90 protein-coding genes, 1 tRNA gene, 1 pseudogene and 1 CRISPR repeat array (2 of these 93 running past the window's edge) are annotated in these 115,343 nt (G+C 72.4%); of the genes and pseudogenes, 52 read left to right on the top strand and 40 right to left on the bottom strand.

The features are described 5' to 3' along the window. A protein-coding gene (gene cpaB, locus AGRA3207_RS27745) for a Flp pilus assembly protein CpaB (RefSeq protein ID WP_231329941.1) crosses the window boundary here: on the top strand, nt 1-486 show its 3' portion. 138 nt of this gene lie to the left of the window's left edge; 486 of the gene's 624 nt are visible here — the last part of the coding sequence; the start codon falls outside the window, past its left edge; it ends in the stop codon at nt 484-486. A gap of 1,451 nt (nt 487-1,937) precedes the next feature. Beyond that, complete coding sequence (locus tag AGRA3207_RS27740) at nt 1,938-2,351, top strand: MscL family protein (protein ID WP_231329940.1); 414 nt, start codon at nt 1,938-1,940, stop codon at nt 2,349-2,351. A 1-nt stretch (nt 2,352) separates the two neighbouring features. Here the strand turns inward: AGRA3207_RS27740 and AGRA3207_RS27735 are convergent, their stop codons facing one another. Then, the gene (locus AGRA3207_RS27735; protein ID WP_231329939.1) at nt 2,353-3,381 is read right to left on the bottom strand and encodes a D-alanyl-D-alanine carboxypeptidase family protein; all 1,029 of its coding nucleotides are present in this window, start codon (nt 3,379-3,381) and stop codon (nt 2,353-2,355) included. Nucleotides 3,382-4,036: 655 nt separating this feature from the next. Between AGRA3207_RS27735 and AGRA3207_RS27730 the strand changes: the two genes are divergently transcribed. The 9 genes from AGRA3207_RS27730 (at nt 4,037) to cas2e (ending at nt 15,493) form a co-directional block, all read left to right on the top strand. Continuing rightward, nucleotides 4,037-4,112 (top strand) — tRNA-Arg (locus tag AGRA3207_RS27730). Between the two features lie 580 nt (nt 4,113-4,692). Continuing rightward, a complete protein-coding gene (locus AGRA3207_RS27725) occupies nt 4,693-5,232 on the top strand; it encodes a GrpB family protein (protein WP_231329938.1) in 540 nt (179 codons plus the stop codon). A gap of 1,144 nt (nt 5,233-6,376) precedes the next feature. Next, nucleotides 6,377-10,966: a type I-E CRISPR-associated protein Cse1/CasA gene (gene casA / locus AGRA3207_RS40150; RefSeq protein WP_420830792.1), complete on the top strand. Its 4,590-nt coding sequence runs from the start codon at nt 6,377-6,379 to the stop codon at nt 10,964-10,966. After that, nucleotides 10,963-11,592 (top strand): type I-E CRISPR-associated protein Cse2/CasB, encoded by a 630-nt coding sequence (gene casB, locus AGRA3207_RS27710; RefSeq protein WP_231329937.1) that lies wholly within the window; start codon nt 10,963-10,965, stop codon nt 11,590-11,592. The genes casA and casB overlap by 4 nt, the downstream gene beginning before the upstream one ends. Next, complete coding sequence (gene cas7e, locus AGRA3207_RS27705) at nt 11,589-12,794, top strand: type I-E CRISPR-associated protein Cas7/Cse4/CasC (protein ID WP_231329936.1); 1,206 nt, start codon at nt 11,589-11,591, stop codon at nt 12,792-12,794. The genes casB and cas7e overlap by 4 nt, the downstream gene beginning before the upstream one ends. After that, the gene (gene cas5e, locus AGRA3207_RS27700) at nt 12,791-13,498 is read left to right on the top strand and encodes a type I-E CRISPR-associated protein Cas5/CasD (RefSeq protein ID WP_231329935.1); all 708 of its coding nucleotides are present in this window, start codon (nt 12,791-12,793) and stop codon (nt 13,496-13,498) included. Before cas7e ends, cas5e begins: the two co-directional genes overlap by 4 nt. A 1-nt stretch (nt 13,499) precedes the next feature. Further along, a complete protein-coding gene (gene cas6e / locus AGRA3207_RS27695; RefSeq protein ID WP_231329934.1) occupies nt 13,500-14,189 on the top strand; it encodes a type I-E CRISPR-associated protein Cas6/Cse3/CasE in 690 nt (229 codons plus the stop codon). A gap of 3 nt (nt 14,190-14,192) precedes the next feature. Beyond that, nucleotides 14,193-15,146: a type I-E CRISPR-associated endonuclease Cas1e gene (gene cas1e / locus AGRA3207_RS27690; RefSeq protein ID WP_231329933.1), complete on the top strand. Its 954-nt coding sequence runs from the start codon at nt 14,193-14,195 to the stop codon at nt 15,144-15,146. Beyond that, the gene (cas2e, locus tag AGRA3207_RS27685) at nt 15,143-15,493 is read left to right on the top strand and encodes a type I-E CRISPR-associated endoribonuclease Cas2e (protein WP_231329932.1); all 351 of its coding nucleotides are present in this window, start codon (nt 15,143-15,145) and stop codon (nt 15,491-15,493) included. Before cas1e ends, cas2e begins: the two co-directional genes overlap by 4 nt. Before the next feature lie 174 nt (nt 15,494-15,667). Further along, a CRISPR array of direct repeats spans nt 15,668-17,403; the repeat unit is 29 nt; unit sequence CTGCTCCCCGCACGCGCGGGGATGGTCCC. A gap of 648 nt (nt 17,404-18,051) precedes the next feature. Here the strand turns inward: cas2e and AGRA3207_RS40365 are convergent. Both AGRA3207_RS40365 and AGRA3207_RS27680 read right to left on the bottom strand, forming a co-directional pair. Continuing rightward, nucleotides 18,052-18,156 (bottom strand): pentapeptide repeat-containing protein, encoded by a 105-nt coding sequence (locus AGRA3207_RS40365; protein WP_420830790.1) that lies wholly within the window; start codon nt 18,154-18,156, stop codon nt 18,052-18,054. Nucleotides 18,157-18,720: 564 nt separating this feature from the next. Continuing rightward, on the bottom strand, nt 18,721-19,026 hold the full coding sequence (locus AGRA3207_RS27680; RefSeq protein WP_231329931.1) for a hypothetical protein: 306 nt from the start codon (nt 19,024-19,026) through the stop codon (nt 18,721-18,723). Between the two features lie 653 nt (nt 19,027-19,679). Between AGRA3207_RS27680 and AGRA3207_RS40360 the strand changes: the two genes are divergently transcribed. After that, nucleotides 19,680-20,324, top strand: coding sequence for a pentapeptide repeat-containing protein (locus AGRA3207_RS40360; RefSeq protein ID WP_420830921.1), 645 nt, complete (start codon nt 19,680-19,682; stop codon nt 20,322-20,324). On the opposite strand, the gene AGRA3207_RS27675 is transcribed toward AGRA3207_RS40360, so the two are convergent. The 3 genes from AGRA3207_RS27675 to AGRA3207_RS27665 all read right to left on the bottom strand — a co-directional run bounded on the left by AGRA3207_RS27675 (nt 20,237) and on the right by AGRA3207_RS27665 (nt 24,461). Beyond that, nucleotides 20,237-22,159 (bottom strand): DUF1990 family protein, encoded by a 1,923-nt coding sequence (locus AGRA3207_RS27675; protein WP_231329930.1) that lies wholly within the window; start codon nt 22,157-22,159, stop codon nt 20,237-20,239. The two genes, AGRA3207_RS40360 and AGRA3207_RS27675, sit on opposite strands and share 88 nt — an antisense overlap. Before the next feature lie 318 nt (nt 22,160-22,477). Beyond that, nucleotides 22,478-23,470, bottom strand: a complete 993-nt coding sequence (locus AGRA3207_RS27670; protein WP_231329929.1) for a beta-propeller fold lactonase family protein — start codon at nt 23,468-23,470, stop codon at nt 22,478-22,480. Between the two features lie 91 nt (nt 23,471-23,561). Beyond that, nucleotides 23,562-24,461 (bottom strand): hypothetical protein, encoded by a 900-nt coding sequence (locus AGRA3207_RS27665; protein WP_231329928.1) that lies wholly within the window; start codon nt 24,459-24,461, stop codon nt 23,562-23,564. Between the two features lie 456 nt (nt 24,462-24,917). Here AGRA3207_RS27665 and AGRA3207_RS27660 point away from each other — a divergent pair, with 456 nt between their 5' ends. After that, on the top strand, nt 24,918-25,616 hold the full coding sequence (locus AGRA3207_RS27660; RefSeq protein ID WP_231329927.1) for an arsenate reductase/protein-tyrosine-phosphatase family protein: 699 nt from the start codon (nt 24,918-24,920) through the stop codon (nt 25,614-25,616). A 125-nt stretch (nt 25,617-25,741) separates the two neighbouring features. Here AGRA3207_RS27660 and AGRA3207_RS27655 read toward each other — a convergent pair whose 3' ends face one another. Next, nucleotides 25,742-26,101 (bottom strand): MerR family transcriptional regulator, encoded by a 360-nt coding sequence (locus AGRA3207_RS27655; protein WP_231329926.1) that lies wholly within the window; start codon nt 26,099-26,101, stop codon nt 25,742-25,744. A 52-nt stretch (nt 26,102-26,153) separates the two neighbouring features. On the opposite strand from AGRA3207_RS27655, the gene AGRA3207_RS27650 reads away from it, so the two are divergent. After that, a complete protein-coding gene (locus AGRA3207_RS27650; RefSeq protein ID WP_231329925.1) occupies nt 26,154-26,987 on the top strand; it encodes an NAD(P)-dependent oxidoreductase in 834 nt (277 codons plus the stop codon). A 445-nt stretch (nt 26,988-27,432) separates the two neighbouring features. Here AGRA3207_RS27650 and AGRA3207_RS27645 read toward each other — a convergent pair whose 3' ends face one another. The 3 genes from AGRA3207_RS27645 to AGRA3207_RS27635 form a co-directional block, all read right to left on the bottom strand. Beyond that, a complete protein-coding gene (locus AGRA3207_RS27645; protein ID WP_231329924.1) occupies nt 27,433-27,864 on the bottom strand; it encodes a MerR family transcriptional regulator in 432 nt (143 codons plus the stop codon). 138 nt (nt 27,865-28,002) lie between these two features. Further along, on the bottom strand, nt 28,003-28,827 hold the full coding sequence (locus AGRA3207_RS27640) for an NAD(P)H-binding protein (RefSeq protein WP_231329923.1): 825 nt from the start codon (nt 28,825-28,827) through the stop codon (nt 28,003-28,005). A 139-nt stretch (nt 28,828-28,966) separates the two neighbouring features. After that, the gene (locus AGRA3207_RS27635; protein WP_231329922.1) at nt 28,967-29,401 is read right to left on the bottom strand and encodes an ester cyclase; all 435 of its coding nucleotides are present in this window, start codon (nt 29,399-29,401) and stop codon (nt 28,967-28,969) included. A gap of 123 nt (nt 29,402-29,524) precedes the next feature. On the opposite strand from AGRA3207_RS27635, the gene AGRA3207_RS27630 reads away from it, so the two are divergent. From AGRA3207_RS27630 to AGRA3207_RS27620, 3 genes are all read left to right on the top strand, one after another. After that, nucleotides 29,525-30,085: a GNAT family N-acetyltransferase gene (locus AGRA3207_RS27630; RefSeq protein WP_231329921.1), complete on the top strand. Its 561-nt coding sequence runs from the start codon at nt 29,525-29,527 to the stop codon at nt 30,083-30,085. Between the two features lie 46 nt (nt 30,086-30,131). Then, on the top strand, nt 30,132-30,842 hold the full coding sequence (locus AGRA3207_RS27625) for a class I SAM-dependent methyltransferase (protein ID WP_231329920.1): 711 nt from the start codon (nt 30,132-30,134) through the stop codon (nt 30,840-30,842). Between the two features lie 102 nt (nt 30,843-30,944). Next, nucleotides 30,945-31,571: a PIN domain-containing protein gene (locus AGRA3207_RS27620; RefSeq protein ID WP_231329919.1), complete on the top strand. Its 627-nt coding sequence runs from the start codon at nt 30,945-30,947 to the stop codon at nt 31,569-31,571. A gap of 61 nt (nt 31,572-31,632) precedes the next feature. Here the strand turns inward: AGRA3207_RS27620 and AGRA3207_RS27615 are convergent, their stop codons facing one another. Genes AGRA3207_RS27615 through AGRA3207_RS27605 form a run of 3 tightly spaced genes read right to left on the bottom strand, consistent with a single transcriptional unit; the run spans nt 31,633 to nt 35,203 of the window. After that, nucleotides 31,633-33,138 (bottom strand): sugar ABC transporter ATP-binding protein, encoded by a 1,506-nt coding sequence (locus AGRA3207_RS27615; protein WP_231329918.1) that lies wholly within the window; start codon nt 33,136-33,138, stop codon nt 31,633-31,635. A gap of 5 nt (nt 33,139-33,143) precedes the next feature. Next, nucleotides 33,144-34,211: a sugar ABC transporter substrate-binding protein gene (locus AGRA3207_RS27610; RefSeq protein ID WP_231329917.1), complete on the bottom strand. Its 1,068-nt coding sequence runs from the start codon at nt 34,209-34,211 to the stop codon at nt 33,144-33,146. 20 nt (nt 34,212-34,231) lie between these two features. After that, on the bottom strand, nt 34,232-35,203 hold the full coding sequence (locus AGRA3207_RS27605) for an ABC transporter permease (RefSeq protein WP_231329916.1): 972 nt from the start codon (nt 35,201-35,203) through the stop codon (nt 34,232-34,234). A gap of 456 nt (nt 35,204-35,659) precedes the next feature. Here AGRA3207_RS27605 and AGRA3207_RS27600 point away from each other — a divergent pair, with 456 nt between their 5' ends. Further along, nucleotides 35,660-36,040, top strand: coding sequence for a YchJ family protein (locus tag AGRA3207_RS27600; RefSeq protein WP_231329915.1), 381 nt, complete (start codon nt 35,660-35,662; stop codon nt 36,038-36,040). A 110-nt stretch (nt 36,041-36,150) separates the two neighbouring features. Next, nucleotides 36,151-36,939: a hypothetical protein gene (locus AGRA3207_RS27595; protein WP_231329914.1), complete on the top strand. Its 789-nt coding sequence runs from the start codon at nt 36,151-36,153 to the stop codon at nt 36,937-36,939. Here AGRA3207_RS27595 and AGRA3207_RS27590 read toward each other — a convergent pair. The 8 genes from AGRA3207_RS27590 to AGRA3207_RS27555 form a co-directional block, all read right to left on the bottom strand. Next, entirely contained in the window at nt 36,852-37,988 is a 1,137-nt protein-coding gene (locus tag AGRA3207_RS27590; RefSeq protein WP_231329913.1) for a glycosyltransferase, read from the bottom strand. The two genes, AGRA3207_RS27595 and AGRA3207_RS27590, sit on opposite strands and share 88 nt — an antisense overlap. Further along, nucleotides 37,985-38,719 carry a DUF2334 domain-containing protein gene (locus tag AGRA3207_RS27585; RefSeq protein WP_231329912.1) on the bottom strand — a complete coding sequence of 245 codons (735 nt, stop codon included), beginning with the start codon at nt 38,717-38,719 and terminating at the stop codon, nt 37,985-37,987. Before AGRA3207_RS27585 ends, AGRA3207_RS27590 begins: the two co-directional genes overlap by 4 nt. Beyond that, nucleotides 38,716-39,843: a glycosyltransferase family 4 protein gene (locus AGRA3207_RS27580; protein WP_231329911.1), complete on the bottom strand. Its 1,128-nt coding sequence runs from the start codon at nt 39,841-39,843 to the stop codon at nt 38,716-38,718. The genes AGRA3207_RS27585 and AGRA3207_RS27580 overlap by 4 nt, the downstream gene beginning before the upstream one ends. 226 nt (nt 39,844-40,069) lie before the next feature. After that, nucleotides 40,070-41,872 carry a serine/threonine-protein kinase gene (locus AGRA3207_RS27575; RefSeq protein WP_231329910.1) on the bottom strand — a complete coding sequence of 601 codons (1,803 nt, stop codon included), beginning with the start codon at nt 41,870-41,872 and terminating at the stop codon, nt 40,070-40,072. After that, on the bottom strand, nt 41,818-42,645 hold the full coding sequence (locus AGRA3207_RS27570; RefSeq protein ID WP_231329909.1) for an ABC transporter ATP-binding protein: 828 nt from the start codon (nt 42,643-42,645) through the stop codon (nt 41,818-41,820). The genes AGRA3207_RS27575 and AGRA3207_RS27570 overlap by 55 nt, the downstream gene beginning before the upstream one ends. Then, nucleotides 42,642-43,601: an ABC transporter ATP-binding protein gene (locus tag AGRA3207_RS27565; RefSeq protein WP_231329908.1), complete on the bottom strand. Its 960-nt coding sequence runs from the start codon at nt 43,599-43,601 to the stop codon at nt 42,642-42,644. The genes AGRA3207_RS27570 and AGRA3207_RS27565 overlap by 4 nt, the downstream gene beginning before the upstream one ends. A 34-nt stretch (nt 43,602-43,635) precedes the next feature. Further along, nucleotides 43,636-46,332 (bottom strand): hypothetical protein, encoded by a 2,697-nt coding sequence (locus AGRA3207_RS27560; RefSeq protein ID WP_231329907.1) that lies wholly within the window; start codon nt 46,330-46,332, stop codon nt 43,636-43,638. Beyond that, nucleotides 46,329-49,673, bottom strand: a complete 3,345-nt coding sequence (locus AGRA3207_RS27555) for an ABC transporter permease (RefSeq protein WP_231329906.1) — start codon at nt 49,671-49,673, stop codon at nt 46,329-46,331. Before AGRA3207_RS27555 ends, AGRA3207_RS27560 begins: the two co-directional genes overlap by 4 nt. A gap of 162 nt (nt 49,674-49,835) precedes the next feature. Between AGRA3207_RS27555 and AGRA3207_RS27550 the strand changes: the two genes are divergently transcribed. After that, nucleotides 49,836-50,666 (top strand): SAM-dependent methyltransferase, encoded by an 831-nt coding sequence (locus AGRA3207_RS27550; protein WP_231329905.1) that lies wholly within the window; start codon nt 49,836-49,838, stop codon nt 50,664-50,666. Here the strand turns inward: AGRA3207_RS27550 and AGRA3207_RS27545 are convergent. From AGRA3207_RS27545 to AGRA3207_RS27515, 7 genes are all read right to left on the bottom strand, one after another. Next, complete coding sequence (locus AGRA3207_RS27545; RefSeq protein ID WP_231329904.1) at nt 50,663-51,928, bottom strand: alpha/beta fold hydrolase; 1,266 nt, start codon at nt 51,926-51,928, stop codon at nt 50,663-50,665. The two genes, AGRA3207_RS27550 and AGRA3207_RS27545, sit on opposite strands and share 4 nt — an antisense overlap. A gap of 10 nt (nt 51,929-51,938) precedes the next feature. Further along, nucleotides 51,939-55,121, bottom strand: a complete 3,183-nt coding sequence (locus AGRA3207_RS27540) for an AfsR/SARP family transcriptional regulator (protein ID WP_231329903.1) — start codon at nt 55,119-55,121, stop codon at nt 51,939-51,941. Between the two features lie 29 nt (nt 55,122-55,150). Continuing rightward, nucleotides 55,151-56,080: a hypothetical protein gene (locus AGRA3207_RS27535; protein ID WP_231329902.1), complete on the bottom strand. Its 930-nt coding sequence runs from the start codon at nt 56,078-56,080 to the stop codon at nt 55,151-55,153. A gap of 405 nt (nt 56,081-56,485) precedes the next feature. After that, nucleotides 56,486-57,094, bottom strand: a complete 609-nt coding sequence (locus tag AGRA3207_RS27530) for a hypothetical protein (protein ID WP_231329901.1) — start codon at nt 57,092-57,094, stop codon at nt 56,486-56,488. Between the two features lie 53 nt (nt 57,095-57,147). Next, nucleotides 57,148-59,601, bottom strand: a complete 2,454-nt coding sequence (locus AGRA3207_RS27525) for an ICP22 family protein (protein ID WP_231329900.1) — start codon at nt 59,599-59,601, stop codon at nt 57,148-57,150. 93 nt (nt 59,602-59,694) lie between these two features. Beyond that, entirely contained in the window at nt 59,695-60,048 is a 354-nt protein-coding gene (locus AGRA3207_RS27520) for a DUF6507 family protein (protein ID WP_231329899.1), read from the bottom strand. Then, on the bottom strand, nt 60,045-60,338 hold the full coding sequence (locus AGRA3207_RS27515) for a hypothetical protein (protein WP_231329898.1): 294 nt from the start codon (nt 60,336-60,338) through the stop codon (nt 60,045-60,047). The genes AGRA3207_RS27520 and AGRA3207_RS27515 overlap by 4 nt, the downstream gene beginning before the upstream one ends. 259 nt (nt 60,339-60,597) lie before the next feature. Between AGRA3207_RS27515 and AGRA3207_RS27510 the strand changes: the two genes are divergently transcribed. The 5 genes from AGRA3207_RS27510 to AGRA3207_RS27490 all read left to right on the top strand — a co-directional run bounded on the left by AGRA3207_RS27510 (nt 60,598) and on the right by AGRA3207_RS27490 (nt 65,185). Beyond that, the gene (locus AGRA3207_RS27510) at nt 60,598-60,933 is read left to right on the top strand and encodes a hypothetical protein (protein WP_231329897.1); all 336 of its coding nucleotides are present in this window, start codon (nt 60,598-60,600) and stop codon (nt 60,931-60,933) included. A gap of 61 nt (nt 60,934-60,994) precedes the next feature. Next, the gene (locus tag AGRA3207_RS27505; protein WP_231329896.1) at nt 60,995-61,300 is read left to right on the top strand and encodes a pore-forming ESAT-6 family protein; all 306 of its coding nucleotides are present in this window, start codon (nt 60,995-60,997) and stop codon (nt 61,298-61,300) included. Between the two features lie 204 nt (nt 61,301-61,504). Continuing rightward, entirely contained in the window at nt 61,505-62,455 is a 951-nt protein-coding gene (locus tag AGRA3207_RS27500) for a TNT domain-containing protein (protein ID WP_231329895.1), read from the top strand. A gap of 62 nt (nt 62,456-62,517) precedes the next feature. Beyond that, nucleotides 62,518-63,843 (top strand): EsaB/YukD family protein, encoded by a 1,326-nt coding sequence (locus AGRA3207_RS27495; protein WP_231329894.1) that lies wholly within the window; start codon nt 62,518-62,520, stop codon nt 63,841-63,843. Between the two features lie 475 nt (nt 63,844-64,318). Next, nucleotides 64,319-65,185 (top strand): nucleotide-binding protein, encoded by an 867-nt coding sequence (locus AGRA3207_RS27490; protein WP_231329893.1) that lies wholly within the window; start codon nt 64,319-64,321, stop codon nt 65,183-65,185. A gap of 29 nt (nt 65,186-65,214) precedes the next feature. On the opposite strand, the gene AGRA3207_RS27485 is transcribed toward AGRA3207_RS27490, so the two are convergent. Then, entirely contained in the window at nt 65,215-66,138 is a 924-nt protein-coding gene (locus AGRA3207_RS27485) for a hypothetical protein (protein WP_231329892.1), read from the bottom strand. An 87-nt stretch (nt 66,139-66,225) separates the two neighbouring features. Between AGRA3207_RS27485 and eccCa the strand changes: the two genes are divergently transcribed. The 4 genes from eccCa (at nt 66,226) to AGRA3207_RS27465 (ending at nt 72,342) form a co-directional block, all read left to right on the top strand. Further along, nucleotides 66,226-70,275, top strand: coding sequence for a type VII secretion protein EccCa (gene eccCa / locus AGRA3207_RS27480; RefSeq protein ID WP_231329891.1), 4,050 nt, complete (start codon nt 66,226-66,228; stop codon nt 70,273-70,275). Then, nucleotides 70,272-70,661, top strand: coding sequence for a hypothetical protein (locus AGRA3207_RS27475; protein ID WP_231329890.1), 390 nt, complete (start codon nt 70,272-70,274; stop codon nt 70,659-70,661). Before eccCa ends, AGRA3207_RS27475 begins: the two co-directional genes overlap by 4 nt. Beyond that, nucleotides 70,658-71,686, top strand: coding sequence for a DUF6177 family protein (locus AGRA3207_RS27470; protein WP_231329889.1), 1,029 nt, complete (start codon nt 70,658-70,660; stop codon nt 71,684-71,686). Before AGRA3207_RS27475 ends, AGRA3207_RS27470 begins: the two co-directional genes overlap by 4 nt. A gap of 95 nt (nt 71,687-71,781) precedes the next feature. After that, the gene (locus tag AGRA3207_RS27465) at nt 71,782-72,342 is read left to right on the top strand and encodes a dihydrofolate reductase family protein (protein ID WP_231329888.1); all 561 of its coding nucleotides are present in this window, start codon (nt 71,782-71,784) and stop codon (nt 72,340-72,342) included. Between the two features lie 38 nt (nt 72,343-72,380). On the opposite strand, the gene AGRA3207_RS27460 is transcribed toward AGRA3207_RS27465, so the two are convergent. Beyond that, on the bottom strand, nt 72,381-73,316 hold the full coding sequence (locus AGRA3207_RS27460) for a helix-turn-helix domain-containing protein (protein WP_420830789.1): 936 nt from the start codon (nt 73,314-73,316) through the stop codon (nt 72,381-72,383). Between the two features lie 247 nt (nt 73,317-73,563). Here AGRA3207_RS27460 and AGRA3207_RS27455 point away from each other — a divergent pair, with 247 nt between their 5' ends. The 4 genes from AGRA3207_RS27455 (at nt 73,564) to AGRA3207_RS27440 (ending at nt 77,494) form a co-directional block, all read left to right on the top strand. Next, nucleotides 73,564-73,908 (top strand): YciI family protein, encoded by a 345-nt coding sequence (locus AGRA3207_RS27455; RefSeq protein ID WP_231329887.1) that lies wholly within the window; start codon nt 73,564-73,566, stop codon nt 73,906-73,908. A gap of 95 nt (nt 73,909-74,003) precedes the next feature. Then, nucleotides 74,004-75,221, top strand: coding sequence for an RNA polymerase sigma factor (locus AGRA3207_RS27450; protein WP_231336406.1), 1,218 nt, complete (start codon nt 74,004-74,006; stop codon nt 75,219-75,221). Nucleotides 75,222-75,691: 470 nt separating this feature from the next. Further along, the gene (locus AGRA3207_RS27445) at nt 75,692-76,648 is read left to right on the top strand and encodes a threonine/serine dehydratase (protein WP_231329886.1); all 957 of its coding nucleotides are present in this window, start codon (nt 75,692-75,694) and stop codon (nt 76,646-76,648) included. Between the two features lie 297 nt (nt 76,649-76,945). Continuing rightward, nucleotides 76,946-77,494, top strand: coding sequence for a hypothetical protein (locus tag AGRA3207_RS27440; protein ID WP_231329885.1), 549 nt, complete (start codon nt 76,946-76,948; stop codon nt 77,492-77,494). Nucleotides 77,495-77,568: 74 nt separating this feature from the next. Here AGRA3207_RS27440 and AGRA3207_RS27435 read toward each other — a convergent pair whose 3' ends face one another. Then, on the bottom strand, nt 77,569-78,855 hold the full coding sequence (locus tag AGRA3207_RS27435) for a serine hydrolase domain-containing protein (protein WP_231329884.1): 1,287 nt from the start codon (nt 78,853-78,855) through the stop codon (nt 77,569-77,571). 256 nt (nt 78,856-79,111) lie between these two features. Next, nucleotides 79,112-80,038: pseudogene (locus AGRA3207_RS27430) on the bottom strand (RNA polymerase sigma factor); the annotation flags it as partial. 190 nt (nt 80,039-80,228) lie between these two features. On the opposite strand from AGRA3207_RS27430, the gene AGRA3207_RS27425 reads away from it, so the two are divergent. Continuing rightward, the gene (locus AGRA3207_RS27425) at nt 80,229-80,858 is read left to right on the top strand and encodes a TetR/AcrR family transcriptional regulator (protein ID WP_231329883.1); all 630 of its coding nucleotides are present in this window, start codon (nt 80,229-80,231) and stop codon (nt 80,856-80,858) included. Nucleotides 80,859-81,001: 143 nt separating this feature from the next. Here AGRA3207_RS27425 and AGRA3207_RS27420 read toward each other — a convergent pair whose 3' ends face one another. Further along, on the bottom strand, nt 81,002-84,373 hold the full coding sequence (locus tag AGRA3207_RS27420) for a pyruvate carboxylase (RefSeq protein WP_231329882.1): 3,372 nt from the start codon (nt 84,371-84,373) through the stop codon (nt 81,002-81,004). 273 nt (nt 84,374-84,646) lie between these two features. Here AGRA3207_RS27420 and AGRA3207_RS27415 point away from each other — a divergent pair, with 273 nt between their 5' ends. After that, a complete protein-coding gene (locus AGRA3207_RS27415; protein ID WP_231329881.1) occupies nt 84,647-88,120 on the top strand; it encodes an AAA family ATPase in 3,474 nt (1,157 codons plus the stop codon). 235 nt (nt 88,121-88,355) lie between these two features. Continuing rightward, entirely contained in the window at nt 88,356-88,538 is a 183-nt protein-coding gene (locus AGRA3207_RS27410) for a hypothetical protein (protein ID WP_231329880.1), read from the top strand. A gap of 45 nt (nt 88,539-88,583) precedes the next feature. Here the strand turns inward: AGRA3207_RS27410 and AGRA3207_RS27405 are convergent, their stop codons facing one another. Then, entirely contained in the window at nt 88,584-89,210 is a 627-nt protein-coding gene (locus AGRA3207_RS27405; RefSeq protein WP_231329879.1) for a TetR/AcrR family transcriptional regulator, read from the bottom strand. Between the two features lie 56 nt (nt 89,211-89,266). Between AGRA3207_RS27405 and AGRA3207_RS27400 the strand changes: the two genes are divergently transcribed. Next, complete coding sequence (locus AGRA3207_RS27400; protein ID WP_231329878.1) at nt 89,267-89,593, top strand: rhodanese-like domain-containing protein; 327 nt, start codon at nt 89,267-89,269, stop codon at nt 89,591-89,593. A gap of 172 nt (nt 89,594-89,765) precedes the next feature. Here the strand turns inward: AGRA3207_RS27400 and AGRA3207_RS27395 are convergent, their stop codons facing one another. Further along, nucleotides 89,766-90,047, bottom strand: coding sequence for a DUF397 domain-containing protein (locus tag AGRA3207_RS27395; protein WP_420830786.1), 282 nt, complete (start codon nt 90,045-90,047; stop codon nt 89,766-89,768). Further along, nucleotides 90,047-90,844 carry a helix-turn-helix domain-containing protein gene (locus AGRA3207_RS27390; RefSeq protein ID WP_420830785.1) on the bottom strand — a complete coding sequence of 266 codons (798 nt, stop codon included), beginning with the start codon at nt 90,842-90,844 and terminating at the stop codon, nt 90,047-90,049. The genes AGRA3207_RS27395 and AGRA3207_RS27390 overlap by 1 nt, the downstream gene beginning before the upstream one ends. 294 nt (nt 90,845-91,138) lie before the next feature. Here AGRA3207_RS27390 and AGRA3207_RS27385 point away from each other — a divergent pair, with 294 nt between their 5' ends. The 6 genes from AGRA3207_RS27385 (at nt 91,139) to AGRA3207_RS27355 (ending at nt 97,852) form a co-directional block, all read left to right on the top strand. After that, complete coding sequence (locus AGRA3207_RS27385; protein WP_231329875.1) at nt 91,139-91,756, top strand: ATP-binding protein; 618 nt, start codon at nt 91,139-91,141, stop codon at nt 91,754-91,756. Between the two features lie 83 nt (nt 91,757-91,839). Further along, a complete protein-coding gene (locus tag AGRA3207_RS27380) occupies nt 91,840-92,193 on the top strand; it encodes an STAS domain-containing protein (protein ID WP_231329874.1) in 354 nt (117 codons plus the stop codon). 135 nt (nt 92,194-92,328) lie between these two features. After that, nucleotides 92,329-93,588 (top strand): M16 family metallopeptidase, encoded by a 1,260-nt coding sequence (locus tag AGRA3207_RS27375; protein ID WP_231329873.1) that lies wholly within the window; start codon nt 92,329-92,331, stop codon nt 93,586-93,588. Beyond that, complete coding sequence (locus AGRA3207_RS27370) at nt 93,585-94,946, top strand: M16 family metallopeptidase (RefSeq protein WP_231329872.1); 1,362 nt, start codon at nt 93,585-93,587, stop codon at nt 94,944-94,946. Before AGRA3207_RS27375 ends, AGRA3207_RS27370 begins: the two co-directional genes overlap by 4 nt. A gap of 152 nt (nt 94,947-95,098) precedes the next feature. Beyond that, nucleotides 95,099-96,868, top strand: a complete 1,770-nt coding sequence (locus AGRA3207_RS39930; RefSeq protein ID WP_273699948.1) for a sporulation protein — start codon at nt 95,099-95,101, stop codon at nt 96,866-96,868. A 105-nt stretch (nt 96,869-96,973) separates the two neighbouring features. Beyond that, entirely contained in the window at nt 96,974-97,852 is an 879-nt protein-coding gene (locus AGRA3207_RS27355) for a hypothetical protein (RefSeq protein WP_231329871.1), read from the top strand. Here the strand turns inward: AGRA3207_RS27355 and AGRA3207_RS27350 are convergent, their stop codons facing one another. From AGRA3207_RS27350 to AGRA3207_RS27340, 3 genes are all read right to left on the bottom strand, one after another. After that, entirely contained in the window at nt 97,853-98,758 is a 906-nt protein-coding gene (locus tag AGRA3207_RS27350; RefSeq protein ID WP_231329870.1) for a hypothetical protein, read from the bottom strand. Between the two features lie 1,502 nt (nt 98,759-100,260). After that, complete coding sequence (locus AGRA3207_RS27345; RefSeq protein WP_231336534.1) at nt 100,261-101,103, bottom strand: hypothetical protein; 843 nt, start codon at nt 101,101-101,103, stop codon at nt 100,261-100,263. A gap of 123 nt (nt 101,104-101,226) precedes the next feature. Beyond that, entirely contained in the window at nt 101,227-103,755 is a 2,529-nt protein-coding gene (locus tag AGRA3207_RS27340; protein WP_231329869.1) for an ATP-binding SpoIIE family protein phosphatase, read from the bottom strand. A gap of 175 nt (nt 103,756-103,930) precedes the next feature. Between AGRA3207_RS27340 and AGRA3207_RS27335 the strand changes: the two genes are divergently transcribed. The 8 genes from AGRA3207_RS27335 (at nt 103,931) to AGRA3207_RS27300 (ending at nt 113,520) form a co-directional block, all read left to right on the top strand. Next, entirely contained in the window at nt 103,931-104,665 is a 735-nt protein-coding gene (locus tag AGRA3207_RS27335; protein WP_231329868.1) for a TetR/AcrR family transcriptional regulator, read from the top strand. Between the two features lie 173 nt (nt 104,666-104,838). After that, entirely contained in the window at nt 104,839-107,385 is a 2,547-nt protein-coding gene (locus AGRA3207_RS27330) for a M14 family metallopeptidase (RefSeq protein WP_231329867.1), read from the top strand. A gap of 560 nt (nt 107,386-107,945) precedes the next feature. Beyond that, the gene (locus AGRA3207_RS27325) at nt 107,946-108,548 is read left to right on the top strand and encodes a sigma-70 family RNA polymerase sigma factor (RefSeq protein WP_231329866.1); all 603 of its coding nucleotides are present in this window, start codon (nt 107,946-107,948) and stop codon (nt 108,546-108,548) included. Nucleotides 108,549-108,763: 215 nt separating this feature from the next. Continuing rightward, nucleotides 108,764-109,165, top strand: a complete 402-nt coding sequence (locus tag AGRA3207_RS27320; RefSeq protein WP_231329865.1) for an SSI family serine proteinase inhibitor — start codon at nt 108,764-108,766, stop codon at nt 109,163-109,165. A 254-nt stretch (nt 109,166-109,419) separates the two neighbouring features. After that, nucleotides 109,420-109,818 (top strand): CBS domain-containing protein, encoded by a 399-nt coding sequence (locus AGRA3207_RS27315; RefSeq protein WP_231329864.1) that lies wholly within the window; start codon nt 109,420-109,422, stop codon nt 109,816-109,818. Between the two features lie 149 nt (nt 109,819-109,967). After that, on the top strand, nt 109,968-110,825 hold the full coding sequence (locus tag AGRA3207_RS27310; protein WP_231329863.1) for an ANTAR domain-containing protein: 858 nt from the start codon (nt 109,968-109,970) through the stop codon (nt 110,823-110,825). A gap of 132 nt (nt 110,826-110,957) precedes the next feature. Beyond that, the gene (locus tag AGRA3207_RS27305) at nt 110,958-112,946 is read left to right on the top strand and encodes a SpoIIE family protein phosphatase (RefSeq protein WP_231329862.1); all 1,989 of its coding nucleotides are present in this window, start codon (nt 110,958-110,960) and stop codon (nt 112,944-112,946) included. Nucleotides 112,947-112,974: 28 nt separating this feature from the next. Further along, nucleotides 112,975-113,520 (top strand): DUF6328 family protein, encoded by a 546-nt coding sequence (locus AGRA3207_RS27300; RefSeq protein WP_231329861.1) that lies wholly within the window; start codon nt 112,975-112,977, stop codon nt 113,518-113,520. A 22-nt stretch (nt 113,521-113,542) separates the two neighbouring features. Here the strand turns inward: AGRA3207_RS27300 and proS are convergent, their stop codons facing one another. Continuing rightward, nucleotides 113,543-114,991 (bottom strand): proline--tRNA ligase, encoded by a 1,449-nt coding sequence (gene proS, locus AGRA3207_RS27295; RefSeq protein ID WP_231329860.1) that lies wholly within the window; start codon nt 114,989-114,991, stop codon nt 113,543-113,545. A 250-nt stretch (nt 114,992-115,241) separates the two neighbouring features. Between proS and AGRA3207_RS27290 the strand changes: the two genes are divergently transcribed. Then, nucleotides 115,242-115,343, top strand: partial view of an ABC-F family ATP-binding cassette domain-containing protein gene (locus AGRA3207_RS27290; protein WP_231329859.1) — the 5' portion only. The gene runs 1,542 nt beyond the window's last position; only the first 102 of its 1,644 coding nucleotides appear in the window; the start codon lies at nt 115,242-115,244; its stop codon lies off the right edge, out of view.

Below are 115,343 nucleotides of genomic sequence, written 5' to 3'. Positions count from 1 at the left end.
GCCGGGACGACGCTCCGCCCGTCCGACCTGCGCCCCCTCGCCCTCCCACCCGGCGCCGTGCCGTCCGGCGCCCTCCGCACCGGCGCGACCGGCCGCGTCCTCGCCGCACCCGTCCGCCGAGGCGAACCGCTCACCGACGCCCGCGTCCTAGGAGACGCCCTGCTGCGCGGCTACGCCTCCGGGACGGTCGCCAGCCCCATCCGCATATCCGACGCTGCCACCGTCCGCCTGCTCCACCCCGGCGACCGCATAGACGTCCTCAGCACAGGCCCGTCCCCCACTGACGCGAGGCCGCCCGACGATGAATCCCAGAGCCGGGACCCCGCCCGCGTGCTGGTGTCGGGCGTGCCCGTGGTGACCGTCCCGCCCAGGGAGGACGGCAACGCCCAGGAAGGAGCCCTCGTCCTAGTGGCAACCGACCGCCCCCAGGCCGCCACCCTCGCCTCCGCCGCAGGAACCCTCTCCCTAACAATCACCGGAGGCTAACCCCGCTCACACCCACCACACCAACAACACCAGCACAACAAGCAAGCCAGCCTCCACCGCGAACCCAGCCGCACGCCCCGCCCCCAAACCCCCGACCACCCGAGACGGCCGACCAACTAGCAAGCGACCCACAACCTGCTCGACCGACCAACCGAGCCCCGCCCGACCTTCCACACCTACCCGCCGCCTGACACCCGACCAGTCGACCTACGACAACCTGATCACCCAACACACCCGAGCTGCACCCGACTGGCCGACCGACCGGCAGGCCGAACGGCCGACCGGACGGCCAGTCCGAGGGGCCGAAAGTCAGGGGGCCGAGGAGGCTGAGGGACCGACCCGCGACACACAATCGCCCTTCCCACAACCACCTGATTGGTCGACCGGGCCGAGCACTCGAACGGCAATCAAACCGAACGGCTGACCGATCGCCCCCCACACCCAGCACGAAGCCGGAAAACCGACCCGGGCACAAGCACCCCTACCGAGCACCCCACGACGAAGCGAGGGACCGTCCATGGCTCGACCGAGAGCATCCAGCGAGCGAAAGCACCCGGCAAGCGGGAAGCAAGCAAGTGACTGGAAGCGGCAGACCGGGGTAACCAGCGGCCGCGAGCACCAACACCCATTTCATCCAGCGCCCGCCCGACGCTCATCCAGCGTCCGCCCGCCCCCCGTCCAACGCTCATCCGGCGCACGCACCGCCGCCGTCCGGCGACTGCCCGACGCCCAACGCACATCAAACGCCCATCCGCCACCCGCCCGACGCCCGTCCAGCGCCCATCCGGCGCACGCCCGCCGCCGTCCGACGCCCGCCCACCGCACATCAAACGCCCGCCCGCCACCCGTCCAACGCGCGTCCAACGCTCATCCGGCGCTCGCCCGCCGCCCCCCGGCGGCCGCCTACCGCCCGCCCAACGCTCATCCAGCGTTCGTGCGGCGCTCGCCAGACGCCCCTCCAACGCCCACCCGACGCTCGCCCCCCGCCGTCCGACGCACGCCCGACGCCCGACGCACGCCCGCCCCCCGCCCGCCCAAACATCCGTCCGCCGCCCACTCAATGCTCGCCCGGCGCACGTCCAACGCGCCCGACGCCCGCCGCCCACCCGGCGCGCGTCCAACGCTCATCCGGCGCTCGCCCGAAGCCCTCCGGCGACCGCCCGACGCCCGACGCCCGACGCACGCCCGCCCCCCGCCCGCCAACACCCGTCCGGCGCCCACCCGACGCTCGCCCGGCGCCTATCCGGTACCCCCCGATACCGATCCGGCTGATGGCGCGCTGACTTGGCAAAGGAGGTGACCCTTCATTACCATCCGTGGCCGTCCGGGGACGATTTCACCGAGTCGCGGCCTGCTGACCAGCGGAAAGCCGGTCCGCCCCTGGTGAGGCGCCCCCGGCGCGACGCGTGTCCCGGTCCGTGGGATGCGGCCTCGACCCCCTGGAGCGTCCTGTGAGCGGCTTCAAGAAGTTCCTGTTCCGCGGCAACTTGGTCGACCTCGCGGTCGCGTTCGTCGTCGGCGCCGCCTTCGCCGGCCTGGTCAAGGACTTCGCGAACTCCTTCATCAACCCGCTGATCGCGCTGATCGGCGGGAAGCCCGACTACACGCGCCTGGCGGTGACGATCGACGGCACGAAGTTCCCCTATGGGATCTTCGTGACCTCGGCGGTCACGTTCGCGATCACTGCGGTGATCGTCTACTTCCTGGTCGTCCTGCCGACGTCCAAGCTCATCGAACGCATGGACCGCGGCAAGGAGGCCACCGAGCGGGAGTGCCCGCAGTGCCTCAGCGACATCCCGGTGAAGGCGCTGCGCTGCAGGTTCTGCACCTCCGAGGTGACGCCCGCCGCCGAGATGCCGCGCTGAGTCACTGGTCGTCCGCCGTACCGAACTCCCAGTGCCATGGTTCGAACGGGTTGCTGTAGGCCCACGCGGGGTGCAGCCAGCCGTACGTCTTGGCGTTGGCCTCCAACCAGTTGAACTGGGCGGACCCGGAGTTCTGCACCCCGCCGCACAGGTCGACGGCCTGTCCCTTGCCGTGGTTGCTCGTCCCGGGCACCGCGGCGAACCCGGGCCGCTGGGCATACACGCGATGCTGCTCGGAGAGGCTGCGGTAGGAGTCCGTGACGCATATCTCGCGGCCGAACCGCCGCCGGTACGCGGCGTTCAGCTTGTAGAAGGCGAGGGCCGCGTCCGCACGCAGCTCCTTCCCCTTCTGCGGCAGCGGGCACAGGTACTTCGCCGGAATCAGCCCGTTCGGGAACCTCTTGGCATCGGCCGCGAGCCTCTTGTCGCAGCCGAGCTCGAGCCGCTTGGCGGGGCTCAGCTTGCTCAGCATCAGGCTCAGCCGCTTAGTGAGCGCCGCCGATGTCTCCTTCAGCCCGTCGATCTGCTGCTGGACGCGGGTCTGCTCGATCGCGTTGCGCGACTGGAGGTCCTGCGCGGTGGACGCCAGCTCCCGCCGCCGCTTCTGGAGCTCGTCGGCGCGGTCCACGAGAGCCTGCTGGGATTGGGCGAGCAGCGTCACGTCAGCCGTCGACCGCAACGCCGCGTCCGGCGCGCCCCCACCGAAGATCGCCATGGACCCGGCGGCACCGCTCTGCTGGTAGGACGCGTTGGCCAGCCGCGCGAGCGGCAGCCGGATCCGGTTGAGCTCGGCTTCGGCCGTCGCGAGATCCTTGAGCGTGCCCCGCAGCTTCACCTGCGAGGCCGCGAGGTCCTTCTTGCGGTCCTCCATCTGCGTCGTCGCCTTCTCCAGCTCCGAACGAGCCTTCGACGCCTCCCGCCGCAGCGACTCGACCGCATCACCCGGCCCGGCCGCGCGGCCGACGCCCTGCGGTGCGAGTACCGCCACCAGGAAGACCGCGGTCAGCGCCGCCGACCGAGGGTTAGGCACGGTGGTTTTCCTCCTGATGCCCGAATACGGAACAGCGGCAGAACGGTACTACATGTTCACCGATGACCTAGGCGTAACGGGATCAGCGAGCCCAGTAACCATGCTCAAGGCACCAATTCCGCCAGAAGGGCACATAGCCCCACCCATTGGGACACGGCGGACGGGTCTCCCTCGGCCGGGTCGGCCTGGGCGAGGGCGCCTTCTTGCGGGGCCGCTTCACCACCGGCGCAGGCGGCCTCACCGGAGGCTGCGTCTCCGCCTGCGGCCGAGGCTGTGGCGGGATGTACTGCCCATACGTCGGCTCCGCCTTCGGCGACCCGGGCGCCAGGGGCTGTGCCGTCCTCCCCGCGCTCTGCGGCCGCTCCGCGGCCGGCTCGTCCCGCAGCCCGAAGGCGATGACGGTGGCCACCAGAACGGGCACGACGAACGCCCCGGCGATCACTGCCCTCCGCCGTCCGCGAGGCGCGCCCTTCTGTTCGTCAGGCGCTCTGCCACCTGCCTGCCCGCGATGCCGACCCTTCACGGCACCGAAGCGTACCGACAGCACCCCCACCGGGCCTAGGGCCCGAAGCCGCCCATAAGAAGGAGCGCGCAACTCCCCCCTTCCCCTACCCTGTAGGTGCAGTCCGCTACGCTCTTCCGCGAGCGACGACATGCCTCCGTAGCTCAGGGGATAGAGCACCGCTCTCCTAAAGCGGGTGTCGCAGGTTCGAATCCTGCCGGAGGCGCCACCCCCACAATGCACTGACCGGCAGAAACCCTCCTTGCATTGCCCGGGGCGTTTGGGTGTGGTGGGCGCCCGGAGGGCTGCTCGGCCTGCTGCCCGTCCACGCCGCGGGCCACTACACCCCGCACCCCCGACCCCGACCCCGACCACCGCACCGTGAAAGACAGGGTCGTCTCCTCCTACACCCCCACCATCGGCACCTTGGCCTACGCCCGCCGGCACACCACCACCCTGCCACCGGCAAACGCCGCAAACTGTCGTATGAGGAAGAAGAAGCGTTCTGGGCCTTCGCCCCGAGGTCTTGAAACTGACCGGCGTCCGCTGCAGGAGCTCCTAGAATTCACCCACCACGGCGTCACCGAGTACCGGCTGCCTACGGGCCCTAGCTACCGGGTCAAGAACCGCCTCGCCACCGTCGATACCGAAGCGACAGCCAGAAGCTGCACTTCAACCTCCGCGCAACTACAAGCGGTCTTCAGTCGGCGCCGGATCCCAGCACGCCTGGCTAGAGTGGTGTTCACTCAGCATCATCCGCGCACATCTTCAGGCGGCACGCATGACAGGAAGGCTCTGCCTTCCCCGGATTGGGACTCGGCTACGGGAAAGTGCGCATCTGCGACAGTGATCCACGGTGGCCCCAAGCCTTCGAGCAGCTCGCGGCCGAACTGCAAGCCGCACTCGGAACGACGGCGGTGGCAATTGAGCACATCGGCTCGACCGCGGTTCCCGGCCTCGCCGCCAAACCGATCCTCGACATAGCAGTCGCGCTCATCCCTCGGACTGAGACCAAGGAGGTCATCGCGGCGCTTGAGCCGCTCGGCTACATCTATCGCGGCGACAAACGCGACCAAGGCGGTCTGCTCTTCGTCCTCGAAGACCGCCCGTTACGCCGGATCGCCCACATCCATGCCGTCGATCACGATGACGCACAGTGGCGCCGCTGGCTCTTCTTTCGCGATCTCCTGCGCACCGACCCGGCCACCTGCGCCGGATACGACCGACTCAAACGCGAACTCGCCCACCGGCATGCTCACAACCGGCAGGCCTACACCACCGCCAAAACGTCCTTCGTCACCACGTCACAGACACCCATCGCCCAGACCGACGACACAACCCGAATCTGAACCTGCGAGAAGGGCCGCCGCCGACAACTCCCGGACGGCGTGGTCCCCTGGGAGAGGACCCAGCACCGGACGGCACTGGTCCCGACCCTCGCTGCCCGTTCTGGGCATCCGCCTCCGAGGCGCGCTTGCCGCCTTGCCTGCAAGAGCCGGAGGACGGGCATGCTCCAACGCATGGACTGAGCTGGCAGCCGAAGGCTGGTTCGCGAGTCGACGGCATCGACTCCACTCTGCGGTAGTGATCGACAAGTGTCAGGAAGCCCAGCGTCTCCAGAGATGACACGCGAAGTCCATCTCGGCGAGCGTCTTGAGCAGCAGCGAACGCTCTCGCAACCACCTCAAGACGGTGGCGCACTCCTCCAGCTCGGGGCCCTCATTGGCCGGTGTGATGGCCCATGGGTACAAGATTATCGGCCTGTCCTCGTCTCTCCAGTACCTCGACCTGAAAGAGCACCTGGCGCGACACTGGATGTGAGATCGACACACAGACAGGTCGTTTGACCTGTGCCGACGGGCTGGTCTTGGCGATTCAGTGACCCTCGTGGCCGCGTGTCCGTTTTATCTTGGCCAGCACGTCTTCCCTGGTTTCGCGACCGGGTCGAGGCGTTCGTGCTTGACTCTGGTGAACGCGTTAAAGGAATTACACCGACGAGAGGACACAAGGGCGTATGAGCAATCACTCACAGTCTGCTTTGGACCTATATACGCTCGGTATCCTGCTGATCGCAGAGGTCGTGGGTGGCTCCGCAGCCGTCCTGACGTACTGGGCGCAGCAGGAGTTGCCCCAGGCACTGTTAGCTGGAGGGGCGGCCTGTGGTGCCGCCATCGTCTGGGCTCTGGCCGTTTTCAAGCGTCCTCCACCTGAACGGGATCCGGGGGACACGCATTAGTGGCCCCGCGACCCACTGATCATCTCCCGCGTTCCCGGGATGGCGGTAGCCTCCCGGGGACGGTGGCCGTTCCCTGCGCATGCGGGGTTGACTCCGCGTTGAAGGAGTTCGTCACCTGCTCCCCGCGCCTGCGGGGACGAACACGGCCGCCGTCGCTCTTCTAGCACGATCGGATGCGCTGGGTAGCGAGTTGTCCGAGGCTGGTCCGGTTGGTCAAGGCGCCTGACGGCTTGGGGGCAGGCGGGTTGGATGCTGGTGTGCTGGATGTGGTGGCAGGGCTGGCGCAGCTCGGGTCGGAGTTGTCTGAGGGTGCGCGGCAGGTGTGGGCCAAGCATGATCGCGATGAGGATGACTGGCTGCCGTTGTGGCGTCATCTCGCAGATAGCGGTGCTGTCGCGGCGCTGCTGTGGGACCAGTGGCTTCCGGTGCAGGTGCAGGATGTGATCGCTGCAAGCCTGCCCGGCGGCGCGGAGGATGCGCGGCGGCTGGTGGTGTGGTCGGCGGCGACCCATGACATCGGGAAGGCGACGCCGGCGTTCGCGTGCCAGGTCGAAGTGCTGGCCGACGGTATGCGCAGGGCCGGTCTGGATATGCCGCTGCGTGGCCAGATGGATGATCGGCGATTGGCTCCGCATGGGCTTGCGGGGATGCTGCTGCTTCATGAGTGGCTGATGGAGCGGTATGGCTGGCGGAAGCGGTGGGCGTGGCAGTGGGCGGTTGTCGCAGGTGGTCATCACGGTGTTCCGCCATCGCCGTCGCAGATTCGGGAACTGGCCGCGCGCCCGCGGTTGCTGCGCTCTCCCGGCAGCGCGGGGGCATGGCGTGATGTGCAGTGGGAGTTGCTGGAGGCGTGCGCGCGGGCGTGCGGGGTGGACGAGCGCCTGCCGCAGTGGCGTGAGGTCAAGCTTCCTCAGCCTGCGCAGGCGTTGCTGACGGGCGTGGTGATCGTCGCTGATTGGATTGCCAGCAACGTCGACCTGTTCCCCTACGTCCGCAAAGCCCAAGGCAGCAGCGATGACCAACGGGTTGAGGCGGCGTGGCGGGGCTTGGCGCTCCCCCGGCCCTGGCGGGCTGCCGCCCCCGGTTCCGATGTGGCGGAGCTGTTCACGTCCCGGTTCGATCTGCCGGCGGGTGCGCGGATCCGGCCTTTGCAGGAGCGGGCGGTGCAGGTCGCCGACGGCATGGCACCGGGATTGATGATCATCGAGGGGCCGATGGGGGAAGGGAAGACCGAGGCCGCGCTTGCGGTGGCGGAGATTTTCGCGAGCCGGTCGGGTGCGGGTGGGGTGTTTGTCGCTTTGCCGACGATAGCGACGAGTAACGCGATGTTTTCCCGGGTGTTGCGCTGGTTGCGGCGGTTGCCTGATGCGCGGGACGGCGCGGGTGCCTGGTCAGTCCAGCTCGCCCATTCCAAGGCGGCGCTGAATGAGGACTTCAGGGCGCTGACGTGGGCTGATTTACGGGCAACGCGCGGTGTGCAACCGGACGAGGAGGGCTCGGACGGCGCGGCGGTGTTGCTGGCTCATCAGTGGCTGCGCGGCCGTAAGAAGGGGATGCTGGCCTCGTTCGGAATCGGCACGATCGACCAGCTGCTTTTCATGGGCCTGAAGAGCCGGCACCTTGCTTTGCGGCATCTGGCGCTGGCGGGCAAGGTTGTGATCATCGATGAGGCGCATGCCTATGACGCCTACATGAACTCCTACCTGGATCTGGTGCTGTCCTGGCTGGGCGCCTACGGGGTGCCGGTGGTGGTGCTGTCGGCGACTTTGCCTTCTGGGCGCCGCCGCGAGTTGGTGGAGGCCTACTGCGGTGCCGGTGATGGGGACGCTGCCGGTGAGGCGGCCGGGTATCCGCTCATCACGGTGGCTGCCAGGGGCGGGCAGAGCGCCGTTCACGAGGTGCCGGCATCGGGGCGGCGCACTGAGGTGCTGCTGGAGCCGCTCGATGACGATCTTGAGGTGCTGGGCGATCGTCTCGACCGCGCGTTGGCCGCGGGCGGGTGCGTGCTGGTGGTGCGCAACACCGTGGACCGCGTGCTGCAGACGGCGGCGTTCCTGCGGGGCCGGCTGGGGGCAGGGAACGTCAGTGTCGCGCATGCCCGTTTCCTTGATCTGGACCGGATGCGCAAGGACGCCGATCTGGTGAAGCGGTTTGGTCCGCCGGGGGCGAGTGGTGACCGTCCGGACGGCCCTCATGTGGTGGTGGCCAGCCAGGTGGCCGAGCAGTCGCTGGACATCGACTTCGACCTGCTGGTGTCGGATCTGTGTCCGGTCGATCTGCTGTTGCAGCGGATGGGGCGGCTGCATCGTCACCAGCGTGGTGAGGGGCAGAGCGATCGTCCCGAGGGGTTGCGTCAGGCCCGGTGCCTGGTGACCGGGGCGGACTGGGGCGCTGCCCCGGTGGAGCCGGTGGCGGGTTCTCAGCGGGTGTACCAGCGGCATGTGCTGCTGCGCACGGCCGCGGTGCTGTGGCCGCTCCTGACGGGGGTGACGCCGGCGGAGCGGACGGTGCGGCTGCCTGAGGACATCAGCCCGCTTGTCCAGAGCGTCTACGGACCGGCGGCCGCAGGTCCGCTGTCGTGGCAGCCGGAGATGGATGCCGCTCACGCCCGGTACCGGGTGCACATCGAGAAGCAGCGCAAGAAGGCTGAGGGTTTCCGTCTGGCGGCGGTGGGGCGGGACGGTAGCGCGCTGCTGGGCTGGATCGACGCCGGAGTGGGCGACGCCGACGACACCCCCGCCGGACGGGCGCAGGTCCGCGACGGCGTGGAGTCGCTGGAGGTGCTGGTCGTCCAGCGCCTGGCGGACGGGACGGTCCGAACCCTCCCGTGGCTGGATGCCGGAAGGGGAGGGTGCGTTCTGCCCACCGACGCTGTGCCTGAGCCGCGGCTGGCGCGCATCGTCGCAGCGTGTGCTCTGCGGCTGCCGTTCCAATTCACCATTCCTGGAATCGCCGAGCAAGCCATCGCAGAACTGGAGGAAGAGGTCATTTCGGCGTGGCAGTTCCGGGACAGTTCCTGGCTCGCCGGAGAATTGATCTTGTTTGTTGACGAGGACTGTCGTACCCGGCTGGCAGGTTACGAACTGAGTTACCACCGCGACGATGGCCTAAAGGTCACCCCCGCAGGAGCGGGGCGGACGGCGCGGCATGCGGCAAGGGCCGAGCCCGCGCTGGTGTCGAGTGAGGCTCCGTCTTTCGACCTGACCCGCCAGGCCTGGATCCCGGTGCTCGGCGCCGACGGCACCAGCACCATGGTGTCGCTGCGCGAGGTGTTCGTTCAGGCCCCCGCGTTGCGCCGTCTGGCCGGGGATCTGCCTACGCAGGATTTTGCGTTGATGCGGCTGCTGCTGGCGATCCTGCACGATGCACTCGAGGGCCCGCAGGACCTGGATGAGTGGGAAGAGTTATGGAGTGGCGATCTCCCGGTCAGCCGGATCCAGGACTACTTAGACGAGCATTGCGGGCGTTTCGATCTCCTGCATCCGCGGACGCCGTTCCTGCAGACGCCTTCGCTGCGCACCGCCAGGAACGAGGTGTCCTCCCTCAACAAGATCGTCGCTGATGTGCCCAACGGCGCCGCGTACTTCACGATGCGGGGGCGCGGGGCAGAGCGGCTCGGTTTCGCGGAGGCTGCGCGGTGGCTGGTGCACGTGCAGGCTTTCGACACCTCGGGGATCAAGTCAGGAGCGGTCGGGGACCCGCGAGTCAAGGGCGGCCGGGGCTATCCGCAGGGCGTGGCGTGGGCGGGCAACCTCGGCGGTGTACTCGCCGCGGGCGAGGATCTGCGTGAGACGCTGCTGCTCAACCTCATCGCCTTCGACACCACCACGCTGCGCATCGACCCGGAGAAGGACCGTCCGATCTGGAGGCGGGAGCCTCTCACCGCCGCGCCGATGGACGAGGCCGAAGCCGTCCGTCGGCCATACGGGCTGCGGGAGCTGTACACCTGGCCATCGCGCCGCGTCCGGCTGCACTTCGACGGCCGAGGGGTGCACGGCGTCGTCCTGGCCTACGGGGACGCCCTGGCGCCGGGAAACAGGCACGCCGAGGAGCCGATGACGGCGTGGCGGCGCAGCCCCTTCCAGGAGAGGAAGCTCAAGCAGCCGCAGGTCTACCTGCCGCGGCTGCATGATCCGTCCCGCAGTGCTTGGCGCGGCCTGGGCGCACTGGTCGCGGGAAGGGCCCAGGGCTCTGAGCAGCGCCAGGAGGCGGCGCAGATCGTGCAGCCACAAATCCTGCACTGGCTGGCCCGGCTGACCACCGAAGGTCCGCTTCCGCCGGGCTTCTTGGTGCGGACCCGGCTGATCGGCGCAGTGTACGGAACACAGCAGTCGGTCATCGATGAGGTGATCGACGACGAGATCCGGATGCCTGTCGTACTGCTGCACGAACAGGACGCCGAACTGGGTATGGAGGCGATCGACGCCGTCTTCGACGCCGAGAACGCCGTCGCCATCCTCGCCGACCTGGCCGCCGACCTCGCCCGGGCCGCTGGCGATGCGGCCGAGCCACGACAGGACGCGGCCCGCGGCCAGGGGTTCGGCTCGCTGGATGGCCCGTTCCGCCACTGGCTCGCCGCACTGGAACCAACCGATGTGCCGCGGGCGGCCCGGGCCACCTGGCAGAGGGTCGCGCATCAAACGATCCGCGCCCTGGGCCAAGCCCTGGTCGAAGCCGCCGGACCCTCCGCCTGGGAGGGCCGCGTCGTGACCACCAATGACGGACGCTCGGTCTGGCTGAGCTCTACACGCGCCGACCAGATCTTCACCGCACGGCTCGCGAAGGCCTTGCCAGGTGCGCGAGCCCACGACGCCAAGACGGACGCCAAGACGGAGGCCCCGGCATGACAGCGGCACCCGATGTCCAGCAACCCGCGGACTTGGTGGAGAACGCAGCCGGCCGGTTCATCGCCGAGGTGCAGCAGGGTTGCCTGGCCGACAGGTCTGCTGCCGTCGGTGCCCTGGCCCAGCTGCGCCGAGGTGCGGGCAAGCTGCCTCAGGACGTTCCCGACCTGTGGGGCGTCACCGGCGCCGAGCGATTGTTCCAGCATCCGCTCCTGTCGCGTGACGACCAGCACGCCGCCCACGCCGAGGCGGCTTACGTCCTGGCAGTCACCCTCTACGCCCTGCACCAGCAGTCACAAGGCAGCCCGATGCACAAGAAGGGCGTGGACCTAGGGCAGGCGGTCCGGCGGCTGATGCCACCGAACGACATCGACGAGCCGATCCGACGGCGGTTCGTCCGGGCCGGCACCGCCGCGACCCCCCAGGCCCTGGCCTACAGGCTCCGCGAGATCGTCTCCCTGCTGCGCGGGCAGGGGATCCCGCTGGACTACGGCCGGCTCGCCCGCCAGCTCTACCACGCACAGACCCCCGACGGCATGAGCATGGTCCGCCGCGACTGGGGCCGCAGCTTCCACACCTACAAAGCCGACAGCGGCAACGACGCCTCCATAGACAAGGACAGCGCATGACCACCCCACGGACCATCGTCGAGGTGCACGTCCTGCAGACCGTCCCGCCCAGCAACCTCAACCGGGACGACACCGGCACCCCCAAGTCCGCCGTCTATGGCGGCGTGCGCCGGGCCCGCGTCTCCAGTCAGGCGTGGAAGCGCGCCACCCGCCGGGCCTTCCAGGACATCTTGGACCCTCATGACCTTGGAGTCCGGACGCGTCGTCTGGCCGAACTGCTCGGCGGCCACATCCGCGGCCTGGACGACTCCATCCCCCAGGCCGATGCGTGGGCGCTGGCGGCCGAGACCATCACGGCCGCCACCGGCGCCAAGGTCGAACCCCCCAAGCGCAACGCCAAAGACGACAAGAACGGCAAGCCGCAACCGGCACCAGAAGGCAAGTACCTGATCTTCCTCAGCACCCGCCAGCTGGATGCCCTGGCAGAGCTGGCGGTGCAGGGCCGCGAGGACATCAAGGCATTTTTCAAGGAAAAGGAGAACAAGGCCGCGGCCAAGCGGCACGCCAACAGCCGCCACTCGATCGACATCGCCCTGTTCGGACGGATGGTCGCCGACAACACCGACATCAACGTCGATGCCGCCGCGCAGGTCGCCCACGCCATCAGCGTCCACCGCGCCGATGCCGAGTCCGACTACTACACCGCCGTCGACGACCACAAGGAACGCGAGGAAGACGACAAGGGCGCAGGCATGATCGGGACCGTGGAGTTCAACTCCGCGACCCTCTACCGCTACGCCGCCCTCGACGTCGACCTGCTCCGCACGAACCTCGGGACGGGCCTGCGCGAGAACGAAACGCTGGACGCGCCCGTCCGCCGTGCGGTCGAGGCGTTCGTGCTCGGGTTCACCCAGTCCTTGCCCACCGGCAAGATCAACACCTTCGCGCACCACACCCTGCCCGACGCGGTGGTGCTGAAGGTCCGCTCATCACGCCCGGTCAACTTCGTCAGCGCGTTCGAACGGCCCTGCCAGGCCGACCAGGACACCGGCGGGCACGTCCGCGAGGCCAGCCAGCGGCTCGCCAAGCACATTCCCGCGATCGAGACCGCCTTCGGGGCAGACGAGGGCACCCTCACCTGGGTGACGCGCGCCGGCGACGACACCCAGGCCTTGGCGGCGCTGGGCACCGAGCTGCCGCTGCGAGACGCGGTGAGCGCTGTCGGCACGGAGGTCGAGCGGCGGCAGAACGGCTCGGCATGAGCGTCCTGCTCCTCCAGCTCGCCGGCCCGCTCCAGGCATGGGGTTCCTCGGCGCGCTTCGCCAGGCGCACCACCGAGCCGGCCCCCACCAAAAGCGGCGTCCTGGGACTGCTGGCCGCAGCACTCGGCCGCCCCCGCACCGCCGACCCCTCCGACCTGGCCGCGCTGCGGTTCGGCGTCCGCATCGACCAGCGCGGCACCCCGCTCCGCGACTTCCAGACCGCCCACGACCTCGATACCGGCGACGCCTTCCCGATCTCCGAGCGGTTCTACCTTGCCGACGCCGTATTCGTCGCCGCCCTCCAAGGGCCACACCAGCAACTTTTCGAGCTGCTCCAAGCACTCAGGCAACCCGTCTACCTGCCCTACCTGGGCAGACGGTCCTGCCCACCCTCACGGCCGATCGAGCTGAGCCTGCAGGAGGACCTCGAACTCCAAGCCGCACTGGAAGCCGAGACCTGGCGGGCATCGCAGTGGCATCAATGGCGCCGGCGCGACGAGCCGCGCGTGACGCTTGAGCTGCTCATCGAGCCCGATGGTGAAACCGGACGCGTCGACCTGCTCCGCGACCAGCCGCTCAGCTTCGATCCTGCACACCGCCGGTACGCCTTCCGCGGCGTCCGCAGCTCGACCGCCACCGTGCCCAACCCGTGTGCGCCCCAGCCCCTCGCACACGACCCGACATCCGCCCTGAGGAGCCAGTGAGATGTACCTGACGCGCTTCCGCATCAACACCGGACGCGTCGGCGCCCGCAAGCTGCTGGCCTCCCCCCAGACCATGCACGCAGCCGTCATGACATCCTTCGCCGAGCCTCCGGCGCCCGGCGGGAACGGCCCCCGTGTCCTGTGGCGGCTCGACGCCGACGGCAACTCCGCCACACACCTGTGCATCGTCAGCCCCCTGCGCCCCGACCTCACCCACCTGGTCGAGCAGGCAGGCTGGCCCACCACAGCCCGCTGGGACACCTTCGACTACACGCCCTTCCTCCAACGCCTCACCCCAGGCGACACCTGGAGCTTCAGGCTCACCGCCAACCCCGTCCACAGCATCCGCCGCAACCCCGGCGAACCGACCAAGGTCACCGCGCACATCGGCCCCGCACACCAACTGGGCTGGCTCCTCAAACAGCAGGAAAAGGGCGGCTTCAGGGTGTCGGAGAAGCCCCCCGGAAAACAGCTGATCCCCGGCCACGACACCCACGACCTGCTCATCCACGGCCGCCGCCAGCTCCGCTTCGCCAAAAAGGGCAACAAAGACCAGGTCACCGTTGTCGCCGTCACCTTCGACGGACGCCTGCACGTCACCGACCCCGGCGCCTTCCGCGCCACCCTGACCCGCGGACTCGGCCGCGCCAAAGCCTACGGCTGCGGCCTGATGACCCTGGCGAAGGACTGACCGATGTCGACCGTCGGCAAACGCGGCGCATCCTCACCCCGCGAACTCACGCGCATGAGCGACCGGCTCTCCTTCATCTACCTCGAGCGCTGCACCCTGCACCGCGACGACAACGCCATCACCGCCGAGGACACCGAAGGCATCACCCACATCCCCTCCGCCACCATCGGCACCCTGCTATTGGGCCCAGGCACCCGCGTCACCCACCAAGCCATGAGCGTGCTGGGCGACAGCGGAGCCGGAGTCGTCTGGGTCGGTGAACAAGGCGTCCGCTTCTACTCCGGCGGACGCTCCCTCAACCGCTCATCCACACTGGTAGAAGCCCAAGCCACCAAATGGGCCAACCGCCGCAGCCGACTCGACGTCGCCCGCGCCATGTACCGCATGCGCTTCCCCGGCGAAGACCCCGCCGGACTCAGCCGCCACGAACTACTCGGCAAAGAAGGCCAACGAGTCAAAGAGCGTTACCGCTACGAGGCAACCCGCGTCGGCCTCCCCTGGACCGGCCGCCGATACCGGCCCGGGGACTTCGACGCCGGCGACACCGCCAACCAGGCCGTCACCGCCGCCGCGCAATGCATGTACGGCGTCGCCCAGACCACCGTCTCCGCCCTCGGCTGCGCTCCCGGACTCGGATTCATCCACTCCGGCCACGAACTCGCCTTCGTCCTGGACATCGCCGACCTCTACAAAACCGAGATCGCCATCCCCGTCGCCTTCGAAGTCGCCGCAGACGGCCCCGACGACATCGGACCACGCACCCGCCGCGCCATCCGAGACCGCATCAACCACCTCAAGCTACTCCAGCGATGCGTCACCGACATCAAGCAACTGCTCCTACCCGACGACACGACAGCCGACCCCACAGCAGACGACACCGACCACGTCACCCTGCAAAGCGATCACGGCATCGACGTCGCCTCAGGCCGCAATTACGCCGAAGACGTGAACTGGTGACCGTCCTCATCCTCACCAACTGCCCCGCCGGCCTGCGCGGCTTCCTCACCCGCTGGCTCATGGAAATCGCCCCCGGCGTCTTCATCGGCGGCCCCTCAGCACGCATCAGGCAAGCCCTCTGGGACGGAGTCCACCAGTACGCCGACACCGGCCGAGCCCTCCTCGCCTACAGCACCAACAACGAACAAGGCTTCACCTTCGAGACACGCGACCACAAATGGCAACCCATCGACCACGAGGGGCTCACCCTGATCCGCCGACCCAAGAACCAGCCCACCATCTCAGCAACGCCTTCACCAACCGGCTGGAGCAAAGCCAGCAAACGCCGCCGATACGGCAAACGCTGATCGACAAACCCCGGCAGAGTTCCAATCGCCTTACCCGGGTACCTTCCCGCCATGGCCACTCCCATAGCCCCAGCCTTATTGCCCGCCAAAAAGGGGGTTCGTATAGCAATGTCCGATTTTAGAGAAGTGCTCAAAAGCAGGCTCCGCCGCGGATAAACCCCCAGGTCAGGAAGTCTGCTCCCCGCACGCGCGGGGATGGTCCCCCGTCGAACACCGTCGTCGCGGAGACTGGGTACTGCTCCCCGCACGCGCGGGGATGGTCCCGACCGCCCACGCCCGCAGGGCGGCGACGATCGCTGCTCCCCGCACGCGCGGGGATGGTCCCTGGATCCGGAACCCGACCCGGATGAGCTGGCCCTGCTCCCCGCACGCGCGGGGATGGTCCCGTTCTCGCCTTCGACCCCGGCCGCCGCAGGTCCTGCTCCCCGCACGCGCGGGGATGGTCCCCAAGATCGCTAAGGCGGTGGCCTGATGACGTACTGCTCCCCGCACGCGCGGGGATGGTCCCTCCGCCACCGGGGGCCTTCGCCGCATCAGGCGCTGCTCCCCGCACGCGCGGGGATGGTCCCGATTGGAGACGTGACGCATAAGCTCCGCAACGCTGCTCCCCGCACGCGCGGGGATGGTCCCCTCGTCGACGAAGCGATCCGTGCGCTGCGCGACTGCTCCCCGCACGCGCGGGGATGGTCCCTCGTCAGTCTCGCCTCCGATCGAGACGACGGTCTGCTCCCCGCACGCGCGGGGATGGTCCCGACAGGACCAGGCCGGTCCCCGCGCACAACACCTGCTCCCCGCACGCGCGGGGATGGTCCCGCACTGCTCACGCGGCCACGAGTGGACGCCGGCTGCTCCCCGCACGCGCGGGGATGGTCCGCCAGCAGCTCCAGCCCCGCCGGGCCGTACAGGCTGCTCCCCGCACGCGCGGGGATGGTCCCGCACGGACCGCCTTGTCGGTGGCCGGGCCGAACTGCTCCCCGCACGCGCGGGGATGGTCCCCGCAAGGGGTTGCTGCGCTCGGACCTGCTGACCTGCTCCCCGCACGCGCGGGGATGGCCCCCCCACAATTTCAGCAGGTATTTCGCGGCGAACTGCTCCCCGCACGCGCGGGGATGGTCCCGACGACGAGGACGGGGGCCTGGCCGGGCGCTGCTGCTCCCCGCACGCGCGGGGATGGTCCCGAGACCCCGGTCACCGAGTTCGGCAAGGTGATCTGCTCCCCGCACGCGCGGGGATGGTCCCGTGCATCCCGGGTGCACCCGCCTCCCGGATGCCTGCTCCTCGCACGCGCGGGGATGGTCCCCCGTAGACCACGACGATCGCGATCATTGGGCGCTGCTCCCCGCACGGGCGGGGATGGTCCCGACCGGCGCCCGAGCGGCTGGCTCGTCACGCTCCGCTCCCCGCACGCGCGGGGATGGTCCCTGGATCCGGTTGCCGTCCGGCCCCGTGGTGATCTGCTCCCTGCACGCGCGGGGATGGTCCCACAAGGTGAACGACCGGTGACGGCCAAGTGGTCTGCTCCCCGCACGCGCGGGGATGGTCCCCAGTGGAAGACCTGACTCAGATTTCTGAGTCCCTGCTCCCCGCACGCGCGGAGATGGTCCCACGACGGACGGGTCCGGGAGCTTCCAGGCTCGCTGCTCCCCGCACGCGCGGGGATGGTCCCTCGCGGATCTCGCCGTTCGTGTCGCCGCTACTCTGCTCCCCGCACGCGCGGGGATGGTCCCGCGGACGTGCCGCTCGTCCTTGAGTGGTGCCCCTGCTCCCCGCACGCGTGGGGATGGTCCTGCCGCGCTCGGGTAGAACAGGTGGACGTCCAACTGCTCCCCGCACGCGCGGGGATGGTCCCCCGGCGTAGACGAACACGCTGCCGACGCCGATCTGCTCCCCGCACGCGCGGGGATGGTCCCCCGCAACCACCGGAGTGCGGGCCCGCACGGGGCCCCTCAGGCGGTAGCGGTGACCTGCAGGCAAAGCTCGCCACGCGTGGCCCTGTGCTCGCACATTGCTCGCACGAACGGCTCCACAGAAGACCTCACACAGCGCCACCAGACCCAAGCGCGAAATGCTTCGATGAGCTCCTGACCACTAGAAACTCTACAGACCGCATGATCCGCAACGCACACCAAGGATAGGGAGCACACTCCTAAAGCGGGTGTCGCAGGTTCGAATCCTGCCGGAGGCGCCAAACCTAAGTGCGCTGACCAGCTGAAACGCAACGGCCGGAGGCGCGTTCGCCATTCCGGGTGCCATCCGGAGGCCGAGATGGCACATAGGGGGCACCATCGGCCTCCCCCAGTTCCTTCGTGGCGCTCCGACGAATCTTGGGCCGAATTCCGGCGCGGTTGTCGCGCATCCACCACACCGGGCGGGTGACATGGGGCGGCGTGGTCATTGTGGACTCCATCACGGCGCAGCCCCCTGGTCAGAACCTCAGGCCGAATTCTGCGGACGGCTGGAGGAGCGTGGCCTCGGTCAGGTGACAGCGCCGCAGCGGGTGTGCTCGTCCACCCTCGCCACCGCGCGGATCCTCTGCTCCGACCGACCGGTGACCGCTCTCAGGTCGGCACCTGCAGATGCGCGTCCTGCAGGTCCGCGATCCGCAGAACCGCGCCCCCATGGTTTGCGCCCCGAAGGTCCGCGCCCCAAAGGTCCACGTCCATCAGATTCACGTCCTCGCGGAACCGCGCCCCTCAGAAACGGTGTCCGCCGACACCGCGTCCCGCAGTTCGGCGTCCCGCAGGTCCGCATCCCGCAGGTCCGGACGCGGGCGGCCTCGACGACGGGCACCGGCCAGCGCAAGGGCGCAGACTCGGTGTCGGCCCCCCGCAGCCGCCACGCCGTCGAATACGGCATCACCCGCCTCGGTGGCTGTTCCCCGGCGCCGCGCAGGAGAGCTCCTGTCCCCAGGCACTCTCCTGCGGGGACAACCGGTGGACGGTGCAGGTGTTGCCCGCCGTTGCCCTGTTGTCGGGTCAACACGGCAACACCGGTGGGGCATCCGGATGGGGCCACAAGGAGGATCGGGACCGCATTTGGCGATAGGGCCGATGACCTGCAGCGATACCAGGTCACAGGCCGGACGGAGTCGGCGGGGCGCTCTGTCCGGTCTGATCAGGTGACGAGCCGCTGATGACCAGCCGGAATGCTGGCTATCGCTTGAGCCCGTACCGATGCCTCCTCGTGGTCGGAATAGGTCCTGCCGGGGAATGAGGCCGGATCAGCCCTTAGTCTTCGGTGCAGCCGAAGGCGATCACACTCTTGGGGACGTCGGCGACGCCGCCGATTTGGCAGTTGTAGCTGGGGCCCTTGTAGCCGCGCACGACCGACGGTCCGAGGTAGCCGCCTTGCTGCACTGCGCCTGCTGAGGCGCGGCAGGCGGCCTCGCCGTGCACGACGCCATTGTTCTCGGTGGTGAACTCACAGGTGTAGGTGGGGATGGTGTCGGCGGACGCGGTAGGGCCCAGCGGCGCCAGGGCCAGCAGCCCGATCGTTGCGGTGCCCAGCGCGAGCGCGGGACGGGTGATGCGCATAAGGCTTTTCCTTTCGCTGGTGAGGGGCGACGGCGCGGCGGCCTTCGGTCGCCTGGGAGCAGTGGGAGCTGCGGAAGGACACACCGGCCATGAACCCGCATTCACGTTATGTAGTTGATCTGATGCATATTGTTACCTACGGGTGGACTTCCGTCCTGCTTCTCGGCGGTGACCTCCTGGTGCTCCCGGGCTAGTCCCGCCTGCCCTGCACCGCCTGCGGCCGACGACTGCCCCTGGAGGGGCGCTGCGGTCGGTGGACGTAGTACAGCAGCGGGATCGCCGCCGGCGCCGCCCAGGCCGCTCGCGCCAGCGGTATCCCTTTGATCCGGGCGACGGTTGCGCCGACTCATACCGCCCCACTCCACCGCGGCGGCACGGGGCTCTCGCCCTCTCTTGGCACTGCCGCCGTACTGCCCGGTTGATGGCCAGGACCGGCCCCGCGCTCGCTCTGATGGTCGTGTGCGCGGGATCAGCGACGTCCTACGGTCGGGTGCGTGCGGACCTCGACAGAGCGGCGAGCGACCGGTGGATAGGCGCTCGCCCCGGCATCCCCGGGACCGCCTCCACCCCTACGTCGATCTGTGTGACAGGCGCCTGATCCGCGCGGACCTTACCGGCGTGAACCTGACCCGCGCGGTCTTGGCGCGCGTGCGCTGAGCCGTGCGCGCCTTGTCGGCGCGGACCTGTCCACCGCCAACCTGATCGGCGCGGACCTCACCGATGCGGACCTGACCGGCGCGAGGCTGAGCCGTCTCCCTTCGTCGTCCGGCGATCGTCTGCCCGGCGTCCGCCTGAGCGGCGCTTGCCTGAACGGCGTGGAACTGATCGGCGCGGACCTCGCCTCCATGAATCTGAAGGGCACGGCCACCCACAGCACTTGGGTGCCGGTCAGGTCCGCCTCGATCAAGTGGCCTGGGCGCGGGTCGAGGCGGACGAGGTTGGCCGGAGACCGCGCTTACGGAGGTGACGTTGTGGCCGAGGGGATGGGCGGGCGTGGTGCTGCGACGGTCGATGCAGATCGTGCCAGGTGTGTACGAGGTGGTGCGCGAGGAGGATCCCGGCGGCTTCAAGGATCCGGCCATTACACGTCCGGCTCAGCCGTTGAGTCGGGCATTACACGCCTGGCTCAGCGGCTGGCGGTCGGGGCCGAGCCCTATGCCCGTTGCCGGGGTGGACGGGCTTGGTCCGGGCGGTGCGGGCGTGGTTTGGATTATTCGGATGCTTTCTGGGCGACCTGTTGTTGGTGGGCTAGGGTGGCCTTGGTGAGGGTTTCCATTCGGCGGCAGGCTCGTCGGTAGAATCTGATTTGTGTGAGTCGGCCGAAGAGGACGAAGCCTAGGCGCACGATGGGGTTGCGGATGGGAGCCCGTTGCGAGTAGGAGTGGATGTGGAACTCTACTTCGCCGGTGTCTAGCCATTTGCGGACCTCTTGGTCCATCTGGCCGCGTTCTAGGTGGCCCTGCAGGGTGCGGTAGTTCCAGCCCCAGACCCGCGCGCGGCGTCCGTTTTGTTCGATGACTCCGTCCACGACGTTGCCGACACGGAGGCCGAGGTGGAAGCGCAGTCCATAGAACCGGCCCTCCAGCAGCATGTTCCGGCCTGGTTCGGGCGGGCCCGAGCGGCAGATCTCGCGGATGATGCCGGGGTCGGCGTACTGGTAGTCACGGACGAGGTCCCGGGCGGTTTCCCAGCTTCCACCGGGAATCGGCGGGCCGGGCGGCTCTGCCGGTAGCGGCTGACGGTAGTCATCGACGCGCCAGCCGTTCCCAGCGCGGTCGGGAGGTCGGCGCGGGTCGAAATTGAGGGAAAGACGGGACAGGTTCGCGTGGAGTCGTTGCATTCGCCGGCGGGCGCGCCTGCTCTTTCTCATGAAAAGTGCTTTCTCACGCCGCCTATGAGGGCGTGCTGTTCCGGCTTGCTGGACGGCGTTGTACGTGGGGGCGCGTACCTGCTGGAACAACCCGACGGGACGCAGTCCTTTGATGGGGTTGCGCGTGGGATTGAAACGCATCGGTGCGGTGTCGTCGTTTCGCGCTGGACCTTGGAGGCGCAGTTCGCCGAAGGGCTCCCAGGCGCCGAACTCGGTGGCGACCACGAGGTCCAGCATCAGGGGCCGCTCGTCCAGGGCGCGTGCGAGCTTCGGGAGGCCCGCCGGGACGGTCCGGGTCGGCCTTGCCACCGCGCCTAGCAGAATTTTGCGGTCGCCGGCCCGGTATGGCAGCAGTGAACCGTAGAACGCCGGGCTCCACCTGGTCGCGGGGCGGAGGAGGTGGCGTCCCAGTCGGGTGTGCCCGGTCGTGGCCAGAAGCAGTTCCGATTGTGCTTCGTCGGCCGGGTGTTGACGCCATCGCAGTGCCAGGCCCAGTATGTCCGGGAGCATTGGCGGCAGGCCCACCGCGCGGGAAAGGCGCACTCGGCCCCGCAGTTGCGTGCGATCGTCGAGAAATGGAACGCCCCAGTATTGGGACGTGCCGTGCAAGAGCAGCGTGGCGTCGAACACCAGGCCCCTGGGGTGCAGGGGGCGGTCGCGAAATCGTGTCGCGAGGACGAAGGTCCGCGTGAACGCCGTGGTGAGCGTGCGGGCGAGAAGCCCCTGTCGGCCGGGCTGGGAGATGTCCGCCCGTTCGGTCTGGACCTCCACGTCGCCGACCTTGTGCCCGCCGGAGAGTTCGGCGACCCGGCCGCAGAAATGCGCCCACATGTGCAGTTGCATCTCCTTCGCGAGACCCACCTTCTTGTAGAGGATCTCCGCCAGCCGGTCACCGCTTCGCGCCCAGGACTCGACCGTGAACTCGAGACCGCCCCTTTCTGTGCTCCGCGCCCGGAATTCGATCTCCCCGGCCTCCATGTGGCCGCTCAGCGTCGCGAACCGGAAGGACTCCGGTGTGCGTTCCACCACCCGGACCGGGCAGTTCCAGGGGCCGGGCATGTGGACGACGTACTCGTCTCCCAGTTCGAGGGGCTGGGACGCGCCCGAGGTCTTGTCGAAGACGGCGACCTCGACCGGTGACGCGGCGTTCAGATCGACGCCCAGGTGCTCGATCAACTGTGCAGGCGTCATCGGGCTTCCGGAGATGCGGACCGTGTAGCGCCGCTGGTACATCGGCCCGACGCCCTGGCGCGAATCCTGCACCCTGTCCCCGTCACGACGCGGGGGCCGCTCGGGCTCCGGGCCCGTGCGCAGCCGGCGCCGCGGTATCCGCCGGGAACGACGGAGCCACCGCCATCCGGCGATGCCCATGCCCGCCGGCCAGCGCGCCGCACGCGCGCGCCGCCGCCAACGTACTCGCACGGTGCCCCTCCGCGTCACCTCGGCGTTCCTGTCGGGCAGGCCCTACCCTGACCGGTTTGACCGAACCTCGGAGATGAGCGGCGGCTTCGACGGAGATCGCCGTGTACCGTTCGCCCGCTGCCCCGCCGTCGATGCCGGGCAGCGGGCGTGATCCGCGGGTCAGCGGGGTGGGGTGGAGTGGGTCAGGGTGATGACCGAGACGGAGTGGGAGCCGGTGTTGGTGACGTAGAGGTAGTCGCCGTCCGGGCCCGATGCCGTCCAGCGGGGGTCGTCGCCGACGGCCACGTCGCCGATGACGTGGTTCGTGCGGGTGTCGAAGATGCTGACGGTGTCGGAGCCGGAGTTGGCGACGTAGGCGATGCGGCCGCCGCGGTAGAGGTTGATGCCGCGGGGGTTGGCGCCGACCGTGATCGTGTCGGTGACGGTGCGCGTGCGGGTGTCGATGACCGAGACGGTCCCGCCGATGGTGTTGGAGATGTAGAGGGTGCGGCCGTCGGGGGTGACGAGGGCGCCGCGCGGCTCGTCGCCTACGGTGATGGTCGCGGCGACCTTCTGGGTGCGGGTGTCGATGACGGAGACGTTGTCGGAGTCGGAGTTGGCGGAGTAGGCGAAGCGGCCGTCGGGGGTGAAGGCGATGCCGCGGGGGGACAGGCCGACGGGAATGGACGCGGTGACGGCGTGGGTGGCGGTGTCGATGACGGTGATGGCGCCGGAGCCGGTGCTGCTGACGTAGGCGTGGCGGCCGTCGGGGGCGACGGCGACCCAGCGGGGGGCGTCGCCGACGGTGACGGTCTTGACGACCTTCCGGGTGCGGGTGTCGATGACCGACAGGTCGTCGGAGTCGCGGTTGGGGATGTAGACGAACGCTCCGTGCCGCACGAACGCGACCCCGTAGGGGAACTTGCCGACGTCGATCGTGGCGATCGCCTTCCGGGCCTCCACGTCGATGATCGAGACGGTGTTGGATCCGGCGTTGGCGACGTAGGCGGTCTCGTAGTCGGGGTCGAACGCCACCGCGCGGGGGTTGAGGCCGACGCCGATGGTGGCCAGCACGACGGGCTTCCAGGAGGGATGGGCCGCCGGGGCGGTCTGCCCGGCGGGGTGGTCGGCGTTGGCGGGGACGGTCAGGGCGCCGGCCGTGAGGGGCGTCACGCCGGCCAGGAGCGCGAATGCGGTGAGACGGATTCTCCAGGAACGATTGCAGGACGTCATCGCGGGGTCCTTTCGGAGAGGAAGGGGCGGGTCACCCCGTGGGGGTGCTTCTCGGGGCGACGGCCGCGGGGGCGGCGGGTGCGCGCTGCTGGAGGGCCCGGGCGTAAAGGGCGGCCATGACCATCAGGGCGACGGGGAGGACGTAGTCGCCGTCGCGTTCCACGAATTGGAACCAATCCTGCCCGACGAGGGGCCGGAGCAGTTCGGTGAAGAGTTTCCAGGCCAGGACGAACAGCAGCAGCGCCCGCCACGGTTTGATCAGGACGGCCAGTCCAAGAAGGATCTCGAAGGTCCCGAACGTGACCATGAGATGGGCGGACTCGACCGTGGACCGGGTGATGCCGAAGAAATCGAAGAAGTCGTACCAGTAGGGCTTGTCCTCGAAAGCGCCGAATCCGCCGTGGCCGATGAGGAGCAGTGCCAGGCCACCGCGGGCGGCCCAGTGCGCGGCGATGAGGGCGTGGTCGGGCACGGCGCCCGGCGCGTCGGCGCGCTGGAGCCATCCGCGGACCGACCAGCCGCCCAGCCCGACGAGGATCAGCAGGGCCAGGGGCATCCCGTAGTTGCCGCCACGCTCCAGGAACTCCCACCAGCCCTCGCCGACGGCGGGGCGCAGCAGCGCGGTGAACACGCCCCATACCGTGGCGTGCAGCAGCAGGATCCGGGCGGGCCACACCAGGACGAGCAGGCCCACGCTGATGTCGATGGCGCCGGTGATGTAGAACATGTGGTCGAGGGCGAAGTCGGCGGAGATGCCGAACAGGTCGTAGTAGGGCAGCCAGGCCCGCGAGCGGCTCAGTCCCGCCCACCCGTGCCCGACGTATTCCACGGCCACTCCGATCCGCAGCAGCCAGTAGAGCTTCGTCAGGGTCGGGGCCTGGGTCATGGCCTCCCACCTGTCGGCCCATTCCGTCCGGGTGATCTGACTCATCTTGAACACCGCCAATCACGGTTGATGTGTCCGGACACCGAGGAAGGTAGACGCCGAAAGAAGGAAATAAAAGAGGCGGAACTGCCAATCCTAAAGCGCCGGTAAAGCCCTTAGAAAATGGCAAGGAGAGGGTGTATCTCAGTGCTTTCGACCGGTGCGGGCGCCCCTTTTCGCAATTATGCGCGGGGTGGAAGGGAAGGGCGCGTCATGGCGGTGGGCCGACGTCGCGCCGGTCGTGGGCGCCCCGGGCCTGACGCGGCCGGGCGTGGGCGGCGGGGCGTGGGTGATGGGAGCGGCGGGTGATGTCCGTCCCGCCGGTCAGCGCGGCAGGGTCACGCGGGCGGAACGCGCCGGGGGTGCGGTGGAGCCTTGGGCACGAAAGCCTCCGGGGAGCGGGGAGCGGGCCGTCGGACGGCGGCCTTGACGCATGAAAACACATCAACGACCATTGACTCAATGGCGATTGACCCATCCTCGCTGCGGGGGCGGGCGGCGGCGCATCACGCGCTGGGCGACCCGGCGCGGCTGGCGATAGTCGAGGCACTGGTGGTCGGCGACCTGGCTCCCGGGGAGCTCGGTCACACGCTGGGCCTCCCGTCCAACCTGCTGGCCCACCATCTGCGGGTGCTCCAGGCGGCGGGACTGATCGGGCGGACGCGGTCGGACGCCGACCGGCGCCGCACCTACGTACGGCTGATCCCCTCCGCGCTGCGGGCGCTCGATCCGGTCACGCCGCTGACCGTGCTGCGGGTGGTGTTCGTCTGCACCCGCAACGGTGCCCGGTCCCCGCTGGCCGCCGCGATCTGGGCGGACCGCTCCCCGATCCCGGCCACCTCCGCGGGCGTCCGGCCGGCCCCGCGCGTCCACCCCCGCGCCGTCAGCACCGCACGGCGGCACGGGCTGCGGTTGCAGAGCCACGACACCGCCCACGTCGACGACGTGCTCACGTCCACCGACCTGATCGTCACCGTCTGCGACAACGCCCGCCGGGAGCTGGGGCCCGCGCCCCGGCGCACCCACTGGTCGATCCCGGACCCCGGCCCGGCCGGCACCGAGGAGATCTTCGAGGAGGTCTTCGAGCAGCTCGCCGAACGCATCGACTGGCTCGCCGGAATCACGGTCCCGCCTTCCGCCGACCCCGCCACCACAGCCTGACCCGTCGGCCGCTCCCCCGGGTGCCGTCGGACGGTCACGCGAGGCGACGCCGGGCGCTCGTGGCGACGACCCTCACCGTGCGGCCCGTCGCCCTGATGTGGGCGCGGGGTGGACGTCCTGCGATGTCAGGATGCTCGGCGGTGGGCGGTGATGATGGTGTCCAGGTTGGCGCGGGTCGCCGCCAGCTCGTCGATGGCGGCGCCGATCCGCTCGCTCTGCCTCACCAGTTCGTCGACCAGTTCGGGGCAGCCGGGAACCAGCACGCCCTCGTCGTCGACGACGCAGGGCAGCACCTGGACGATCTGCGCCGTGCTCAGGCCCGCCGCGAGCAGCGTCCTGATCCGCCGTACCGCCGCCACGTCCGCGTCGCCGTACACGCGGTAGCCGCTCGGGCGCCGTTCCGGGCGCAGCAGGCCCTGGTCCTCGTAGTACCGCAGCGCGCGCTCGCTGACGCCCGTCCGCCGCGCGAGCTCTCCGATCCGCATCCCGGCTCCAGGGTTGACTCTGACATCAGCGTGAAGGTTTAGCTTAGCCGCCATGACATCCGTGACCGTCCTGGGCCTCGGCCCCATGGGCCACGCGCTCGCCGCCGCCTTCGCCGCCGACCACCCCACCACCGTGTGGAACCGCACCCCCGGCAAGGCGGACGGCCTCGACGCCGCCGTCGCCGCGACCGCCGCCGAAGCGATCACGGCCAGTCCGCTCGTGGTCGTGTGCGTCCTGGACTACGCGGTGGTCCGGTCGGTCCTCGACGCCGACGCCCTCAGGGGCCGCACCCTGGTCAACCTCACCGGGGGGTCGCCGGGGCGGGCTCGTGAGATGGCCGCGTGGGCCGCCGGGCACGGCGTCGCCTACCTCGACGGCCTGATCATGGGCGCGCCCGCGGACATCGGCGGCCCGGACGCGACCCTGCTGTTCAGCGGGCCGGGCGACGTCTACCGGGCGCATCGCCGCACGCTCGCCGCGCTGGGCGGGAACGCCACGCACGTCGGCGAGGACCCGGGACGGGCCGCCGGGTTCGACGCGTCCATGCTGGACGCCTTCTGGACGTCGATGATCGGGGTGGTGCACGCGTTCCGGTTCGCCGCCGCGGAGGGCATCGCCCCGGCCGAGGTCGCCGGCCACATGAAGGTGTCGACCGGGCTACTTCCGGACCTGATCGACGTGGTCGCCGAGCATCTCACCGCCGACGACTATCCGGGCGAGGAGTCCACGATGCTCTCGGCGGCGGCGAGCATGGACCACGTCCTGGACGCCATCCGGGCGCACGGCCTCGACAACGGGGTTCTCAGCGCGGCGCGGGCCGCCGTCCAGGAGGCGATCGACGCCGGGCACGGATCGGACGGATTCACCCGGCTCGCCGCCCTCTGACCGCGGACGGGTCGGCGCCGTCGTCCTGCGGGCTTGCGCGGCCCGGTGACCTCGATCGCGTCAGGCGTCGTGATCATGGTCTCATGCCGGGAGATCGGCCCTGCTCAGGGTCGGCCTCGGGCGGGATCGGGAGGTGCCCGCCGCCCGGACGAGGCCGGGCGGCTGGAGGCTTCGGTACTGCGCCGGTTCATCCACGTCGGCTCGTGCCGACAGAGCTCAGCGATTCGTCAAAGCGAGGGAACACGTGAATACGAGGCCATGGCACGATACGGAAACGGTGATCTTCGGCACACAGATACATCGGACTCGGCCACACTTGCCACACACCGGGACACTCATGACGTCCTCCTCAGGGGGATGCTTACCCGTCCCCTTTACCCGCCATAACAAGATTCATCGCGACCCTGCGTGATCGGCCTTTCACGAACCTCGCCCTGGCGCCGATTCAAAGGCGGTGACAATGGGCTTCTCGGAGAGGCCGACCGGCCAGGCGCGCCGCGATCACCGCGGCGAAGGTGGGACATTCGTGGACGTCCTCGTGCGGGCACGCCAGGCCGTGGGCGATGGCGGTGCGCGCCACCTGGGCCTGCTCGATGCGCCTGTCCAGCTCGGCGAGCTTGCGCCGGTGCAGTTCCCGCCAGCCGGCACCGGCCGACGTCCGGGACGCCATCAGCTCTCCGAGCTCCCGCAGCGTGAAACCGACCTCGCGCAGGAGCAGGATCTCGGCGACGAGCTCGACCGCGGACGGCGGATACCGCCGCCGTCCCGAGACCCGGGCCGGCGCCAGCAGGCCGACGTCCTCCCAGTAGCGCAAGGCGGAGGTGGCGACGCCGGTGCGGCGCGCCAGCTCGCCGATCGTCAACTGATCTTCCGGCATCGTGACGTCAAGCGTACGTGAGGCCGCCGACGACGGGCCCGCGGATGGGCGGCGCGTGCGCGACGGCGCGACGGCGCGGTGCCGCGGTGCCGCGGTGCCGCGGTGCCGCCCGAGGAACGGCACCGCGGCCGGGCGCTGTCAGGCGCGGAAGGCGTCGGCGTGCTCGGCCGCCCACTGGGCGAACGTCCGCGCCGGGCGTCCGGTGATCTCCTGGACGGCCGGGACGACCGTGTAACCCACCTCCGGCGTGTTGCCGAGCGCCTCGACGAGGAACCCGATGACCGGCTCGGGGGTCCCCTCGCCCCGCCACTTCTCCTTGGCCTGCTCGACGGTGAGCTCGACGAAACCGATCTCGCGTCCGATCGCGGCGCCGAGGGCGGCGACCTTCTGCGGGATCGTGACGGCCTCCGGGCCGGTGAGGGTGTAGGTCCGCCCGCCGTGGCCGCCGTCGACCAGGATCCTCGCCGCGCTCGCGGCGATGTCGGCCTCGTGGACCATCGCGCTCAGCCGGTGCGCGAAGGGCTCGCGGATCACGCCTTCGGCCCGCACCGCCCCGGCCCACCACTTGAGCGTGTTCGACATGAACTCGACCGGGTTGAGGAAGGTCCACTCCAGGTCGCTCGCGGCGACGGCCCGCTCAAGACGGCCCTCGTCGCGTCCGCCGAGGACCGTCACCCGCCGCACGCCGCTCCGGACGGCCAGGTCCACGATCTCCTGCCCGTTCTCCAGGGCGGCGTAGTCGTCGCCGCCGAAGTTGATGAGGTGCGCCGCGGTGACGCCCTCGAAGACCGGCGCCAGGGTCTCGGTGACCGCCATGTCACCCGCGACGACCTCGACCTCGCCGGGAAGGCCCGCCGCGGCGGGGTCGCGTGTCAGGGCGCGCACCTTCTGCCCGCTCGCGAGCAGTTCGCCGACCAGCAGGCGGCCGACGGTTCCGGTCGCTCCGGTCACCAGGATCGTCATGGTGTGCTCCTCGCATCTCAGAACGGAACGTTCGGTTCCACTATAACAGAACGGAACGCTTCATTCCACAGATGGCGAGCTCGCGCCAGCTTCAGAGCGGGGAGGAGATGGGCGCGGGCGGGCGCGGACGTGCGTCAGGTCAGTCCGACGCGGCGAAGGCGCCGTTGAGCTGCTCCAACATCCCCTGCATGTCCCAGTTGAACCAGCTCTCCGCGATCTTCTCGTCGCGGAACCGGAGGGTGACCTGGCCGGTCACCTCGAAGGTGCGGCCGGTCGGCGCGCTCCCCTGGTACTCGCCGACGTGCCGTCCCCGCACCGTGAACCTCGCGCACACCAGGTCCCCCTCGGCCACGAGTTGCTCCACCGAGTGCCGGAGCCCGAACGCCGCGGCGACACCCCGGTACGTCTCGCGGGCGTCGGCCAGCCCGACCGACTCGCGGGGCATCGCCGGGTCGTGCTCGACGTAGTCGGGCGTGCAGAGTTCTCCGTACTCGGCCACGCGGTCCCCGTCCCGGTCCTCCTCCAGGAACCGGCGGGCCGTGGCCTTGTGGCCGATGAGCTGATCGAGCACCATGTCGCCTCCCAGGCGCAAGGACCGTCCTCCCCCGGCGGAATGTCCGGAGGCCGGTCGGCATAACCTCACGCCCGTCCCATGAGTGACCAGAACCGCGATGCCCGCATCGGCTAGGGTCGGCCGATGCCCGCGCCCGTCCTCCGCACCGACCGGCTCACGCTGCGCCGCTGGCAGCCGGGCGACCGCGCGCCCTTCGCCGCGCTCAACGCCGACCCGGAGGTCATGCGGTACTTTCCCGCGCCGCTCACGCGGCGGGAGAGCGACGCCATGATCGACCGGATCGACGCCGCCTTCGACGAGCTCGGCTTCGGGCTCTGGGCCCTGGAGATCACCGGGACCCGGCGGTTCATCGGCCTCACCGGGCTCGCCGTGCCGTCCTTCGAGGCGCACTTCACGCCCGCCGTGGAGATCGGCTGGCGCCTCGCCCGCTCCGGCTGGGGGCACGGTTTCGCCACGGAGGCCGCCAGGCGGGTGCTCGATTTCGCGTTCGACGACCTCGGCCTCACCGGGGTCGTCTCCTTCACCTCCACGGCCAACCTCCGTTCGCAGGCCGTCATGAGACGCCTCGGCATGACGCACGACCCCGCCGACGACTTCGACCACCCCGGGCTTGAGGAAGGCCATCCCCTGCGGCGCCACGTCCTGTTTCGGATGTCGGCCGCGAACCGGGCCGTTCGGGCCTGATCACGTAGGCGGGCGGGGCGGGCGGCTAGGGAAGTAGCCTTGGCCGGTGTTCTCGCCCCAAGGGCCGTCTCTGCGCGAGCTGGCCGTCCAGGCCCTGTCCTCGGTCGAGCGCGGTTACGACCTGCTCGCCCCGAAGTTCGACCACACCCCCTTCCGCACCCCCGACGGCGTTCTCGACGCGACGGCCGATGCCCTGCGCGGGTCCGGGCCGTTCGAGGACGGGCTGGACGTGTGCTGCGGCACCGGCGCGGGCATGCGGGTCCTCGGGCCGCTGTGCCGGGGACGCGTCGCAGGGGTCGACTTCAGCGCCGGCATGCTCGCGCAGGCCCGCGAGGCGCATCCCGGGGCCGGGTGGGTCCGGGCCGAGGTCCGGGATCTGCCGTTCGCCGAGGAGTTCGATCTCGCGGTGAGCTTCGGAGCCCTCGGGCACTTCCTGCCCGCCGAGCGTCCCGCCCTGTTCGCCGGGGTGCACCGCGCGTTGCGGCCGGGCGGGCTGTTCGCCTTCCCGATCAGCGCGCCCCTGCCCGTCACGTCGCCCTGGTACTGGGCGCTGCTCGGGTTCGACACGGCGATGCGGGTGCGGAACGCCCTGTGGCGTCCGCCGTTCGTCATGTACTACCGCACCTGCGCGCTTCAGGCGGTCCGCGACGACCTCGCCGCCGCCGGGTTCACCGTCACGACGGTGCCGCTCCCGGCCCTCGGAGTGCGCGAGGGCGGCGTCCCCCGCTGCGGCCTCGTGCTCGCGCGCAAGGGCTAGGACGGCCCGCGCCGCCCGGCCGTGCGCCCGGCTGGATCTTCAACCGGCGATGACGTCCGGTTTGCTCCCCGATCGATAGCGTCGGATGGGGGGAGGTGGCGGGTGTTCGGCCAGCGCAAGACGTGCATCCAGGTCGTCAAGGGCCGGACGCGGGACGCGGCGGGCCTGCGGGAGGCCGCCGACCGCTGGTACCGGGACGTCGCCCCGGGCGCCAAGGGGTGGCTCGGCACCACCGGCGGGGTGACCGACGACGGCGTGTACCTCAACCTGCTGCGCTTCACGTCCCCGAGGGCCGCCCATCGCAACGACAGGCGGCGGGAGCAGATGCGATGGTGGGACGAGGTCCGGGGGCTGTTCGTCGGCGAGGTCACCGTCGAGGAATGCTCCGATGTGGAGACGTTCGGGCAGGGCGACCCGGACGAGGCCGGATTCGTCCAGATTCTGCAGACCCGGGTCCTCGACCGTGACGCGGTCCGCCCGTTCGTGACCGAGGAGGCCGAGCACACCCTGGCGCGGCTGCGGCCGGACATGATCGGCGGGCTGTTCTGCATAAGCCCCGGCGGCACCTGCACCGGCGTGGCCTACTTCACCTCCAGGGAGGCGGCCCGCAAGGGCGAGCGCACGGACATGCCGCCGGAGTACAAGGCCTGGCGTGACGAGCAGATGGCGCATTTCGACGATGACGCCGTCTTCCACGACCTGCGTGATCACTGGTTGCAGTCCCCGTGACGCCATCGCGGTCAGGGTCCCGCCTCAAGGTGAGGGCCCTGACCGCGATGGGACGACCGGGTTACTGCCGTTCTCCCGTGTTGGACGTCCAGACGATCGCGTGCTGGTCCAGGTCGTCGCCGGACAGGCGCGCGGCCACCTTCCCGCGATGGAAGACCAGGACGCGGTGGCAGATCATCGCCAGCTCCTCCAGGTCGGTCGAGGCGAGCACGACCACGGCGCCGTCCGCGGCCGCGGCGCGGATCAGGTCGTGGATCTCGGCCTTGGCGCCCACGTCCACGCCGCGGGTGGGGTCGTCGAGCAGCAGGACCGACGGGGAGGCGTCCAGCCATTTCGCCAGCACGACCTTCTGCTGGTTGCCGCCGGACAGCAGCCCGGCCCTCTGCTCGATGTCCCGGCACCGGATCCGGAGCCGTTCGACGTGCCCGCGGGCCCGGTCCCGCAGCGCCGACCGGCGGACGACCACGCCGTCGCGGCTCAGGCCGATGGCCCTCACCTGGCCGATGTTCTCCCAGATCGGCTGGTCGAGCATCAGCCCGCGGTTCCGGCGGTCGCCCGAGACCACCGCGACGCCCGCCGCGATGGCGCGGCGCAGGCCGCGGGGCACCGGGCGGTCGCCGGGGAGCCGGACGGACCCGCGGGTCGGCTTGCGGAGGCCGGCGACGAGTTCGAGGACGGCCAGGTGGCCCGACCCGGCGAGGCCCGCGACCCCGACGATCTCACCGGCGGGCACCCGCAGGTCGACCTCGCTCATCACGCCCTCGACCGACACCTTGTCCAGCCGCAGCTCCACCTTCTGGTCACCGCGGGCGGCCGGCACCGCCGGGGGTGCCGGTTCCCGCTCGGCACGCGGGCCCAGCATCGCCGAGACGATGTCGTCGATGCCGAGGCTCTTCCGGTCGGCGCCCTCCAGCACCGCGCGGCCGTCCCGCAGCACCGTGATCACGTCGCAGAGCTGCATGACCTCCTCAAGGATGTGCGAGACGAAGACCACGCCGACCTGGCGCTGCCGCAGCACCTGGAGGATGCCGAGCAGCCGGTCCGAGCCGTCCCGGTCGAGCGCCGAGGTCGGCTCGTCCAGGATGAGGACGCGCGGCTCGGCGATCAGCGCCCGGGCGATCTCGACGAGCTGGCGCTGCCCGAGCGAGAGCTCCCCGACCGGCGTGCGCAGGTCCACGTCCAGCCCGAGGCCGTCGAGGGTCGGCCGCGCCGCCTCGGCCATGGCGCGCCGGTTCAGGAACGGGCCGCGGCGCGGCTCCCTGAGCGGGAAGAGGTTGGCGAGCACATCGAGGTCGGGGAAGAGGTTCAGCTCCTGCGACACGACCGCCACCCCGTGGCGCACGGCGTCGGCCGTGTCGTGGAAGGCGACGGGACGCCCGTCCAGGGTGAGGTCCCCCGAGTCCGGGCGGATCGTCCCGGACAGGACCTTCACCATGGTCGACTTCCCGGCCCCGTTCTCGCCGAGCAGCGCGTGCACCGAGCCCGCCTCGACACTGATCGTGCCGCTCGCGAGCGCGGTGACGCCGCCGTAGGACTTGCTGATGTCCCGTGCCTGTAGTACCGCCATGGTGCTCAGTTCGCCTGTTCGAGCGGCTTGAGGTACTTGGACGGGTCGGACAGCTGCTGCTGGGTGATCGCCTTGAAGTACGCGGTCCGGCTCTGCTCGTTGACCTGCCGCTTCATGATCTCGTCGATGTTCGCCGAGTTGATGACCAGCGTCCCCGGGTTCCACCAGCCCTCCGGCAGCTTGGTGCCCTTGCGCTGGTGGTCGATGAGCAGCTGGAGCGCCACGTAGCCCTTCAGCCAGTGCTCGGGCGAGGACAGGGCGAACAGCGACCCGTCCTTGACGGCCTTCAGCGCGGCCGGGTCGATGTCGCACGATCCGGCCAGGAACTTGCGGCCGGTCTGCTTCTGGATGAGCGGCAGCGAGACGCCGTCCTGGCCGCCGACACCCAGGTAGGCCATGGCGTTCGGGTTCGCCTTGACGATCGAGTTCCAGGCGTTGTAGTTGTCGGTGGGCTCGGACTTGGCGTCGAACGGCCCCTTGATCGTCAGGTTGGGCCGCTCCTTCTTGATGACGGCGGTCAGTCCCTCGATGCGCTGCTCGAGCAGGCGGAGGCCGGGGATGTCGTTGCCGATGACGACCTCGCCCTTGGCGTCCTTCGGGACGCGCTTGATGAACTCCTCGCCGAGCGCCCGCCCGACCTCGGTGTTGCTGTTGCCGACGAAGAGCGTCGTCTTCGTGCCGGCCGGGGGCGCGGCGTCCACGGCGACGGTCGGGACGCCGTCGTCGTCGGCCTGGACGAGGGGACGCACGAACAGGTCGGGCGCGAGGCTCTGGAGCCCGATCCCGTCGCGGGAGTTCCGGATCGCGGAACGGAAGAGCTGGACCTGGGCGGGCCCGTTGACGCCGGTCGGCGCGGCGGCGTTGAGGGTGACCTTGCCGTCGGCGGCCGCCGCGGCCTTGGCCCCGAACGCCATCTCCTGGAAGGGGTTCTGCGTGGTGCTCGCGTAGATGAAGCCCATCTTCAGCGTGCCGGACTTCTTCTTGCCGGAGTCGCCGGAGTCGCTCGACCCGCATCCCGCCAGTGCGACGGAGCCGATCAGCACGGTGGCCAGGGTAAGAGATTTGATCTTCACGTTGCCCTCCTCAGAGGTGTTCAGAGTCCAAGCAGGGCGTCGTCACGTCGCCGCCGTCGCCGCACCAGACTGTCGAGTGCGACCGCCGCGAGAATGACTCCGCCGGTCGCGAACGCGCTCCAATTGGCGGGAATGTTGAAGTACTGCAGGCCGCTCGTGACGACGCTCAGCAGGACCGCGCCGAGGCAGGCACCGATGACGGTGGCGCTTCCGCCGCGCAGGGGCGTCCCGCCGATGATGGCGGCGGCGATCGCCTGGAGTTCGAATCCGGTGCCGATGTTGGGGTCACCGGAGGTGAAGAAGGCAAGCCCGAGCACACCCGACAGGCCCGCGAGGAGTCCGATGAGGACCAGTGCCTGGAGACGGACCCGCGGGATCGAGATCCCGGAGAACGTCGCCGCCTCGGGGTTCGAGCCGATCTCGCGCACCCGGTACCCGAACGGGGTGAACCGCAGCACCAGGGTAAGGAGGACGGCCACCAGGACCAGCACCCACACGCTCGTGGGGACCCCGAGGGTCTTACCGCCGAGCAGGGTGAAGAACGAGCTGTCCAGGGGGAGCCCGGTCACCTGCTGGCCGCCGCTGAGCGCGAGCGCCAGTCCGCGGAAGACCGACAGCGTGGCCAGTGTCGCCACGATCGCGGGGATTCCGATGAACTGCACGATCAGGGCGTTGACGAGGCCGAGCCCCGCGCCGAGCAGGATGCCCAGCCCGGCGGACGGCCAGGCCGGCACACCGTGGTTCATGAGCAGCCCGGTGCAGATCACCGTCAGCCCGAACGTCGACCCCACGGACAGGTCTATCTCGCGCATCGAGAGGAGATAGGCCATGCCGCAGGCCAGGAGCCCGACGTAGACCGACGACTGTAGGGTGTCGAGAAGCTGCCCCGGCCGGAGGAAGTCCGGATGCAGCACGCTGGTGAAGATGATCAGGACCAGGGTGGCGACCAGGACGCTCGTCGCCTCCCCGCGTCCGGCTCTGACGGCCAGCACCGGAAGCCGGCCGAGTGCCGATGGAGTGGTCTTTTCTTGGCTCCGAGGTGCCCGTTCGGCTTTTTCCTCGGTGTCGGACTGACGGTCCGCGGTCACGGCGACCCCCTTCCTCGTCCGCACTGGACGCTTCGGGCAAGTTCACCTGCTCTGCCGCCGGTGAACTTGACTGTGGCGGAACAGTCCTTGTCTGTGACGGCACGGCATGTCCGATCTGCGACGATGAGACGACCTCCACTTCGGTCACACAGTGACAAAAAACCACAGAGCACCCGAACACGCACTGCGACGGCGTGCTCGCCCGGTGGTGTGACGCGACCGGTGACGGGCCGGCCGTGAAGGGATGATCGGACGCCGCGCCACGGGAGTCAATCGTCCCGCTTTGTAGCGGTCCTGCCACGCGAACGGGGAAGAAAGATCAGCACCGTGCCGGCCGCCCCTGTGCCGCAGAATGGGGGGATGGCCGGATGTGACTGCGGGACCGGTGTCCGCTACCGGGAGTGCTGCGGGCGGCTGCACCGCGGGGAGGCGCGGGCGGGGACCGCCGAGGAGCTGATGCGGTCGCGGTTCAGCGCGTTCGCGCGGCGGGACGAGGCGTACCTGCTGCGCAGCTGGCATCCGGCGACGCGGCCGGAGCGCGTCGACGTCGGCGCCGGGCCGCGGTGGGTGCGGCTGGAGATCGTCCGGACGGAGCGCGGAGGCCCCGGAGACGACAAGGGGACCGTGGAATTCCGTGCCCACTACGCCGCGGGGAACGAGCGCGGGGAATTGCATGAGGTCAGCCGCTTCGTACGGCATGACGGCGAGTGGGTCTACGTCCGGGGCAAGGCCCGGGAGTGACATTCCCCCCTGCGGGCGAACCGGTTCGGCCGCGCGGGGGAAGAGCGGCGGGGGCGGCCGCTGGGAGCGTGTGGGGGCGGGCGAGCGGCGTCCGCGGAAAGGGGACCCACATGAGGTACGGGAAGCGCGCGCTCCTGGCCGGGACGGCCGTGCTCGCGACGGCCGCCATGGCAGGGACGGGGAGCGCGATGGCCCAGGACGGGACGCCCGGCGCGCGGCCGGGGGCGGCCGGGCGGGAAGGGGCTCCGGGGCCGTTCAAAGAGGCCCATGTCACCGGGGACGCGTGGCTGAAGTTCCCCGCCGATCCGGAGAACCCCTACCGGCGGTTCATCGTCGACGCGCACGGCGGGCCGTGGAAGCTCGTCAACGGGAAGATCGTGTTCGGGGCCGCGCGGGGAACGGTGAAGTACGACCACTACTCGCCGGACGAGCCCGGCGGGCCGTCCCGGCACCACTGGGGCTGGATCAAGGTCGACTACGTGATGGCGACCGGGCCCATCGCGATCGTCTCGGGGATACGGCAGGACGACTCCCCGGCGAACGAGAAACGCGCGAACCTGACGTTCTATCAGTCACCGCGCGGCCACAAGTGGGACCGGGCGGGCTTCTCCTGGGGCGTCACGCTGGCCCAGTGCCAGCAGATGGGGAGCGGTCCCGCACCGCACAGCGCGAACAGTTCCGGGCCCTTCGGGAAATGGCTGGAGGGGTACACGGTGAAGGACGCCCCGCTGCCCATCCCGGACGGTGAGTTCGAGCAGCCCGACCTGCCGCCGGACTGCAAGTTCGGTCAGCAGGCGAGGCGCGGGCGCGGTCACCGCCCCGGTCCTGGTCGCGGTCGCGGTCGCGTCCTGATCGTCAGGACGTCCAGCATGCCCTCGATCGTGGTCGTCCATGGGTAGCGCTCGGCGCGGGCGCGGGCGGCGGCGCGCCGCCGGGCGGCCGGGACGCGCAGCACCTCCCGCACGCCGTCGGCGAACGCCGCCGCGCACGGCGCCGCCCCCGCCCCGGCGCCGGGGACGAGCAGCTCGCGCGCGGCGCCCCGGTCGGCGGCGACGACGGGCGTCCCGCAGGCGAGCGCTTCGAGGACGGCCAGGCCGAACGACTCGATCGGGCAGGTCGCGAGCGCGACGTCCGCCCGCGCGAGGAGCGCGGCCACGGCGGCGCGGCCGCCGACGTGGCCGTGGAACCGGACGGGCAGCCGGTCGCGTTCCGCCCAGGCGCGCAGGCGGGGGCCGCACGGCCCGTCCCCGACGACGTCCAGCCGCGCCCGGACGCCCCGGCGCGCCAGCTCCGCGACGGCGCCGATCGCGAGGTCGGGCCGCTTCTCGGCCGACAGGCGCCCGAGATGCACGAGCCGCACGGGCTCCCCGGTCCCGTCCCCGGCCGCGTGCGGGATGGCGAGAGGGCGGAACGTCGCCAGGTCCACGCCCAGCGGGACACGGTGCAGCGACGGCGCGCCGATCCGCGCGAACTCGGCGGCGGCGAACGCGGAGGTGACGACGATCGCGTCGAACGAGGCCGCCAGCCGCCGGTTCCAGCGGTCGGCGACGGCCTCCAGCGGCACCCAGCCGGGCGTGCGCGGCCCGAGGATCGCGTCGAGCCGCTCGTGCGAGAACAGGACGGTGCGGACGCCGCGCCGCCGCGCCCACCGGGCCGCGACCGTCAGGGTCGCCTTGTCCGACACCTCGATGACGTCCGGGCGGAGCCGCCCGAGCACGCGCAGCACGGGACGCGGGTCGAGGACGAGCCGGTACCCGGGCGCGACCGAGGGCCCCGGCACGGTGATGACCGGCCCGTCCGGGGTGTCGCGGCGCGTGTAGGCGGGGCCGGGGACGACGAGGGCGCGCCGGTGCCCGGCCGCGGCGTAGCCGGAGCCGAGCATGTCGACGGCCGTGCGGAGGCCGCCGGAGACGGGGCTGTAGAGGTTGGCGAGCTGGACGATCCTCACGCCGTCACCAGGGTCTCGTACGTCACCGGCCGCCCGCCCGCCGCGACCGTCGCGTCGATGGCGGCGAGCGCGGCGCGGCGCAGGCCCGGCCTGCCGAGGTCCGCCGGATGCAGCGCGATCCGGAACGGCACCCCCGTCCTGGCGAACGCGCGCGCGGCGCCGGTCATCACGCGGGCGCCGGTGCGCTCCCCCGCGCCGCCCGGCCGGTGCGACAGCGCCGGCATCCGCCGCACCGGGCCGCCCGGCAGGCTGTGGACGCCGAGGTGGCTCGTCCAGTACGTGAATCCCAGCGCCGACAGGGCCTTGCGGGTGCCGGGGGACGCCAGCCAGCCCGGCGGCGTGAACCCGACGACGTCGATCTCCGCCTCGGCGAGCAGGGCCAGCCCGGCGCGGAGCCGCCGGACGGCCTGGACGCCGCTCAGCGACCAGAACTCCCCGGCGCCCCTGACCAGCGCCCGGTCGACGCCGCGGCGCCACAGCGGCCCGCCGGGCACGCCCTCGTGGAGGTAGCCGTGCAGGGCCAGCTCGTGCCCGCGGCCGGCGGCGGAATGCAGGAACGCGACGAGCGGCCCGTCGCCGGGCAGCGCGGCCCGGCCCCCGAACGGCCCGGGGATGACCAGCAGCGTCGACGGGATCCCGCGCTCGTCCAGGTCGGCGAGCCAGCGGGCGGTGGCGTCCGCGGTGCACGGCGCGACGTCGTGGATCGACACCACGAACGGGAAGCCCCTCACGCGGCGCTCTCCGCGCGCCGCTCGGCCGTCCCGTGGACGAGGGCCCTGTAGTGGTCCATCAGCCCGCCGCAGACGGTCTCCCAGTCGCGGCCCCGCACCGACTCCACCGCCTGGGCGGACATGCGCCGCCGCGTCCGGGCGTCGTCCACGAGGGTGTGGACGGCCGCCCGCAGCCCGGTGCCGTCGTCCGGGGCGTAGAGCAGGCCGTTCACCCCGGGGCGGACGAGGTCCAGCGGGCCGCCCGCCGCCGCGGCCACGACCGGCACGCCCGAGGCGAGCGCCTCCTGGACGGCCTGGCAGAACGTGTCGTCCGCGCCGGTGTGCACGAACACGTCGAACGAGGCGACCAGCTCCGACAGCTCGGTCCCGGTGCGGAATCCGGTGAACACGGCGTCCGGCATGCGGCGGCGCAGCCGTTCCTCCTCCGGCCCGTCCCCGACCACCACGACCCGCGCGCCGGGGACGCCGACGAGCCGCGTGAGCATCTCGGGACGTTTCTCGGCGGCGAGCCGCCCGACGAATCCGACGATCGCGCGGCCGTCCGGGGACAGGCGCGCGCGCAGGCGCTCCGACCGGTGGGACGGGTGGAAGCGGCGCCGGTCCACCCCCCGGCCCCAGTGCGCCAGCCGGGGCACGCCGCGCCGCTCCAGCTCCGCCAGCACCGGCGAGGACGGCGCCAGCGTCAGGTCCGCGCGGCCGTGCAGGCGGCGCAGCCACCACCAGATCGCCGGGCCGGTGCCGCGCAGCCCGTACCGGCGCGCGAACCCGGCGACGTCGGTCTGGAACACCGCGACGGCCGGGACGTCCAGGCGGCGCGCGGCGGCGAGCCCGGACGCGCCGAGGACCAGCGGCGACGCGAGGTGGACGACGTCCGGCGCGAAGCCGCGCAGCGCGGCGGTGACGCGGCGGGTCGGCACGCCCACCGCGAACGTCGGATAGAACGGCAGGGCGACGCCGCGGACGGGCTCCACCGGCGCCCCGGCGTACGAGCCCGGCGCGGGGCCGGGGGCGACCACCAGGGCCTCGTGGCCGTGGGCGGCGAGGTACTCGAGTACGCGGCACACCGAGCCCGTGACCCCGTTCACGCGGGGGAGGAACGACTCGGTCACGATGGCGACCTTCACGGCAGGGAGGCTGTCCGGGGCGCGCGACATCCCGACCGCGCCCCGACACCGGCGAGGCGAACATCACGAGAACGTAAAAGTCGTCTCGGTGATCGCGCCGTCGCGCTCAGCCCCCGCCGGGCGGGGCGACGAACCCCCTGATCGACCCCAGTCGAGGGCCGCGGCGGCGTTGCCGAGGATCAGCCGCGATACCCGGCCCGGACGGTCATGCCCCGCTGTCGGCGAATCATCTCGCGGACACGCCGCCCAAGGCCCGCCCCAGGCGCCGCCGCACCGCGTTGTAGCCCGAGAGCGCGACGACGAGCAGGCCGGTCAGCGCCGCCCCCGTCACGGCGGCCACCGGGACGGCCCACATCCAGCCCAGCCAGTACGGCGCGAGCGTCAGGTAGGCGAGGACGAGGATCACGCCGCCCGCGCCCGCGAGGGGGGCCGCGATCGTCCGCGGGTCCATCGGGATGCCGTAGGCGTCCCGGGCCAGCCTCGCGAACGTCGCGTCCCCGGGGGCGAGGAACTCCGCGAGCGCGGCCACGCGCTCGATCGCGGCGGAGCGCCGGAGCGGGCCGCCGGTGTTCCTGCGCGCCTCCCGCCTGAGCGCCCCGCCCAGCCGGGACGCCAGGTGCGCCCGGGTGGCGGCGGGGAGGCTCAGCCCGGCGAGGTTTCTCAGGGCCAGCTCGACGCGGTCGAGGGCGAGGCCGGGGACGTTACGGAGGTCGGCGGGCGCAGCGTCCGGCGGCGGGTCCGGCAGCTCCGCGGTCAGGGCCAGGACGGCGCGCAGCACCTCCGGAGGCACGGCCGGGGAGCCCGTCTCGCGCACGGCGAACGCCTCGTAGCGGGCCGTGACGACGGGGTCGCCGGGCTCCAGCTCCAGTGCCGTCAGGAGGGCCTCCCGCGCGTCCGCCGGACCGGCGCGGCCGTGCGTCTTCCGGCCGCCCCGGTCGAGGGCCAGCTCCCGCGCGTAGGCGCGGCGGATCTCGGCGTCGCCCGGCTCGACGTCGTGGGCGAGCTGGAGGTCCTGGAGGCCGGGCCTGCCCTCGGCGAGGTTGGCCCCGGCGCGGTACCGGAGGCAGCGCGCGTGCAGGGGGTTCAGGGCAAGGCCGCGCTGGGCCTGGTAGAGGGCGAGGCGGGCCCGTCCCTCGCCGAGACTGCGCCGGGCCCGCTCCGCCCACTCGTCGGCGTCGCCGCCCGGCAGGACCCCGGACGCGGCGGTCTCCAGCACGGCCGGGGACAGGCCGCGCAGCGACTTCAGCGCCTCGGCGGCGGTCGGGCGGAGGACGGGGTCCCGGGCGAGCCCCCGCCGCACCGCGTCGAGCAGCGGGGGCGCGAGGCCGTCGAGGAGCGGCCCGCCGGGCTCCGTCCGGTGCTGGACGGTCCAGTGGCCGGTGCCGTAGGGCGGGGCGCCGGACGCGGCGTACGCGACGGTCGCGGCCCAGGCGAACACGTCGGCCGCCGGGCCGGGGCACTCGCCGAGCAGCAGCTCGGGCGCCAGGTACGGCAGCGTCCTGCGCGTCTCGTCGTCGGCGGCCCGAGGGTACCGCCCCGCGGGGAGCGCGATCCTGTAACCGCTGACGCGCGGCCCGTGCGGGCCGAGGAGGATGGTCCCCGGCTTCAGGTTCCGGTGGGTGACGTTCTCGGCGTGGAGGTGTTCCAGGACGGCGATGACCGCGACCGCGACCTCCTCCAGGGACGCGCCGCGCAGCGGGCCGTCCCGCCGGACGGTGTCCTCCAGGGAGGGGCCGTCGACGTACTCGATGACCAGGTAGGCGGGGTCGGCGTCCGGGTCGGCGTCGAGGAGCGCGGCCGTGCAGCGCCGGTCGAGCCGCCGGAGCGCGGCGATCTCGCGGCGATACCGCCCGGGGACCGCGCCGTCCTGGCGGCACAGGAGCGCGGGGTCGACGACCTTGACCGCGACGGGCGCCCCGGTGACGTCCTCGCCGAGGTAGACCGTGCCCATGCCGCCCGCGCCGAGCCGTTCCTTCACGGTGTACCCGCCGACGGAGGTGGGGTCGCCGGCTCGCAGGGCAGTCCGCACGCGCTCTCCTCGTCCTCCGGGGTCACCGCATGTTCCCGTGCGGGGATCGGTCCGCGGTATGTCCCCGGGGGGACGGTTCGGCTTGCCGGGACGGGAGTCTCGGTGACGGCGCCGTCCTCCAGGCTCAGCACCCGGTCGGCCTCGGACAGCAGCGCGGCGTCGTGGGTGGCGACGAGGACGGTGACGCCCTCGCTCGCGACGACGGCGCGCAGCAGCGGCATGATCGCCGCGGCCGTCTCGGAGTCGAGCTGGCCGGTGGGCTCGTCGGCGAGGACGAGGCGGGGCCGGTTGGCGAGGGCCCGGGCGATGGCGACGCGCTGGCGCTGCCCGCCGGACAGCTCGTTCGGCCGCTGCCCCGCGTGATCGGCGAGGCCCACCATCGCCAGCAGGACGCGGACGCGCTCGTCGCGTTCGGCCGGGGCGGTGCGGGCGAGGCGGAGCGGGACCTCGACGTTCTCGGCGGCCGACAGGACGGGGATCAGCCCGTGCGACTGGAAGACGAACCCGACGGCGTCGCGGCGCAGGGCGAGCAGCGCGTCCTCGGAGAGGGCGCCGACGTCCCGGCCGTCGACCCGGACGGTGCCGGAGTCGGGGACGTCCAGGCCGCCGATCAGGTTGAGCAGGGTGGTCTTCCCGGAGCCGGAGCGGCCGCGGATCGCGACCAGCTCGCCCCGGGCGGCGGTGAAGGACGCGCCGCGCAGGGCCGGGACCTCGACCTTGCCGGACCGGTAGACCTTGGTGAGGCCCTCGACCGCGACCATCGGGCCGGTCATCGGTCCTCCTCCCGGTCGGGCCAGACGCCGACGTGGTCGTCCTCCAGCGCGAGCCGGACCCGGTCGCGCATGTCCAGGGCCTCGGTGAACCCGCGCGGCAGCTGCACGCGTCCGGCGCGGTCCAGCACGGCGTACTCCTCGCTGACGCGGGTGCCGTCCGCCTCGTCGCGGCGGCGGACCTCGCTGCTGGTGCGGCCGTCGCGGATGCCGACGGTGCGGTCGACGCGCTCGGCGACCCGCGCGTCGTGGGTGACGACGACGGTGGTGGTGCCGAGCTCCTCGTTGACGCGGCGGAGCGCGCCGAAGACCTCGGCGGCGGTGCCGGTGTCCAGCTCGCCGGTCGGCTCGTCGGCGAGGACGACGTGCGGCTCGTTGGCGACGGCCACGGCGATCGCGATGCGCTGCTGCTGCCCGCCGGACAGCTCACCGGGCCGCCGTCCCGCGCAGTCGCCGACGCCGAGCATCCCGAGCAGCTCGGCGGCGCGGGTGGCGCGGGCCCGCCGCGACCGCCCGGCGAACCGCATCGGCAGCTCGACGTTCTGGACGGCGGTCAGGTACGGGAGGAGGTTGCGCCCGGTCTGCTGCCAGATGAACCCGACCTTCTCGCGCCGGAACTCCAGCCGCTCCCTGGAGGCCATCGTGAGCAGGTCCGAGCCCGCGACGCGGGCGACGCCGGCGGTCGGCACGTCCAGCCCGGACAGGATGTTGAGCAGGGTGGACTTCCCGGACCCGGAGGCGCCGACGACGGCGACCAGCTCACCCGGGTCGATCAGCAGGTCCAGGCCCTGGAGGGCGACGACCTCGACGCCGTCGGTCTTGTAGATGCGGACGAGGTTGTCGCAGACGATGTGCGCGCCCTCGCCGTAGGCGGGGCCGCGCTCGGCGGCGCGGCGCTCCAGCTCGGCCAGGCCGGGGGCCCCGCCCGCCTTCCCGGTGTCCGTCCTCGCTGTGTCCATCCTGCCCGTGTCCATCCTCCCCGTGCCCATCCTCTCAGTCTCCCGTCCTCAGGACGGCGGCAAGATCATGCCGGGTGTCGAAGGCGCGGTCGACGGCCACGGCGGTGGCGGCGGCCAGCAGCAGGACGGCGAGCAGCGCGGGCAGCGCCGCCGGGTCGGCCGCGTGGTTGGAGACGGCGTGGCCCCCGGTGTAGGGGCGCAGGTCCACGACGGGGCCGGTGACGCCGGGCAGCAGCAGCCCGAGCACCCACCCGGCGCCGGCCGCCGACAGCAGTACCGGGGCGATCTCCACCACGGCGAGGCGGCGGCCCTGCCGCCGGGTGAGCCCGAGGACGTGCAGGTGGGCGAGGCCGCGGCCGCGGGAGCGCGCCTCGACGACGAGCACGAGCAGCACGGCGAGCAGCCCGTAGGCGGCGCCGAGGAGCGCGGCGTCCCGGAAGGTGTCCTGGACGACGCCGACCATCGGCGCCCGCCTCATGCCGTCCAGCACGTCCCGCCTGACCTGGACCTCCCGATAGGGGTCGCCGCCGAGGAGCCCCGGCGGCAGGGACGCCTGGAGGGCGCCGCGCAGCGCGGCCGTGCCGGGGTCGCCGCGGACGTACACGGTGCTCGGGACCGCGCCGGTGCCGGTCAGCGCGCGGAAGGGGACGACGACGAAGGGCGTGCCGTGCGGCACGCCGGGGAAGTCGTCGATCCGCCCGGACGGCTCGACGCGGATCTCCGGGAAGTTGGGGCTGCTCAGCGTGAGGGGCCGGGTGCCGAGCTCGCCGGCCGCGGCCGGGGACAGCAGGGCGCCGCGCGGGTGCGCGGGCAGACGGCCCGGCGCGACCCTCTGGTAGCCCTCCAGGTCGATGGCGATCAGCGTGACCCGGACGGGCCCGGACGCGGGCCGCAGGTCCCGCACGATCCGGGCGGGGACGGCGTCCCGCACACCGGGCAGCGCGCGGACGCGGGCGACGGCGCCCCGGTCGAGCAGCTCGGCGGAGACGCGGGCGTCGGCGCCGACCACGGCCCACGCCGCGCGGTCCTGCCCGCGCTCCAGGGCGGCCCCGACGGTCGCGGCGAACCCGGCGACGGCCGCGGCGAGCAGCAGCACGACCAGCGGCAGCGCGCCGAGGACGCCCTGCCGGGACGCGCGGGCGACGCCGACGAAGGCGACGATGCCCGGCCCGCGGCGCATCGTCCGGCCGAGGGCCCGCAGCAGGTACGGGTAGACGCGCAGCACCAGCACTCCGGTGGCCGCGCCGAGCAGCACCGGGACGGCGGCGATCAGCGGGTCGGCGCCGGCGCCGGCGCCGCGTCCGCGCAGCAGCACGACGCCCATCGCGGCGAGCACGATCAGGAGCGCCTCCAGGACGAGCCTTCTCCGGGAGGGACGCGCCACGACCAGGTCGCCGCGGCGCCCGGTGACGGCGGCGAGCCCGCCGCCGCGCTCGCCGGCGCCGTGGTCGCGGACGATCGTGACGGCCGGCAGCGCGAGCACCAGCACGACGAGCGCGCCCACCGCGCAGGCCGACGCCGCCTGGGGCGGGCCCGTGTCCAGGAGCAGCCCGGCGCCGGACCCGGCGGCGGCCGCGGGCAGGACGGCCAGCGCCGGAAGCCCGCAGGCGGGCGCGGCGAGCTGGCGGAGGGACGCGCCACGCGCCCGCATCGTGGCGAGCACGGGGCCGAGCCGCCGTCCGAGCATCCCGGCGCCGAGGAGCAGGACCCCGGCGGCGATCGCGGCGAGCCCGCTGAGCGTCAGCGCGATGACCGCCTCGCCGCTGCGCAGCTGCCCGGCGTAGGACCTCAGCCGGGCGTCCAGCGCGGTGACGACCGCGCAGGGGAAGAGGTCGCCGCGGTTCCGCACGGCGGCGCGGTACGCCTCCAGGTCGGCGGCCATGCCGGAGGCGGTGCCGCGGCCGACCGCCCCGGCGTCCACGGGGAACCGCCAGGAGACCGTGAGCCTGCGGCCGGGGGCGCCGTGCGCGAGCCGCCAATACCCGCCCCCGCTGGCGAGCGCCGTCCCGATGTGGACGCGGACGCCCTCGCCGCGCAGCTCCGTCCTGACCCAGAGCATGTCGGCGCGGGCCGTCCAGTACGGGTCGGCGGCGTCCCGCGGCACGTACACACCGGCGACCCGGGCCCGCAGGCCCTCGGCGCCCTGCCGCGGGGGCGCTCCCGCGTCGCCGCCGGACAGGTCCAGCGGCGTCCCGGGCCGGTAGCCGAACCTGTCGGCGTACGCCTTGGAGACGGCGACCTGGATCTCCTGGCCGCGCTTCCCGCCTGGGCCGTCGGCAGGGCCGTCGCCGGGCGGGTCCTCCGGCGGCGTCCCCGCGACGAAGCGGACGCGCTTGAGCGCGCCGGGATCCCAGGCGAGGGTGACCAGGCGCGGTTCGAGGAACGGGCCGGCGGTGGCCATCTCGTTGGTGCCGACGGACGTCTCGGGCGCCCCGACGACCCGCCGGAGGTCGGCGGGCAGGTCGTCATACCAGGTCGCGGACCGCACGGTCACGTCATCGGCGAGCGGCAGGAACCGGCCCAGGGTGGCCGCGTCCGTCCGCGCCTCGACCCGGACGTCCTGGCCCGACACCGCGGCACCGGCGGCGCGGTCGTACCCGGCGGCGACACGGGCCGGGACGGTGACCGCGAGCAGCGCGGTCACGAACGTCATCGCGGCCAGCGCCACGAGCGGCGCCCGCTGCTCGCGGGCGAGCCGCGCCCACGCGCCGTTCAGGAGCGGGCCGTTCATCCGTCCTCCCCCGCGCGCAGCCCGGCGCCGAGGTCGCGGCGGCGCAGCACGCGGATCACCAGGGGCAGCACCAGGCCGAAGCCCGCGGCGACCCCGCCGAGCATGGCGAGCACGACCGGCCACCGGACGACCAGGTCGGCGGGCGGGTACGGCGGCGCCGCCTGCACGCCGAGCACGATGTGCGGGATGACCAGCCGCGCCACGACCAGGCCGAGCAGCAGCCCGCCCAGCAGGCCGACCGCGACGAGGAACGCCTGCTCGACGGCCAGCATCCCGGTCATCTGCCGGGGGCGGACGCCGAGGACGCGCAGCACGGCGAACTCCCGGGCGCGCTCGCGGACCGACACGGCGGCGTTCACCGCGAACGCGATGAACGCGAAGACCAGCGCCGCGCCGAAGCCGAGGACGAGCGCGCCCTGGAGCGCGGCGCCGAGCGGCGCGTCGCGGAGCCGGGAGCGCAGCGCGGCGCGGTCCCCGGCGACGGTGCCCCAGGCGGGGTGGGCGGCCATCGCCCGCGCGGCGGGGGCGGTGCGGCCGTCGCGCGCCGACGCCCACCACTCGCCCGGACGGGTGCTGCCGGGCGCGGCGCTGGCGGCGGCGAGCCGCAGCTCGGTCAGCGTCGGCAGGTCCACCAGGACGGCGGGCCGGCCGGGCGGCGTGCCCGGCAGCGCGCGGACGATCCCCGCGACCCTGACCGGCTGGCCGCCGTCGGCGGTGTCGAGGGTGACGGTGCCGCCGGCGCCCACGCGGGCGCGCCTGGCCGTCTCGGCGGTGATGACGCCGGGCACGGCGGGCTGGACGCGCTCCCCGGCGGGCCGGCGCGGGCCGGGAGGCGACGTGGCGGCCATCGCGTGCAGGGTCCTGCCGGTGCCGATGTCCCAGCCGTGGACGCCGGGGGTCGCCGGGATCCTCAGGGTCGGCGTGACACTCCCGGCTCCCTTCCCTGCCGCCTCCGGGGAGCGGGGGTCGTCGGCGGGCTCCTGCAGCAGGTTCCAGCGGATCCCGGCGGGCGCCGTCGCGTCCCCGGTGCCCTCGCCGCGCACGCGCAGCACGCCGAGTTCGAGCGGCCCGGACCGGTCGTTGTCGTCGAAGACGTAGTGCAGGCCGCGCAGCGACAGCGGGTAGGACGGCAGCCCTCCGGGACCCGCCAGCTCGGCGGAGTCGACGGCGACGGTCCGGGTGCGGCCGTCCGGCCGGAGCCCGTCCAGGACGACCCGCTGCGCGAGCCCCCGCGCGTCCTCGATGGTGGCCGCCACCTGGTAGGTGCCCCTCAGGGGCGGAGGGTCGGGGTCCAGCTGCGGCGGGGGCTTGCCGGGCAGCCTGCGGAGCCGCAGGTCGAACAGCAGCCGTCCGGGACGCCCGGGGAACGCGAGCGCGGGCACCGCCGGGCGGGCCCGGGCCAGCTCGCCGAGCCGCAGCCCGTCCCGGAGCCCGGGCCCGACGCGCAGGATCGGCGCCAGCGCCCTGGTGTCGGCGGCGAGCAGCGTCCCGGCGGTCGAGCCGACGTTGGCGTCCTCGCGCAGCACGGCGGTCGCGGCGGTGACGCCGGGGAGGGCCGCGAACCGTCCGCCCTGGCCGAGCGCGGCCGGGGCACCGGGCTTTCCGGACCGCTCCAACCTCAGGTCGGCGCCGGTCTGGAAATCGGCCTGGTCGGATTGTGAACGGCGCCAGGTCGCCATCGTCGTCACCGACAGCACCCCCACGGCCATGGCCATGACCAGCAGCAACGCCGGTCCCGCGTACCGGAGCGGGCGGCGGCCGACCTGCCGTGCGCCGAGCGCGGGCGCGAGGCCGCGGCCCCCGGCGGTGACGCGCTCGGCGATCCGCGACGCGACCGGCACCAGGCGCAGCAGCAGCACCCCTCCGGCGAGGAGCGCCAGCGCGGGGCCGGACACGATGACCGGGTCGATGCCGGACGTGCCGCCTGCGGCACCGTCCGCGCCGCTCGTCCCGCCCGTCCCGCTGGCGCCGTAGCGGGAGAGCTGCCAGACCGCGAGGGCGGCGACGAGCAGCAGCGCGAGATCGCCGCCGGACCCGCGCAGCCTGCTCCGCGCCGTCCGGCCCATCCCGGCCTGCACCTCGACGAACGTGCGGTTGGCGCCGCGCAGCGTCGGGACGGTCAGCGCGACCGCGCACGCCACGGCGGTGACGGCCGAGACCGCCCACAGCGGCGCGAGCGGGCCCGCGTCCAGGTCCAGCCCGGCCGCCCGCACCGCCGGCGCCCTCCCGGCGAGCCGCAGCAGCGGCGCCGCCAGCAGCGGGCCCAGCACCGCGGCGGGCAGCACGATCAGCGCCCCCTCGGCGAGGCCGAGCCAGGCGAGCTGGCGCATCCCGGCGCCGCGGGTGCGCAGCAGCGCGACCCCGCCGCGCCGGTGGTCGGCCAGCAGCCGCGCGACCAGCACCCACGCGTACCCCGCCAGCATCACGAGCTGGAGCACCGGGATCAGCATCGTCGACCGCGCGACCATGACGGCCCCGTGGAGCCGGTCCGTCAGCGCTGGGAGGTTCGTCACCGTGGTGTACTGCGTCCCGCCGCCCTTCTCCAGGGCGGCGCGGGTCCCGGCGACGCGGCGGCCGAGCGCCGCGAGGTCCCCGGTGTCCACGTGCCGCAGGTCGGGCATGACCGTCCACCGGGCGTCGGCGCCGGAGCCGGTGAAACGGCCCGCGAACACCTCGGGCCGCACCACGAACGGCCCGTACGTCGTGTAGTCGAGGCGCTCGGCCCCGGTCGTGATCAGCCGGTCGCCCTGCCAGAAGTAGTCGTCCTGCCGGTTCACCTCGAACAGCCCGACGACCTTCACCCGCACGGCCGACGCCGTGTCGACGCGTCCGCGGAGGGAGAGCGGGTCCCCGACGCCGACCCGCAGCGTGCGGGCCGCCGCGCCCGGCAGGACGGCCTCGACCTCGGCGCCCCGCGCCGCGTTCCCGCCGGGCCAGCGCCCCTGCGTCAGCCGGGCGTGCTGCTCGATCCCGGTGAAGCTCTCGAAGGCGGTCAGTTCCGGGTGCTCGCTCCGCTCCTGCCCGGGAAGGGTGTAGGAATCGCTCCGCACGCCCACCGAGACGGTCAGCGGAATGTCCCGGTACACCTGGCGCAGCGCCCCGTCGACCTGGGCGCGCGCGGCGTCGAGGCCACCGCTCGGGACGTGCCCGGCGATCCTCGTCCCGGCCGAGTCGAAGGCGGCCTCGGCGAGGGTGCGCCGGAGCCCCTCCCTCGTGACCGACCCCGTGTAGCCGTACAGCGCGGCGAGGACGGTCGTGGCGAACAGCGCCGTCGCGCAGGCGGCCAGGACCAGCGTCCGGTCACCGGCCATCCGCCTGGCCACCAGCCCCGGATGCCACATAGACGCCGATGATCAACGACGGGCGCGAAGGCGACAAGCCCGTCCCATCTTTCTTTTACCTTTCGCAACATTCCGCGGTCCGGCCTCGCCGATTCCCGTGACGGGTTCCTCACCGTTCGGGATTGGGCGCCGAATTCCCTGGGGTACAGGGGGAACAGGACGATGGAAGGAGCGCAGGTGCCCCCCGTGCCCGAGGAGTCTCCAGCGCCCGATTCGCCGGTGATCGATACGACCGTCCCGCATTCGGCGCGTATCTGGAACTACTGGCTGGGCGGCAAGGACAATTATCCCGTCGACCGGGCCGCGGGCGACCGGTACGTCGAGGCGTACCCCGGCATCCTCGACATCGCGCGCGGCGGGCGTGCCTTCCTCACGCGGGCCGTCCGCTACCTGGCGGGCGAGGCCGGCGTCCGGCAGTTCCTCGACTGCGGGACGGGCCTGCCGACCGCCGACAACACCCATGAGGTCGCCCAGCGGGTCGCCCCGGAGTCGCACGTCGTGTACATCGACAACGACCCGCTCGTGCTGTCCCACGCGCAGGCGCTGCTCACCAGCGCCCCCGAGGGCGCCACCAGCTACGTCGAGGCCGACCTGCGCGACCCCGACGGGATCCTCGGCCTCGCCGCGGCCGAGCTGGACTTCGGCGAGCCCGTCGCCCTGCTGCTGATGGGCGTGCTGGGGCACCTGGGCGACCACGGCGAGGCCCTCGGGGTCGTCCGGCGGCTGGCCGCCGCGCTGCCGCGCGGCGGCTACCTCGCGCTGTACGACGACACCGACACCGACGACGCGCACAACCTGGCGCAGCAGGAGTACGACGACACCGGCGCCGTCCCGTACCGGCTCCGGCCGCCGGAGCAGATCGCCGCCTACTTCGACGGGTTCGACCTGGTCCCGCCGGGCATCGTGCGCTGCGAGCGGTGGCGGCCGGAGCCGTGCGGGCGCGGCGAGCCCGTCCGGACGTCCACCCTGTGCGGGGTGGGCCGCAAGCCCTAGACCTCGCCGCGCACGAGGGCGATCAGCCGGTCCAGCACCCGGGCGTCGGCGGCCAGCCCGTTGTGCGCGTACTCGCTGGTCACCCACGTGCGGATCCCCCGGATCGCCGCGGCGGTCTCCAGCGACATGTCGCGGTCGACGTACATGTCGTCGTGGTAGACGGCGGCTGCCACCGGGACGGTCGTGGCCGCGAGCCGCTCCGCGTCGTACAGCGCGGGCCACTCCGACTCGGCGATCAGGTCCGCGCACTCGCGCAGCGGGATCAGCGCCGGGTCCTCCTCGAACAGCCGCCGGTGGATCGTCTCGCCGAGGAACCGGAACGGGTCGGCGTGCGGATCGAACTGGGGGAACTCCGCGAGGACCCGGTCCGCCGACCAGCCGGACCGCATCCCGTTGCCCAGGCACGCCTCGTGGACGACCGCGTAGAGCGGGTGCGTGGCGAACGACACCGCGTCGCCGACCTGGTGCAGGAACGTGTCCGACAGGCGGCCGTCCGGGAGGAACGCCTCCTCCAGCAGATAGTGCAGATCGTCGAAACGGGACGAGTGCCCCAGGTCCATGCCGACGGTCTGGAAGCGCCACGCCGACAGGCGCTCCCCGCCCGGGAGTCGCTCGTCGGCCTCCTCCAGGCGCGCGACGATCCTGCGCGCGACGTCCTGGTCACCGGGGTAGCGGGCGAAGTACCGCTCGTTCGCCGCCGCGATCCTGCGGTAAGACGCCCGGTACCACTCGTCCGGCGTGGCGGTGAGGCTGGGCAGGCCGCCGGTGATGAACACCTCCCTCAGCCCCTCGGGGGCGAACGACAGGTACGTCACCGCGCAGAAGCCGCCGAAGCTCTGCCCGAGGACGCTCCACGGGCGGTCGCCGACGAGGTGGCGGCGCAGCAGCTCGGCGTCCCGCACGATCGAGTCGGCGCGGAAGTGCCGCAGGCAGGCGGCGGCCTCCTGGGGATCGGACGGGAGGGTCTGCCGGTTCGCGGGCGTGCTGCGGCCGGTGCCGCGCTGGTCGAGGAGCAGCACCCGGTAGTCGCGGAGCGCCCGGTCCAGCCAGGCCCCCGACCCCGCGCCCGGCCGGTTCGCCTTGTAGCCGGGGCCGCCCTGGAGGAACAGCAGCCACGGCAGATCCGCGTCCTCCTTGCCCGCCGCGGCGACCTCACGCGCGTAGACGCGGACGGACGGCCCGTCCGGCGCGGCGTGGTCGAGCGGGACGTCCAGGAAGTGGTCGGTGCAGACGAGGCCGGGGCGGCGGAAGGTGATCGTCATTCCCCCACTATCACCATCGGCGATCGAGCCGGTCCAGGATCGCGCCGGGGTCGAGCGCGGCGCCCGCGTCCGCCGCCGCGGCGAACGCCCCGTCGCCCAGCGCCGCGCGGACCCGCCCGGTGACGCGGCCGATGTCGTCTTGCTCGGCGGGCCCGGGGCGCAGCCCCGACGCCTTCCGGATCGCGGCCGCCTTGCCGAGCAGCTCCGCCGCCTGCTCGTGGCGGCCCCGCAGGCTCAGCGCCGCCGCCAGGCCCTCGACGGCGAACACCAGGTCGCGCGGCGCGTCCAGGGTGATCGCGGTGGCCAAGGCGTCGCGCTGGAACTCCAGCGCCGCCGCCGCGTCACCGCGCGCCTCCGCGACGTGCCCGAGCCCGGTCTGGAGCAGCGGCAGGAACAGCGGCGGGAACTCCCCCGGCGGGACGGCCTTGAGCAGCCGGGTGAGCCGCTCCTCCGCCTCGTCCAGCCGCCCGTCCCGGCGCGCCGCCAGCGCGAGGACGATCTCGGCGAACGTCACCGCCTGCGCGTGCCCCTGCTCGGAGGCGATCCGCAGCGCCCGCCCGGCCAGCCGGCGCGCCTCGTCCTGGGCGCCGCGCAGGTGCGCGACCCACCCGCGCCACGCCAGCCGGACGGCGACGTCCGGCCACAGATGCAGCTCCTCGGCCATCCGCTGCGCCTCGCCGTGCAGCCGGTCGGCCCGGTCGTAGTCGGCGGTCAGCTCCGCCATGCCGCCGAGCCACTCCAGTGCCTGCGCCCGCCCCCACCGGTCGCCGAGGTCGCCGAACAGCGCGCCGGCCCGCTCGGCGTCGCGCCCCAGGGACTCCGGGTCGCCGAGCGCATGCGCCTGCTTGGCCCGCAGCATCAGCGCCGCCGCCTCGCCCCACGTGTCGCCGGACGCGCGGAACGCCGCGAGCGCCTCGTCCAGGACGCCCGCCGCCACGGCCACGTCGTCGATCTCGAACCCGGCGAAGGAGAGGAACCACCGCGCCCACGCGGCGAGCGCCGCGTCACCGGCCTCGTCGGCGAGGCGGAGCGCCGCGTCCCGGCGCGCCGTCCAGTCCGTCCCGGCACCGGCGAGCGCGCCGAGCCCGGCCCGCCACACGGCGGCCCGCGCCCTCGGCCAGGATCCGCCGCCGTGCTGCGCGAGCGCCGCGTCCAGCGACCGCAGCGCCTCCGACAGCCGTCCCCGCAGGAACCAGTACCAGCCGAGCGCACCCGCCATCCGCAGCGCCGAGTCCGCGTCACCGCGTCCCGCCGCCGCGTCGAACGCCGCCCGCAGGTTCGCGGTCTCCACGTCCAGGACCCGCAGCCACCGCGCCTGGTCGTGCCCGCGCAACAGCGGCTCCGCCCGCTCCGCCAGCCCGGTGTAATACCGGACGTGCAGGTCACGCGTCCTGTCGTGCTCCCCGGCCTCCCGCAGGCGGTCCGCGCCGTACGCGGCGACCGACTCCAGCAGCCGGTACCGGGGCCCCTCCCCCGGACGCTCGGACATCACGACCAGCGACCGGTCGACCAGCCGCGCGAGCACGTCGAGGACCTCCGCCGGGGGAACGTCCCCGCCCGCGCAGACGGCCTCGGCGGACTCCACCGCGCAGCCGTCCGCGTGCACGGCGAGGCGCCGCAGCACGGCCCGCTCCGGCCCGGTGAGCAGGTCCCAGCTCCAGTCGATCATCGCGGTGAGCGTCCGCTGCCGGGGCGGCGCGCCCCGGCGGCCGCCCGCGAGCACCCGGAACCGGTCGTCCAGGCGCGTCACGAGCCCCTCCACGCCGAGCGTCCGGACCCGCGTCGCCGCCAGCTCCAGCGCGAGGGGGATGCCGTCGAGCCTGCGGCACAGCACCGCGACCGCCGCGGTCGTCCCCGCGTCCAGCCGGAACCCCCGCGACGCCGCCTCCGCCCGCGCCGCGAACAGCCGCACCGCGCCCGCCCGCGCCGCCTCCTCCGGCCCGTCGTCCGGGCCGGGCACCTCCAGCGGCGGGACGGCCCACACCACCTCGCCGGGCAGCCCGAGAGGCTCCCGGCTCGTCGCGAGCACCCGCACCCCCGGGACCCGCCGCAGCAGCCGCTCCGCCAGCTCCGCCGCCTGGTCGATCACATGCTCGCAGTTGTCCAGGACGAGCAGCAGCCGCCGCGCCCCGAGCGCTGCCGCGAGCCGGTCGAGGGACGTCCCGTGCTCCCCCGGCCGGTCCCGGACGTCCAGGATCGCCGTCACCGTCTCGGCCAGATCCGGCACCGTCGCGCGCTCCACCCCGGCAAGCTCGGCCATCCACACACCGTCGGCGAACGCGTCCGCGAGCCCCGCCGCCGCCTCGATGGCCAGCCGGGTCTTGCCGACCCCGCCGGGACCGGTCAGCGTCACGAGCCGGTCGGCGCCGAGCCGCGCGCGGATCTCGGCCACCGCCCCCTCCCGCCCGATCAGCTCGCCCGCCGGGACCGGCAGGTTCGACCGGGGCCCGTCCAAAGCCGGATCCTGCGTCAGGATCGCCTGATGCAGGGCGACCAGCCCGGCCCCCGGATCAAGGCCGAGCTCCTCCGCGAGCAGCGCCCGCCCGCGCTCGTAGCTCTCCAGCGCCTCGTGCTGCCGCCCCGCCCGGTACAGCGCCCGCATATGCGCGGCCCGCAGCCGCTCCCGCAGCGGCCGCGCGGCGACCGCGTCCCCCAGCTCCCCCGCCAGCGCGCCGTGCTCGCCCAGCGCGAGACGCGCCTCCGCGTGCTCCTCCAGGGCCGTCCACCGCAGCTCCTCCAGCCGCGCGGCGGCCGCCCGCGTGAACGGCTCGTCCGCGAAGTCGGCGAACGCCTCCCCGCGCCACAGCCCCAGCGCCTCCCCCAGCAGCCTTGCCCTGGCCCGCGCGTCCCCGGCCCGGCGCGCCTCGTCCACCAGCGCCTGGAACCGCCGCGCGTCCACGTCCTCGGCCGCCAGCAGATGCCCCGCCGGACGCGACACCACCAGCGCCCGCGCCCCCGGCTCGGCGTCCTCCAGCACCCGCCGCAGCTGCGACACCTTCGCCGACAGCGCCCCCGCCGGGTTCCCCGGCGGCTCCCCGCCCCACAGGTCGTCGATCAGCCGGTCCGCCGGGACGGGCCGCCCCTCGTGCAGCAGCAGGTCCGCCAGCAGCGCCCGCACCTTCACCCCGGGCACCGTGACGAGCCCCCCGTCGTCGGTCCAGACGGCGACCGGCCCCAGCACCCCGAAACGCATGGCCGCACGATACGGGACGGCCGGGGACCTCAGAGTTCGGCGGCGAGCGCCCACCACCAGTGATGGGCGGGCGTGCCGGGCGGTATCGCCCTGGGAGGCAGCGGGTCCCCCTCCTGCAGGGCCTCCCGCAGCTCCTCATCGATGTCGTCCATCTCCTCCTGGTCGACCAGGGACAAGGCGGCACTGCCCAGATAACCCTCGAAGAGGACTTCGAGCGCCGACCGGTAGAGACACGCCCCGAACGCCCCAGCCCGGGCGGCCGCGGCGTAGCTCTCGGCCTGCGACACATAACCGGCCAGCCGCCCGCGGCGCTCGCCGACGAGCCCGGCCAGCTCCGCCCGCCGCGCCTCGTCCCCGCCCTCGGGGAACCCCAGCCCGGTGGCGAAAACCAACAGCATGACCTGGTCGAACGGCTGCTCCGCCCGCAACTCCGCGATCGCCTCGGCGAGATACCCCTCACGGGTGCCACCGAAGACGTAGATCGGAACGTCGGAATCAGGCCACCCGAAGGAGTCCAGCCACACCGAGCCGTCCGCCGCGACCCGCACGGCCGCCTCCAACGTCACCGTGATCCCCGCCGCGACGGGAGCCTCCCGGCGGAACACCAGCCGCCGCGTCCCCGCATCGGTCGTGTGCGCCGCCAGCTCGCCCTCGGCGACCGTCCGTCCGGCGGCATCGTGATACGGCCTGAACGGCGCCCCGTCCCCCCGTTCCGCGGCGGGAAGCTCCGAGATCCGCCGGATCGACACCGCGGCCGCCTCCACCGGCGACTCGAACCCGACGCGCCCCGCCAGCGCCCGCACCTGCCCCGGCACGGTCGCATCACCAAGCCCCACATCGACCCGCGCCCCGGTCCGCCCCAGCGCCTCGATCTCCCCGACGTCCCCCCGAAGCCGCCGGTTCATCTCCTCCGGATCAAGACGAACCCGCCCGGCCGCAGGATCCCGCTCACTGGCCATGCCGCCCCCTCCACGTCCTCAACCCGGCACACCAAAGCACCAGCATCCCGCACCCCTCACCCCGGCGCCGCAGAACACCAGCACTCCCCATCCCCACACCGCAAAATGCGGCTTAGGCACTCTCGCATGGTCATAAAGATTGGTTCGAGCTTCCACCACCAATGCGTCCGGGCAGCCCAGGAGGGAATCTTCCTCCAGCGCATACGTTTCCCCATTAACGGCGTAGGAACTCACCGCGGCCTGCACGCGATCGCCACGCAAGACGCCGACCAGGGGGATCCACCGTCTCCAGCCACGCCACGCGCCCACGCATCCCGTCGAGCCGCTTCCGCCACGTCCCGCCGAGTTCTTCGCCCACCGCCGTCATGAGCAGTACCGGCTCTCAGTGGCAGTTGCCTGCACGGATCAGCCCGGTGCGGTGAAGCACCAACATTTCTTGTCCCCGCACCTCAGCCAATCAGCCGTGCCCGGCGCGGAGCTCTCGTCATCCTCAAGATCGCCTGCATATATGCGCCTGCGGTACTCGCGCATTGTCAACTTGATCGGGTCGGGCTTCCACCACCACCAGTGCGACCGAGGCGCCCAGGAAGGGATCTGCGTCCGGTGAACGGGAGTGGCGTCGTCGGCCACGTCCCGCAGTTCCTCGTCGAAGTCCTCGACGGCTTCTTGTGTGAACTGATCGACGATGACCTCGTCATAGTCGTCCATCAGCATCTTGAGCGCGGACCGGTGCTCACAGGCCTGCCGATAACGATCGACACGACCCCGCAGCGCGTTCTCCTCGCCGTCGCTGGCAAAAATGGACAAGCTCACCTGCGCACGCTGCCCCTGCAGGACGGTGACCAACTCAGGTCGGCGCACCCGAGCCCGGAGGGTTTGTGCCTCGCCCGGATCGGCCGACCCCCACTGGGCTAGATCACCATAGACGGACAGAAGGCTCTCCATCACTGCCCTGCCCTCGTCGTCCTGGCCGTCCGGATCCACCGCCTCGAGCCAGGCCGCACGCTCGCGCATACTGCTGAGGCGGTCTCGCCACGCTTCTTCGAGGATTTCTCTGACAGCAGACACTAGACATCACCGTCATAGATCTTTTGTTCACCGAAAGTCGGCATGGTAAGTCTACCGTCCGGCCGTACTGTCACCAGCGCCTCCAGCCTGCGGTTGCCCACCTTGCGTATGTAGAGTTGGCGCTCCACACCATCCACGAACTTGCTCTCCACCATCCTTCCTTCGCGGACGGTACGTTCGGCGCTGTCCATGAAATCACGAACATAATTGCCATGGCGTTCTTCCGGTGGAAGTTCACTGTAGTGTTTACGCGCATGGTATGCCGCAGACGTCTCGTGCCCCATACCGATCTGGCCGGCCTGCCTGCGCACGGCATCCACCCTAGCGCCCTCTGAAAGGGTCGGATCGATACGTGCATTTTCCGGGTTCGGTCGGCTCTCGTGTACCTGCCTTTGATCCAGCTCCAGTTCTTCCCGGATATCAATGTTCTTGAAACGCTCGCCGGCATGCTGCGCATTGCTCTTGTTCCCCTGCTGGAGAACGCCGTCGTGAAGGTCTTGTTTGACTTGCTTCATCATCTCGTCGAAGCGCGCCTTGTAGTACTCGAAACGGTATGCGATCTCGCGCGGATTGTCCGCCCCCTCTATCGCGAACCGCAGCGCATCCGTGTGTAGATCAGGATTCGCCTTGAGGACCTTCTTCCCGAAACCCTGCTTGAGCGCAGATGCGAGCCGCTGCCACTGATCACCGTCGCGCGGGTTGTCGCCACGCAGCCGGTCGATGTCCTCGGAGGAGAGCCCGCCCTTACGGAGGGAGTCTTCGAGATCGTCAGCGTCCTTGAGCTTCTGCTCCCGCTCGGGGTCGGGCTCGTCGTTTCCTCCGTCGGGGTCGGCGTCACCCGGCGGGTCGTTCGGCGGGTCGTTGGGGTTACTGGGACTGCCGTCACCTTCGGGGGCGTTCTGGCCGTCGGGTTTTCCGTCTCCCTCTGGGGTGCCATCGCCCTCTGGCTTCCCGTCTCCCTCTGGGGTGCCATCGCCCTCGGGCTTGCCGTCACCGTCTGGCGTGTCATCGCCGTCCGGCTTGCCGCTGCCCGGGGTGCCGTCACCGTCCGGCTTGCCGTTGCCGCCGGGGGTGTTGTCGCCTTCTGGCTTTTCGTTGCCGGTGGGGTTGTCGTTGCCGTCTGGCTTTCCTTCGCCGCCGGGGGTGTTCTCGCCTCCGGGGTCGCGGTCGCCTGGGGTGCCGTTGCCCTTGGGGGTTCCGGTGTCGTTCTCGCCGCCCGGGGTCCCGGGGTCGCCTTCTTCTCGGCCGCCGACCTGGGCCGGTTCGCGGTCGGGGAGGGACTCGGCGTCGTCCAGGGACTTCTGGAGGTCGTCCAGGTCACCGGAGTCGGGGTCGAGCTCGTTGGTCTTGTCCTGGAGCTCTTTCGTGGTCGGGCCGGAATCGGTGTTCGTGGACTCGGTGCCGCCGTCGAGTTTGCCGTCGCCGTCGGCGTCGCCGGGACGGCTGTCGTGGTCGTCGCCGCCTCCGCCGCCGTGTCTGCGGCCGAGGAGCTTCTTCACGAGGGCGCCGACGCCGATGGTGGCGACGTTGATGGCGGTCGTGGTGATGACGTAGCCGGGGCGGTCACCCCATTCCCGCCATGGGACGAAGGAGTGGGCCATTTCCTTCCAGTTGTGGCCCAGGTTCGACCAGAAGTGGGAGTCCTTCTCCCAGACCCAGCCGTTCTCGCCGTGCAGGCCGACCAGGCCGCCGATCTCCTCTAGCTTGCCCATCCAGGCGTTGCCGAGGTTCGACCAGAAGTGGGAGTCGCCTTCCCAGACCCAGCCGTTCTCGCCGTGCAGGCCCACGAGGCCGGCGATTCCGGTGACGAGGCCGCTGCCCATGTCCCAGACGGCGCCCCAGGCGTCCTCGTACCAGGGCTTGTCGTGCTCCTGGGGCTTGGCCCACGGCGTCTCGACGTCGGTGGGGGCCTTGCCGAGGCCGTACCCCTTCTGGCCGGTGCCCGGCTTGCCGTCGGCGGGGACGAAGGTGGTTCCGCCGAAGATGCCGGTGATCTTGTTGGCGCAGGCCCGCTCGGCGGCCTGGTACTGGGCGAGCGCCGCGAGGACGTCGTTGTTGAGCTTGTTGTGCTCGTTGACCTTGTCCTCGTCCTTGCGCCAGTCGTCGTCGTCCGCGATCTTGTTGCGGAACGACTGGGCGTTGCCCTTGAGGGTCTGCAGGCGGCCGATGATGGGACGGATCTCGCCGGCGAAGGTGATGAGCGCGTCCCCCACGGTGGTCACCTCGGACCTGAACGCCTCGCCGGCGGCCGCGACCGGCTTGGTCGCGTTCAGGAGCAGGCCCTCCTCGGGGGCGTTGTAGTACGGATCGAGCGCCTTCCAGCCCTTGTCGATGTCGTGACCGGTGTCCGCGATCCGCTGCCCGTCGGTCCTCAGGGCGCGGCCGGCGGCGTCCACCTCGTCGGCGTTGGCCTGGGGGATCGGAATCGCGTTCGGATCGATCACACCGCTCAAGGTCGCACCCCTCGTCCTCGTCCCTTGGCCACAAGGACCGCCCGCGATCCCGGCGGCGCGGAGTCCCCTGTGAGATGAATCACGGGCGCCGCGTCACTTTCCGATCTTCGGAGCCGGCGCGTTGGCGGCCTGCCTCTGGGCCTCCTGGACCATCTCGTAGTCGGCGTGGTTGTACGCCTTGACCGCCTTGACGGCGCCCTCGATGCAGCTCGCGGTCTTGGTGACCATGCCCTTGAGGCCGGGCCTGGTGTGCTCGACGTACTCCTTCAGCGCGGCACCGATCGGCTGGCTGGCCGCGGCGGTCCCGGCGTCGCCGACGTGGTCGCCGAAGTCGGAGAGCTGTTTGACCAGGCCGCCGTCGCCTTTTCCGCCCTCGCCGGCGACATAACCGCCCACCTTGCCGACGACGGATCCCACCCCCGGGCCGTCGATGTCGTAAACGCTCATCTGCCGCGTTCCTTCTCCTCGGGCGGGGAAAAACGATCGGGCCGAAAATTGCCTGGCGGGACGGCCGTGAATCCGTGCCGAGCGTGCCCGGAATCCCGGATGACCTGCGCGAGTTCGGCCAATGAGGCGTCGATGCGCTCGGACTCCGCGGCCACGTCGGCGCTGAACCGGACGGTGGCCTCGGTCAGCCCGGCGATCGCCTCCTCCGCCGTGGCGGGGACGGCCTCGGGCGCCTCGTCCCGCACCTCGTGATCGGGCGCTTCGGGGGGCTCCACCAGCTCGAACTTCATGGCCTCTTCACTGCTCCGGGGGGTCCGGCCTGCCCTAGCCGATCGTCCAATGGTGACCACTCGGGATGACCTCTGTAAAGTCACTTTCGAAACTCAGGCCGATCTGCCGCCGGGGAACCACGGACGCCTTTCCGAAGTCCTACTCTGAGGAGACATCGGTCTTCGATGACGGTGGCGCGGGGGATCCGGACGAACTATCGTCGAAGACCCCTTTCATCGGCGCGCGGAGACGTCACGACCCGACTGGCAGGTGGACACGATGGGACGTTGGGACCACGGGCAGGAAACACTGGTCACCCTGGCCAAGAACACCGGGACATCGGGCGAGGAGCTCGCCGGGCTCGTCAAGCAGCTGATCGCGGCCGCGGAGCCGCTGTCGGGCAAGTTCAACGGCGCGGGCAAGGCCGCCTTCGACAGTTTCAAGGCCCGGTCGGACCAGATCACCGCCGATCTGAAGGCCGGCCTCACCAGGGTCAACGTCGGCCAGATCGGCATGGAGAAGGCATTCGCGACCGGTGACCAGCAGATGGCCGACGAGGCGGGGCGGATGATGGCCGCGGCCAACTTCGACGGCGCCAAGTTCCGGACCACCTGAACCGCGGCTATCCGCCTTAATTGCGACGAACCGCCTGAACTGAGACGAAGGGGACAGCAACGTGGGAGCCAACGGCCGCCGCAGCTACGACACCGGCGCCTCCGGTGAGGCCCAGGCCAACATCCAGGCGATCGTGTCCCGCCTGGAGGCGCTGATCGGCACGCGCGACACCGACGTCAAGACCGCCCTGGCCGACTTCCAGGCCACCGGCGTGGACGAGGAGTACCGCGCCAAGGAGATCAAGTGGCACACGGCCGCCAACGAGGTGCGTGAGATCATCCGGCTGGTCAAGGCGACGCTGGAGAGCAACGACGAGCACGCGCAGACGGCGCTGGGCAAGGCGGGCGCCGCCGTCCAGGCGATCTGACGCCGCGGGCGGAACCACGGGGTCACCAGGCGGAACCACGGGCTGACCAGGCGGAACCACGGGGTGACGGGGACGCGCGGCGAGCGCGTCCCTTCGCCGCACGCCGCCGAGGGCGGGCGGTGACACCCCGGCGAGGGGCGAACGGGACGAAGGCGGAGGGGACACGCCCTGGCACGCGACTACGACACCCAGCTGCTGGAGTCGGTGGCGGTGCGGCGCCGGCGGCTCCGGGACGCGCTGCTGTTCGGGCCGCAGCGGACGCGCCGCAGCTTCGACGAGAACGTCGGGAAGATCGTCGCCGGGCTGTGCCTGGCGGCGGTGCTGTGCGCGGGGACGGTCGGCTGGTCGTTCCTGCGGTCGCGGCTCCAGGAGCAGAAGCGGGAGCAGGCGCGGCAGTCGCAGCAGGGGGCCGTCCCGGAGGGCGCCGCGGCGCAGGTGCCGGCCGACTGGGTGGGGAGCCAGGTCACCTTCGCGCGGCTGCGTGCCGCGCTGACGCAGGCCGGTGTCCCGAGCACGCTGTACGTCCTGCCGGGGCAGCCCCGGCCTCCCGCCCGGCGGGCGTCCAGCTACTACGTGGTCGCGCGGGGCGCGGACCAGTTCACCGGCGGGATCGTCGAGTTCGAGCAGGGCCGCGTCGCCGCGCAGTTCCCCACCGAGGACGAGGCGTGCCGGTGGCTGTACGGGGAGCTGGCCGTCAAGGAGACGCCCCCGCACGTCCTCACCCCTCAGGGCGAGCAGGAGGCCCTGCGGCAGGGGACGGCGCTCGCGGCCGACGCCCGCGCCAAGATCAACCTCGGGGGCGGCGCGGCGGTCGCCTACCCGCTGCCCCAGGGACGGTTCGTGGACCAGTTCGGCCAGGAGAGCGGGTCGGTGCTGTTCCCGTTCGGCATGCCGTTCGCGCAGCGCGGCCTTCCTCCGGCGGCGCGCGCCGGCGCGGTCCCCGGGGCCCCGCCGGGGTACCTGCGGTACCGGGTGGTCAAGCCTTTCCTGGTCACCGCGTCGATCTCCGCCGCGGCGCCGCGCAGCCCGGGCGGCGGCGTCCGGTTCACCGTGAACGCCGGGCTGTTCCCGCGTCCGCCCGCGCTGCCGACGGTCCGGTGGCTGATGCGCAACGGCTACCTTGAGCGGGTCTCCGGCACGGCCGTGCCGGGGTAGACCCGGGATGTCCTCGAAGGCAAGCCGTCCGTCCCCCGGACGACCGATGATGGAAGGGTGCCATGACCGCGTGGAGCCGGGTCACTCTCGTCGGTGAGCACCGCAAGGTGGACATGGTGCTCCCCGCCCAGGAGCCGATCGGCGCGCTGATGCCCGAGGTCCTGGAACTCCTCGGGGACGTGCCGCAGAGCCCGCCCCGGCTGCGGCACCTGGTCACCGCGACCGGGGACGTCCTCGACCCCGGGGCGAGCCTCGCCGACCGGCGGGTCCCCGACGGCGCCGTCCTGCGGCTCGTGCTGTCGGACGAGCCGATCCCCGCGCCCGTCGTCCACGAGGTGCCGGAGGTCGTCGGCGACACGCTCGACGCCCGCTTCTGGCGGTGGAGCCCGGTGGCCGCCCGCTGGAACGCGACCGCCGCGCTCATGGGCCTGTCGTTCGCCGTCGGCGTGCTCGTCGTGGTGCGGCTCGGCGGCGGCGCGGCGCTGGGCGTCGTGGGCGCGGTCGCGGCGTCCCTCGCGCTCGGCGGGACGGCGGCCGGGCTCGCCGGGCAGGAGCGTCTCGGGACGGCGATGACCCTCGCGGGCGGCGTCACCGCGACGCCGGCGCTGTGGCTGGCCGCGGACCTGTACGACTGGGAGGGCTGGGCGCTGTGGGGCGGTCTCGCCCTGACCGCCGCGGCGGTCGTGCTGCTGCTCGGGCTCGGCTCGCCGCTCGGCCGCGGCGGGCTCGTCGGCGGCGGGCTCGCGGCCGGGCTCGCGGCCGTCGGGACGGCCGGTGCCGCGCTCGGCCTGGACGGCGGACGCGTCGGCGCCGTCCTCGCGCTGACCTGCGTGGTCCTGCTGAGCGCGCTGCTGCGGGTGGCGCTGTCGCTGTCGGGGCTGACCTCCCTCGACGACCGGCGCGGCGCGGGCGGGGTGGTGGCGCGCCGCGACGTGATGAACGCCCTGGACGGGGCGCACCGCAGCATGGTGATCGCGACCCTGGCGGTCGCGCTCGCGGCCGCCGTGGCGGGGATCGGCGCCGTCGCCGACTTCGACGTGTGGACGGCCGGCCTGGCGGGCCTCCTCGCGATCGTGGTGGTCAGCCGCGCCCGAATGTTCCCGCTGATCCTGCAGAAGACCGCGCTGTTCTCCTCGGGCCTCGCGATCGTCGCCGCGCTCGCCGTCCAGTGGACGCGTCACGTCACGTGGGGGGCCGGGCCCGCGCTGGGTATGCTCCTGGCAGGACTGGTGATCCCGGTCGTGGTGCTCACGCGGGAGCAGCCCGAGCACGTGCGTGCGCGGCTGCGCCGCGTCATGAACCGGATCGAGGCGGCGGCGGTGGCGGCGGTCATCCCGGTCGCCGTCGGCACCTTCGGGACCTTCGAACGTCTGCTGGAAACCTTCTGAGAGGACACGGGTGGCAGACCAGGACCGGGACGGCCTTCGGCCCGAGCCTGACGCGACCGCCGACCGTCCCTCACCCGCCGCGCGCCGTCACGGGCGGCCTCCGCCGCTGCCCCTGCTCCCGCCTCCGCTTCCGTCCCCGGAGCGGAACGCCGAACCGGAGGCGATGGTCTGGTACACCGCGATCGACACCGGCGCCGAGACGGCCCAGGACCCTCCGCAGGACCCGCCCCGAACCCCGCCGACTCCCCAGGATCCGCCGCCGGTTCGGACGCAGGTCCCGCCACCGGCCTTCGGCGGACGGCCTGATGCAGCGGTGGCCCGGCCCGTCCCGCCGCCCTCACGTCCCGCCGCACCGCCCCCGCCTCCGCAGCCGCCCCCGTCTCCGCTCTCGGCTCCGCGTCCGCTCTCGGTTCCGCCGGTTCCCGCGGCTCTGCCGACGGAGCCCGTCCGTCCGGAAGACCTCGTCTCAGGCCCGGTGCACGGCGACTCCCTCCTGCGGCGCGTCGGACGCGGTGCGATGCGCCCGTTCCGGTCCGCCGACGAGGTGCACGCGGTCACCGAGCACGGCCGGTGGATCCAGCATCCCGTCACCACGGGAAGGCGCATCGCGGTCATGGGCGTGCGCGGCGGCTCGGGCAAAAGCACGGTGGCGGCGCTGATCGCGTCGGCGTACGCGCGTCACCGGGACGACCGGGTGCTGGCGCTGGACCTCGACCCGGAGCTGGGGACGCTCCCCCTCCGGCTGGGCGCGCGGGCCGAGCACTCGCTCGCGGACCTTGCGGAGGAGGACCTCGGCACCGCCACGTTCGAGCAGGTCCGGCCGTTACTGACCGCGCTGGGCGACCGGCTGTGGGCGCTGCCCGCCACGCGGGGACGGCTGGGCGCGGGCCACGTGGACGCCGAGCTGTACCGGTCCGCGGGCACCCAGCTCAGCCGGTTCTTCGGGATCACGGTCGCCGACAACGGCGCCGGGATCCGGTCCCGGCTGCACCAGGCCGTGCTGGCCTCGGCCCACGCGCAGATCCTCGTCGCGCCCGCCACCGTGGACGGCGCCGCGCGGGTCGGCCGCGTCCTGGACTGGATGGCGGTCGGCGGCCTGGAGGCGCTGCGCCCCCGCACCCTCGTCGTGTTCACCGCCCGCTCCCCCCACAGGGCGGGGACCGTGGACGTCGACCGCGCCGCCGGGATCCTCGCGGAGATCGGCGTGGCCGCGATCAGGCTGGGCTTCGACCGTCAGCTGGCCGTCGGGACCACGCTCGACCACGGGCGGCTGGCGTACTCCACCCGCCTGACGGCCATCGCCATCGCAGCCGAGGCGCTGCGCCGCGCCGTCGCACCCTGACGGAGCCGGAGGACGAGGCCCGCGGACGGTCAGCGACGCCGCCAAGGCGTCCACGACCGGCGCCGCCACGACCGCGAAGCCGACGCCGAAGCAGCCGGAGCCGAGGCCGCGGGCGGCGTGGCCGACCGAATCGGGTCGAACCGGTCCGCGGCGGCGGGGTCGAGCCGTCTCAGCGCGCGGCCGCGGCGCCACCAGAACACCTCCGGCGACGAGGGATCGTCGGCGTTCGCGTGCATCTCCCTCACGACCTGGGAGAAGACGTCGAGGACGTCGCCCATGCCCGCCGAAACGATCGGATAGAGCAGGAGGGTGCTGTGCGAGGGGACGGCGAGCAGCGCGCCGGGCTTCCCGGCGTCGGGGATGAAGCGGTCCACCTCGGTGATGAGCGACGAGACGTACCGGCAGCCGGGCTTGCTGACGACGCGGACGGACTCGCTCGCCGTGAGGGGCTGGTCATGGACGCCGACGTCGGCGAGCTCCCCCTCGTAGGTGTTGGGCACGGCGATGTCGCCGAGCCGCCTGAGGCCCAGCAGCGAGGCCCTGGCCCGGGTGAGCGGCCCCCCGTACTCGGGGTGCTCGATCACGACCATGGCGTCGAAGTGGTCCCCGGCGGAGGTGACCAGCAGCCCCTCCCGCTCGGCCTCGGTGAGCTTGGGCACGATGCGCAGCCGGAGCAGCTTGCGGACGTCCCCGAGGAGCTCGATCTCGGCGATGGCCATCGCCGCGAGGTCGCCGACCTCGCGGAGCCAGTCCTCGACCAGCCGCGGCCACGCCGTCCGCTCCGCCCGCGCGCACCGCTCCAGGACGGTCCAGGTGGTGGCGCTCGGCTCGAACCGGCCCACCGGGAGGACGACCCTGGCCAGCGGCGCCTCGAAACGGGCGGCCGGGTTGATGACCGGCAGCAGGTCCTCGATGAGGGCGTGCACGTCGGCCGACACCTCGAAGAACTCCATCGGCACTCCCTGGCGGAGGGCTCCGCATGACCACAAGACCGACATTAGGGTGGGGCGGGGACCGCTCGACGGGGAGGGGTGGCAGGAGTGACGACCCGGGCAGTGCACCGACCCGCGCGGACGGTCCACCCCCACACCGAGCGGGAGCCCCGACAGGTCGAGGCCCCTCCCACTCTTCCGGAGGCGGGCGGCACGGGCAACCAGATCATGACGATCCTCCCCATGGTCGGCATGATGGGCTCGCTCACGATCATGACGGTGATGCGCAACCCCGCGTTCATGGCGTTCGGTGCGGTGCTGCTGGTCGTGGCCGTCCTCGGGGGCGGGGCGCTGCTGCTCTCGCGCCGCGGGCAGGTCACCCGCCAGCGCAAGAACCAGCGTGAGCGCTACCTGGAGTTCCTGGAGGGGCTGCGGGAGGAGCTGTCGGCGCAGGAGCGGGAGGACCGGGCGCGGGCCCGGGTGCTGGACCCGCCGCCGGAGGCGCTGTACGACGTGGTCCGCGATCCGGCGCGGCTGTGGGAGCGGCGCCGTACGCACGCCGACTTCCTGCGGGTCCGCGTCGGCACCGGCCTGATGCCCGGGCATCCCCTGGACCTGGGCGAGCAGGGCACCGCGCTCAACCCGACGGACCCCTTCATGTCGTCGGAGGCGCGGGCGCTGGTCGAGCGCTTCCGGACGGCCCCGGACATGCCGCTCACCCTGCCGCTCGACCTGGCGGGCGATGTCAGCGTGATCGGCACCCGCGCGGACACGCTGCGGCTGGTGCGCGCCCTGCTCGCGCAGCTGATCGCCTTCCACGCGCCCGAGGACGTCGCGATCGGGGCGGCCTACGGCGGCGCGTCGGCGGACTGGGACTGGATCAAGTGGCTGCCGCACGTGCTCGATCCGCACCGCCGCGACGGCGGCGTCCCCGCCCGGCTGATCGCCTCGTCCCCGCTGCGGCTGGCGGCGCTGCTGGCCGACGACCTGCGCGAGCGCACCGACTTCGCCGCGGAGGTGCGCCGCGGGCTGGGCAGGCGCGACTCGTTCCGGCTGCTGCGCCGCTTGGTGGTGTTCCACGACACCCACGGCGAGGTGGCGTCGGAGCTGGTCCGCCCGGACGAGACGGTGCCGCCCGCCGACCTGGCCGTGACCGTCGTGCACCTGCTGTCCGACCGGACGCACGAGCCCGGCGATGTGAGCGTCCGGATCACGGTCGACGGCGACCGGATCCGCGTGGACGACCTGCGGGGCGCCGGACCGGCCTCCCGTGGTGGGACGAACGCCTACACCCCCCAGAACAAACCGGTGACGATGGCCGGTGCGCTCGACGAGGTGCCGCCGGGGATGCTGGAGGGACTCGTCCGGATGGTCGCCCCGATGCGGCTCTCGCGGGAGTCGGCCGAGGAGGGCGCGGCGCAGGGCGGCGAGGTCGACTTCGCCTCGCTGCTGGGCGTGCGGGACCCCGGCGACCTCGACGTCCCGCGGCTGTGGGCGCCGCGCGGCGAGCGCGCCTTCCTGCGCGTGCCGGTCGGGATCGACGACGCGGGACGGCCGGTGATCCTCGACCTGAAGGAGGCGGCCAGCCTCGGCATGGGGCCGCACGGCCTGTGCGTGGGCGCGACCGGGTCCGGCAAGAGCGAGCTGCTGCGGACGCTGGTGCTCGCGCTGGCGGGCTCGCACGGGCCCGAGCAGGCGAGCATGGTGCTGATCGACTACAAGGGCGGCGCCACCTTCGCGCCGTTCGCCGACCTCCCCCACGTCGCGGGCGTCATCACCAACCTGGAGGACGACGCCGGGCTGATCGAGCGGGTGTACGCCAGCCTGTCCGGCGAGGTGCAGCGGCGGCAGCAGGTGCTGCGCGACGCGGGCAACATCGCGAGCATCGGCGACTACAACCACCGGCGGCGGCAGCGCCCGGACCTGCCGCCGCTGCCGCACCTGCTGGTCATCATCGACGAGTTCGGGGAGCTGCTCACCGCGCGCCCGGACTTCATCGAGCTGTTCCTGTCGATCGGCCGGATCGGGCGCAGCATCGGCGTCCACCTGCTGCTGTCCAGCCAGCGCATCGAGAGCGGCAAGCTGCGCGGCCTGGAGACCTATCTGTCGTACCGGATCGGGCTGCGGACGTTCTCGGAGGAGGAGAGCCGCACGGTCCTGGACACCCCGGACGCCTTCCACCTCCCGGCGCTGCCCGGCTTCGGCTACCTGAAGGTCGACACCAGCATCTACCGGCGTTTCAAAGGCAGCTGGGTGTCGGGGCCCTACCGGGGCGCGGTGGCGGCGGCCGACGAGGCGTCCGGCCGTCCGCCGGTGCTGCCCTACACCGCCTACAATCTCGGCGGCGGGGCCGGTCCGGGGGCCGGCGGCGGTGAGGCGGACCTGCCGGAGCGCACCATCGGGCCGACGCTGCTCGACGTGATGGTCGGGCAGCTCGCCCGGCAGGGCGGCCGGGTCCAGACCATCTGGCTGCCGCCGCTGCCGGCGCTGACCACGCTGGACGCCGTCACCGGCCCCGTGCGGATCACCGAGCGGGGCATGCGGCTGCCCTCCCGGAACGGGCCGCTGCGCGTGCCGGTCGGGGTCCTGGACGACGCGCGCCGCCAGTGGCAGGGCGTGTGGGACCTCGACCTGACGGCGGCGGGCGGCCATGTCGCGATCATCGGCGGGCCGCAGACCGGCAAGACCACCCTGCTGCGCACGTTCGTGATGTCGCTGGCGCTGACCCACACGCCGGACGAGGTCGCGGTGTACGGCCTCGACCTGGTCGGCGGCGGCCTCCAGGTGCTGTCCGGGCTGCCCAACGTGGGCGGCATGGCCGGGCGTGCCGACCTGGAGCGGATCCGCCGCACCGTCGAGGAGGTCCACGGGATGCTGGAGCACCGCATGGAGGTGTTCCGCCGGCACGGGATCGACGGCGTCCAGCGGCTGCGGCGGATGCACGCCGCGGGCCAGGTGCCCGAGCTGCCGTGCGCGGACGTCGTCCTGGTCGTCGACGGCTTCGGCGCGATCCGCGAGGACTTCGAGGCGATCGACGGGATGGTCTCGGACCTGCTGCAGCGCGGCGGCGGCTACGGCATCCACCTGGTCGCGGGGATGCTGCGGTGGAACGACGTGCGGATCGCCGCGCAGTCGACGTTCGGGCAGCGGGTCGAGCTGCGGCTGAACGACCCGTCGGACTCGACGGTCAGCCGCAAGCTCGCCGAGACGATCGGCGCCGACGTGCCGGGCCGCGCCCTCACCGACGCGGGGCTCTTCGGCCACGTGGCCGTGCCCGCGCTCGGCGGCGTCCCCGACCCGGCCGGGCTGGGCGCGGCCGTCGAGTCGGCGGTCGGCGCGATCCGCAACGCCTGGACGGGCGAGGGCACCCCGCAGGTGCGCGTGCTGCCGCACCGGCTCCCGGCCGCCGACCTGCCCGGCCCGGACCGCGAGCCCCGGCTGGTCCCGATCGGGGTGGAGGAGCGCGCCTTCGAGCCGCTGCTGCTCGACCTGTTCGACGCCGACCAGAACCTGATCGTCCTCGGCGACGGCGGCTGCGGGAAGTCCAACCTGCTGCGCCTGGTCGCCCGCCAGCTGATCGCGCGGTTCACTCCCGAGGAGGTCGTGTTCGCCGTGATGGACCCGCGGCGGTCGCTGCGCGAGGTGGTGCCCGAGCCGTACCTGGGCGGCTACGCCACCACGCCCAGGGTCTGCGCCGGGCTCGCGGGCGGCGTCGCCAAGGAGCTGGAGGAGCGGATGCCGGACGACCCGTCGGCGGCCCCCAGCGGGACGGCGTCGCACTCCCCCCGGGTCGTCGTGCTGGCCGACGACTACGACCTGCTGACCACCGCGGGGCGGCAGCCGCTCGCCCCGTTCGTGCCGTTCGTCCCGAGCGGCCGCGACATCGGCCTGCACGTCGTCGTGGCCCGCCGCGTCGCCGGGGCCGGGCGCGGGCTGTACGACCCGCTGTTGCAGGCGATGCGGGAGACCGGGAGCGGTGCCCTGGTGATGTCCGGGGACCGGTCGGAGGGACAGTTGTTCCCGCGCCTGTACGCCGAGTCGCTGCCGCCGGGCCGGGCACAGTGGGTCCGGCGCGGTGAGGGCGCCCGGCTCGTCCAGACGGCGCTGCTCGGTGAGGAGCCCGTCCCGTCCGTTCCGTCCGGTGAGGAGCATCGGTGACCTACGACATGGTCGTGTTGACGCAGCGGGCCCCGGACGTGCGGGCGATCGTCGACAGCATGGTGGCCGCGGGCGAGACCCTGCGCGTGCGGGGCGGCGGGGACGGCGCGGTCATCCGGCTCTGCGACGACGACGGCCGGCCGCTGGTGAGCATCGAGTCGGCCCAGCGCGTCGACGTCGAGGGCGAGGCCGGGCGCCTGCTCGGCGAGAGGGTGGACGCGGGGCTGACCGTCCCGTACTGGTGGGTGGAGGTCCGGGCGTCGGGCGGGGACGCGCAGGCGCCGGTCCTCGCGCACCGGTTCGCCGACGCGTTGGTCGGCCGCCTCGGCGGGGCGGTCTGGCCACCCGGCGGGCCGGAGACGGCGGCGGAGGGGGAGGCGCGTTGAGCACGCACCCGGCGGTCGACATCGCCACCGCGAAGAGCGCCGTCGTCATCCAGGACCGGCCGCTCGTACCGCTGTCCTCCTGGCTGACCGACGCGATGGCGCACTGCGCGGACACCGGCCAGGCGTTCCAGATCCTCACGCCGCACGACGCCCGGATCACCCTGCCGCTCCGGCTGGCGATGGGCGGCCCGCGGACGCGGTGGGTCGTCCAGGAGCCGGACGACGGCTACTTCGACGGCTTCACCGGGTTCCCGCTGACCTGGGACGGCGCCGAGTTCGTCCCCGCGGACGCGGCGAAGGCGGGGCCGTCCGGGACGTTCCTGCGGGAGGAGCCGGGCGAGCGCGGCCACCACCTGCTCGTCGGCCTCCGGGTCGTCCACGACGCCGCGCCGGGGCTGGAGCTCGGGGCGGTGGCCGAGGACCTGGCGCACGCCCTCGCCGGGACCGCGCCGCGCGCCTGGGGCACGGCCGAGCCCGCGCTGTCCCGGTGGTCGCCGTCCGAGCTGACCGATCTGTGCAGACGCCGCTCCCCCCGGTCGACCTCGCTGGTCTTCATGGGCCCGCACGGCCCCGCGGCGGCGGCACCGCCCTTCGGGGGCACCCTGCGGGTCACGCGGGTGACCTCGGGGGTGAAGGAGGCGGTCACGTTCGCCATCGCCCTTCCCGCCGGGGCGGAGCCGCCGCTGGAGGAGCTGGAGGAACTCGCGGGAAGGTACGCGCGGACGGGGATCCTGCGGACCCTCAACGTCCAGTGGACGCCCGCGCTCCCCGACCTCACCTACCCGAGCCGGGCGATCGGCGTGCCCGTCCCCCTCGCCCTCGGCGTCGGCCCTGAGGGCGCCGCGGAGATCGGGACCGGGCGCGCGTCCGTCCCCGGCGCCGACGCGAAGGAGATCGGCGACCCCGCCGCGCCCGGCCTGTGGTTCGTGCTGGCCGACGGCGACGGCACGGGCGCCTGGTCACGGTTCCGCGACCTCATGGACCACCTCGCCGGGCCGGGCGGAGCGGCCGCGCGGCGGGGCTGAGCCCGCACGCGGAGCGGACCGTAAGAATCCCGTAAAAGGGTCGGGGCACGGTAGGTCCCATCGAGCCGAAGGCACGAAAGACCCTGGAGCAGACCATGCGAAAGATCATCAATTCGACGTACGTCTCCCTCGACGGCGTCATCGAGAACCCGCAGAACTGGACGTCGGCCTACTTCGACGAGGAGGCCGCCGCCTACGCCCGGGACCTGCTGTTCTCCAGCGGCGCACTGCTGATGGGCCGCCGCACCTACGACGGCTTCGCCGAGGCGTGGCCGTCGATGGAGGAGGCGACCGGCGACTTCGGCGTCCGGATGAACAACCTCCCTCATTACGTCGTCTCCGACACGCTCACCAAGCCCACCTGGAACAACACCACGATCATCAAGCGCGCCGACACCGTCGCCGAGGTCGGCCGGCTCCGGGAGGAGGACGGCCAGGACGTCCTCCAGTACGGCTTCGGCCCGGTGTCCCGCGTCCTCGCCGAGAACGGGCTGCTGGACGAGCTGCGCCTGTGGATCCACCCGGTCATCGTCGGCGCCGGCGACCCGTCCGAGCTCCTCACCCACAAGGACTTCTCCGCGTCCTTCGAGCTCGCGGGCACCACGGCCTTCGCGTCCGGCGTCCTCGTCGCCACCTACACCCCGGCCAAGAAGTAGGCGCCCTCCCGGCCGCGCGGACGCGGCCGGGCAGGCGGTCACAACTGGGTGAGGATGTGGTGGAGGATCGCCGGGGTGCGGGCGGGGGCCTGCGCCTGGACGCCCAGGCGGTTCATCACGTCGCGGTAGCGGACGACCTCGGCGGGGCGGTCGGGGTAGAACGCCCCGGCGAGCTGCTCGATGTAGACGACGTCGGGCAGCTCGGGCTCGGCGAAGCGCAGGATCGTCACCGGGCCGCCCTCCCCGGCGTGGCCTCCGGCGGCGAACGGCAGCACCTGGACGGTGATGTTCGGCTCGGCGGCCAGCTCCGCCAGGTGCCGCAGCTGCGCCCGCATCGTCGCGGCACCGCCGACGGCGCGGCGGAGCGCCGCCTCGTCGAGGACCGCCCAGAACTTCACCGGGTTCTCCCGGGCGAGGACGCGGGCGCGCAGCATCCTCAGCTCGACGCGGCGCTCGACCTCGTCGGCGGCCGCGTCGGCGTGCCGGGCGCGGATGAGCGCGCGGGCGTAGTCCTCGGTCTGCAACAGGTCGGGGATCGCCTGGACCTCGTACGCGCGGACGAGCTCGGCGCCCTGTTCGAGCCCGAGGTAGGGCTCGAACCAGGTCGGGACCACGTCCCCGTAGCGCTGCCACCACGCGGGGGTGTTGGCGTGCTCGACCAGTTGCAGGAGGGGCTCGCGGCGGGCGGCGTCGGTCACGCCGTACAGGGTCAGCAGGTCGGCGACGTCGCGCTCCTTGAACCCGACCCGGCCCAGCTCCATCCGGCTGATCTTGGAATGGGAGCCGCGGATCTCATACCCCGCGGCCTCGGTGGAGATGCCGGCCGACTCGCGCAGCCTCCTGAGCTGCGCGCCGACGAGCATCCGCAGGACCGTCGGCCCCGGCAGCCCACGGCCCTGCGCCGCGAGCGGGCCGGGCGGGCCGGGCGGTCCAGGCGCTGCGGACATGCCGAATCCGGGCGGCGGGTCTCCCACGGGGACGCCTCCTTGGGCGCGAGAATTCCTGCCTTCGAGGCAAAGTTACTCGGATAAGCGGGGCGCCCCCAAGGGGAGAGGATCATGACCCTCGTCTCCTTCCCTCTGACCTGGCACGATGCGGTCGCGAGAAAATGCCGGAGCAAAGTTCGTCCACGATGTCGATCCGGCCGCCCGCTCTTCGACGCGTTCGGTGAAGGGCCCGGGAGACCCCGGGACGCGAACAGGAGGCAGCACGATGCGTTTCATGATGATGACGACGGACAGCGGCGAGCAGGCCGGCCCGCCGGACGAGAACCTCCAGGCCGAGATGGGCGCGTTCATCGCCGAGATGTCCCGGTCGGGCGTGCTGCTCGCGACCGGCGGGCTGGAGCCGCACGGCACGCGCATCACCTCGTTTGGCGGGAAGGTGACCGTCACCGACGGCCCGTTCACCGAGGCCAAGGAGTCCGTGGTCGGCTTCGCGCTGGTCGAGGTGCGCACCCGGGAGGAGGCGATCGAGCTGTCCCGCCGTTTCTGGCGGATCGTCGGCGACGGTGAGGGCGTCATCAAGCAGGTCTTCGGCCCGGACGACCCGTTCCCCGAGGGGTGATCCTCCGGTGAGCTTGCGCGGCGGGCGGCACGGGTGCTGTCATCGGCGGCGTGACGGCTTCCGGGGTGCGGGCGGGCATCGACGCGGTGTGGCGGATGGAGTCCGCGCGGATCATCGCCGGGCTCGCCCGCATGGTCCGCGACGTCGGCCTCGCCGAGGAACTGGCGCAGGACGCGCTGGTCGCCGCGCTCGAGCAGTGGCCCGAGTCAGGCGTCCCGGACAACCCGGGCGCCTGGCTCATGGCCGTCGGCAAACGCCGCGCCATCGACCGGATCCGCCGGGAGCGGCGGCTGGAGAGCAAGCTCGCCGAGATCGGGCACGGGCTGGAGGCCGGGGAGCTGCCGCCGGAGTTCGAAACCGTCCTCGATGAGGAGCGCATCGAGGACGACGTGCTCCGGCTGGTGTTCACCGCCTGCCATCCGGTGCTGTCCACGCAGGCGAGGGTGGCGCTCACGCTGCGGATGCTGGGCGGGCTGGCCACCGACGAGATCGCGCGGGCGTTCCTCGTCCCGGAGCCGACGGTCGCGCAGCGGATCGTCCGGGCCAAGCGGACGCTGACGGAGGCGGGCGTGCCGTTCGAGGTCCCCGAGGGCCCCGACCGGGCGGCCCGGCTGTCCTCCGTGCTGGAGGTCGTCTACCTGATCTTCAACGAGGGGTACACGGCGACCGCGGGCGAGAACTGGGTCCGCGCGGAGCTGTGCCAGGAGGCGCTGCGGCTCGGCCGGATCCTCGCCGGGCTCGCCCCGGACGAGCCCGAGGTGCACGGGCTCACCGCGCTGATGGAGATCCAGGCGTCCCGGACGCGGGCGCGGACGGGGCCGTCCGGCGAGCCCGTCCCGTTGCGCGAGCAGGACCGCGCGCTGTGGGACCGGCTCCTCATCCGCCGCGGCTTCGCCGCCCTGCTGCGGGCGAAGGAGATCGGCGGGCCGCCGGGCCCGTACGTCCTGCAGGCCGCCATCGCCGCCTGCCACGCGCAGGCCCTCACCGCCGAGGACACCGACTGGCGACAGATCGCGTCGCTGTACGGGATCCTCGCGCGGGTCGCGCCGTCCCCGGTCGTCGAGCTGAACCGCGCCGTCGCAGTCGGCATGGCGGACGGCCCGGCGGCGGGCCTGGCGCTCGCCGACGCCCTGGCGGACGAGCCGTCCCTACGTGGCTACCACCTGCTGCCGAGCGTGCGAGGCGACCTGCTCGCCCGGCTCGGACGCCCCGAAGAGGCCCGAGCCGAGTTCGAACGCGCCGCCGGACTCACCCGCAACGCGCCCGAACAACGAATCCTGCTAGCCCGGGCGGCCTCCCTCCGCACCCCCTGACAACAACCCGCCACCCGCCCACGCGCGGGAACGGGTCGTGCGGACGCGCTGAGGCGGCCTTGCACGGACACGGCCGCGGCCCTACATGGACACACTGAAGCGACCCCGCCCGGACACGCTGAAGCGACCCCCACACGAACACGGCCGCGTCCCTGCACGGACGCACTGAGGCATCCCTGCACGGAGACGCTGAAGCGGCCCTGCACAGACACAGTGAGATGGCCTTGCACGCACACGGCCGCGTCTCACATTTGGGCGTCCCCATATGAGCCGGTGGCAGCCGGTGGTGGGACGGGGACGGGCTCGGGCGGGTGTGGTGGCGGTTGGAAGGCGGCCGTCGGGTGGGGGTGGGTGACGGGTGGCCCTCCGAACGCGCCTTGATCTCCGGCGCCGGGGCCGGGTGGGGGCGGCGCCTGGTAGGGATGAGGGCCGGGGCACGGCGCGGGCCGTGCGGGAGGGAGGGACGCGTCGTGATCGCTCGTCCGGACGTCGAGGCCGCCGCGGAACGGATCGCGGGACGGGTCCGCAGGACGCCGCTTCTGGCCGTCGACGCCATTCCCGCCGCAGGGGAGGCCGTGTCCGCCGAACGGATGTGGCTGAAGCTCGAACACACCCAGCACACGGGCTCGTTCAAGACACGCGGCGCGTTCAGCCACATCCTCGCCGCTCAGGCCGCCGGGCGGCTCCCCCGCGTCGGCGTCGTGGCGGCCTCGGGCGGCAACGCGGGCCTGGCCTTCGCCTACGCCGCGGCCCGGGCGGGTGTGCCCGCCGAGGTGTTCGTCCCGGAGACCGCGCCCGCGGTGAAGGTCGCGGGACTGCGGGCGCTCGGCGCGGCGGTCGTCCAGGTCGGCACCCGCTACGCCGACGCGCACGAGGCCGCCACCAAGCACGCCGCCGACACGGGCGCGCTGTTCTGCCACCCTTACGACCAGCCGGACGTCTGCTCCGGCCAGGGCACGCTGGGGCTGGAGATCCTGGAGCAGACGGGCGGCGAGGTCGACACCGTCCTGCTGGCGGTCGGCGGCGGCGGCCTCATGGCGGGCGTCGCCGCGGCGCTGGAGGGGCACGCGCGCGTGGTCGGCGCCGAGCCCGCGAACGCGCCGACGCTGGAACGCGCCCTGCGCGCCGGGCGCCCCGTGGACGTGGAGGTCTCCGGGGTCGCCGCCGACTCGCTCGGAGCGTCGCGGCTCGGGGACATCGCCTACGACGTGGCCGCCCGCACGGACGTCCTGCCGGTGCTCGTCACCGACGAGGCGATCGTCGAGGCCCGCCGGTTCCTGTGGAGCGGGTACCGGCTGGCCGTCGAGCACGGGACGGCCGCGGCCGTCGCCGCCCTCCGCGCGGGCGCGTACCGTCCCGCCCCCGGCGAGCGCGTGACCGTCGTGCTGTGCGGTGCGAACACCGACCCCTCGAATCTGGTCACATGACCTCCTGAGCAGGTCGTGCAGGGCGCGGGCCTCGCGGACGACATTGGACGAGCCCGGGCGGGCCGCCAGCTCCTCGATCTCGGGAATGCGGCCGCGGGCGCCCGACCAGCGGGCCGTGCGGGTGCCGAGGCCGATCAGCCGGTCGTGGGCGTGCAGGGGACGGCGGCCGGGGCCCGGGTGCAGGACGGGTAGGGCGGCGGCTGTCACGTCCCACACCCGGGCGTAGGCGCCCGCGTCGGCGGCGCGTTCCAGTGCCTCGACGACGCGGACGAGCCGGATTCGCCCTTTCAGGGCGAGGTGGCCGATGCGGCGGCCGAGCGCGGTGGCGGGCAGGTCCCCGCGGGCGGCCAAGGTCATCAGGGCGCGGTCGGCGTCCCCGGCCCGCCGCTCGGCCAGCGCCCGCGCCAGGCACTGCGCGACGACCTCGGGGTGGGACGGGTCGTCCCAGAGGCCCAGCAGGCGGTCGGTGTCGGTGTGCTCGCCGGCCCATCGGGAGTTGAACTCGCGGCGGGTCAGCCAGGCGGCGACCGCCGAGGCGCCACTCAGGGTGCCCGCGCCGACGGCGCGGGACGCCGCGGCGTGGTCGTCGATGCCCTCCCAGGGCTCGCGGCGCGAGCGGACCAGCGTGACGTGGCAGGGGAGCTCTCTGGCGACCGCGCGCCGTTCCGCGGCGCCGGGGGCGCGGACGGCGCGGGCCAAGCCGTGGGCGTCGCGGGCGTCGATGAGGCCCGCGATCTCGGCCCAGGCCGCGCCGGAAGCGTCGGCGTCCGCGATGGCCTCGGACGCCTCGGCGGGTGCGTGCACGGCTGGGCTCGACATGCCGGGCACGCTAGAGGACGCCTCTGACAGTCGGCGTCGCCGCAGGTCAGGGCACTAGCTCAGGACGCGAGCTCAGGGCGCCGCCGGCTCAAGGCACCGGCTCAGGGGGCCGTCCGCGCGAACTGCAGCGGCATCGCGCGGAAGACGGGCCCGGGCTCGGAGGACGGCACCGCCGCCTGCGCGCCGCAGAGCGCCTGGGTGGCGTGGGCGCCGAGGGCGCTGTCGATCGGGTCGGGCACCGGGGCGCCGTCGGCGTCGAGCCGCTGGTACTTCGTGAGGTTGACGCTGAAGGAGACCTGCCGCCGGCCGTCCGCGCTCGTCAGCGACTGGGTGCCCGCGCCGAAGACGATGCCGTTGTGCCCCCAGTACGTGCCGCACGGCGCGGTCAGGGAGTAGATGCCGAGGCCGTATTTCATGGTCACGTTGCCGTCGGTGTCCTTGACGGGCACGGTCTGCTGCATCTGCGCCAAGGAGAGCGGGCTGATGAGCCCGCCGGTGAACAGCGCCCGGTAGAAGGTGTTGAGGTCGTCCACGGTGGACACCAGCGAACCCGCGGTCCAGGCCCAGCTCATGTTGAACGTGCTGTAGTCGCGCGGCGGGTCCAGGTGCCGGTAGAGCGACTCGTACATCCGCGGGTGCGGCCCTTGGATTCCGGGGCCGGACGGGAAGTACGTGTGCTTCAGACCGGCCTTGCCGATCACGTTCCGGGTGATGTACGTCTCCGCCTTGGTGCCGGTCACCTTCTCCAGGAGCAACCCGGCGGCGATGTAGTTGGTGTTGGAGTACGCCCAGTGCTCGCCGGGGTCGCCGGTGGGCGGCGCTTGCAGCCCCCAGTCGATGAGCTGTCTCGCGCTGACCGTGCGGAGGCGCTCGGTGTCCAGGCTCTTGGACGACCATTCGGTGATGGACGGGAACGCGTAGACGAGATAGTCGCCGATGCCGCTGGTGTGGTTCAGCAGCATCCGGACGGTGACCTGCTGTCCGCGCTGCCCGGGGAACACGTCCGGCAGGTAGGTGCCGATCGGCGTGTCCAGCTGGACGGTGCCCTTCTCCACCTGCTGGAGGATCGCGGTGGCGACGAACGTCTTGGTGATGCTTCCCACGCGTGTCTGCATGCCGTCGGTGACGGGGCGCCCGGTCCGCGCGTCGGCGGTGCCGGACGCGCCGTTCCACCGCTTCTCGCCGTCCCGGACGGCGGAGAAGATCCCGTACATGCCGGCGTCGTGGACGGCGTCGAGCGTGGCCCGGAGCTTGGCGGGCTCGATGCCGGGCGCGGTGCCGCCGGGGGCGTCCGGGGCGATGAAGGCGGGCCCGGGGGCGGGTGCGGGGAGCATGGCCGCTGCCGACCCCTGGACAAGTCCCAGCGCGAGCACCGCAGCGACCCCCATCGCCGTCCCTCGCGTCGCGCGCCGTCCCGGACGCCCCGCCGGGCGTCCCCCCGTACCGGTGGCCGCGGGCCGTATGGCCCGTACGAACCGCCTCGCCGTCATCCTCGTCTCTCTCCAGTTCGCGTTACGTCGACAGAAGTCTTCTCGGAGACCCCCCACAGTGTCATCCCACCCGGGGAGGAAATCGATGTGATTCCGAAGACGGCGTGCTTGCCGGAGGCAGGGCAGGCGGTCGGCGCCGCCGGCCCGGAGAGGGTCAGCCGAGCAGGTCGGCGAGGGTTTCGCGGCGTGACGGGTGGCGCAGCTTGTGCATCCCCTTGGACTCGATCTGCCGAATTCGCTCGCGGGTCACGCCGTAGACCTTGCCGACCTCCTCAAGGGTCTTCGGCTCGCCGCCGGCGAGCCCGAAGCGCATCGAGATGACGCCCGCCTCGCGTTCGGTGAGCGTCTCCAGGACGGCGTCGAGCCGGCCCCGCAGCATCGAGGACGCGACGACGTCGGCGGGGTCGCCGCCGTCGGGGTCCTCGATGACGTCGCCGAGCTCGCCGTCGCCGTCCTCGCCGAGCGGGGTGTGCAGCGACAGCGGCTCGCGGGCCTGCCGGCGCAGCCACTCCACCTTCTCGGTGGTGACGTCCAGCTCGGTGGCCAGCTCCGCCGAGGTCGGCTCGCGGCCGAGGTCCTGCGCCAGCGTCCGGCGCAGCCGGGTCATCCGGTTGAGCACCTCGACGACGTGCACGGGGATGCGGATCGTGCGGCTCTGGTCGGCGAGCGCGCGGCTGATGGCCTGCTTGATCCACCAGACGGCGTAGGTGGAGAACTTCAGGCCGCGCCGGTACTCGAACTTCTCGACCGCGCGGATCAGCCCGAGGTTGCCCTCCTGGACGAGGTCGTTGAGCGGCAGCCCGTGGCCCATGTAGCGCTTGGCGAGCGAGACGACGAGCCGCAGGTTGGCCTCGACCATGTGCTCCTTGGCCCGGACACCGTCGGCGACGATCCACGCCAGGTCCTCGCGGTCCTCCCGGGACAGGCCGGGTCGCGTCTCCAGCCGCTCGCGGGCGAACAGTCCGGCCTCGATGCGCTTGGCCAGCTCGACCTCTTTGTCGGCGGTCAGCAGCGCGGTGCGCCCGATGCGGGACAGGTAGTCCTTCATCGGGTCGGTGAGATCGCGGGTCGCGGCCGCCGCGCGGGGAGAGGGCACGCGGGGGGACGCGCTGGGGGCGTGGCTGGCGTTCAGGGCGGTGTCCTTTGCTCGTCCGGCCGGGAGGGAACGGGTCACCTCGTTCGGGTACCCGCGACCCCCGCGACATAAACTTAGAACCGACCCATTAATATGTCAGTAATAAACTTAGGTCGGAGTATGCGATGATGACGGCATGGGACTCCGTGAGCTGAAGAAGCAGCAGACCAGGCAGAACATCGCGCACCAGGCGACGCGCCTGTTCCTGCGGCACGGCTTCGACCAGGTCACGATCGCCGACGTCGCGGCGGCGGCCCAGGTGGCGAAGATGACCGTCACCAACTACTTCCCGCGCAAGGAGGACCTGGCCCTCGACCTGCACGAGGTGTTCGTCGGGCTGCTCGCCCGGACGGTCGCCGAGCGGGCCCCGGGCGAGTCGGCGCTCGCCGCGCTGCGGCGGGGCTTCCTGGCCGGGGTGGCACGGCACGACGCCGTCATCGGCTTCTCAGAACCGGACTTCGCCCGGATGGTCACCGCGAGCCCGGCGCTGGTCGCGCGCCTCCGCGAGTTCCATGAGGAGCGCGAGGACGCGCTGGCCGCCGTCCTCGCCGAGGAGACCGGCGCCGGGCCCGGCGACCTGCTGCCCCGGCTGGTCGCGGCGCAGTTCGGGGGCGTCCACCGCGTCCTGTTCCACGAGACGCTGCGCCGCACGCTGGACGGCCAGGACCACGACGGCATCGCGGTCGCGCTGGCCGAGTCCGGGCGGGAGGCGTTCGACCTCCTCGAACCCGCCTTCGCGGACTACGCCGTCCGCCCGCCGTCCTGATCCGTGCCGTGTCCTGATCCGTGCAGTGTCCTGATCTGTGCTGTGTCCTGATCTGTGCTGTGTCCTGATCCGGCCGTCCGCGCGGCGCGCCGTGGGGCGCCGCGAGGGGCGCCGCGCGGCACGGCCGGGCCACGAGGTCCGGATCAGGAGATGACGAGCAGCAGGTCGCCCGCCTGGACGGCCGTCACCCCCGGGACGGCGAGCCGGGCGACGGTGCCGGCGCCCGGCGCGGTGATGGCGGCCTCCATCTTCATCGCCTCGATGGTGGCGACCACGTCCCCGGCCGCGACCTCGTCGCCCTTCGCCACGCGCAGGGTCACCGACCCGTCGAACGGCGCGGCGACGTGGCCGGGCTCGGCGGGGTCGGCGCGCTCGACGGGCGGCGCGTCCGACACGACGGACCTGTCGCGGACCGAGAGGGTCCGCAGCTGGCCGTTCACGGTGCAGATGACCTGGCGGACGCCCGCCTCGTCGATCCCGCCCACGGCCTCCAGGCAGGCCAGGACGCGCACGCCCGGCTCCAGGTCGAACGCGACCTCCTGCCCGGTGCGCAGCCCGTACAGGAACGCGCTCGTGGGGAGGACCGACAGGTCGCCGTAGGCCGCGCGGGACTCGCGGTACTCCTTGGCCGGTCCTGGGAAGAGAAGCCGGTCGAGTGTCTCCCTTACCTCGGGGCCTGCGAGCGCCTTCTCTTCTGCTCCGTCGAGTTCGGCGCGCGCGGGCGTGTACTGGCGTCCGGCCAGGGCCTTGCTACGGAAGGGCTCCGGCCAGCCTCCCGGCGGGTCGCCCAGTTCGCCGTTCAGGAACCCGATGACGCTGTCGGGGATGTCGTAGCGCTCCGGGTTCTCGGCGAAGTCGCCGGGGTCGGCCCCGGCGGCGACCAGGTGCAGGGCCAGGTCGCCGACGACCTTGCTGGACGGCGTGACCTTCACGAGCCTGCCGAGGATCCGGTCGGCCGCCGCGTAGAGCCGCTCGATCTCCTCGAAGCGGTCGCCGAGGCCGAGCGCGACCGCCTGCTGCCGCAGGTTGGACAGCTGGCCGCCGGGGATCTCGTGCTGGTAGACGCGTCCGGTGGGCGACGGCAGGCCCATCTCGAACGGCGCGTACACCTTCCGCACGGCCTCCCAGTACGGTTCCATCACCGTGAGCGCGTCCAGGTCGATCCCGGTGGCGCGGCCGGTGGAGTCGGTGGCGGCGACGATCGCCTGGAGCGGCGGCTGGCTGGTGGTGCCCGACAGGGGCGCGGCGGCCCCGTCCACGGCGTCCACACCGGCCTCGATGGCGGCGATGTACGTTCCGAGCTGCCCGCCCGCGGTGTCGTGCGTGTGCAGGTGGACGGGAAGGTCGAACCGTTCACGCAGGGCCGTCACCAGTGTGCGCGCGGCGGGCGCGCGGAGCAGCCCGGCCATGTCCTTGATGCACAGGATGTGGACGCCCGACTCGACGAGTTCTTCTGCGAGGCGCAGGTAGTAGTCGAGCGTGTAGAGCCGCTCCTCAGGGGACGACAGGTCGCCGGTGTAGCAGAGCGTCCCTTCGACCAGCGCGTGTGTCTGGAGGACGGCGTCGATGGCCGGACGCATCCGCTCGACGTCGTTCAGGGCGTCGAACACACGGAAGATGTCCACGCCCGTACTGGCCGCCTCCTTGACGAACGCGCGGGCGACCGAGTCGGGGTAGGGCGTGTAGCCGACGGTGTTGCGACCACGCAAGAGCATCTGGATGCACAGGTTCGGGGCGGCTTCGCGGATCGCCGCCAAGCGGTCCCACGGCGACTCGCCGAGGAAGCGGAGCGCGACGTCATACGTGGCTCCGCCCCACGCCTCGATGGACAGAAGCTGTGGTGTCATCCGGGCGAGGTATGGCGCGGCCGAGCGCAGGTCGTAGGTGCGTACTCGTGTGGCAAGAAGCGACTGGTGCGCGTCCCGGAACGTGGTGTCGGTGACGGCCAAGGCGTCCTGGGCGCGCAGTTGTTCCGCGAACGCGCGCGCGCCGAGGGCCAGGAGCCGGTCACGTGAACCTTCGGGAAACGGCCCCTCCGACGTCAGCGGCGGCAGCTTCGTCGCCGGGTCCAGTTCGGTGGGCGCGTCCCCGTGCGGCTTGTTCACGGTCACGTCCGCCAGGTAGCGGACGAGCCGCGTCGCGCGGTCGCCGCTCGACCGTGCCGTGAGAAGCTCCGGATGGTCGGCGATGTAGGATGTGGTGACCCCGCCGGCGCGGAAGTCGGGCTCGTCCAGCAGCGCCCGCAGGAACGGGATGTTGCTCGCGACGCCCCGGATGCGGAACTCGGCGACGGCCCTGCGCGCGCGCCGCACGGCGTCCTCGAACGTCCGCCCGCGGCAGGTCAGCTTCACCAGCAGCGAGTCGAAGTGCGGCGTCACCACGGCGCCCGCGTGCGTCGTGCCGGTGTCGAGGCGGACCCCGGCGCCGCCCGGCGACCGGTACGCGGAGATCTTCCCGGTGTCGGGACGGAACCCGTTCGCCGGGTCCTCGGTGGTGATGCGGCACTGCACCGCGAAGCCCGCGACCGTGACGTCGTCCTGCGCGATCCCGAGGTCGGCCAGGGTCTCCCCGCCCGCGATGCGCAGCTGGCCCTGCACGAGGTCGACCCCGGTGACCTCCTCGGTCACGGTGTGCTCGACCTGGATGCGGGGGTTCATCTCGATGAAGACGTGCTCGCCCCGCTCGTCCACGAGGAACTCGACGGTGCCCGCGTTGACGTAGCCGATCTCGCGGGCGAACCTCACCGCGTCCGCGCACAGCCGCCCGGCGACCGCCGCGTCCAGGTTCGGCGCGGGCGCGATCTCGACGACCTTCTGGTGGCGCCGCTGCACCGAGCAGTCGCGTTCGCGCAGGTGGACGGTGTGCCCGGCACCGTCCGCGAGCACCTGGACCTCGATGTGGCGCGGCCGGTCCACCGCCTGCTCCAGGAACACGGTCGCGTCGCCGAACGCGCTCTCGGCCTCGCGGCGGGCCGTGGCGACGGCGGCCTCCAGGTCCTCGCGGAGGTCGACGCGGCGCAGTCCCCGGCCGCCGCCGCCCGCCGCCGCCTTCACGAACAGCGGGAAGCCCACCTCGTCGGCGGCCGCCAGCTCCCGGCCCGGCTCGGGTGTCACCGACCGGAGCACCGGCAGGCCCGCCCGCCGCGCGGCGGCGACCGCCTCGATCTTGTTGCCCGCCAGGCTGAGCACCTCCGACGGCGGTCCGACGAACGTCAGCCCGTGGCGCTCGCACGCCTCCGCCAGCTCGGGGCTCTCCGACAGGAACCCGTACCCGGGGTAGACGGCGTCGGCGCCGACCCGCAGCGCCGTCCGGACGATCCCCTCCACGTCCAGGTAGGCGCGGACGGGATGTCCGTGCTCCCCGATCTCGTACGCCTCGTCCGCCTTCTGCCGGTGCAGGGACAGCCGGTCCTCATGGGCGTAGACGGCGACGCTGGCGATGCCGAGTTCGTAGGCGGCGCGGAACGCCCGCACGGCGATCTCACCCCGGTTCGCGACGAGCAACTTTGTGATCACGTGCTTCTCCCAGGACGGGGCGGGCGGCCGAATCTCCGGATACCTACCCAGTGGAACGGCGGAGAAGGGTGGCCGGACGGCCCCTGACCGGTGAACAAAGTGATAGATGACACCACTTGGGAAAAACGCCCGAACGTTCCGCCGGGGCACGCGGGCCTGAACAGGCCGGGACCGGACGCGCGCAGCGATGCCCTCCTCCGCAAGCGCGGCACCCGCGTCATACGGACGCTCTAGTCTGTTCGCGCCGGATTGGTGTGCTTAGAGGGGAAAGCAGTGCGGCTGCCGGAGAAGCTGGAACTGCTCGTCAGCGACGAGCCGGTCCTCGACCTGTACTCCTTCGGCCCGTGGCGGGTCCCCGACGGCCTGTACGACGACATCCGCGCGCGCATCGACAAGCTCGTGGCCGACCCGCGCTGCTTGGGGCTGACCACCGACCAGCACTCACTGCTCACCGCGCCCGCGCCGCTGGTCGTCGCCGAGCTGATGCTGGACGTCGACTTCCTGTGCGGAGCGGCGGCCGTGAACTCGGGCACGCACTCCCGGCTCCAATACCAGTTGTTCGGCCGCTTCCACCGCGAGCCCCGTGAGCCCTTGCGGACGGTCAACGATTGGGGTGTCACCAAGGGCGGCTTCCGTCCGCTGGAGTGGCTGGAAGAGGCACCGGACCAGGACCTCGCGCTCACCCTGGCGCGTGAGGCGCTCGAAGTCCTGGAAGGGCTGGAGCCCATCGACCAGCGGCGCCGGGCACTGATGCGCCTCTACGAGAACCCTCCTCCCGGGCTGGACCTCAAGTCGCCCTTGCCCGAGCAACGCGACCTGTGGGCCGCGCATGCGGACGACGACATCGTCGCCATCCTGCCGGAGCTGGCCGGGCCGATCGGCTACCTGGAGTGGGTGTGCTCGGGGCTGCTGGCCGTCCACGAGCACCTTCTGGAGGTCGCACCCCACGACGAGTCGGCGGACGAGATGCTCGTCCACCTGCTGCTCCAGGGCGGGCTGGAGCAGGTGCCCGCGGAGCTGTCCGCAACCGTCACCGAAGACCGTTACGGGGAGCTCCTCGAACGGTTCGCCGCCCAGCGCGCCGGGTTCAAGCCCCACCCCTGGTACACCGGCACCCGCGCGTGGCTGGGCCGGGCCCTCGGCGCGGGCGCGGTCGAGGCGTGCCGCGCCTGGCTGGACATGGCGATGCGCTTCACCGGCGCCGTCCAGGGCTTCCCGGACGAGGCGCAGATCCCCGAACCCGAATGGATCCCGGTCGGCGAGTTCGAGGAGGACGTCCGGCGCCTGTTCACCCCACGCCGCCGGATGGTCAACCCGCTCGCCGCAGGCGTGGGCAAGACCGCCTCCACACGCGCGCGCCGCGCCCGCAAGGCCGAGGTCGGCTCCGGACTGGTCGGCCAACCGGACGTGGTCGCAGCGCTGGAGGAGGTCGCGTCCGGGTCGGGTCCCGTCCGTCTGATGCTGGTCGGCCCCGACGGCACCGGCAAGCGCGACGCCGCGCAGGAGATCGCCCGGCTGCTGCGCGAACGGCAGATCACCGAGCCGCCGCTGTGGCTGGCGGGCGACTTCTTCGCCGCCAAGGAGGTCTCCGCCGCGACCACCCACCTCTACAACGACGCCCGCGACTCCGCCGGGCACCGGCTGATGGTCATCGACGGCCTGGACGACATGTCCCGGGACGTGCGCAGCGGCGAGGCCATCGTGGAGGAGCTGCACCGCGCCCTGGACGTCCACGACGACCTGCACGTCGTCGTGCTGTGCGAGCCGGGCGGGGACGAGCGGATCCGCGAGGTCAACCCCGGGCTGGCGCTACGGCTCCAGGTCGTCCCCACGCATCCGTTCACCGCCGAGGGATACGCGGAGCTGTTCAACCGGGCCTTGCAGCAACGCGGGGCGCGCGCGCACAAGCGGGCCCTGACCGCCGCAGGGGAACTGCTCGTCTGCACCCCGCCCGTCCGGAACCTGCGCAACGCGCGTCTTGCGCAGCGCCTCGCCGACGTGGTGGTCGAGGCCGTCCGCGAACGCACCGGGCCGGGCGAGGAGCTCGTCGTGAAGCGTCCGGACGTGCCCGCCGCGTTCGACGTCTCCGGCACCCCCGGCGACCCCCTCGCCGAACTGCTCGCGCTGACGGGCCTCGGCACCGTCAAGCAGGAGATCGAGCTGCTCACCGCGGGCGTGAAGGCGGCCAAGCTGCGCCGCGAGGCCGGGCTGCCCACCCCCGCCCCGCCCGCCCGGCACATGGTGTTCACCGGCAACCCCGGCACCGGCAAGACCGTCGTCGCGCGGCTGCTCGCCCGCATCTTCAAGGACCTCGGCGTGCTGACGTCCGGGCACCTGGTGGAGGCGTCCCGGTCCCGCCTGGTCGGCCAGTACGTCGGCGAGACCGCCGTCAAGACCCGCGCGGTCGCGCGGCAGGCCGTCGGCGGCGTGCTGTTCATCGACGAGGCGTACGCGCTGACGCAGAGCGGCATGTCCGAGGACTACGGCCCCGAGGCCGTCGCCGAGCTCCTGAAGGTCATGGAGGACAACCGCGACGACCTCGTCGTCATCGTCGCGGGGTACGAGCGCGAGATGCAGCGGTTCATCTCCTCCGACCCCGGCCTGGCCTCCCGCTTCCCCAGCACGATCCGGTTCCCCGACTTCACCGACGACGAGCTGATCGAGATCTTCACCGGCCAGGCGCTCGCCGCGGGCCTGGAACCGGCCCCCGCCACCCACGCGAAGGTCGCCGGGCTGCTCCGCAAGGCGCCCCGCGGCCGCTCCTTCGGCAACGCCCGCGTCATGCGCAACCTGTCCGAGCGCGCGACCGCGCTCCAGGCCCGCCGGGTCACCGCCAAGAAGCGCGCCACCCCGCGCGACCTCGTCGCCCTCCTGCCCGACGACATCCCCGACAGCCTCAGCGGAACGTCCCGCGTCCTGCCCGCGACCGACCCGCTCACCGAGCTGGACGCCCTCGTCGGCCTGCGCGACGTCAAAAGGGAGGTGCACCTCCTGGTCGCCGAGGCCCGCGGCGCCGAGCTGCGCCGCGGCGCCGGGCAGCAGGTCGCGACCCCGACCCGGCACATGGTGTTCACCGGCAACCCCGGCACGGCCAAGACCACCGTCGCCCGGCTCGTCGCGTCCGTCTACGGGCGCCTCGGGCTGCTCTCGTCGGGCCACCTCGTCGAGGTGGCCCGCGCCGACCTCGTCGGCCCCTACCTCGGCCAGACCGCCCCGCGCGTGCGCGCGGCGGTCGAGCAGGCCCTCGGCGGCGTCCTGTTCATCGACGAGGCGTACGCGCTGGCCGGCGACGCCTACGGGCAGGAGGCCGTCGCCACCCTCGTCCAGCTGATGGAGGAGTACCGGGGCGACCTGGTGGTCATCGCCGCCGGGTACGAACGCGAGATGACGGCCTTCCTGACCGGCAACTCCGGCCTGGAGTCCCGCTTCCCCAAGCGGCTGCGGTTCCCCGACTACTCCGACGCCGAGCTCGTCGCCATCTTCGAGCGCCTCGCCGCCGCCGAGGGCCTCGCCCTCGCGCCCGACGTCCCCGCCCGGCTGCGCGACCTGCTCGGCGGCGTCCCGCGCGGCCCGTCGTTCGGCAACGGCCGCCTGATGCGCAACCTCCTGGACGCCGCCATCGCCGTCCAGGGCCAGCGTCTCACCTCCGGCGACCGTCCCGACGACGACGAGATCATCACCCTGCGCGCCGCCGACCTACGCCCCGCCACCCCGCCCTCCCCCACCGCCGTCGGCCTTTACCTCTGACTCCGGCGGCGAGACCACCCGACGCACAGGGCCAGCAGGTCCCTCATTCACACCGATCCGAGCAGAGCCGTCTAGGTAGCTACGCGACCTAGAAAGCCACGCCAGCCTAAAAAAAGAGAACGATCATTCGGAATACGAGAACGATCTTTGCGGTTGCAACTAGTGTGCGAGACCCGCTGAACCGGGCGGCACACCCCGCTCGTACGGATGCCCATCCACGACCCGCGGAGGCGACATGCAGAGCAGCATCCTCAGGCCCCGGACCGGTACCGGGCGCGCGCTCGTGAAGTCCACGTCGCTGCGCGCCCTCGCGGTCGCCGCACGGCTGGAACGGGAACACGCCTTGGAGGTCCCGCCGGGCCATGACGAGGGCCGGGCGGACGACCGTCCCGCGCGACGGTCCCCCGACCCGGCCTGAACCCATCTGACAGACGAGGCCCCCGTGCACCCCACGGGGGCCTCTTTATTTCGCGCCCAGTTCGAACACTCTGTGGACAGCGGCGCGCGCGCGTTCCGCGCCAAGGGCCTCGACCATCGCGGTGAGGTGTTCGCCACCGAGAGGGGCGAGCAGCGCATGTGCCACGGCCTCGGAGTCCGGGACGGTCCGATCGAGCAGGACGGCCAAGTGCCGGTGCCAGAAGCGGTAGGCGCCGATGCGATAGCGGGCGCCCGGCGAGGCCGTCTCCGACATCCGCACCAGGGACAGGTGGTCCAGGACGTAGTCCAGGTAGGCGTCGGCGAAGGCGTGCAGGCGCTCGGACGGCGGGACGGCCTCGTCCGTCCCGCCGGGACCGAGCGGGGACGGGCCGGACAAGATCGCGTCCTGCAACTCGCGTTCGCGATCGTCCAGCAGAGCGGCCGCCAGGCCGGCCTTGTCGCCGAAGCGGCGGAAGAGGGTCCCCTTGCCCACCCCGGCGGCCGCGGCGACCGCGTCCATCGACACGGACTCGACCCCCTGCTCGGCGAACAGCCGCGCGGCGGCGGCGAGCACCTTCGCGCGGTTGCGGGCGGCGTCCGCGCGCTCCCGGGGCGGCGGCGTCCGCATCAGTTCGAGGTCCCGGACCCCCTTGCCAACCGGACCGTGGTCCATTAATGTCCTCCCCATCGCTTCAAACGGACTATAGTCCACTTACCTCGGGAGGGGCAATGACCGCCACCATCGACCGCGTCGGCCTGCACAACGCCATCAAGGACGGCTCGGTGACCGTCGTCGACGCGCTGCCCGCGTCCTACTACGCCCAGCAGCACCTTCCCGGCGCCCTCAACCTCGTGGAGGACGAGGTCGCCGACCGTGCGGCGGCCCTGCTGCCGGACAAGGACGCGGCGATCGTCACCTACTGCTCCAACACCGCGTGCGCCAACAGCAAGGCCGTCGCGCTGCGTCTGGAGAAGCTCGGCTACACCAACGTCCGCACCTACCGCGAGGGCATCCAGGACTGGACGGAGGCGGGCCTCCCCACGGAGACCGGCTGACCGGCCCGATCCGGGGGTGTGGGGGGCGTCCCCCCACGAGGGATCAAACCAGCGGCGGCCGCCTCCCCGAGGCGGCCGCCGCATTGTTTATCTGGAAGCGCGTAGCCCCCTGGCCCCGGATTCCCGGATGACCGGGAACCCGGGGCCCCAGCAGGTGGGAACGCGGGAGAAGCTAGTTTCGGGAGGCGATGAGGTGGTCGAAGTCGCCGTCCTTGGCACCGAGGATGAGCGCTTCGATCTCGGGGCGGGTGTAGATGAGGGCGGGGCCTTCGGGGTGGCGGGAGTTGCGCATCGCGACCTGCCCGCCGGGCAGTTCGGCGAGCTCGACGCAGTTCCCCTGGGAGTTGCTTCGCCGGGACTTCAGCCATTGCGCGCCGAGGAGCTTGGTGGCGGGCATGCCGTTGTCGTAGTCGTTCGTACCGGCCGTGATGTGGCCGTGTTGGGTCTGGAGCATCATGTCTCTCTGAGAAGATCACCAAGAAGCTCGACGGTGCGCTCCGGGGTCGCACTGTCGACGCAGAGGCGTTCCATCGCCTGCAGATACGTGTCGACATCGTCGCGCTTGTCCAGGTACATCGCGCCGGTGAGGTTCTCGACGTAAACCACGTCCGGCAGATCCTGCTCGGGAAAACGCAGGATCGTGAAGGCGCCACCCTCGGCGGCGTGCCCGCCGAACCTGAACGGCATGATCTGGATGGTGACGTTGGGCAGCTTGGACATCTCGATGAGATGCTCGAACTGGCCCCGCATCACTTCCGGTCCGCCGATGGGGCGCCGGAGCGCCCCCTCGTCCAGTACCGCCCACAGGCGCGGTGCGTCCGGGCCTGTGAGCCTCTCCTGGCGTTGCAGGCGCAGCTCGACGCGCTGGTCTATCTCGTGTTCGGCGGCTCCGGCGTTGCCCAGGCGGATGACCGCACGCGCATACCCCTCCGACTGCAGCAGTCCCGGGACGAACTGCAGTTCATATGTGCGGATCAACGCCGCCGACTCCTCCAGGCCCACGTAGGTCTGGAACCAGTTGGGCAGAACGTCGTTGTACCGGTGCCACCAACCGGGGGTGTTGGCCTCCCGCGCCAGCTGTAGCAGCGACTCGCGTTCGGTCTTGTCGCCGACGCCGTACAGCGTGAGCAGGTCGTCCACGTCTCGTTCTTTGAAGCTGACGCGCCCGAGCTCCAGGCGGCTGATCTTCGACTCCGACGCACGGATGACGTAGCCGGCGTCCTGACGGGTCACGCCCTTCTCTTCGCGCAAACGGCGAAGCTGTGACCCGAGCAGGATCCGGCGGACCGTCGACCCGCTTCCCGGCGTCTCTGGAGTCACGCCCAACCTCCCGGCTTCATGGCGGACAGCGAACCTAGTGTGCCACTGGCCTCAGTGTCCTGCGGTTACCTCCGATCACCCGTGCGCATCCGCGTCGTCCCCACACCCTCACAACCCGGATGCACGTGCATTGGGCCTTGCATTCGCACGCTACGATGCGCAGGATAACGCACGAGACTTCCGAGCCACGGTTGCACAACGAGATCACTCTGCGGGGTCCGGGGAATGACGTCACGGCACGCGCACGACGACACACGGTGGGAGCTCGGCCCCGTCGCGGGGCCGGTGAGCCCACAGGCCCCTGCCGCGCAGTCGACCGCCGTGCCCGAGTCGCACGATCTGCCGCCGCTTCTGGCCAGCGGCCTGAGGGCGCTGACGGCGATGGAGTTCCCCGCCGTCTCCTTCACGGTCACGCCGGATCCGGAGTCGGTCACCGACGCGCGGCACTTCGCCCTGTCATGCCTCACCGATTGGGGTGTGCCGGTGCTGGCCGACGACGTCGGGCTGGTGGTCTCGGAACTCGTCACCAACGCGTTGCGGCACAGCGGCAGGGCGACCGGCGGGCGGCCCGGCGGCGACGTGCACTGCGAGGGCGTGTACGACGACCCGGCCGACCCGCTGGGCTCGGCGCCCTCGGCGATCAGGCTGCGGCTCGTCCACCGCGCGCCGTGGTTGCTCTGCGGGATCCTGGATTCCAGCCGGGCGGCGCCGCGCCGCAGGGAACCCGACTACATCGCGGAGACCGGGCGGGGCCTGCACCTCGTCGAGTCGTTCAGCGTGCGCTGGGGCTGGCGGACGCTGCCCCAAGGCAAGATCGTCTGGGCGCTGTTCCGTTCTCCGTGACGTCCAGTGGCCGCGCGGGGGTAATCATCAGTCCCCCGGGGTATAGGGCCTTTCCCCCGGTGAGCGGCAGGAAGGGAGCAACGGTGGACTTCGCCGTCGAACACCGCACCGAGAAGGGCGTCACCGTCGTCAAGATCAGCGGCGAGATCGACGTCTTCACGAGCCCCCGGCTGCGCGAGGCGCTGCTCGACATCATCGAGAACGGCGGCCTCCACCTGGTGGTGGACCTCGGCGAGGTGACGTTCCTGGACTCCACCGGCCTCGGCGTCCTGGTCGGCATCTACCACCGCCTGCGCGCGCGTGAGGGGACCATGTCCTTCGTGGGGGTGAACGACCGCGTCCGCCGGGTCTTCCACGTCACCCAGCTCACCAAGATCTTCGTCCTGCACCACTCTCTGGAGGACGCGATCGCGGCGCACGAATCCACTGCGTCCTGAGGCTCCGCTCCCACCCCTCGCACGTGCACCAACCCGGTACGGTGAGACAGAGATCAAGCCCGCCGCCGGGGCCGTCCCGAATGACGCGCGCGGTGCTGTCCACCAGCCGACCAATCGAACGGACGGGAGCGCTCCGTGGCAGAACAGCCGCTGCATGAGCACACGCTCGGCAATGGCATGCGGGTGGTGGTCTGCGAGGACCATGTCGTACCGCTGGCCGCCGTCAACCTCTGGTACGGCGTGGGGTCGCGGCACGAGCGCGCCGGTCGCACCGGGCTCGCCCATCTCTTCGAGCACCTCATGTTCCAGGGGTCGGCGAACGTCGCGGAGGGCGAGCACGCCGCGTTGCTGGAGAGCGCGGGCGCCGCGTTCAACGCCAGCACGTCCTTCGAACGCACCAACTACTACGAGACCGTGCCGGTCAGTCATCTGGAACTCGCCCTCTGGCTGGAGGCGGACCGGATGGGCACGCTGCCCGCCGCGCTGACCCAGGCCAACTTGGACAACCAGCGTGACGTGGTGAAGAACGAACGGCGTCAACGCTATGACAACCAGCCGTACGGAACCGCCTTCGAGCGGCTGTGCGCGCTGACGTTCCCCCAAGGGCATCCGTTCGCGCACACCCCCATCGGCTCCATGGACGACCTGGACGCGACCACCCTCGAAGACTGCACCGACTTCTTCGCCACCTGGTACGCGCCTGGGAACGCCGTCCTGTCGGTCGTCGGTGACGTCGATCCGGAGAAGACCCTGCAGGCGGTAGAGCGCTACTTCGGCGGCATACCCGCGGGCCCGGAGCAGCCGCGCGCGCGCGCCGGGGACCTCGGCCCGCTGTCCGGTGTGAGGGAGGAGACCCTCGACGAGGAGGTCCCCTCCCCCGCCTACTTCGCGATGTTCACGCTCCCCACCGACGGCGGCGACGACATCGAGGCCGCGGAGCTCGCCGTGGAGATCCTCGGCGGCGGCTCCGGGTCGCGCCTCTACGACCGCATGGTGCGCCGCGACCAGATCGCCACGGAGGTGTGGGCGGGCGTGACCCGGCTGGCGACCGGCCAGTCCCTCGCCATCGTGGACGCGATCGGGCCGGAGCCCGACAAGATCTCCGCCGTGCTCGACGAGGAGCTGGAGCGGTTCGCCGCCACGGGACCCGACGCCGACGAGACGGCCCGCGCCACCGCGCAGGCCGAGCGCGGCTTCCTGGAGCAGACCGAGACCGTCACCGGGCTCGCCAACGCCCTCTCCCAGAACGCCACCCAGTTCGACGACCCCCGCCGGGTCTTCACCGCCCCCGGCCGCGCCGCGGCCGTCACCGGGGACGCGATCCAGCAGATGGCGTCCCGCTGGCTCGCGCCCGGTGCCCGCACCGCCCTGACCTACGGAGGTACGCCGTCGTGAGCGGACTCACCCTGCAGCCCCGTCCCGTCCCCGGGCCGGTCCCTGCGTGGGCGTTCCCGACCGGTTCGGCGGGACGCGTGCCCGCGGGCCCGGCGACACTCCGCGTCGACATGCCCGGACGCCGCCTGGCCGCGGTCCGGCTCGTCCTGCACGCGGGCGCCGGACGCGAGCCGATGGGCGCCGACGGCGTCGCGGCCCTCGCGGCGCGGGCGCTGATGGAGGGCACCGAGCCCGGCGGCGGCACCGCGCTGACCGCCGCGTTCGAGCGGCTGGGCGCGAGCCTGTACGCCGTCGCCGACCTGACCGCCCTGCGTGTGGCGCTGGACGTCCCCGTGACGCGGCTCGGCCCGGCGCTGGAGCTGTTCTCCTCGGTCGTGCGCCGCCCGGCCCTGGACGACGCCGACATCCGCCGCCTCGTCCGCGAGCGGCTGGAGGAGATCGCGCAGGAGGACGCCGACCCCGGCTCGCGCGCCGCGCGCGAGCTGCGCGCGGTGATGTTCCCGGAGCGGGCCCGCGCGTCCCGGCCGACCGGCGGCTCGCGCACCTCGGTCGACGCGCTCCAGGGCGAGGACGTCCGTGCCTTCTACGGCTCTGTGGTGCCCGCTGAGGCGACGGCGGTCGTCACCGGCGACCTCGCTGGGGCGGACGCCGACGCGGCGCTCTCCGACGCTCTGACGGACTGGGCCGGGACCGGCGCCCCGCTCCCCACCGCCGACACGATCCTCCCGGAGTCGGCCGCCCGGATCGTCGTGGTCGACAGGCCCGGGTCCGTGCAGACCTACCTGAGCATCGGGCACGGCGTCCCCGACCGCTCCCACCACGACTGGCCCTCCCTGATGGTCGCCTCGCACGTGCTGGGCGGCGGCCTCACGTCACGGCTCAACGCCGTACTGCGCGAGGAGAAGGGCTACACCTACGGGATGCGGGCCGGCCTGCTGCGGATGCGCCACTGCGGCCTGTTCGTCGCGCAAGGCGCCGTCCACACCGAGGTCACCGCGGACGCCGTCTCCGACGCCCTCACCGAACTGCGCGGCGTCGTGTCCCGCGGTATCGACGCGGAGGAGCACGGCGCGTCCGTGCGGGCCCTGGCCGACCGTGCGCCCGCCGAGTACGAGACGGCCCGCGCCGTCGCCGCTGAGCTCGCCGACGCGTCCGCGAACGGGCTGGGCGCCGACTATCCGAGCGCCTACCTCGCCGCCGTCCGCGCGTCCACCCCGGACGGCGTCGCCCGCGCCTACCGCAAGCATGTCGACACCGAGGCGCTGACCGTCATCGCCGTCGGCGACGCCGCCCAGATCCGGGAGCCGCTGGAGAAGCTCGGCTACGCGACGGTCACCGTCACCGCCAAGGAGGAATGACGGCGGGCGGGTGCCTTTCCCTCTACCGCCTCTCTAGGACGGCCTTGGTTTCTGCCCTAGTGTTTCGCGTGCGGGCGTGAAACCGATGGCATGGTGGATTCCGTCTGACATGTGCGAGGAGCGACCTCGCTGTCCGGAGAGGGGAACGGCCGGTGTCCTACGGGCGGATGGCAGGCGGGTACGGAGCGGGAGGACCCTCCGTCGACACGATCCTGTCGGAGCCGAACTGCCGTCCCGGCGGTGTCGTGGCGGGCAAGGTGCACCTGCGCGGCGGGGACCGTCCCGTGGAGATCCGGCACGTGACGCTGGCGCTCATGCCGCGCATGCAGGACGGCTACGGCGGGGAGACCGCGGGCCCGGAGGTGTACCGGGGCGCGCTCACCCGCGGCTTCACGCTGGAGACGGCGGGGCAACGCGACCTGTCGTTCTCCATACCGCTGCCCTACGAACTGCCGTTCACGACCGTCCTCGGACACGAACTGCCGGGGTTCACCATCGGGATGTGCACCGAGGTGGACGCCAAGGGCCAGCCCGACCCGGGTGACGTCGACCCGATCTCCGTCGAGCCGCTGGAGTCCCAGCAGTGGGTGCTCGCCTCGATCGCCCGCCTCGGCTTCCAGATCACGAACGTGACGTTCGAGTCGTCGAAGCTGCGCGGGATGTCGCAGCAGCTGCCGTTCCACCAGGAGATCCACCTCGTCCCGCCGCCCGCGTTCCAGGGACGGCTCGGCAAGGTCGGCCTCAGCTTCATCGCCAGCCCGCGCAGCATGGCGTTCGCGCTCCGCGCCGAGGACCGCTCCACCCCGTCCGACGAGTCGTTCGGCGTGTTCCAGGTCGGGCACGCCGAGGCCGCCGAGACGGACTGGAACGCCAAGATCGGCGAATGGCTCGAAGCGGCCGCCGCGCTGCCCCGCGCCACCGGGCCCTCACCCGGTCCCGGACGGTCCGGCTCCGCGCAGGGCACCCCGCCCCCCGGGCAGGCGCCGCTTCCGCCACCCGGCGCGCCCGCGCAGTTCCCGCCACCCCCTCCCGGACAGCAGCCCGCGGCGGCCTCCTACGGCGGACCCGGCGAGTACGGGCAGCCCGGCAACGTCCAGTTCCCGCCACCGGCACCCGCGCCCGGCCAGTCACCGGCCCCCATGCACACGCCAGGGCACGCCCCTCCGCCCGGACCCACCCCCGGGAACGCTCCTCCGCCCGCACCCATGCCGGGCCAAGCGCCCCCCGTGCCCGCCTTCGGAACCGCACCCGGCTACCCACCCGGCCCTGGGCAGGCGCCGCCCGGCCCCGGATACCCGTCCCATCCCGGTTACCCACCCGGCCCCGGCAGTGCACCGGCCCACGCGCCGATGCCCGGTCACGTACCGCCGCCGTCCTCGGGCCGCGGCCCCCTGCCCGCCCCTCCGCCCGCGCCCGGGACCGTCCCACCCCCGGCACCGGGGGCCGCGCCGTATGCGCCCGCAGGCCCACCCCCGGCCTTCCCAGGCCCAGGCGCGGCGCCCTACCCGCCCGCCGCCCACGGGCACCCGGCTCCGCCGCCCGCCCACGTCCACGGCCCGCACGGACACCGAGGGCACCACGGCCACGGCATCGCGGCGGCCGGGCTGATCGGTGGCGCGGCAGCAGCGGGGATTGCCGGCGGCATGGCGATCGGCGCCGTCGGAGATGCCGCAGTAGGCGCCGCGGGTTACGCCCAGAACATCGCGGGCTACGCCGCAGGAGTCCCGGTGGACGCGTTCGGCAACGCCGTGGCCGGATACGCCGGACAGGTCGCGGGCAACATCGCGGGCAACGTCGTCGGCAACGTCGTCGCGGACGCCGCCAACGGGGCCATGGGCGACGTCGCCGGCGAGGTCGCCGGGGGGATCGCGGGCGGTGTCGGCGAGATCCTCGGCGGGCTCCTGGGCGGGCTGTTCGGCTGACCCAGGGAAAATGCCGGGCCATTCGGACGAGATCCGCCGCACGCCGGGTCCGCGTGCCGTCCGCTGGTTAAGGTCGAGAGCGCAGCCCGCCTCCCGAGGAGCCACATGACCACTGTGATCCTTGTCCTGCTCTGCCTGGCCATCGCCGGGCGCGAGCTCTACCTGTCCTCCGACAAGCGCCTCCCCCGCGCCCTGGCGGAACTGCGCGAGCTGCGGACGCAGGTGGCCGACCTGAGCAAGCGCCACGAGACGCTCAGGGCGGAGGTCGACGCGGCGGGCGAGCCCCCCGGCATCGCGATCCCGCACCCGTCCGACGACGACGTCTCCGGCCGCGTGGAGCAGGTCGCCGCACGCATGGAACGGCTGGAGAAGGAGGTCGGCGAGATCGGCGCCGGGCTGGCGGGCCTCGACCTCGAACGCGACGCCCAGCGCGCCCTTGCCCGCTCCATGGACGCCGTGGAGCAGGACATCAACGAACTGCACCGGGAGATGCTCGACCGCCTCGACCGCGAGGAGGGCGTCGTCACCGGCCTCGTCCTCAGCGAGGAAGGCGAGGCCGAGGCGCTCCTCGCCGAGGCGTACGAACGCTGCGCGACGGAGTACGGGCTGCGCATCCGCATCCGCGACCAGCGTTCCGGGAAGGCCGCGAACGGCGCCTACCGGGGCACGGTCTACCACCTGTCCGGACGCCGCCCCGGCCCGCTCGCCGAAGAGCTGTTCTCCTACGCGCGCGGCCTCTACGACCCGCAGGACCCGTCCGGCATGAGCGCGCTCCTCACCGAGCTGGCGCATCTGCGCGGCGGCGGCGTGGCCCGCTTCGGCCCGTTCACCGCCGTCCGCACGACCAGCGCGCTCGTCTGCGGCCTCCTGCCGGACACCGACGAACGCGTCGCGCCGTCCGAGCCGTGGGAGCTCGCGGGCTACATCCGCGAACTCCCCGACGACCTCCAGTGCGACCTGTCCTGGCTCCGCCCCGAGAACTGATCAGGGCCGGACGAACCGCGGCGCGGCCGTGTCGTCCACCTTGAACGCGAGCAGGCAGCGGGGCGTTCGCGCGACGTCGGTCTGCAAACACAGCCCGACCCCCAGATCGGGATCGACGAAGACGACGCGCCGCAGAGCGCGCAGCGCCCTCCGCGTGCGCGCGCGGGTCTCCGGCCGCACCACCTCGTGCAACGTGCCCGTGACGACACGTCCCGCGTACCGCCACAGCGCCGCCGAGTCCAGCACCCGCACCCCCGCCGACGTCAGGTTCGCCACGATCACGACGCCGCTGTCGTCCTCCTCCCCCGAGACGGCCGGGACGGGCAGCGCCCCGTCCCCCGGCGCCAGCGGACCGCCGACCGCCCGGTGGTAACGCAGGGGGTCCAGGGTGTCGATCACGAACGCCCCCGCATAGGGCCGGGAGGCGCGCGGCACCCCTGACGTCCCCTTGGACGCGCTGCGCACGTTGAGATGCGCGCTGAGGTCGAACACCATCCCGGCGTCGTCCAGCCAGGCGGGCAACCCGAGCTTCGCCGCGGCCCGCCGGTCGAGCCCGTCGATGGTGCGCCACAGCTCGTCCGTGCGGCCCGACAGTGCCGCCGCCATGCCCAGCCCGGGGAAGGCGCCTTCCAGCACGGCCAGCATCGCCCGCCACGTGGAACTGCCCACGAACTCGGCCACGAAGGCGTCCGCCAGCGCCTCACGCCGCTCCGGATCCGCCATAGGTCCGGGCCGCCCCCCGGGCGGCTCGGTGGCCAGCCCCCGCTCAGGCAGCCGGGGAGTCCACCGCACCTCGCGGCCACCCGGCGGCTCCGCCGACAACCCCTTCCTCGGCAGGAACGGCTCGTCCGGCGCGGTACTCCCGGGGTCGGCGGCCCCCTCACGGCGAGCCGCCCCCCAGGACACGGGCCCCGCCCCGTAAGGAGCCGATTCCACAGTGCCCGCATGCGGAGCCCACGGCGCCCCCGACGGCGCCTCATCAAGCGCGGAAGACCCCACAGAAGGCCGCTGCCTACGCTCCGACGACACGGTCCCGCTCGACGGCGCCTCACTGGACGGCGTGCCCTCACCCGTCCAGTGCGACCCAGCCGTCGAAGCCGCCTGCGGCACCGTTGGCCCCGTCCCACTCCGCTCACCCGCGGAACCCACGTCCTCTGGCGCATCCGACGACGCCCCCGCCGCATACGGAGTCCACGGCGAGCCCGACGGCCCATCATCAAGCGGCGAGGAACCAAGCGAGGACCGCTCACCCGCAGGCGCCCCACTCGACGGCGCATCCCCAAGCGCGGACGGCGCCCCCGACGCAAGAGGCGTCCACGAGGAACCCGGCGACGGTTCATCGAGCGGCGAGGAGCCAAGCGAGGACGGCCCGCCCGCAGGCGGTTCGCTGGACGGCGTCCCTTCACGAGCCCACTGCGACTCCGCAGACGACGCCGACGAATGCGGCGCACTCGACGACGGCGCGTTCTCAGGCGCTGACGGAGGCCCCGGCGCAAGAGGCGTCCACGAAGAGCCCGACGGCCCCTCATCAAGCGGCGAGGAACCAAGCGAGGACCGCTCACCCGCAGGCGTCCCACTCGACGGCGCATCCCCCAGTGCGGACGGAGGTCCCGGCGCAAGAGGCGTCCACGAGGAACCCGGCGACGGTTCATCGAGCGGCGAGGAGCCAAGCGAGGAGTGCCCACCCACAGGCGCTCCACCAGATCCGCCAGGCTCCGCCTCAGGCGCGCTTGGGGGCTCTTGTGAGACGGGAGTCCACGGCGTGGCCGATGGGGGGTCGTCGAGCGGCGAGGAGCCCAATGGGGCTTGCTCGGGTGTGGTCGGTCGGTCTGGGACGTGTGGGGTCCATGACGCGGCGGACGGCGTCTCGTGGATTGGCGTGGGGGCCGAAGGCGGTGGTGTCTCGCTGGACGGTGTCTCTCTAGGAGCCCAGTGCGCTTCCCGTGAGGGGGCGGTCCAAGGGGATGCCGGGGGGACTTCACTCTGCGGTGGGAGTTGTTCCTCGCGGGTGGAGGACGGCTCGCCGCGTGGTGCGTCTGCTTGGGGCGACTCCGGCTGGGGTTGCTCTTCGCGTGCGCTGGGGGGCTGTACGGGGAGTTGGAGTTCGCGGGTCCACTGCGCTTCTCGCGACTCGGGGTTCCAGGTGGTCTGCGGCTCGCTGGGCGGGGGTTGCGGGAGAGGGTCCTCGCGGGTGGTGGACGGGTCCGGCGGGGCGTTCGTCGGGGGCGGTCCGGACGCCTCCGTATAGGGGGTCCACGGGTCGTCTTGGGGGGGTTGTGCCGGTCTTCCTGCAACGTGGACGTCGCCTGGGTGGGGGACGGGGGGGTCGGGGTCGTCCTTTGGGTCGTGCGGGCCGGAGTTCACGTTGTCGATCCTGCGATGAGAGTGGGGTCGGCGGCAAGCGGAGTTCAGCGGCCGGTCGCGCCGAAGAGGGCCGCGCACAGGGCCTCCGGACGGTCCTCCGGGAGGGTGAGGACGGTGTCGTCCAGGCGCAGGCGGACGGGGACCTCGCGGCGCATCGGGTCTTCGGCGCCCTGGGCGGCGGCGATGTCCTGGAGGCCGACGGAGACCGTTCCGGGGAGGTCGACGGTGGCGGGGCGTCCGTCGGCGCGGAGTTCGTCCAGCCACAGGTCGAGGAGGCGGCGGGCGAGGCCGTTGAGGAGGCGGCCCCAGGGGTCGACGAGGTGCGCGGGGACGTTCTCGGTCTGGATCTCGGGGAGGCCGAAGCGGGCCAGGCCACGGGTGGTGAACCAGAAGCCGCCGGGGCCGGACGTGTGCGGCAGGAGCATCCAGTCGGTGAGGCGGATGGCGCCGGCGGGGCCCGGGAGGGAGCGCCGGAGGTGGTCCTGGGTGAGGATCTGCGGGGTGAACACGTCGATCACCGGGGCGGACACGGCGGCGGCGACGGCCCCGGCGACGGCGCGGGCGGCCCATTCGTGGGCGGGCGGCCAGCCGGGAGGGTAGGCGGCGCGGACGGCGAGGAGGTGGGAGGCGGCGCCGATCGCCGCGCGGTCGGCCGGGGTGGCGTTGTAGACCTCGGGCAGGGGCGGGAAGTCGGCGGAGGGGCGGTGGTCGAGGGTGAGCATCGGGCTGTCGAGCATGCCGCGGACGAGGTTGCGGAGGGGAAGGTCGACGTGGCGGGCGATCTGGTCGTGGGCCAGGGCGGCGGGGTCGGCGACGGGCTCGGCGAACGCGACGGCATACGTGCCGTACAGGGTCTCAGGTACGGGCAGTGACAGTTTCTCACCCAACTCGTCCCCCGGCGGGCTCCTCGATGCGTTTCCCTCGATCAGAGCCGACGGCGGAGTTGGAAAGTATCTGTCGCAGCGGCGACAGTTACCTCCCAGGTCCGCGAGGGAGGCCCACGACCACGCCTAACGCGGGAGTGGGTGCTCGAACCAGACCACCTTTCCTTGGTCGGCGCGGTGGGTGCCCCAGCGTTCGGCCAGATGGCTGACGAGCTGGAGGCCGCGGCCGGACTCGTCGGTGGCCTCGGCGTGGCAGAGCTGGGGCATGTCGTGGCCGTCGTCGTAGACCTCGCCGAGCAGGGTCGTGCCCTTGATCAGGCGGAGGCCGATGGCTCCGGCGCCGTGGACGAGGGCGTTGGTGACCAGTTCGGTGACGAGGAGCTGGACGGTGTCGGTGATGCCCTCCATGCGCCAGCCGGTGAGCCTGGCGGCGACCTGCGCGCGCGCCTGCGGGACCATGCTGGACCTGGGTTCCAGCTCCCAGGTGGCGACGTCGTCCCTGGAGATGCCGTCCAGGCCGACGGCGACGATCGCGATGTCGTCGGCGGGGGTCCCGGCGCCGAGGGTGGCCAGGAGGGTGTCGCAGGTCCGGTCCAGCGGGCGGGGGCCGCCGGCGAGCCGGGCGCGCAGTTCCTCCAGGCCCTGCTCGACGTCGCGGTCGCGGCGTTCGAGCAGGCCGTCGGTGCACAGGACGAGCTGGCCGCCGTCCTCGACGCGGAACTCCATGGTCTCGAAGGGCTCGCCGCCGACGCCGATCGGCACCCCGGCCGGGACGGGCAGGACGCGCGACTCCCCGCGGGGCGACACCAGGACCGGCGGGACGTGCCCGGCGTTGGAGATCCGGCAGCTCCCGGCGATCGGGTCGTACACCGCGTACAGGCAGGTGGCGAGGTAGCCCTCGCCGAGGCGTCGGGCGAGGACGTCGAGCTGCCGCAGGAGGATGTCGGGGCGCATGTCCTGGGCGGCGATGGTGCGGACGGCGGTGCGCAGCTGCCCCATGATGGCGGCGGACGTGAGGCCGTGGCCCATCACGTCGCCGACGACGATGCCGAGACGGCAGCCCGGCAGCGGGATGGCGTCGAACCAGTCGCCGCCGACCTGGGCGGCCTGGCCGGCGGGCCGGTAGCGGTAGCACACGCGCGCGCCCGCGACCTCTGGCGGGTCGTCGGGGAGCATGCTGCGCTGGAGTTCCTGCGCGACCTGGACCTCGCGGTGGTAGAGCCGCCCGTTGTCGATGGTGAGGGCGGCCCGGCGGGCCAGTTCGTCGATCATGGCGCGGTCGAGCTCGTCGAAGCCGGGGCGGTCGGGTTTGCGGAGGAGCTCGAAGGTGCCGAGCACGCGCCCCCGCGCGATCAGCGGGACGATCAGCAGGGCGCGACCGGTGAGCAGCGGCCGGAGGTCGCGCCCGCCGAGGGAGGCGGCGATCTGCCCGGCGCGGTCGCGGTCGACCCGCGGGAGGTGGACGGGCCGCCCGGTGCGCATGGCCTGCACGCACGGGGTGCGCTGCCGCAGGTACAGCGTCTCGTCCTCGGGGACGGCGCCGTCCCAGCGCCCGGGCTCCTCGTTGTGGACGACGGCGACGCGGCGCATCACGGTGGTCTCGTCGATGTCGATGACGGGCGGCGCCGAGTCGGCGACGACGTCTTCGAGCAGCTCGACGGCCGCGAAGTCGGCCAGCCGCGGGACGAGCACCTCCGCGAGCGTCCGGGCGGCCTGCAGGTGGTCCAGCGAGCTGCCGATCTGCTGTCCGGCCTCGCTGAGGAAGGTCAGTGGCTCCCTCACGGCCATCGTCTCCCATCCCTGTTCGGGGCGCGGATCGGTTCTGGGGGGCGCGGCGCCGGTGGCCGCGCGGGCGCGGACCCGGAGCGCGCGCGGCACGTCGCCCCGGTAGGGGGCGATCGGCAGGCGGACGCGCATGCTCAGGTTGACCGCCGGGCTGCCGAGGCCGAGCACGCGCGAGGCGATGGGGTCGGCCTCGGCGTCGGTGACGGGGAGGAGGCGGGCGAGGTGCCGGGCGAACGTGGCGGTGTCGCCGCCCTTGGACGGCGGGGCCAGCGCCGGTTCGACCCGCAGCAGCCGCGCGCCGGCCGCGCGGCGCGCGGTGCCGTCGGGGCGGGCGACGAGGACGTCGTCCAGCATGAGGCCGAGGCCGTCTTCGCGGAGCCTTCTGAGGTCGGCGGCCAGCGCGAGGACGCGGATGCCCGCGTCGCCGGGCCCGCCGTGGAGCCCGGGACGGTTGATCGGGTACACCCACCAGCCGACCTCGGCGAGTTCCCCGTTGTCGACGCGGGGCACCGTGCTGGCGGCGCACCAGGCGTGCCCGAACACCTCGGCGGGCTCGAACGCGCCGCGGTACTCCCGCGGCAGCCGCAGAACCTTGGTGAGCGGGCGGCCGAGGGTCTGGCAGCGTCCGACACCGAACAGGTCGACGGCGGTGGGGTCCCAGTGGGCGATGCGGGCGCGCGCGTCGAGCGAGATCATGGCCATGTGCGCGACGCCGAGCAGGTGCTGTTCCAGGAAGCGCGGTATGTGGAGCTCGCCACGGGACGCGTCCGGCTCGGAGGTGTAGACCGCGGACTGTTCCGGCGAGGGCGCGCCCCCTCCGGGCACGCCATCGCCGGTGTGCGGCGGTGACTGACTTCCGGTGATGCTCACGCGGACACCTCCCTGGGAGGGAACTCGGCCGACACGTTCCGCAACCCGCAGTGAACGAGACATTACTCCGAGTGAAGATCCACTGCTCGCATTCCCGCTAAACTGATACGGGTGAGTGCTCACTCATCTGAGTGGGCGTGCTACTGTCCAGCCCGGGAAGGCGAGGTGGCGACGGGTGGCAGCGGTGGCGGAGCCGATGCGGGACCGGATCCTGGCGGCGGCGATCGAGGTGATCCGGGGCCGTGGCATCACGGCCGCGACGACGAAGGAGATCGCTCGCAAGGCGGGCGTCTCCGAGGGCAGCCTGTACAACCACTTCGCCAACAAGACGGCGCTCTTCGCCGCAGCTCTGGCCGAGGTGACGGGTACGGCACGGACGGCGATGGCCGCCCTGATGGGGTCGGCGGGCCAAGGGACGGTCGAGGGCAACCTCGTCCGCCTGGCCGCTGACATGGTCCGCTTCTACGGCGAGCTTCTTCCGATGACCGGGCCCGTCCTGGCCGATCCGGAACTGATCGCCTGGCTGAGGGCGGACGGCCCCAGGAAGGCGCAGGAACTCGTCGGCGCCAAGTCCCGTGGACGTCCCGGGGGTGGCCCTCCGGCGGGCCTTCCGGGCACCCCCGGCGGACCTCCCGCCGGGCCTCCGGGCGGCGCCACGGCGGGTCCCGTTCTCGGCCACGCAGCCCTGATCGGCTACCTGGAGGCCGAGCAGCGGGCGGGGCGCATCGTGGACGGAGCGCCGCTGCCGTTCCTCGCGGCGGCGCTGCTGGGCGGCTGCCAGCAGCACGCCTTCCTGATCCGCCTCGCGGGCCCGGAGACGGTGGCCGCCGGGGCCCGGCTGCCGGACGATCCGGAGAAGTTCGCGACGACACTGGTCCGGGCGGTCATGGCCGGGCACCTCTCCCCCTGAGGACCAAGGAATGGCGCGTTCCAATGTCTGACGGACGTTCCAACTAGCCTATAGGTGCACAGTCATCCCAAAATGACCGAATGCGGCAAACGGCGCTAATGCCACATTGACACCATCCGTCCCCCGGCAGAAGATCACGCGACCCCCGTTGTGATCCATGCCAGGGAGGCGCGATGACGCGCACGGTTTTCCGGCACGCCACCATCCGGCGCAAGAGACTCACTCCCGTCCTGGCCGCCGCCGCACTCCTGATCGGAGCGCTGGCGGCCGCCCCCGCGAACGCCGCCCCCCAGACCCCGGGCCAGGGCGGCGCCGTGGACGTGTACACCGGTGAGCTGACCACCGAGCAGGTGCGGCTCTTGAACCGGTCCGGAATCGACCAGGAAGACGTCAGCATCGGCAGGGGCCAGGGCGACCGCGTCCACGTCGAAGCGGTTTTGAACGGCGCCCAGTTGGCCGAGCTGAACAAGCAGGGTCTGCACCTCACAGTGAAGAAGGTGCAGGGCAAGGACGTCACCCAGCGTCTCAGGGCGGCACCCCCCAAAGTGTTCCGCCCTTACAGCGGCCCAGGGAACATCCACGATGAGCTGGTGAAGGTCGCCTCCGACCATCCGTCCATAGCGACGGCCGTGGATCTCGGGAAGAGCGTCCAGGGCAAGCCCATCACCGCCGTCCGGGTGAGCAAGAACGTGCGGACCCTCAAGGACCGCCAGCGGCCCGTGGTCGTCTACCAGGCCGCCCAGCACGCGCGCGAGTGGATCACACCGGAGATGGTCCGCCGCCTTCTGCACCACTATGTGGACGGCTATGGCAAGGACCCGAACCTCACCCGGATCATCGACACCACGGACCTGTGGTTCCTCCCCGTGGTCAACGTGGACGGCTACGACCTGACGTTCACCGACGGTTTCCGGCTCTGGCGCAAGAACGCCCGCGACAACAACGGCGACGGCAAGGTCACCGTCGGTGACGGCGTCGACCTGAACCGGAACTTCACCTACAAGTGGGGCTACGACAACGAGGGCTCGTCCCCCCGGCCCGCGAGCGAGGTCTACCGCGGCCTCTCCGCCGCGTCCGAGCCCGAGACGAAGGCACAGATCGGCCTCTACCAGCGGCTCCGCCCCGCCTACCTGATCAACTATCACTCGGCGGCCGAGCTCCTGCTGCACGGCGTGGGCTGGCAGGCCCTGACCCGCAGCCCCGACGACGTGGTCCACGACGCGCTCCTCGGTGACATCGACCACCCGGCCGTCCCCGGATACACCCCCGAGCTGGGCGCGCAGCTCTACACGACCAACGGCGACACCGACGGCGAGGCCGACAACAAGCACGGCGCCCTGTCGGTCACCCCGGAGATGGCGACGTGCAAGACGGCGGCCAACACCTTCCCGGACGACGAGTGGACGCCCGAGAAATGCGGAAGCCTCTTCGAGTTCCCGGACGACGAGAGGCTCATCGCCCACGAGTTCCAGAAGAACCTGCCCTTCGCCCTTTCCATCGGCAGGTCGGCGCACACACCGGACAGTCCTGTCTCGGCCACCGGGCGCACCGTTCCCGACTTCGAGACCAACGGGTTCACCACCTCGTTCGGGGAGAGCCAGGAGGTCCGGGCCTACATCCGCCGGTCGCTCCGCGACAAGGAGCTGCACTACCGGATCAACGGCGGCCGCGTCCGCGACGAGGAGGTCCGCGAGTGGCGCGGCGGTGAGCGGTACGGCGACGAGAACGACCACTACTTCGCCGAGTACAGGGGCGAGGTCGCCGACCAGGAGCCGGGCGACAAGGTGGAAGTGTGGTTCTCCGGCGAGAGGGGCCGCGGGCGCGTCGAGAGCAAGCACTTCACCTACACGGTCCGTTCCCAGCACCGGGCGGACGTCCTGGTGATAGCGGACGAGGACTACAAGGGCGTCAACCCCACCTACCCACCGGGCACGAAGGCCCCCAAGTACGCGCGCCAGTACGCCGACCTGGTCGAGTCCGCCGGTCACAGGCCGCTCGTATGGGACATCGACACCGATGGGGCCCCGCACGATCTCGGCGTCCTGAAGCACTTCAAGGCCGTCGTCTGGTACCTGGGCGACAACCGCCTCACCCAGGACGCCTCCGATGAGCCGGTCAAGACCCACCAGGGAGACGCACCGGACTCGCAGGTGGCCGACCGCGCCAAGGACCTGCTGCTGTCCGTCCGCTCGTACCTGAACGAGGGCGGCAAGCTGCTCCACACCGGCGAGACGACCGGTTACACGGGGCCGATCAGCCAGCTGAACGGCGGCGGCATCTACTACGGCCTGAAGGGGCACCCTGAACGGCCGTGCGTGGTCACCGGCAACTACCGGGACGACTGCGAGCTGCTGTCGGACGACTTCTTCCAGTACTACCTCGGCGCCTACGAACGGCAGCGGGCCGGGGCGCCGACCGGGTTCACCGGGACGGGGCGCCCCTTCGAGGGCGTCACGTCAGGGCTGGGCGGCACCACGTCCAACCCGCTCAACGAGGCCGGCCGCTTCCAGGTCACCTCGGCGGTGCTGCCCGAGGACTCCTTCCCGCAGTTCGCGAGCCGGAAGGCGGGCGACTACCTCGGTGGCGGCGGCGCCCCCGACACCGCCTCGTCGGTGGTGACCCCGGACTCGGTCCTGTTCGGCTTCGGCATCGAGCAGGTCACGACCCCGGCCGAGCAGAGGACCCTGGTGGCCAGGGCCCTGAGCCACCTGCTCGGCTGACCCAGGGACCCTCTCGCCCCCGAGGGTCCCGAGAACCGAGGGCCCCGGCCACCTCCACCGGCCGGGGCCCTCGGCATGTCCGCCCCACCTCTCCGTCCGGTGCCAGCCCAGACCGGCCCGCCGCCCTTCCAGCCGTCTGACCTCTCGCTGACAGAGCATCTGACCACTTGACCTTAAGATGTGATGGACGCCACGCAACCTTTAGACCGCTCCCCTGCGTCTTACTGAGCAGGGAACACCACTGACGAGTGGAAGCGCCTGATCGGGCAAGGCCCGCGACGTCCCGTAGGAACGGGGTCGCCTGGCAGAGCACCGGCCCGCGCGAACCCCCGGCATTCCACGGAACCGGGACCCCACATGATGCCGGTACTCCGCAGGGAGGACGGCACGGCGCCGCGAGAACCGTTCGCTGCACCGCGTCCGAAGGCCGGCTCCGAACCCGTCGGGAACGGTGGCACGTACCACTAGCACGGGGGGCGGCTCGTCCGCCCGGTCAGCGCGCGCCCCCGAACGCGCGCCCGCAACCGGCCCTCACGGGTCACGACCTACGGGGAGAGATGATGACCGCTGTCACCATGCCTGTCCGCCGGAACGCCGAAGGAAACGCGAACGGCGAGAAGACCGAGCGCTACGAGCGCGACGTCCTTCCCCTCGCCGATCCTCTTTACATAAGCGCCGTGCGGATGACCCGCAACAGCGCCGACGCCGAGGACCTCGTCCAGGAGACCCTGGCCAAGGCGTACGTGAACTTCCACCAGTTCCAGGAAGGCACGAACCTCAAGGCGTGGCTGCACCGCATCCTCACCAACAACTTCATCAACACCTACCGCAAGAAGCAGCGCGAGCCCCAGCGCGCCGGCTCCGAGGAGCTGGAGGAGTGGCAGATCGCCCAGGCCGAGGCGCACGCGGCCGGCTTCCGGTCCGCCGAGTCCGAGGCACTCGACCGGATCCCGGACTCGCAGGTCGTGGCCGCGCTGCGCGCCCTGCCCAAGGACTTCCGGGACGCGGTGTACCTCGCCGACGTCGAGGGCTACCCCTACAAGGAGATCGCCGAGATGATGGGCACCCCCATCGGCACGGTGATGTCCCGTCTGCACCGCGGCCGCAAGCAGCTCCGCGAGGCGCTCGCCGACCACCGCCGCGCCCACATCCTCGCCGCGTGACGGACTAGACGAACACGACGGACGCCTGTCCCTGCCCGACCCCCCACCCCGACCCCCGCCACCTGCTCCCCGCCACCCGCTCCCCGCCCCCGGGCCTCCCACCGGCCGCGATCCCGCAGTTCCCCCGTGACTGCGGGATCGCCCATTTCCCGGCACGGTGGGTAGTCTTTCGGATACAGTGAGCGATGGTCCGTCCGATCGTCGGGGAGAATTCGATGGCTCGTCCTGTCATTGCCGCCTTCCGGGCGGCGGCGCCCGCGCTCGCCGCGCTCGCCGTCGCCGCATACGCCGTTCCGGCCCACGCCGAAGCGCCCGCCGCGTCTCTGAGGCTCACGCTGACCTACCCGGGGCGGCAGGCATCCGCCACGAAGACCGTGACGCTCCGCTGCGGCCCGGCCGGCGGCGACCACCCCGACGCGGCGCGGGCCTGCGCCGACCTCGACGAGAACCGCGGCGCGTTCGCCCGGTCCCCCGACGGCCGCGCCTGCACCATGATCCACGCCCCGGTCATCGCCCGAGCCGAGGGCCGGTGGCACGGCAGGGCCGCCCGTTTCCGCACCGAATACGGCAACGAGTGCGAGATGCATGCCCGCACGGGGAAGATCTTCGCTTTCTGACGCGCTCCGAGCCGCCACAGGTCCGCTTCCGAGCCGCCACCGGCCCGCTCTGAAGCGACCACCGGCTCGCTTCTGAAGCACCGGCAGCGCCCCGGGCACCGCCGTCCAGGCCCGCTCGCCGGGAGACCGACCTGGGCTGATTCCTCCTTCACCGCATAGGCGCGCCCACTGTGGGTAAACGCGCGTCACGGCTCCGCGAGCCGCCGGGACCCCAGGAGGATGTGCGTGCGATGCCACGACGAGTGAGCGACGTCATGACCGTGACCCCCCAGGCGCTGCCACTGGACGCGACACTCTACGAAGCCGCCCGCGTCATGCGCGACGAGGGCATCGGCGATGTTCTGGTCACCTATGCCGGGCGCCTGTGCGGGGTGGTCACCGACCGCGACATCGTGGTCCGGGCCGTCGCGGAGAGCCGCGACACCTCCCTGACGCCCCTCGGCGACGTCTGCACCGCCGACCTCACGACCGTCCGTCCCGAAGACGACACCACCACCGCCGCGCGGCTCATGAGCGAGCAGGCCGTGCGGAGGCTCCCGGTCGTGGACGCCATGTACCGCCCCGTCGGGATCGTGTCCATCGGGGACCTGGCCGTCGCGAACGGCGAGACCGGGCCGCTGCACGCGATCAGCAAGGCCCCGCCGAACAACTGACGCAGAGATCACCGAACGAGCCCCGCAGGCACCAGGACCGGGGTGAGCACCGAGGCGGCTATGAACTGGGGAGATCGGTACCTTGCCGGGCGGAAGGGGGCGGTACCGCCGGGCCGGGGCAGCCGGGCACGCAGGATAACGTCGGAGGGGTGACATCCACGGAAACGGTCCTGACGGACCAGCTCGCGTTGGAGATCGCTCGGCTGGGGGTGGTCGGGGAGTCCTCGGACGTGGGAACGTTGCACCGCATCACCGAGCTGGCCTCCCGCGCCGTCCCCGGGTGCGCGGGCGCCGCCGGCGTCCGCTGGGCGCTGCCGCGGACCCCCGAGGGCGCCCTGTCGCCCGGGCCGGGCCTTCCGCCGGATCCCGTCCAGGACTCGCTGCCGTCGCCCGCGGGCACGACGGGCCACCCGCCGGTCCCGGCGCCGTCCCCCGAGCCCGGCACCGGCCCGGGCCTGGAGCGGCCCGAGCCCCTCGCCGCCGCGGCCAGCCACCCCGACCTCGCCGAGGTGACCGACCGGCAGCTGTCGCGGGGCCGCGGCCCGGTCTTCGACGTCGTGCTCGGCCGCCGCGCGCTCGGCTCGAACGACCTGCTCGCCGAGACCCGCTGGCCGGAGGCGACGGCGGACATGCTGCGCCGCGGCGTCCGGTGCTTCATCACCTCCCCCCACCTCAACCCGCCCGTCCTGGTCACGCTCACGCTGTACGGGGTGACGCCCAAGTCGCTCGGCTCGGGCGGGCACGCGCTGGCGGCGCTGCTGGTGGCGCAGGGAAGCGCGGCGGTGTCCAATTCCCAGCAGTACGACGTCGTGCACCGCACGGCAGTACAGTTGCAGGAGGCGGTCGAAGCGCGCGCCATCGTGGACCAGGCGAAGGGCATCATCATGCACGCGCTCGGCTGCGACGCCGATGAAGCGTTCGCCGAGATGCGGCGGATCTCCCAGACGCGTCATGTGAAGCTCACGGCGCTCGCCCAGCGGATCGTCGGCGACCAGGGCCTCTCCTAGGCCATGAACTAGGCCCCATGCGGAGAAGAAGAATAAGCTGCGGACAGCGGATCCCGAGGATCGCGGGTCCGTCCCACCCAGAGCACGAGCCGAGCTGGTTTCACCGTGCCTCACGGACAAGGGGGAGACCGGATGCACGAAAAGCCTGACCAGCTCGAACCGGAGACCCTGCTGAGGGAGATCTCCGATCTTGAGGGGCGCATCGGCGAGCTGCGCCAGGCCGCCGGCATGCCCGAGCCCGACCTGCGCGCGACGCTGGACGCGGCGCTGGTCGAGCTGGAGCTGGCCCTGACGGCGCTGCGGACGATGGGCACCGAGCAGGGCGGCGAGCGGGGCGGGTCCGCGGCGGCCGAGAACGAGCGGCGGGTCCTGCGGACGGTCTTCCAGGACGCGCCGGTGCCGCTGTTCCTCCTGGACCGCAGCACCAGCGTCCGGCGGGTCAACCGGCAGGCGGCGTCGCTGCTCGGCACGTCCTCCGGCTACGTGTCGGGCAAGCAGTTCACGGCGTTCTGCGACCTGGCGACCCGGGCGGCCGTGCGCTCGCAGCTCGCGGCGGTCGTGCGGACGGGGCGGCGGCGGCGCGTCCAGGTCCGGTTCCTGGGCCGCGACCATCCGGTCGACGCCGTGGTGACCATGGCCCGGGTGTGGATCCGCGGCGAGCCCGACCCGATGGTCGTGGTGGCCGCCGGTCCCACGAGCACGCCGACCGAGGGCAGTTCCCAGGGCCTGCGGGGCGAGCCCGCCAGGCAGCCGAAGGCGGCGAAGGCCGCACCGGCCGCGCAGGGCGACGACGAGGCCGTGGCCACGATCGTCCACCGGATGGACGTCCTCGCCACCGCCAGCGAGCTGCTGCTGGACGAGCCGGTCTTCAACGAGACCGTCGCCGTGCGGCGCTGCGCGCGGCTGCTGGCGACCGAGCTGGCCGACTGGGCGTTCATCGACCTCACGGGCCCGAACGGGACCGGTCCCGGCGGGGGCCAGCCGGGCGCGGCGAAGGCCGCGGCGGCCGCTCCGGCGCTGCGCCGCCAGGTGGTGATGGGCCCCGCGGACGAGCACTCCGTCGAGGCCGTGGGGCCCCTGGAGGAGCTGGAGCCGGCCCAGGGCACACTGCCGCACACGGTGTTCGTCACCCGGCAGAGCGCGCTGCGCCCGCACGTGGAGAACCTCGACGTGCTCGGCGTCTTCCCGGACGGCACGCCCGTCTGCGCCAAGATCGGCGCGACGTCGGTGCTGTGCGTCCCGGTGGAGGACGGCGACCGCTGCATCGGCGCGATCACGCTGGCGGCGAGCGGCGACTACGGGCCGTTCGACCTCATGGACCTCGGCGTCGTCCAGCGGCTCGGCCGGTACCTGGCGCTGGTCATCCGGGCGGCGCGGCTCTACCGGCGCCGGGCCGAGGTGGCCGAGACCCTCCAGGCCGGGCTGCTGCCGAAGTCGCTCCCGGCGATCCCGGGCGTGAGCGTGGCGGCCCGCTACATGACGGCGACGCGCGGCGCCGAGGTGGGCGGCGACTTCTACGACGTGTTCCGCACCCAGAGCGGCGGCTGGGGCCTGATGCTCGGCGACGTGTGCGGCAAGGGCGAGGACGCCGCGGCGGTGACCTCGACGGCCCGGCACTGCGCGCGGCTGGCGGCGCGGTGGAGGGACCGTCCCGGTGAGATCCTCGCCATGGTCAACGAGGCGCTGCTGGACGAGGACCGGTTCGTCACCGCCGTGATGGCCGGGCTCCAGATCGACACCGAGCGCGTGACGGTCTCGCTGGGCACCGCGGGCCACCCCCCGGCGATCGTGATCCGCGCCGACGGGGTGATCAGGTCGGCGTCGCGGGGCGGCGTGCCGCTCGGGCTGTTCGAGGACTTCGAGGCCGGGCTGGACACCATCGACCTCGGCGTGGGCGACACCCTCGTCCTGCACTCGGACGGGGTGCTGGAGGCGTGCGACCTGCAGCGGATCGAGTTCGGGCAGGAGCGGCTGCTGGAGGCGCTGGCGGCGCACTCCGCCGACCCGCTGGAGGAGATGCTGGTGGCGGTGGAGCGGGTGCTGCTGGACTTCTGCGACGGCGATCTGCGCGACGACGTGTCGATGCTGGCGCTGCGGGTGGACGCCCCCACGCTGGACTGATGGGGTTTTGGTCGGGTAAAAGGCCTTTATGAGTGTTGATCCCGAACCCAAGCACCGGAACGAGACCCGGCACGAGCGACTCGACCGGCAGCTCATGGAGCTGCTGCAGGGTTTCCGCGTCGCGGTCACCGGGGTGCAGGTCCTCTTCGCGTTCCTACTCACCGTGCCGTTCTCGGCGGGTTTCGACCGCGTCGACCGGTCGGGGAAGGTCCTGTTCTACGTCGCGCTGTTCGGGGCGGCGCTCGCGTCCATCTGCTTCATCGCGCCGGTGTTCCAGCACCGGATCCTGTTCCGGCTCGGGCAGAAGCCGCTGCTGATCCGGCGCGCCAACCGGTTCGGGATCTACGGCGCGTTCGCGCTGGCGATCTCGATCACCGCGTCCGCCACCCTGATCGTCGAGACCCTCGCCGCGGAGGACGCCTCGGACGCGGCGGCGGTCGCCACGGCCGCCGTCGTCCTGGCCCTGTGCTCGTGGACGTGGTTCATCCAGCCCTACCTGACCCGCATGAAGGCGAACGGCCGTGCCGCCGACGACGGGGACGACGACGGAGAGGACGACGACGAGGGCCGGTGAGGCGCGGCCCCCGCCGTCCCCGTCAGTACGCCTTGCCGAAGATCACGCGCTTGCCGTAGGCGGACGGCTCGCCGCACCTGACGCAGGAGCCCGTCTCCTCGGGGGCGTCCGCGGCGATGACGCGCGGCGTCGCGGCGGTCTCGGCCTTGATCTCGTCCTCGCAGGCGGCGCGGCCGCAGTGGAACGCGCGGGCCCAGCCGCCCGCGACCTGCGCGCCGAAGGCGTCCCAGGCGTCCACCTCGGCGGTGCGTTCCTCGCGGAACGTCTCGGCCCTGGCGAGCAGGAACGCCTGGAAGTCGGAGAGGATGCCGGGCAGCACCTCGGGCACCTTCTCCAGCGGGATCTGCTCCTTGCCCTGCCCCTCGACGGTGGGCAGCCGCCGGACGACGGTCGCGACGCCGCCCTCGATGTCGCGCTTGCCCAGCTCGATGCGGACGGGGACGCCGCGCATCTCCCACTCGTTGAACTTGAAGCCCGGGGAGAGCTGCGGGCGGTTGTCGTCCACGTGGACGCGGATGCCCATCGACTTGATCGCCGCGCCCAGCCGCCGCGCCTCGGCGGCGGCCTGCTCGCCCTGCTCCTTGCGCCCGATCGGGACGATCACGACCTGGTAGGGGGCCAGCCGCGGCGGCAGCACGAGCCCCTTGTCGTCACCGTGCGTCATGATCACTCCGCCGATCATGCGGGTGCTCATCCCCCAGGACGTCGTGTGGGCCAGCGTGAGCCTGCCCGCCTCGTCCTGGTACTGGATCTCGAACGCCTTCGCGAAGTTCGTGCCGAGGTAGTGGGACGTGCCGGACTGCAAAGCCCGCCCGTCGCGCATCATGCCCTCGATCGTGTACGTGCGGACGGCGCCGGCGAACCGCTCGCCGGGGGTCTTCTCCCCCGCCACCACCGGGATGGCCGCCAGCTCGCGCGCCACCGCGGCGTAGGCGTCCAGCGCCCACATCGTCTCGCGCATCGCGTCGTCCTCGTCGGCGTGCGCGGTGTGGCCCTCCTGCCAGAGGAACTCGGTGGTGCGCAGGAACATCCGGGGCCGCATCTCCCAGCGGACGACGTTCGCCCACTGGTTCAGCAGCAGCGGCAGGTCGCGGTGCGAGTCGATCCACTTGGCCATGTACTCGCCGATGACGGTCTCGGAGGTGGGCCGCACGACCAGCGGCTCCTCCAGCTCCTTGCCGCCCGCGATCGTCACGACCGCCAGCTCCGGGGAGAAGCCCTCGACGTGCTCGGCCTCGCGCTTGAGGTAGGACTCCGGGATGAACATCGGGAAGCAGGCGTTGTCGTGCCCCGCGTCCTTGATCCGCCGGTCCAGGTCGGCCTGGAGCAGCTCCCACACCCGGTAGCCGTACGGGCGGATGACCATCGTGCCGCGAACCGGACCGCGGTCCACCAGCTGCGCCTGCACGACCAGCTCGTTGTACCAGGCGGAGAAATCCTCGCTCTGCGGCGTCACACCTTCTCGACTCACGGCACTCAGAGTACTGACTGGAGACGCCCGCCACCGACGCAATAACCCTTCGCAGCCCCGCCGTTACCCTCGCCGAATGCGCCGGTCCCGGCTGGGCGACCGCTGCTCAGGGGCCCTCGGCGTCGAGGTCCTGGACGCCGTCGTCGCGCACGTCCGCTCGAAATTGGTTTGACGGGCCCGAGCGCGGTTCCGGAGACTCGACCGCGGAATCGCGGCCCTATCGCGGCCGCCGCGCGTTCGAGGGGGGACCGTGGGGCACGTCGAGGTCGGCCATGTCGGCCATGTGCTGCCGGACGGCCGGGTCCTCCTGGACGACGTGTCGTTCCGGGTGGGCGAGGGTGTCACGGCCGCG

It is taken from the genome of Actinomadura graeca (assembly GCF_019175365.1).
GTDB lineage: Bacteria > Actinomycetota > Actinomycetes > Streptosporangiales > Streptosporangiaceae > Spirillospora > Spirillospora graeca.
Note: the sequence above shows the minus strand (reverse complement) of the source record. Positions and strands in the feature narration are given on the sequence as shown.

What these genes read in the sequence shown, in the direction of transcription:
- casB (WP_231329937.1), top strand. Translation starts at nt 10,963, where the DNA reads ATGACAGCGGCACCCGATGTCCAGCAACCCGCGGACTTGGTGGAGAAC.
- cas7e (WP_231329936.1), top strand. Translation starts at nt 11,589, where the DNA reads ATGACCACCCCACGGACCATCGTCGAGGTGCACGTCCTGCAGACCGTC.
- cas5e (WP_231329935.1), top strand. Translation starts at nt 12,791, where the DNA reads ATGAGCGTCCTGCTCCTCCAGCTCGCCGGCCCGCTCCAGGCATGGGGT.
- cas6e (WP_231329934.1), top strand. Translation starts at nt 13,500, where the DNA reads ATGTACCTGACGCGCTTCCGCATCAACACCGGACGCGTCGGCGCCCGC.
- cas1e (WP_231329933.1), top strand. Translation starts at nt 14,193, where the DNA reads ATGTCGACCGTCGGCAAACGCGGCGCATCCTCACCCCGCGAACTCACG.
- AGRA3207_RS40365 (WP_420830790.1), bottom strand. Translation starts at nt 18,156, where the DNA reads ATGGACGTGGACCTTTGGGGCGCGGACCTTCGGGGCGCAAACCATGGG.
- AGRA3207_RS27680 (WP_231329931.1), bottom strand. Translation starts at nt 19,026, where the DNA reads ATGCGCATCACCCGTCCCGCGCTCGCGCTGGGCACCGCAACGATCGGG.
- AGRA3207_RS27665 (WP_231329928.1), bottom strand. Translation starts at nt 24,461, where the DNA reads ATGAGTCAGATCACCCGGACGGAATGGGCCGACAGGTGGGAGGCCATG.
- AGRA3207_RS27660 (WP_231329927.1), top strand. Translation starts at nt 24,918, where the DNA reads ATGGCGATTGACCCATCCTCGCTGCGGGGGCGGGCGGCGGCGCATCAC.
- AGRA3207_RS27655 (WP_231329926.1), bottom strand. Translation starts at nt 26,101, where the DNA reads ATGCGGATCGGAGAGCTCGCGCGGCGGACGGGCGTCAGCGAGCGCGCG.
- AGRA3207_RS27650 (WP_231329925.1), top strand. Translation starts at nt 26,154, where the DNA reads ATGACATCCGTGACCGTCCTGGGCCTCGGCCCCATGGGCCACGCGCTC.
- AGRA3207_RS27645 (WP_231329924.1), bottom strand. Translation starts at nt 27,864, where the DNA reads ATGCCGGAAGATCAGTTGACGATCGGCGAGCTGGCGCGCCGCACCGGC.
- AGRA3207_RS27640 (WP_231329923.1), bottom strand. Translation starts at nt 28,827, where the DNA reads ATGACGATCCTGGTGACCGGAGCGACCGGAACCGTCGGCCGCCTGCTG.
- AGRA3207_RS27635 (WP_231329922.1), bottom strand. Translation starts at nt 29,401, where the DNA reads ATGGTGCTCGATCAGCTCATCGGCCACAAGGCCACGGCCCGCCGGTTC.
- AGRA3207_RS27630 (WP_231329921.1), top strand. Translation starts at nt 29,525, where the DNA reads ATGCCCGCGCCCGTCCTCCGCACCGACCGGCTCACGCTGCGCCGCTGG.
- AGRA3207_RS27615 (WP_231329918.1), bottom strand. Translation starts at nt 33,138, where the DNA reads ATGGCGGTACTACAGGCACGGGACATCAGCAAGTCCTACGGCGGCGTC.
- AGRA3207_RS27600 (WP_231329915.1), top strand. Translation starts at nt 35,660, where the DNA reads ATGGCCGGATGTGACTGCGGGACCGGTGTCCGCTACCGGGAGTGCTGC.
- AGRA3207_RS27595 (WP_231329914.1), top strand. Translation starts at nt 36,151, where the DNA reads ATGAGGTACGGGAAGCGCGCGCTCCTGGCCGGGACGGCCGTGCTCGCG.
- AGRA3207_RS27570 (WP_231329909.1), bottom strand. Translation starts at nt 42,645, where the DNA reads ATGACCGGCCCGATGGTCGCGGTCGAGGGCCTCACCAAGGTCTACCGG.
- AGRA3207_RS27565 (WP_231329908.1), bottom strand. Translation starts at nt 43,601, where the DNA reads ATGGACACAGCGAGGACGGACACCGGGAAGGCGGGCGGGGCCCCCGGC.
- AGRA3207_RS27560 (WP_231329907.1), bottom strand. Translation starts at nt 46,332, where the DNA reads ATGAACGGCCCGCTCCTGAACGGCGCGTGGGCGCGGCTCGCCCGCGAG.
- AGRA3207_RS27555 (WP_231329906.1), bottom strand. Translation starts at nt 49,673, where the DNA reads ATGTGGCATCCGGGGCTGGTGGCCAGGCGGATGGCCGGTGACCGGACG.
- AGRA3207_RS27550 (WP_231329905.1), top strand. Translation starts at nt 49,836, where the DNA reads ATGGAAGGAGCGCAGGTGCCCCCCGTGCCCGAGGAGTCTCCAGCGCCC.
- AGRA3207_RS27545 (WP_231329904.1), bottom strand. Translation starts at nt 51,928, where the DNA reads ATGACGATCACCTTCCGCCGCCCCGGCCTCGTCTGCACCGACCACTTC.
- AGRA3207_RS27540 (WP_231329903.1), bottom strand. Translation starts at nt 55,121, where the DNA reads ATGCGTTTCGGGGTGCTGGGGCCGGTCGCCGTCTGGACCGACGACGGG.
- AGRA3207_RS27535 (WP_231329902.1), bottom strand. Translation starts at nt 56,080, where the DNA reads ATGGCCAGTGAGCGGGATCCTGCGGCCGGGCGGGTTCGTCTTGATCCG.
- AGRA3207_RS27530 (WP_231329901.1), bottom strand. Translation starts at nt 57,094, where the DNA reads ATGCGCGAGCGTGCGGCCTGGCTCGAGGCGGTGGATCCGGACGGCCAG.
- AGRA3207_RS27520 (WP_231329899.1), bottom strand. Translation starts at nt 60,048, where the DNA reads ATGAGCGTTTACGACATCGACGGCCCGGGGGTGGGATCCGTCGTCGGC.
- AGRA3207_RS27515 (WP_231329898.1), bottom strand. Translation starts at nt 60,338, where the DNA reads ATGAAGTTCGAGCTGGTGGAGCCCCCCGAAGCGCCCGATCACGAGGTG.
- AGRA3207_RS27510 (WP_231329897.1), top strand. Translation starts at nt 60,598, where the DNA reads ATGGGACGTTGGGACCACGGGCAGGAAACACTGGTCACCCTGGCCAAG.
- AGRA3207_RS27495 (WP_231329894.1), top strand. Translation starts at nt 62,518, where the DNA reads ATGACCGCGTGGAGCCGGGTCACTCTCGTCGGTGAGCACCGCAAGGTG.
- AGRA3207_RS27485 (WP_231329892.1), bottom strand. Translation starts at nt 66,138, where the DNA reads ATGGAGTTCTTCGAGGTGTCGGCCGACGTGCACGCCCTCATCGAGGAC.
- AGRA3207_RS27465 (WP_231329888.1), top strand. Translation starts at nt 71,782, where the DNA reads ATGCGAAAGATCATCAATTCGACGTACGTCTCCCTCGACGGCGTCATC.
- AGRA3207_RS27455 (WP_231329887.1), top strand. Translation starts at nt 73,564, where the DNA reads ATGATGATGACGACGGACAGCGGCGAGCAGGCCGGCCCGCCGGACGAG.
- AGRA3207_RS27450 (WP_231336406.1), top strand. Translation starts at nt 74,004, where the DNA reads ATGGAGTCCGCGCGGATCATCGCCGGGCTCGCCCGCATGGTCCGCGAC.
- AGRA3207_RS27435 (WP_231329884.1), bottom strand. Translation starts at nt 78,855, where the DNA reads ATGGGGGTCGCTGCGGTGCTCGCGCTGGGACTTGTCCAGGGGTCGGCA.
- AGRA3207_RS27425 (WP_231329883.1), top strand. Translation starts at nt 80,229, where the DNA reads ATGGGACTCCGTGAGCTGAAGAAGCAGCAGACCAGGCAGAACATCGCG.
- AGRA3207_RS27410 (WP_231329880.1), top strand. Translation starts at nt 88,356, where the DNA reads ATGCAGAGCAGCATCCTCAGGCCCCGGACCGGTACCGGGCGCGCGCTC.
- AGRA3207_RS27405 (WP_231329879.1), bottom strand. Translation starts at nt 89,210, where the DNA reads ATGGACCACGGTCCGGTTGGCAAGGGGGTCCGGGACCTCGAACTGATG.
- AGRA3207_RS27400 (WP_231329878.1), top strand. Translation starts at nt 89,267, where the DNA reads ATGACCGCCACCATCGACCGCGTCGGCCTGCACAACGCCATCAAGGAC.
- AGRA3207_RS27395 (WP_420830786.1), bottom strand. Translation starts at nt 90,047, where the DNA reads ATGCTCCAGACCCAACACGGCCACATCACGGCCGGTACGAACGACTAC.
- AGRA3207_RS27385 (WP_231329875.1), top strand. Translation starts at nt 91,139, where the DNA reads ATGACGTCACGGCACGCGCACGACGACACACGGTGGGAGCTCGGCCCC.
- AGRA3207_RS27355 (WP_231329871.1), top strand. Translation starts at nt 96,974, where the DNA reads ATGACCACTGTGATCCTTGTCCTGCTCTGCCTGGCCATCGCCGGGCGC.
- AGRA3207_RS27330 (WP_231329867.1), top strand. Translation starts at nt 104,839, where the DNA reads ATGACGCGCACGGTTTTCCGGCACGCCACCATCCGGCGCAAGAGACTC.
- AGRA3207_RS27325 (WP_231329866.1), top strand. Translation starts at nt 107,946, where the DNA reads ATGACCGCTGTCACCATGCCTGTCCGCCGGAACGCCGAAGGAAACGCG.
- AGRA3207_RS27320 (WP_231329865.1), top strand. Translation starts at nt 108,764, where the DNA reads ATGGCTCGTCCTGTCATTGCCGCCTTCCGGGCGGCGGCGCCCGCGCTC.
- AGRA3207_RS27315 (WP_231329864.1), top strand. Translation starts at nt 109,420, where the DNA reads ATGACCGTGACCCCCCAGGCGCTGCCACTGGACGCGACACTCTACGAA.
- AGRA3207_RS27305 (WP_231329862.1), top strand. Translation starts at nt 110,958, where the DNA reads ATGCACGAAAAGCCTGACCAGCTCGAACCGGAGACCCTGCTGAGGGAG.
- AGRA3207_RS27300 (WP_231329861.1), top strand. Translation starts at nt 112,975, where the DNA reads ATGAGTGTTGATCCCGAACCCAAGCACCGGAACGAGACCCGGCACGAG.